This is a genomic window from Alistipes sp. (genome assembly GCF_048465635.1).
In the GTDB taxonomy this organism is placed as follows: domain Bacteria; phylum Bacteroidota; class Bacteroidia; order Bacteroidales; family Rikenellaceae; genus Alistipes.
On the sequence record NZ_DBFWLF010000016.1, the window covers coordinates 57,210 to 157,292 of the forward strand.

80 protein-coding genes, 2 tRNA genes, 1 pseudogene and 1 riboswitch (1 of these 84 cut by a window edge) are annotated in these 100,083 nt (G+C 62.2%); of the genes and pseudogenes, 39 read left to right on the plus strand and 44 right to left on the minus strand.

The features are described 5' to 3' along the window. Both yidC and ACMO9O_RS06060 read left to right on the plus strand, forming a co-directional pair. Positions 1-1,949, plus strand: partial view of a membrane protein insertase YidC gene (yidC, locus tag ACMO9O_RS06055; protein ID WP_418982853.1) — the 3' portion only. The gene continues 16 nt to the left of window position 1, outside the view; only the last 1,949 of its 1,965 coding nucleotides appear in the window; the start codon falls outside the window, past its left edge; the stop codon is at positions 1,947-1,949. 101 nt (positions 1,950-2,050) lie between these two features. After that, positions 2,051-2,905 carry a YncE family protein gene (locus ACMO9O_RS06060; RefSeq protein ID WP_418982855.1) on the plus strand — a complete coding sequence of 285 codons (855 nt, stop codon included), beginning with the start codon at positions 2,051-2,053 and terminating at the stop codon, positions 2,903-2,905. A gap of 81 nt (positions 2,906-2,986) precedes the next feature. On the opposite strand, the gene ACMO9O_RS06065 is transcribed toward ACMO9O_RS06060, so the two are convergent. The 4 genes from ACMO9O_RS06065 to ACMO9O_RS06080 form a co-directional block, all read right to left on the minus strand. Next, on the minus strand, positions 2,987-3,289 hold the full coding sequence (locus ACMO9O_RS06065; protein WP_418982857.1) for a heavy-metal-associated domain-containing protein: 303 nt from the start codon (positions 3,287-3,289) through the stop codon (positions 2,987-2,989). Between the two features lie 213 nt (positions 3,290-3,502). Beyond that, positions 3,503-5,827 carry a TonB-dependent receptor gene (locus ACMO9O_RS06070; protein ID WP_418982858.1) on the minus strand — a complete coding sequence of 775 codons (2,325 nt, stop codon included), beginning with the start codon at positions 5,825-5,827 and terminating at the stop codon, positions 3,503-3,505. 67 nt (positions 5,828-5,894) lie between these two features. Further along, positions 5,895-6,314 (minus strand): hypothetical protein, encoded by a 420-nt coding sequence (locus tag ACMO9O_RS06075; RefSeq protein ID WP_418982859.1) that lies wholly within the window; start codon positions 6,312-6,314, stop codon positions 5,895-5,897. Beyond that, positions 6,311-6,580 carry a PqqD family protein gene (locus ACMO9O_RS06080; RefSeq protein ID WP_418982860.1) on the minus strand — a complete coding sequence of 90 codons (270 nt, stop codon included), beginning with the start codon at positions 6,578-6,580 and terminating at the stop codon, positions 6,311-6,313. The genes ACMO9O_RS06075 and ACMO9O_RS06080 overlap by 4 nt, the downstream gene beginning before the upstream one ends. 155 nt (positions 6,581-6,735) lie before the next feature. Between ACMO9O_RS06080 and ACMO9O_RS06085 the strand changes: the two genes are divergently transcribed. From ACMO9O_RS06085 to ACMO9O_RS06095, 3 genes are all read left to right on the plus strand, one after another. Beyond that, positions 6,736-8,775 carry a RecQ family ATP-dependent DNA helicase gene (locus ACMO9O_RS06085; RefSeq protein ID WP_418982862.1) on the plus strand — a complete coding sequence of 680 codons (2,040 nt, stop codon included), beginning with the start codon at positions 6,736-6,738 and terminating at the stop codon, positions 8,773-8,775. Positions 8,776-8,979: 204 nt separating this feature from the next. Next, positions 8,980-9,585: a 3'-5' exonuclease gene (locus ACMO9O_RS06090; protein WP_418982864.1), complete on the plus strand. Its 606-nt coding sequence runs from the start codon at positions 8,980-8,982 to the stop codon at positions 9,583-9,585. Between the two features lies 1 nt (position 9,586). Next, a complete protein-coding gene (locus ACMO9O_RS06095) occupies positions 9,587-10,786 on the plus strand; it encodes a class I SAM-dependent rRNA methyltransferase (RefSeq protein ID WP_418982865.1) in 1,200 nt (399 codons plus the stop codon). Between the two features lie 911 nt (positions 10,787-11,697). On the opposite strand, the gene ACMO9O_RS06100 is transcribed toward ACMO9O_RS06095, so the two are convergent. Next, positions 11,698-12,414 carry an MBL fold metallo-hydrolase gene (locus tag ACMO9O_RS06100; protein ID WP_418982963.1) on the minus strand — a complete coding sequence of 239 codons (717 nt, stop codon included), beginning with the start codon at positions 12,412-12,414 and terminating at the stop codon, positions 11,698-11,700. 23 nt (positions 12,415-12,437) lie between these two features. After that, positions 12,438-13,094, minus strand: coding sequence for a DUF6250 domain-containing protein (locus tag ACMO9O_RS06105; protein WP_418982866.1), 657 nt, complete (start codon positions 13,092-13,094; stop codon positions 12,438-12,440). A gap of 184 nt (positions 13,095-13,278) precedes the next feature. Here ACMO9O_RS06105 and ACMO9O_RS06110 point away from each other — a divergent pair, with 184 nt between their 5' ends. Both ACMO9O_RS06110 and ispE read left to right on the plus strand, forming a co-directional pair. Next, a complete protein-coding gene (locus tag ACMO9O_RS06110) occupies positions 13,279-14,226 on the plus strand; it encodes a hypothetical protein (RefSeq protein ID WP_418982867.1) in 948 nt (315 codons plus the stop codon). Positions 14,227-15,441: 1,215 nt separating this feature from the next. After that, positions 15,442-16,251: a 4-(cytidine 5'-diphospho)-2-C-methyl-D-erythritol kinase gene (gene ispE, locus ACMO9O_RS06115; RefSeq protein ID WP_418982868.1), complete on the plus strand. Its 810-nt coding sequence runs from the start codon at positions 15,442-15,444 to the stop codon at positions 16,249-16,251. Positions 16,252-16,259: 8 nt separating this feature from the next. Here the strand turns inward: ispE and ACMO9O_RS06120 are convergent, their stop codons facing one another. The 3 genes from ACMO9O_RS06120 to rpiB all read right to left on the minus strand — a co-directional run bounded on the left by ACMO9O_RS06120 (position 16,260) and on the right by rpiB (position 19,106). Beyond that, positions 16,260-17,063, minus strand: a complete 804-nt coding sequence (locus ACMO9O_RS06120) for a DUF3667 domain-containing protein (RefSeq protein ID WP_418982869.1) — start codon at positions 17,061-17,063, stop codon at positions 16,260-16,262. Further along, a complete protein-coding gene (locus ACMO9O_RS06125) occupies positions 17,060-18,091 on the minus strand; it encodes a DUF3667 domain-containing protein (protein ID WP_418982870.1) in 1,032 nt (343 codons plus the stop codon). Before ACMO9O_RS06125 ends, ACMO9O_RS06120 begins: the two co-directional genes overlap by 4 nt. A gap of 574 nt (positions 18,092-18,665) precedes the next feature. Beyond that, the gene (rpiB, locus tag ACMO9O_RS06130) at positions 18,666-19,106 is read right to left on the minus strand and encodes a ribose 5-phosphate isomerase B (protein WP_418982871.1); all 441 of its coding nucleotides are present in this window, start codon (positions 19,104-19,106) and stop codon (positions 18,666-18,668) included. Between the two features lie 89 nt (positions 19,107-19,195). Here rpiB and ACMO9O_RS06135 point away from each other — a divergent pair, with 89 nt between their 5' ends. Further along, positions 19,196-19,561 (plus strand): YbaN family protein, encoded by a 366-nt coding sequence (locus tag ACMO9O_RS06135; protein WP_418982872.1) that lies wholly within the window; start codon positions 19,196-19,198, stop codon positions 19,559-19,561. Positions 19,562-19,606: 45 nt separating this feature from the next. Here the strand turns inward: ACMO9O_RS06135 and ACMO9O_RS06140 are convergent, their stop codons facing one another. The 4 genes from ACMO9O_RS06140 to typA all read right to left on the minus strand — a co-directional run bounded on the left by ACMO9O_RS06140 (position 19,607) and on the right by typA (position 23,122). After that, positions 19,607-20,212 (minus strand): hypothetical protein, encoded by a 606-nt coding sequence (locus ACMO9O_RS06140; RefSeq protein ID WP_418982874.1) that lies wholly within the window; start codon positions 20,210-20,212, stop codon positions 19,607-19,609. Between the two features lie 4 nt (positions 20,213-20,216). Then, a complete protein-coding gene (locus tag ACMO9O_RS06145; protein ID WP_418982875.1) occupies positions 20,217-20,882 on the minus strand; it encodes a hypothetical protein in 666 nt (221 codons plus the stop codon). Positions 20,883-20,992: 110 nt separating this feature from the next. Next, a complete protein-coding gene (locus ACMO9O_RS06150; protein ID WP_418982876.1) occupies positions 20,993-21,310 on the minus strand; it encodes a hypothetical protein in 318 nt (105 codons plus the stop codon). 9 nt (positions 21,311-21,319) lie between these two features. Then, positions 21,320-23,122, minus strand: a complete 1,803-nt coding sequence (typA, locus tag ACMO9O_RS06155) for a translational GTPase TypA (protein WP_418982878.1) — start codon at positions 23,120-23,122, stop codon at positions 21,320-21,322. An 84-nt stretch (positions 23,123-23,206) separates the two neighbouring features. On the opposite strand from typA, the gene aroB reads away from it, so the two are divergent. After that, complete coding sequence (aroB, locus tag ACMO9O_RS06160) at positions 23,207-24,223, plus strand: 3-dehydroquinate synthase (RefSeq protein ID WP_418982880.1); 1,017 nt, start codon at positions 23,207-23,209, stop codon at positions 24,221-24,223. A gap of 31 nt (positions 24,224-24,254) precedes the next feature. Here aroB and ACMO9O_RS06165 read toward each other — a convergent pair whose 3' ends face one another. The 3 genes from ACMO9O_RS06165 to ACMO9O_RS06175 all read right to left on the minus strand — a co-directional run bounded on the left by ACMO9O_RS06165 (position 24,255) and on the right by ACMO9O_RS06175 (position 27,676). Further along, complete coding sequence (locus ACMO9O_RS06165) at positions 24,255-25,535, minus strand: malic enzyme-like NAD(P)-binding protein (protein ID WP_418982881.1); 1,281 nt, start codon at positions 25,533-25,535, stop codon at positions 24,255-24,257. Between the two features lie 362 nt (positions 25,536-25,897). Further along, positions 25,898-26,905: a Holliday junction branch migration DNA helicase RuvB gene (gene ruvB / locus ACMO9O_RS06170; RefSeq protein ID WP_418982883.1), complete on the minus strand. Its 1,008-nt coding sequence runs from the start codon at positions 26,903-26,905 to the stop codon at positions 25,898-25,900. 108 nt (positions 26,906-27,013) lie between these two features. Beyond that, positions 27,014-27,676 (minus strand): hypothetical protein, encoded by a 663-nt coding sequence (locus tag ACMO9O_RS06175; RefSeq protein WP_418982885.1) that lies wholly within the window; start codon positions 27,674-27,676, stop codon positions 27,014-27,016. Between the two features lie 118 nt (positions 27,677-27,794). Here ACMO9O_RS06175 and ACMO9O_RS06180 point away from each other — a divergent pair, with 118 nt between their 5' ends. Both ACMO9O_RS06180 and ACMO9O_RS06185 read left to right on the plus strand, forming a co-directional pair. Next, complete coding sequence (locus tag ACMO9O_RS06180; RefSeq protein ID WP_418982886.1) at positions 27,795-28,361, plus strand: RNA polymerase sigma factor; 567 nt, start codon at positions 27,795-27,797, stop codon at positions 28,359-28,361. Positions 28,362-28,363: 2 nt separating this feature from the next. Further along, on the plus strand, positions 28,364-29,806 hold the full coding sequence (locus ACMO9O_RS06185; protein ID WP_418982887.1) for a hypothetical protein: 1,443 nt from the start codon (positions 28,364-28,366) through the stop codon (positions 29,804-29,806). Between the two features lie 234 nt (positions 29,807-30,040). Here the strand turns inward: ACMO9O_RS06185 and ACMO9O_RS06190 are convergent. Then, a tRNA-Arg gene (locus ACMO9O_RS06190) sits at positions 30,041-30,115 on the minus strand. Positions 30,116-30,158: 43 nt separating this feature from the next. Between ACMO9O_RS06190 and ACMO9O_RS06195 the strand changes: the two genes are divergently transcribed. The 6 genes from ACMO9O_RS06195 to ACMO9O_RS06220 are packed head-to-tail and all read left to right on the plus strand — an operon-like array spanning position 30,159 to position 34,892. Continuing rightward, a complete protein-coding gene (locus ACMO9O_RS06195) occupies positions 30,159-30,788 on the plus strand; it encodes a hypothetical protein (protein WP_418982889.1) in 630 nt (209 codons plus the stop codon). A gap of 5 nt (positions 30,789-30,793) precedes the next feature. After that, on the plus strand, positions 30,794-31,390 hold the full coding sequence (locus tag ACMO9O_RS06200; RefSeq protein ID WP_418982890.1) for a riboflavin synthase: 597 nt from the start codon (positions 30,794-30,796) through the stop codon (positions 31,388-31,390). A gap of 3 nt (positions 31,391-31,393) precedes the next feature. Beyond that, the gene (locus ACMO9O_RS06205) at positions 31,394-32,443 is read left to right on the plus strand and encodes a sensor histidine kinase (protein ID WP_418982892.1); all 1,050 of its coding nucleotides are present in this window, start codon (positions 31,394-31,396) and stop codon (positions 32,441-32,443) included. Then, a complete protein-coding gene (gene lgt / locus ACMO9O_RS06210) occupies positions 32,444-33,370 on the plus strand; it encodes a prolipoprotein diacylglyceryl transferase (protein ID WP_418982893.1) in 927 nt (308 codons plus the stop codon). Next, the gene (locus ACMO9O_RS06215; protein ID WP_418982894.1) at positions 33,367-34,404 is read left to right on the plus strand and encodes a hypothetical protein; all 1,038 of its coding nucleotides are present in this window, start codon (positions 33,367-33,369) and stop codon (positions 34,402-34,404) included. The genes lgt and ACMO9O_RS06215 overlap by 4 nt, the downstream gene beginning before the upstream one ends. Beyond that, complete coding sequence (locus ACMO9O_RS06220) at positions 34,404-34,892, plus strand: GtrA family protein (protein ID WP_418982895.1); 489 nt, start codon at positions 34,404-34,406, stop codon at positions 34,890-34,892. Before ACMO9O_RS06215 ends, ACMO9O_RS06220 begins: the two co-directional genes overlap by 1 nt. A gap of 221 nt (positions 34,893-35,113) precedes the next feature. Here the strand turns inward: ACMO9O_RS06220 and ACMO9O_RS06225 are convergent, their stop codons facing one another. From ACMO9O_RS06225 to ACMO9O_RS06235, 3 genes are all read right to left on the minus strand, one after another. Continuing rightward, on the minus strand, positions 35,114-35,452 hold the full coding sequence (locus ACMO9O_RS06225) for a TIGR04076 family protein (RefSeq protein WP_418982896.1): 339 nt from the start codon (positions 35,450-35,452) through the stop codon (positions 35,114-35,116). A gap of 8 nt (positions 35,453-35,460) precedes the next feature. Next, positions 35,461-37,521, minus strand: coding sequence for an excinuclease ABC subunit UvrB (uvrB, locus tag ACMO9O_RS06230; RefSeq protein ID WP_418982897.1), 2,061 nt, complete (start codon positions 37,519-37,521; stop codon positions 35,461-35,463). Positions 37,522-37,636: 115 nt separating this feature from the next. Continuing rightward, the gene (locus tag ACMO9O_RS06235; RefSeq protein WP_418982898.1) at positions 37,637-38,014 is read right to left on the minus strand and encodes a DUF4377 domain-containing protein; all 378 of its coding nucleotides are present in this window, start codon (positions 38,012-38,014) and stop codon (positions 37,637-37,639) included. Between the two features lie 240 nt (positions 38,015-38,254). On the opposite strand from ACMO9O_RS06235, the gene dnaG reads away from it, so the two are divergent. The 6 genes from dnaG (at position 38,255) to ACMO9O_RS06265 (ending at position 44,868) form a co-directional block, all read left to right on the plus strand. Continuing rightward, the gene (gene dnaG, locus ACMO9O_RS06240) at positions 38,255-40,228 is read left to right on the plus strand and encodes a DNA primase (RefSeq protein WP_418982899.1); all 1,974 of its coding nucleotides are present in this window, start codon (positions 38,255-38,257) and stop codon (positions 40,226-40,228) included. A gap of 228 nt (positions 40,229-40,456) precedes the next feature. Continuing rightward, on the plus strand, positions 40,457-40,921 hold the full coding sequence (gene smpB, locus ACMO9O_RS06245; protein WP_418982900.1) for an SsrA-binding protein SmpB: 465 nt from the start codon (positions 40,457-40,459) through the stop codon (positions 40,919-40,921). 41 nt (positions 40,922-40,962) lie between these two features. After that, a complete protein-coding gene (locus ACMO9O_RS06250; RefSeq protein WP_418982901.1) occupies positions 40,963-41,739 on the plus strand; it encodes a Cof-type HAD-IIB family hydrolase in 777 nt (258 codons plus the stop codon). A gap of 16 nt (positions 41,740-41,755) precedes the next feature. Then, positions 41,756-42,463 carry a tRNA (adenosine(37)-N6)-threonylcarbamoyltransferase complex dimerization subunit type 1 TsaB gene (gene tsaB / locus ACMO9O_RS06255; RefSeq protein ID WP_418982902.1) on the plus strand — a complete coding sequence of 236 codons (708 nt, stop codon included), beginning with the start codon at positions 41,756-41,758 and terminating at the stop codon, positions 42,461-42,463. A 78-nt stretch (positions 42,464-42,541) separates the two neighbouring features. Continuing rightward, the gene (locus ACMO9O_RS06260; RefSeq protein ID WP_418982904.1) at positions 42,542-44,278 is read left to right on the plus strand and encodes a glycosyltransferase; all 1,737 of its coding nucleotides are present in this window, start codon (positions 42,542-42,544) and stop codon (positions 44,276-44,278) included. Positions 44,279-44,307: 29 nt separating this feature from the next. Beyond that, a complete protein-coding gene (locus ACMO9O_RS06265) occupies positions 44,308-44,868 on the plus strand; it encodes a hypothetical protein (protein ID WP_418982906.1) in 561 nt (186 codons plus the stop codon). A gap of 135 nt (positions 44,869-45,003) precedes the next feature. Here ACMO9O_RS06265 and ACMO9O_RS06270 read toward each other — a convergent pair whose 3' ends face one another. Beyond that, complete coding sequence (locus ACMO9O_RS06270; protein ID WP_418982907.1) at positions 45,004-46,365, minus strand: DNA recombination protein RmuC; 1,362 nt, start codon at positions 46,363-46,365, stop codon at positions 45,004-45,006. A 60-nt stretch (positions 46,366-46,425) separates the two neighbouring features. On the opposite strand from ACMO9O_RS06270, the gene rpe reads away from it, so the two are divergent. Next, positions 46,426-47,076 carry a ribulose-phosphate 3-epimerase gene (gene rpe / locus ACMO9O_RS06275; RefSeq protein ID WP_418982908.1) on the plus strand — a complete coding sequence of 217 codons (651 nt, stop codon included), beginning with the start codon at positions 46,426-46,428 and terminating at the stop codon, positions 47,074-47,076. Positions 47,077-47,123: 47 nt separating this feature from the next. On the opposite strand, the gene ACMO9O_RS06280 is transcribed toward rpe, so the two are convergent. After that, positions 47,124-47,684 (minus strand): HD domain-containing protein, encoded by a 561-nt coding sequence (locus ACMO9O_RS06280; RefSeq protein ID WP_418982909.1) that lies wholly within the window; start codon positions 47,682-47,684, stop codon positions 47,124-47,126. Positions 47,685-47,763: 79 nt separating this feature from the next. Here ACMO9O_RS06280 and abc-f point away from each other — a divergent pair, with 79 nt between their 5' ends. The 4 genes from abc-f to ACMO9O_RS06300 all read left to right on the plus strand — a co-directional run bounded on the left by abc-f (position 47,764) and on the right by ACMO9O_RS06300 (position 52,986). Beyond that, positions 47,764-49,800: a ribosomal protection-like ABC-F family protein gene (abc-f, locus tag ACMO9O_RS06285; protein WP_418982910.1), complete on the plus strand. Its 2,037-nt coding sequence runs from the start codon at positions 47,764-47,766 to the stop codon at positions 49,798-49,800. 122 nt (positions 49,801-49,922) lie between these two features. Beyond that, positions 49,923-50,651, plus strand: a complete 729-nt coding sequence (gene rlmB, locus ACMO9O_RS06290) for a 23S rRNA (guanosine(2251)-2'-O)-methyltransferase RlmB (protein ID WP_418982912.1) — start codon at positions 49,923-49,925, stop codon at positions 50,649-50,651. Between the two features lie 19 nt (positions 50,652-50,670). Then, positions 50,671-52,407: a DUF4153 domain-containing protein gene (locus ACMO9O_RS06295; protein WP_418982914.1), complete on the plus strand. Its 1,737-nt coding sequence runs from the start codon at positions 50,671-50,673 to the stop codon at positions 52,405-52,407. 6 nt (positions 52,408-52,413) lie between these two features. Beyond that, a complete protein-coding gene (locus tag ACMO9O_RS06300) occupies positions 52,414-52,986 on the plus strand; it encodes a M48 family metallopeptidase (RefSeq protein ID WP_418982915.1) in 573 nt (190 codons plus the stop codon). Positions 52,987-52,996: 10 nt separating this feature from the next. Here ACMO9O_RS06300 and pgtP read toward each other — a convergent pair whose 3' ends face one another. Both pgtP and ACMO9O_RS06310 read right to left on the minus strand, forming a co-directional pair. Beyond that, positions 52,997-54,385, minus strand: a complete 1,389-nt coding sequence (gene pgtP, locus ACMO9O_RS06305) for a phosphoglycerate transporter protein PgtP (protein ID WP_418982916.1) — start codon at positions 54,383-54,385, stop codon at positions 52,997-52,999. Positions 54,386-54,396: 11 nt separating this feature from the next. Beyond that, on the minus strand, positions 54,397-55,968 hold the full coding sequence (locus ACMO9O_RS06310; protein WP_418982917.1) for an FAD-dependent oxidoreductase: 1,572 nt from the start codon (positions 55,966-55,968) through the stop codon (positions 54,397-54,399). A gap of 203 nt (positions 55,969-56,171) precedes the next feature. On the opposite strand from ACMO9O_RS06310, the gene ACMO9O_RS06315 reads away from it, so the two are divergent. Then, entirely contained in the window at positions 56,172-56,966 is a 795-nt protein-coding gene (locus ACMO9O_RS06315) for a DeoR/GlpR family DNA-binding transcription regulator (RefSeq protein WP_418982918.1), read from the plus strand. A gap of 127 nt (positions 56,967-57,093) precedes the next feature. Here ACMO9O_RS06315 and ACMO9O_RS06320 read toward each other — a convergent pair whose 3' ends face one another. Further along, positions 57,094-57,858, minus strand: a complete 765-nt coding sequence (locus tag ACMO9O_RS06320; protein ID WP_418982920.1) for a glycerophosphodiester phosphodiesterase family protein — start codon at positions 57,856-57,858, stop codon at positions 57,094-57,096. A 256-nt stretch (positions 57,859-58,114) separates the two neighbouring features. On the opposite strand from ACMO9O_RS06320, the gene ACMO9O_RS06325 reads away from it, so the two are divergent. Beyond that, complete coding sequence (locus ACMO9O_RS06325; protein ID WP_418982922.1) at positions 58,115-59,422, plus strand: PL29 family lyase N-terminal domain-containing protein; 1,308 nt, start codon at positions 58,115-58,117, stop codon at positions 59,420-59,422. Positions 59,423-59,469: 47 nt separating this feature from the next. On the opposite strand, the gene ACMO9O_RS06330 is transcribed toward ACMO9O_RS06325, so the two are convergent. The 3 genes from ACMO9O_RS06330 to fabD all read right to left on the minus strand — a co-directional run bounded on the left by ACMO9O_RS06330 (position 59,470) and on the right by fabD (position 62,504). Beyond that, positions 59,470-59,997, minus strand: a complete 528-nt coding sequence (locus ACMO9O_RS06330) for a GNAT family N-acetyltransferase (RefSeq protein ID WP_418982924.1) — start codon at positions 59,995-59,997, stop codon at positions 59,470-59,472. 236 nt (positions 59,998-60,233) lie between these two features. Next, a complete protein-coding gene (locus ACMO9O_RS06335; protein ID WP_418982925.1) occupies positions 60,234-61,463 on the minus strand; it encodes an ROK family protein in 1,230 nt (409 codons plus the stop codon). 159 nt (positions 61,464-61,622) lie between these two features. After that, positions 61,623-62,504, minus strand: a complete 882-nt coding sequence (gene fabD, locus ACMO9O_RS06340) for an ACP S-malonyltransferase (protein WP_418982927.1) — start codon at positions 62,502-62,504, stop codon at positions 61,623-61,625. Between the two features lie 50 nt (positions 62,505-62,554). Further along, positions 62,555-62,754: riboswitch (cobalamin riboswitch) on the plus strand. A gap of 158 nt (positions 62,755-62,912) precedes the next feature. Between fabD and ACMO9O_RS06345 the strand changes: the two genes are divergently transcribed. Further along, positions 62,913-64,523: a DUF4465 domain-containing protein gene (locus tag ACMO9O_RS06345; RefSeq protein ID WP_418982929.1), complete on the plus strand. Its 1,611-nt coding sequence runs from the start codon at positions 62,913-62,915 to the stop codon at positions 64,521-64,523. A gap of 187 nt (positions 64,524-64,710) precedes the next feature. Here ACMO9O_RS06345 and nagB read toward each other — a convergent pair whose 3' ends face one another. The 9 genes from nagB to ACMO9O_RS06390 form a co-directional block, all read right to left on the minus strand. Then, complete coding sequence (gene nagB, locus ACMO9O_RS06350; protein ID WP_418982930.1) at positions 64,711-65,505, minus strand: glucosamine-6-phosphate deaminase; 795 nt, start codon at positions 65,503-65,505, stop codon at positions 64,711-64,713. Between the two features lie 40 nt (positions 65,506-65,545). Then, complete coding sequence (locus ACMO9O_RS06355; RefSeq protein ID WP_418982931.1) at positions 65,546-67,495, minus strand: 6-phosphogluconolactonase; 1,950 nt, start codon at positions 67,493-67,495, stop codon at positions 65,546-65,548. A gap of 2 nt (positions 67,496-67,497) precedes the next feature. After that, positions 67,498-68,139, minus strand: a complete 642-nt coding sequence (locus tag ACMO9O_RS06360; protein ID WP_418982933.1) for a carbohydrate-binding family 9-like protein — start codon at positions 68,137-68,139, stop codon at positions 67,498-67,500. Between the two features lie 2 nt (positions 68,140-68,141). Further along, positions 68,142-69,239 carry a phosphotransferase enzyme family protein gene (locus ACMO9O_RS06365; RefSeq protein WP_418982934.1) on the minus strand — a complete coding sequence of 366 codons (1,098 nt, stop codon included), beginning with the start codon at positions 69,237-69,239 and terminating at the stop codon, positions 68,142-68,144. A 139-nt stretch (positions 69,240-69,378) separates the two neighbouring features. Continuing rightward, positions 69,379-71,400, minus strand: a complete 2,022-nt coding sequence (locus ACMO9O_RS06370) for a hypothetical protein (RefSeq protein WP_418982935.1) — start codon at positions 71,398-71,400, stop codon at positions 69,379-69,381. A 325-nt stretch (positions 71,401-71,725) separates the two neighbouring features. Continuing rightward, on the minus strand, positions 71,726-72,823 hold the full coding sequence (locus tag ACMO9O_RS06375) for a DUF5017 domain-containing protein (RefSeq protein WP_418982936.1): 1,098 nt from the start codon (positions 72,821-72,823) through the stop codon (positions 71,726-71,728). A gap of 2 nt (positions 72,824-72,825) precedes the next feature. After that, on the minus strand, positions 72,826-74,526 hold the full coding sequence (locus tag ACMO9O_RS06380) for a RagB/SusD family nutrient uptake outer membrane protein (RefSeq protein WP_418982937.1): 1,701 nt from the start codon (positions 74,524-74,526) through the stop codon (positions 72,826-72,828). Between the two features lie 15 nt (positions 74,527-74,541). Beyond that, the gene (locus tag ACMO9O_RS06385; protein ID WP_418982938.1) at positions 74,542-77,682 is read right to left on the minus strand and encodes a SusC/RagA family TonB-linked outer membrane protein; all 3,141 of its coding nucleotides are present in this window, start codon (positions 77,680-77,682) and stop codon (positions 74,542-74,544) included. 24 nt (positions 77,683-77,706) lie between these two features. Next, positions 77,707-80,646 carry a chondroitinase family polysaccharide lyase gene (locus ACMO9O_RS06390; RefSeq protein ID WP_418982940.1) on the minus strand — a complete coding sequence of 980 codons (2,940 nt, stop codon included), beginning with the start codon at positions 80,644-80,646 and terminating at the stop codon, positions 77,707-77,709. 188 nt (positions 80,647-80,834) lie between these two features. Here ACMO9O_RS06390 and ACMO9O_RS06395 point away from each other — a divergent pair, with 188 nt between their 5' ends. The 5 genes from ACMO9O_RS06395 (at position 80,835) to ACMO9O_RS06415 (ending at position 91,644) form a co-directional block, all read left to right on the plus strand. Next, entirely contained in the window at positions 80,835-82,052 is a 1,218-nt protein-coding gene (locus ACMO9O_RS06395) for a glucuronyl hydrolase (protein WP_418982942.1), read from the plus strand. Positions 82,053-82,167: 115 nt separating this feature from the next. After that, a complete protein-coding gene (locus tag ACMO9O_RS06400) occupies positions 82,168-85,197 on the plus strand; it encodes a chondroitinase family polysaccharide lyase (protein WP_418982943.1) in 3,030 nt (1,009 codons plus the stop codon). A gap of 3 nt (positions 85,198-85,200) precedes the next feature. After that, a complete protein-coding gene (locus ACMO9O_RS06405) occupies positions 85,201-86,736 on the plus strand; it encodes a sulfatase (RefSeq protein ID WP_418982944.1) in 1,536 nt (511 codons plus the stop codon). 19 nt (positions 86,737-86,755) lie between these two features. Next, positions 86,756-89,311 carry a DUF4955 domain-containing protein gene (locus ACMO9O_RS06410; protein WP_418982946.1) on the plus strand — a complete coding sequence of 852 codons (2,556 nt, stop codon included), beginning with the start codon at positions 86,756-86,758 and terminating at the stop codon, positions 89,309-89,311. A gap of 26 nt (positions 89,312-89,337) precedes the next feature. After that, positions 89,338-91,644, plus strand: a complete 2,307-nt coding sequence (locus ACMO9O_RS06415) for a PL29 family lyase N-terminal domain-containing protein (RefSeq protein WP_418982948.1) — start codon at positions 89,338-89,340, stop codon at positions 91,642-91,644. A gap of 85 nt (positions 91,645-91,729) precedes the next feature. Here the strand turns inward: ACMO9O_RS06415 and ACMO9O_RS06420 are convergent, their stop codons facing one another. Continuing rightward, entirely contained in the window at positions 91,730-92,698 is a 969-nt protein-coding gene (locus tag ACMO9O_RS06420; RefSeq protein ID WP_418982950.1) for a type I phosphomannose isomerase catalytic subunit, read from the minus strand. A 2-nt stretch (positions 92,699-92,700) separates the two neighbouring features. Then, complete coding sequence (locus ACMO9O_RS06425; RefSeq protein WP_418982952.1) at positions 92,701-93,807, minus strand: ROK family protein; 1,107 nt, start codon at positions 93,805-93,807, stop codon at positions 92,701-92,703. Positions 93,808-93,985: 178 nt separating this feature from the next. Between ACMO9O_RS06425 and ACMO9O_RS06430 the strand changes: the two genes are divergently transcribed. After that, complete coding sequence (locus ACMO9O_RS06430) at positions 93,986-95,047, plus strand: type III polyketide synthase (protein WP_418982953.1); 1,062 nt, start codon at positions 93,986-93,988, stop codon at positions 95,045-95,047. A gap of 1 nt (position 95,048) precedes the next feature. Beyond that, the gene (locus ACMO9O_RS06435) at positions 95,049-95,543 is read left to right on the plus strand and encodes an isoprenylcysteine carboxyl methyltransferase family protein (protein ID WP_418982955.1); all 495 of its coding nucleotides are present in this window, start codon (positions 95,049-95,051) and stop codon (positions 95,541-95,543) included. Between the two features lie 38 nt (positions 95,544-95,581). Here the strand turns inward: ACMO9O_RS06435 and ACMO9O_RS06440 are convergent. Together ACMO9O_RS06440 and ACMO9O_RS06445 are read right to left on the minus strand one after the other, a co-directional pair. Beyond that, a tRNA-Lys gene (locus ACMO9O_RS06440) sits at positions 95,582-95,654 on the minus strand. A 91-nt stretch (positions 95,655-95,745) separates the two neighbouring features. Further along, the gene (locus ACMO9O_RS06445) at positions 95,746-97,047 is read right to left on the minus strand and encodes a glycoside hydrolase family 2 TIM barrel-domain containing protein (RefSeq protein WP_418982956.1); all 1,302 of its coding nucleotides are present in this window, start codon (positions 97,045-97,047) and stop codon (positions 95,746-95,748) included. 48 nt (positions 97,048-97,095) lie between these two features. Between ACMO9O_RS06445 and ACMO9O_RS06450 the strand changes: the two genes are divergently transcribed. Continuing rightward, a complete protein-coding gene (locus ACMO9O_RS06450; RefSeq protein WP_418982957.1) occupies positions 97,096-97,548 on the plus strand; it encodes a type I restriction enzyme HsdR N-terminal domain-containing protein in 453 nt (150 codons plus the stop codon). 124 nt (positions 97,549-97,672) lie between these two features. Here the strand turns inward: ACMO9O_RS06450 and ACMO9O_RS06455 are convergent, their stop codons facing one another. The 3 genes and pseudogenes from ACMO9O_RS06455 to ACMO9O_RS06465 all read right to left on the minus strand — a co-directional run. Further along, the gene (locus ACMO9O_RS06455; protein WP_418982958.1) at positions 97,673-98,434 is read right to left on the minus strand and encodes a LytR/AlgR family response regulator transcription factor; all 762 of its coding nucleotides are present in this window, start codon (positions 98,432-98,434) and stop codon (positions 97,673-97,675) included. Continuing rightward, the gene (locus ACMO9O_RS06460) at positions 98,427-99,494 is read right to left on the minus strand and encodes a sensor histidine kinase (protein ID WP_418982960.1); all 1,068 of its coding nucleotides are present in this window, start codon (positions 99,492-99,494) and stop codon (positions 98,427-98,429) included. The genes ACMO9O_RS06455 and ACMO9O_RS06460 overlap by 8 nt, the downstream gene beginning before the upstream one ends. A gap of 340 nt (positions 99,495-99,834) precedes the next feature. Beyond that, positions 99,835-100,083, minus strand: a pseudogene (locus tag ACMO9O_RS06465) (hypothetical protein); the annotation flags it as partial.

Sequence of the window (100,083 nt, forward strand, 5' to 3'; positions counted from 1 at the left end):
TCATAGGCATCGTTGTGGTGGGCGTCCTCTTTCTGGGATTCGCCTACTACAACGGCAAACAGCAACAGGAGTATCAGGAGCAGATGGCCCAATGGCAGGCCTACCAGGATTCGGTGGCCGCGGCGACGCGTCCCGTGACGCAGGCCCAGCCCGCCGATTCGCTCGCAGGCGCCGGGCAGTCGGCCGCCGCATCGGCCGGAGTATCGGTCGCCGAGGGCACTCCCGCCGCGCAGGCGGACGAACAGGCCGCACTCTACGGAGCGTGGCTCGCGGCGGCGCAGCAGGCCGAGGCCGGGGAGTTTACGCTGGAGAACGACGTGATGTCGGTGCGCTTTTCGACCCGCGGCGGGCAGATCACCGACGTGACGCTCAAGGACTACACCAAGTACGCCCCGCGCGGCGAACGCACGGAGCCGATCCGCATGTTCGATCCCGCCACGGCGCGCATGGATATGGTCTTCTTCCTGCGCAACGGACTGAACAACGTGCGGGTGAACACGATGGACTACACGTTCGAGGCGGAACCTGTCACCACGACCCCCGAGGGGGCGCAGGTGGTGGTGATGCGTCTCAAGGTGGCCTCCGACGCGGCGCTGGAGTACCGTTACGTGCTCCACAACGCCGGGCAGGCCGAGCGCGACTACCTGATGGACTTCGACGTGCGGCTGGTCAACATGGCTCCGCAGATGGCCAACCAGACCTCGATCGGGATCGACTGGTCGAACACCTCCTACCAGAACGAGAAGGGTTTCAAGAACGAGAACATGTACACCACGGTGGCGTACCGCGTTCCCGGCGAGACCTCGATCGACGAGCTGGGCATGAGCGAGGAGACTAAATCGAAGGAGATCGCCTCGGCGGTCAATTGGGTGGCGTTCAAGCAGCAGTTCTTCTCTTCGGTGCTGATCGCGCCGGAAAATCTCGCCTACGTCAACCTCGCATTCGAGACGGCGCAGCCCGGCTCGGAATATCTGAAGAACTTCGCGGCCCGCATGTCGGTTCCCTACAACGCGCAGACCGAAGGGTATGACTTCGCGTTCTACTTCGGTCCCAACAAGTATTCGATCCTCAAGAAGGTCGGCGACGGGGACGGCGGCGACCTCTACCTCGAACGCCTCGTGCCGCTGGGCTGGGGCATCTTCGGGTGGGTCAACCGCTGGTGCGTGATTCCGGTCTTCGACTTCCTGCGCAACTACATCGCCAACTTCGGCATCATCATCTTCATCCTGGTCTTCCTGGTCAAGCTGGTGATCTCGCCGCTTACGTACAAGAGCTACGTTTCGATGGCCAAGATGCGTCTGATCAAGCCGCAGGTGGACGAACTGACGAAGAAATACCCCAAGCAGGAGGACGCCGTGAAGCGCCAGCAGGCGACGATGGAACTCTACAAGAAGGCGGGCATCAACCCGATGGGCGGGTGTGTTCCGATGCTCATCCAGCTGCCGATCCTCTACGCCATGTTCCGCTTCTTCCCCGCTTCGATCGAGCTGCGCGAGCAGTCGTTCCTGTGGGCCGATGACCTTTCGTCCTACGACAGCATCGCCCAGCTGCCCTTCTCGGTCCCGTTCTACGGCGACCACGTGTCGCTCTTCGCGCTGCTGATGGCCGTGTCGCTGTTCGGGTACTCGTACTTCAATTACCAGCAGACCGCCTCCTCACAGCCGCAGATGGCCGGCATGAAGTTCATGATGGTCTACATGATGCCGATCATGATGCTGCTGTGGTTCAACAGCTACTCGAGCGGTCTTTGCTACTACTACCTGCTTTCGAACCTCTTCACCATCGGTCAGACGCTCGTCATCCGCCGCATGGTCGACGACGGGAAGATTCAGGCTATCATGGCGGCCAATGCCGCGAAGAAGTCGAAGGGCAAGAAATCGAAGTTCCAGCAGCGCTACGAAGAGCTTCTGCGCCAGCAGGAGGCCCAACAGCGCGCCAAACGCAAATAGTTCCCTCTTCGGACGGACCCTCACGCATCGCCGGAACCGACGCCGTCAGGCGGACCGTTCCGGCGTTGTTTTTGCCGGAGCGGGTGAAAAACAGCGAAACGATGAAAAAGACACTCCTTATCCTCGCCCTGCTTGCGGCCGTCGTGCCGGCCGCGGCGCAGCGGCTCGGTACGCACTACCGCCTGCGGCGGGTGATTCCGGTCGAAGGCCGGCAGGGCATTGCCGCCGATTCGGCCTACTACTACGTCTCGGGCAGCACGGCGCTCTACAAATACGACAAGCAGGGGCGGCTCGTAGCCCGGAACGAGCGACCGTTCGAGGGGCTGCCGCTCCCGGCCAACCACATCGGCGACATCGACGTGTGGGACGGCGAGCTTTATGCCGGGATCGAGACCTTCGTCGACGGCAAGGGCGAAAACATCCAGGTGGCGGTCTACGACGCCGACAGCCTGCGGTGGAAGCGCTCGATCGACTGGGAACCCGCCTCGGGGCAGGTCGAGGTGTGCGGACTGGCCGTCGACCGCGACGGCAGGATGGTCTGGATGGCCGACTGGGTCGACGGACGCTGCCTCTACGGCTACGACCGTTCGACGGGCAAGTACGTCCGCAAGGTCCGCCTGCGCCCCGTGCCGCAGGCGCAGCAGGGTATCTACATGGTAGACGGGCGGATGCTGATCTCGGCCGATGACGGGGATGCCGACCTCGACGAGGCGGACAACCTCTACATCGCCGATCTGCGCGACGGACGGGCCAGCGCCCTGGTGCTGCCGTTCCGCGAGATGAGCGACTTCCGCCGTGCGGGCGAGATCGAGGGGCTGGCCATCGACCCCGCGACGGACGAGCTGCTGGTCCTTGCGAACCGCGGCTCGCGCATCGTGCTGGGGATGGTGCGCGGGTTCTATCCGGGTTACGACGAGGAGCTGCACGAACTCTACATCTACGAAAAGGTCGAGTAAGGGCGGGACGGCATCGGTACAAAACGAATCGCCGCACGTCTGCACGTGCGGCGATTCGAGTTAATAACAACCCCTGTGGGCTTACTTCGCGGGCTTGGGTTCTGCCTTAACCTTGAGCGAGGCGAAGCCCTTGACGATGTTCTCGTCGCTGTTCTTCGAGGCGTCGTAAACCACCGTGACCTCTTTCTTTTCGAGATTGACCGTGACGTCCTTCACGCCCTTGCCGAGCGACGGCACGTTGTTCATGATCTTCTTGACGCAGTGTTCGCAGTCGATGTCGGTCGTAAACACGGTCGTCACGTTCTTCTTGTCGGCGGGCTTCTCGGCCGCGCAGATGCCGATGCCCATTGCAAGGGCGAGGCATACCATCATCAGTTTTTTCATAATGCGTTTGTTAAAGGTTTTTATTTCATATCATTTGCGGACCCAGCCTGCGGGGACGCGCATGCTGCGGGCCTCCGCCGGGGGAGGCTGCGACCCGCGGCTCCGAGGAGCCGCAGGGGCAGTCGTTTTAGCTTAGGCCGCACTCTAAGCCTCCCGTTGAAAAGGGAGGTTCGGAGGGATTGTCCGCATGCTGTATATCGTCGCAACGACGGACTAATAGAGATTGAACCGTAACCCCGCGTAAAATTTGCGGCCCATCAGCGGTCCCCAGACATTCATCGAGTTGAAATCCGTCGAGAAGGGACGGTCGGCGGCGAGGATCGGGTCCTTCTGCCGGTAGTCGCCGATGTTCTCGCAGCCGACGTAGATGTCGAACTTGCCCACCTTGCGGCTTACCTGTGCGAAGAAGATCGGATAACGGGGCGAATAGTAGCTGTCGTTGAGATTCCCCGTCTGCGTCGGAACGCGCGAGGGACCGTTCAGCTGCGCCGTGGCGTCGAACACCCAGCGGCGGAACTTGGTGGCGTACTGGATGTTGAGCAGCGTCTTGTACTGGCTTACCATGGGCCGCTCGACGCGGGCCGTCGTGCCGTCCGGTCGGTTGATCGTCATTTCGCTGTCCGTGTAGCGGAACGTGGCGAAGATGTCGAGCCGCTCGACGGGCGTCCACGAGAAGTCGATCTGGTAGGTGTCCGTGTAGGAGCGCCCGTCGGTGTTGTACAGGAGGATCGAGGTCGGGTCGTACTCCTGATCGGCCACCACGCCGTTGTAGAACTGCGTGCGGAAGTAGTCGAAGCTGAGCGTGGCGTTGTCCGCTCCGGCCAGCGAGAAGGTCTGCGTGAGGCTGCCGCCCACGGTGAGCGCTTTTTCCATCCGGTCGAAGCCGTTGAAATTAGGGATCTCGATCCGGCGTCCCGTGGCCAGGATGCCGATATTGTCGGTGATGATGTTCGTCGAGCGGTAGCCCAGACCCGCCGAGGCGCGCAGCGTCGTCGAGGGGGTGATGTTCCAGCGCAGGTGGCCGCGGGGCGTCACGAAGAAACGGTCGTAATAGTGGTTGTAGTCGCCGCGGATGCCCGCCACGATCGAGAACTTGTCCTTGATGGCGTAGGTGTACTCGGCATAGGCTCCCACCTCGCGCTCGTTGCGGTCGAAGAGGTAGTCGCGTCCCTTGTCGTCGGGGATCCACGGGGTCCGGTTGCCGAGGCTTTCGCGGTAGTACTGGAAATGGGCCTGCGCGCCGACGATCAGCGACGAACGGTAGGTGAAGTAGTGGTTGTACATCAGGTTGCCCGAGAGCGAGTTTTCGTTGCCCCGGTACTGGTTCAGCCCGAAGTAGGCGTCCTCGTTGAAGTGGTCGAAGTCGGCTACGAACGCCAGGTTCGACCGCTGCTCGTCCTGCTCGTCGGGGTCGTAGACCGAGGGTCCCACGGGCATACCTATTTTAAAATAGCCGTTGGCCCCGCGGTTGCGGATATGCGAGCCGTAGAGCGTGCCGGGCTTGTCCCAGTTCTGTTCCATCTCGTCGCGCATCGAACGCTTGTAGTCCATCATGCCGCCCAGCCGGTTCTCCTGCACGAACTTCCAGCCCCAGCGGATCTGCGTGCCGTTGTCGGCGGCGTAGAGCCACTTGTTGGCCACGTTGATCTGATCGGCTTTGGGCAGGTCGCGGAAGCCGTCGTGGTTGTGGTCCATCTTCCTCACGTCGGTGTCCATCGAGCCGTGGAGCAGGATGACGCTCGTGAGCTTCTTGTTCTTCGTCACGGGGAAGGCGGTCGAAATATTGGCCTCGGGACGCAGCTCGTCGTCGAGATAGAGGTTCACGAACAAGCGTTCGTCGTCCGTGGGTTTGCGGTGTTCGAGGTTGATCTGGCCCGTGATGGCTTCGTGGCCCGCCGTGACCGAGGCCACGCCCTTCGACACCTGGATGGAATTGAGCCACATGCCCGGGGTGTAGCTCAGGCCGTAGGGGGCGCTCAGCCCGCGCATGATGGGGCGGTTCTCGTCGAGAATCTGGGTGTAGGTTCCCGCCAGTCCGAGCATCTTGATCTGCCGTGCACCCGAAATGGCGTCGCTGTACCCCACGGTCACCGACGCCGAATTCTCGAACGATTCGGCCAGGTTGCAGCACGCCATCTTGCAGAGGCCCGCAAAGGAGATCATTTCGCTTTTGACGATGCCGTCGCGCTTGACGTAGTTACCGCTCTGGCTGCCCTCGATGGTGACGCTTTCGAGCGCCACGCCCTCCGAGCTGAGGGTGAAATCGGCCAGTTCCGCGCCGCCGGCCAGCCTGAGCGTGTCGTTCACGTAGCCCAGGTACGAGGCTACGAGGCGGTCGTAGCCCTTGACGCGGTGGAGGCGGAATGCGCCCGAAGCGTCGGTGCTCGCGCCGATGGTGGTTCCGGCCCAGTAGACCGAAGCGCCGACGAGCGGCTGGTTGTCCGTGTCGCGGACCGTGCCGCGCAGCTCCTCGGCGCGCAGCATGCCGCACGCAAAGAGCGAAAAGAGGGTGAAAATTAAAACTTTGGTGATTTTCATGAATGTCCGTCATTGGTTAAAACTCGTTGCCGGGCGGATGCGTGGTAGCAACCGTCCGTAAAAGGGTTTAAACCAAGGCGGGAGGAGCGCGCAGGCTGACGCCGGGAAGCGCTGCCTGCCGGGGAAGGGGCGTTCGCCGCGGGGTGATACGCACCCAGCCGGCGGTCGGGGCGATCGTGGCGGGCGCCTCGGGGGCGAGGACGGCCGAAAGATCGGCCGCCGGCATTCGGGCCTGCCGTTCGTTGTCGGAGGAGCCGCCCGTATAAAGCTCCACGTCGGTGGAGTGGTGATGGTCGCAGCAGGGGGCGTTCAGATCGGCCTTTGCCCCGGGAGCGTCGTTGTCGTGCGAGCAGTGGCAGGAGCAGACATGGTGCGTGCGGACTTTCGACGCCACGCATTTGCACGAAAGCGAGGCCCATGCGGGTCCGCCGGCCGCCAGCAGATAGACGGTCAGAAGCAGAAGCGATATGAGCCTTTTCGTTCTCATGGTTCCAGTACGCCGCACTCGGCGAGCTTTGCGCACCACGCCTCGGCGTCGCGGCGGGCCGTTTCCGAGTCCACTTGGTAGTGCCCGAGTAACAGTTCCGCGGCATCGGCGGCGGTGAAGTCGCGGCCCGCGAGCGCCTCCCACAGGAAGAGCGACGTGTCGTTGAGCGCCACCACGCGGGTCATGTCGGCCCCGTAGCGGCCCGGCATCACGATCACGTGTTCGCCGGCCATCTCGCGCACCTTGTATTTGGAATCGATCTTCATCCGAACGCTAATTCGATGGCAAAAGTACGAAAAATTCCGCAAACCGCCCAATTTATCGTCAACTTTCGGGCCGTGGCCCTTTCGGCCGACCCTTCCGCTGGATTAAACGGAGTTCCCAGGGGGACGGTATGCGCTTTTTTCCTATCTTTGCAACGATGCAACCCGCCGATAAGATTTATGAGGTGCTGAAGCGCTACTGGGGCTTTGAGGAGTTCCGACCCGTGCAGGAGCGGATCATCCGCTCGGTGCTCGACGGGCGCGACACGCTGGCGCTGATGCCCACCGGGGGCGGCAAGTCGCTGACCTATCAGGTCCCGACGCTTGTCCGCGAGGGGTTGTGCATCGTCGTCACGCCGCTGATCTCGCTGATGAAGGATCAGGTCGACCGGCTCAGGACGCACCGCATTCCGGCCGTGGCGATCCACTCGGGGCTTTCGCCGCGGCAGATCGACATCGCGCTCGATAACTGCGTCTACGGCGACGTGAAGTTCCTCTACGTGGCTCCCGAGCGGCTGGCGTCGGAGGCGTTCCGCCTGCGGGTCGTGCGCATGAACGTGACCCTTCTGGCCGTCGACGAGGCGCACTGTATTTCGCAGTGGGGCTACGACTTCCGCCCGGCCTACCTGCGCATTGCCGAGCTGCGGGAGAAGCTGCCCGGCGTTCCCGTGCTGGCGCTCACCGCTTCGGCGACGCGGCTCGTGGCCGAAGACATCATGCGCCACCTCCGGTTCGCTGAGGAGCATCTGCTGCGCAGCAGTTTCGCGCGGCCCAACCTCTCGTACAGCGTCCGCCATACCGACGACAAGGAGGGGCAGCTGCTGCGGCTGGTCCGCAACGTTGCCGGTTCGGGCATTGTCTACGTCCGCACGCGCGAGGCGACCGAGCAGGTGGCCGATCTGCTGCGCTGGGAGGGCGTCACGGCCGCGGCATACCACGCCGGACTGGGGCATGCAGAGCGCTCGGCGCGGCAGGAGGAGTGGCTGCAGGGTAAAGTGCGCGTGATGGTGGCCACCAACGCTTTCGGCATGGGCATCGACAAACCCGACGTGCGCTTCGTGGTCCACTACGCCATGTGCGACTCGCTGGAGAGCTACTACCAGGAGGCGGGCCGCGCTGGGCGCGACGGGGCGCGGGCCTACGCCCTGCTGCTGGTCGCCGCGGACGACAGCGAACGCATCGCCCGCCGTTTCGAGCAGGAGTTTCCGCCGCTGGAACAGGTCAAGGAGATCTACGAACGGGTCTGCTCCTACCTGCAGGTGGGCATCGGCGACGGGGCCGGAGCGTCGATGCTCTTCAACGTGCACGACTTCTGCGCGCGGGAACACCTCTGGTCGGGGACGGTGCTCAGCGCGCTGAAACTATTGCAACAGAACGGCTACCTCACGCTCACCGATGCGCAGGACAACCCCGCGCGGGTGATGTTCTGCGTCAGCCGCGACGACCTCTACAAACTGCGCGTCAAGCGCGACGAACTGGATCACTTCATCCGCACGCTGCTGAGGTTGTACGATGGCGTTTTCACCGATTTCCGCCCCATCGACGAGGGCGAGCTGGCCACGTGGAGCGGCTATACGGTGGACCGCGTGCGCGAATTGCTCAAACGGCTCTGGCAGCTGCGCGTGATCCGCTACATCCCCTCGAACCGCTCGCCGATCCTCTTCTTCGACGAGGAGCGGCTGCCGCGCGCCGACCTCTATATCGCGCCCGAAACCTATGCGCGGCGGCAGGAGCTGATGCGCGAGCGCTTCGAACGCATGATCGCCTACGCCGCGAACGGGGAGCGCTGCCGCAGCGTGGTGCTGGAGGAGTATTTCGGAGGGGCGGAGGGCGAGCCGTGCGGCGTCTGCGACATCTGTCTGGCGCGCCGGAAAGCCGAGAAGCAGGCCGGGAGACAGGCCGAGATACAGGACGGTAACCCGACCGGGCTATCGGCTGGGAAACAGGCCGGAGCGGAGAGCGGTGAGGCCGGAAGCGGCGTAACCTCGGACGACCTTGTGCCGGAAGCGTCCCTTTCGGACCATGCGCTTCGGGAGGAGCTGCTGCGCCGATTGGAGCGTGCGCCCGCCGATCCGCGGACGCTCTGCGAGGGGCTTGCCTGTTCGCCCGAACGGGCCGCCGCTGCGCTGCGCGCGCTGCTCGGGGAGGGCATTGTGCGCACAGGCGGCGACGGAACGGTGGAAAAAATTCGGAAGTGAACCGAAATTTTCTTACTTTTGCCGACGCTGTACTGTTTTGACGTGCCGACGACAACCCGGTTTTCGGGACCACGCGGTTTGAACAACTGAGGGGGCAGACCGGCCGGTGCGGTCGGCGGTTGCAACGGCGGCCGCTGTTCGCTAAGCGGGGAGCGAACAGGGGTAGATAAAGATTATATTGTTTTTGCGGGAACTTTCATCCGGATGAGTACCGAAAACCGTTTTACCGACAAAATATCCAACGAAGCGACTGCGCTGCTGCCTGCGGTGGAGTTCCGCGGCGAGATCCGCGTCATCGAATGCGAGCGCGACATCGCCGCCGCGTGCAAGTACCTCGGCGCGCAGCCGGTCATCGGCTTCGACACCGAGACGCGCCCCTCGTTCCGGCCCGGGGTGATGTTCCGCGTGTCGCTGCTGCAGCTCTCCTCCCCGGAGGTCTGCTACCTCTTCCGGCTCAACCGCATTCCGCTCGCCAAACCCATCCTGCAGCTGCTCGAAGACGCCTCGACGCTCAAGATCGGGGCCGACGTGGCGGGCGACCTGCGCTCGCTGCGCAAGATCCGCCACTTCCGCGACGGCGGCTTCGTCGACCTGCAGACCATCGCCCCGCAGTGGGGCATCGAGGAGAAGAGCCTGCGCAAGCTATCGGCCATCGTGCTGGGCAAGCGCGTTTCGAAAGCCCAGCGGCTGAGCAACTGGGAGGCCGCGACGCTCACCGACAAACAGCGCCTTTACGCCGCCACCGACGCGTGGGTCTGCACGCGCATCTACGACCGGTTGCTGCATACGCCCAAGATCAAACGTCCCTGATATGACACCGAGAATCATTCTGAAACGCGGCAAGGAGGAATCGCTCCTGCGCCGACACCCGTGGGTCTTCTCCGGGGCCATCGACTACATCGAAGCGGAGGACGAGGCGCAGATAGCCGAGGGTGCGCTGGTAGAGGTCGCGGCCCGCAGCGGCGAGTTCATCGCGCAGGGCCACTACCAGATCGGCTCGATCGCCGTGCGCGTGCTCTCGTTCGCGCAGGAGACGATCGACCAGCGGTGGTGGAACGACCGCCTGCAGGTGGCCCTCGACGTGCGCCGCACCCTCTCGCTGACGGACAACCCCGCGACGACCTGCTACCGGCTGGTTCACGGCGAGGGCGATTCGCTGCCGGGGCTGGTGGTCGACATCTACGGCACGACGGCCGTCGTGCAATGTCACTCGGTGGGCATGTACCGCTCCCGGCAGCAGATCGCCGAGGCGATCCGCACCGTGCTGGGCGACCGTATCACCGCGATCTACGACAAGTCGTCGCAGACGCTTCCGTTCAAGGCCGACCTGGGGGCCGTCGACGGCTACCTGTGGGGGCGTTCGGACCATGCGTCGCAGGTGGTTCTGGAGAACGGACAACAGTTTTCGGTCAACTGGGAGAAGGGGCAGAAGACAGGCTTTTTCCTCGACCAGCGCGAGAACCGCGAGCTGGTCAAACGCTACGCCAAAGGACGCACCGTGCTCAACACGTTCTGTTATACGGGCGGCTTTTCGGTCTATGCTCTTGCCGGTGGTGCGCGCGAAGTGTGCTCGGTCGACTCGTCGGAGCGCGCCGTGGCGCTGGCCGCAGAGAATATGCGGCTCAATTTCGGCGGGAACGCCGCGCATACCGAGGTGACGGCCGACGCGGTGGAGTATCTGCGCGACATCGGCGACCGCTATGACCTGATTATCCTCGACCCGCCCGCTTTCGCCAAGCACCACAAGGTGCTGGGTAACGCCATGCAGGGCTACAAGCGGCTCAACACCCGCGCCCTCTCCCAGATCCGCCCCGGAGGTATTCTCTTCACGTTCTCCTGCTCGCAGGCCGTCTCGAAGGAGCTGTTCCGCACGACCGTCTTTTCAGCCGCCGCAATCGCGGGCCGCAAGGTGCGCATCCTGCATCAGCTGACCCAGCCCGCCGACCATCCGATCAACATCTACCACCCGGAAGGGGAGTATCTGAAAGGGTTGGTGCTCTATGTCGAATAAGACGGCCGGGCTTCCCGGTACGGCGCACCCGCGGGAGGTGCGCTTTTTTTTGCCATAAACCGTTTGATCGGCTATAAACACTTCCGGCATCGGATAATTTCTTCGAACGGATTATACTATTTTTGTATAACGTATAGAAAATAAGTTAGTATTAATTATGGTATATTGAAAATAATTTATTAATTTCGCGGCATAAAACCAGAATTACAAAAACAGAAAGTTATTAACCGGACATATTAAGTAGCCTTAAGCTATTTGTTCTTTCTTTCGAAAAAACCACAGAATCAAAAATTATAGGAGAATGAATAGGTTGAGGCCGTGTCATGTCAGCACGGCCCACCTATATTCGCTATGATTAGGTTGTGGTAACCTCGAAAGACGAGTATGGAGTGACCGTGCTGATTTTTTATCAGCATCATGAGAAAAAAAAGTGTTTGTCCACGCCCTGCACCGCAATCCAAATCGCGTGCCGGGTTTTCCCTTTCGCATTGCCGACGGTCCGGGACGCGTCCTGCGCCTCGCGGCCGCCCGGTTGCGGTCACTCCCCACGGCTGTTAACCAGCCTGAAACCTCGATACCTTATTCCCTTGCACAGCCCCGGAGTCTCTCCCCTGCGACGGTCACCTGCCGCCGGAGAGGCCCCGCGAAACGTGACGCGACTTTTGCCTGCGCGGTCGTCGTCCGACGGACTCATGTCCGTGGGGGCTGATGCGTTACCGGCGCGGGCGCGCGGCGTGAATCCGGGCGTACGAGATATCGAAACCGCTCCGGTCTTTCGCAACTTTACTCGGAGCGGGTAAGGCCTCGTACGCTCCACACCGTGAGCACCCTGAAATGGTGGTCGAAAAACGAAATCCCGAAAGTCTCGCAGCCGAAACTTTCGGGATTTCGTGTCGATAGCGGTACGTGCCTCACTCCATCGGCCTCACGCGGACCTCGGTTACGCCGTCCAACTCGCGTACGAGGCGGTCGATGTCGGTCTTCTCATCGGTCTGACCGTAGTGGTAGGGGTAGAAGATCGCGGGCCGGATGGCCTTGACCGCCTCGACGGCCTGATCGACGGTCATCGTATAGGGCTGGTTGACCGGCAGGAAAGCCACGTCTATGTCGCGCAGCGCGAGCATTTCGGGTGTCGGCTCCGAATCGCCCGCCAGGTAGATGCGCGTGCCGCCGAGGGTCAGGAGGTAACCGCAGTCCTCCCGCTCGCGGGGATGGAACTGGAGGTGGTCCGGCGAGGTGTTGTAGGCGGCTACGGCCTCGATCTGCACCCAGTCGCGGGGCCGGATCACGTCGCCCGGCCGCACCGTCTGACACTTGTTGCCCAGCGTCTCGGCGGAGGTATGGTCGCACACGACGAGGGTTTCCGGCGTCGAAAGCGTGTCGATCGCCGCCTTGTCCAGATGGTCGTAGTGCGAGTGGGTTATCAGGATCAGGTCGGCCTTCGGCAGTTCGGCGTAGCGGGCGAAGTCGCTCACGGGATCGACGTAGATATGTTTCCCGTCGACCTCCAGCGCCAGCGAGGCGTGGCGAAAGAAGGTGAATTCGACCGATCCGCCGTCGCGCAGCGGGAGGGTGTCGGTGGGGTAGGCGGCCCGATCGGCGCAGCCTGCAGAGGTGGAGAGTGCCATGGTCAGTATAATGAGGATTTGATTCACAGGTATTCAATTTTAAAGCCAGAGATTACGACGTGGTTCGTCAGCAGCCGCAGCCCGAACCAGCCGTCGCCCTCGCCCTCCGCGAGCCTGCGCGAGAAGAGTTCCTCGCCGTTGACCGCATAGGAGGTGCGACCGCCGGCGACGGTGATCGTGATGCGGTAGGTGCTGTCCGGCGCCAGCAGGTGCGCCGGGTCGGTGTATTCGCCCAGCAGGGGTTTCACCTCGCTGTCCGCGGCGCCGAAGCGGTCGCCCCGATAGCGGCGGAAACGGGTGGTGGTATTCTCGTTGCCTCCGAAACCGACGTAGAACAGGTCGAGGGAGTTGTAGTTGCGGAAGACGCCCCCGCGCCAGGCACTGCGGGCCTCCAGATCGTCGGGATGCTCCGGATCGCGGGCCGCCCAGAAACAATTGAGGTCGGAGAGCCGTTCTGCGGGGCCTCCGGTAATCATGCGGGCCGCGTAGGCGATGCGGTAATCGCCCCGGAGGGGTTCGCGCAGCCAGAGGGTAAGGCCCGCGGGAGCGGTGATTTCCAGCGTGTCCCGGCGCATGACGATCTCGGCCGCGCCCGATTCGTCCTCCGCAAGCCAGCGGTCGGCCGAAGAGTTACAGGCCGCGGCGAACGCGGCGAGCAGAAGGAAGAGGATTCTTTTCATGCGAAAGAAAGATACGAAAAATTGTCGAAAATGCAAAATTCCGCCTGCGAAAGTGGGGCGCATGCTGGGAAATTTACGGAAGAAATGTTAACTTTGCCAACGGACAGGTGTGCATATAGTCGTCTGCATGAAATAAATGGACGCTTTTTGCGTTAGAACGATGGAAATTATGAAAACGAAGTGGATGAAATGGTTGTGTCTGATCGCCGTAGCGGCGCTCGGCACTGCATGTATGGATAAAGAGGTATTCGATGAGGAGCAGCAGGCGCTGCAACCCGGACTGAACATCTACCGGGGAGCCGCCCAGCAGCACTTCTTCTCGCTGGCCCCGGCCAACGGGGCGGTCCGGCTGGCGATGCTGGTCGCCGAGGCGGCCCGCCAGTCGCAGCAAACGGGCGAGGAGGTCACTATCGACCAGGTCAGGTACGACGGCAGGCTGCTGAAAGAGCTGCTGTTCGGCGATGCCAAGGTCGAGGCGGTCGAAAACAGCGGAGCGACGCCCTACGATTACCGGATCGTCTACCGTTCGACGGTCTTAGCGCCGGGCGGGTACTACCTCGAAGGTGAGCTGCACGTGGCCACGAACGGAGCCGCGACGCCCGCCGAAACCGATGAGAACCAGGCGTGGACGGTCTTTTTCGACAACCTCGCCGCGCATGTCCGCTCGGATTACGGCACGACGGCGGTGAAATTCTCGGGCGGGGAGACCTCGTTGTACCGCAGCGGAGACGACACCTATACGATCGGATTGCAGAACTTCGTACTCAACGTGGAGGATATAGACCGCTATTCCGACTGGACGGGGGAGTACAACCTCACGGTCAAGGACCCGACGCTGGCCTATTCGCTCTGCGCAGGCGAAAAAGTGACCGTCACGGGCGCAGCCGAAGGGCCGACCTTCTACACGTTCAGCTCGCGTAACGTGGCGACCCAACTCCGGTACGAGGTCGAGCGGGGCGTGTACCGGGGCGGAACGCAGATCATCGGCGGGGAGGAGCGCTGCTCGCTCACCGGGGCATCGGATTTCGACAGTGCGCTCTATCCGTCGCGCGAGGTGACGGTCGGCTGGGCTCTTTCGGGCAACACCCTTTTGCGGACGGTCACTTACAACGGTGTGACCCGGACGTTCTAACGAATTTTATTCAGATAACAGATGCGACGCTTTCTGAGCGTCGCTTTTTTTGAGCGGTTGGTTCGGAATTTCTGCCTCGCTTGCAGCTCGGTTGTCACGGTTGCCGCTCTTCGGTGCCTCGGAGGCCGGAATCCGGGCTGCCTCGTTCCGCCAGTCAAGCCGGCGGACCTGATTTAGCGTTGTCGTTTTCGATCTTTTGGGTCGGCAGGCCGAGATTCGCGTCGTTTTGTTCTCGACCTTAGGTCGGCGGGCCGAGATAAGTGTCTTTCTGTTTTCGACTTTTAGGTCGGCGGCCCGCAGCCTCCCGGCGGCGGACGCTGATGCAGCCTTCCGCAGGCTGCGTCCTTACCTTGCGACGTAAATAGTTGCCAACTCTTGGTACTTTTTGGCCGCAAAAAGTTCCAAAAACTCTCCGACGGATGCCTCGGCTACTCCGGGCGTCCTAACGCTGGCTTCGGGCGACTGTTCGCGGGTTTGCCAGCAAACCGTCCCCTCCGCTCGCGCTTTTAGTCCGCCCTGCGTTTCTCGCCTGCGGCATCGAGTCTGATTTTTGGCGCGCTTCGCGCCACTTTTTATTTCGGCTATAAGCCGGCGGGCCGCAAAACGTTTGTCTTGTTACGATTCGAAGAACCGGCGGGCCGCAGCCTCCGACAGCGGAGGCCCGCGTGCACTCCTCAGGCTGCGTCAGAGAACTTTCCGTAAGTGCATTTACCGCAGGCGGTCGCCCAAATTCTCTTAATCAACCTCCGCGGCGCGGAGCGCCGCACCCGTTCGCGCACTTCTGGAAACGGCGGGACTTGCGGCCGTTGGACGACGAGCGCCCGGAACGGGTGTTCGATATGCTTTAGCTTTCGTGCCCGTTCAGCGAGGAGGAGGACGGACGGCCGCCGTTTTCTGCGTGCGCCTCTCTTTCGCCCTTTCTTTTGAAGAAAGGGCAAGGGTATCCGGCTCGAAGAGCCGCGGGCCGCAGCCTCCGGATGCGGAGGCCCGCTCAACGCGTCCCTCCGCAGGCTGCAGCCCGAAAACTCCTGTCCGTGCAGACAAGTCTCGGAAGCGTGCTCTCCCCAGGCTGCGCCCGTGAACTGACCCCCGCAAACTAATCCATATGGTTCGGAAGCCCGCAAAAACACTCATCCGCAGGTTGTGCTCCGCATCGACTTCCTCCGCGCTTCGAAAAAAGATTGCTTTTTTCAAATCTCTGCTTAATTTTGTGGTATGATTCTGCCTGCGAACTGCAAAATAAACCTCGGGCTTGACATTCTGCGCCGCCGCGCGGACGGATACCACGATCTGGAGACGGTTATGTTCCCGGTCGCAGGGTTGTATGACGAGGTGGAGGTGATGCGCCGCACGACGCCGGGAGCCGCGTTCGTCAGCGAAGGGCTTGCGGTCGACTGTCCGGCGGAGGATAACCTCTGCCTGAAAGCCTTTCGCCTGATGCGCGACCGATACGGGGTGGACGGGGTGACGATCCGCCTGCATAAACGCATTCCGTTCGGGGCCGGACTGGGCGGCGGATCGTCCGATGCGACGGCCGTGATTCGGGCCATCGACGACCTGTTCGCTCTCGGACTGCCCGAGCGGGAACTGATCGACTGCGCCGCCGCGCTGGGCAGCGATACGGCCTTTTTCGTGCGCAACACCCCGCAGCTGTGCACGGGGCGCGGGGAGGTGATGACCCCTTTCGAAGTGGATCTGAGCGGGCTGACGCTCGTTATCGTCAAGCCCGAAGAGGGGGTCTCGACGCGCGAAGCCTATGCGGGCGTGCGCCCCCGTGTTCCGGAAACGCCGCTTGCCGAGCGGCTCCGGCAGCCCGTCGAAGCGTGGCAGGGCCGGGTGACCAACGATTTCGAGCCGCATATCTTCGCGGCGCACCCCGCCATCCGGGCCGCAAAAGAGCACCTGATCGCCGCAGGAGCCGTTTACGCGGCGATGTCGGGTTCGGGTTCGGCGGTCTTCGGGCTGTTCGATGCGGCGGACGCGTCGAAGCTCCGCGCCCTGTTGCCCTTTGTCTTCCGGTTATAGGTGCGGTGTTATATTTCGGCGGCGATCTCCCAGACGGTTACGATCAGGCTGATGACCGTCAGCGAGAGTACGGCGGCGATCAGCTGACCGAGCAGGCAGCCCGCCAAACTTCTCGTCCAGTCGATTTTCAAGAGATTTCGGATGATGACGACGTTGTAAACGCAGAGTGTCACGGTGATGATCCGCCCCAGCCAGAATTGCGGCATGCCGTCCGGATCGAAGCCGCACGCGTGCGTCAGGATAGTAAGGAGGGTCGCCAGCAAGATATGCAGCGAGGCCAGATAAAGCCCGATGTAGAAGTACTCCATGTAGCGCAGCTGCGAGCGGCTGCGGAAAACCCATCGATAGGCCAGCGCCAGCCAGGGAACGTTCAGCAGGGCGATGATCTCGATGTGGCTGTTCATAAATCCGAAGAGCGAGAAGATCATCGTGTCGATCTCCTCCTCCGCGGCCGCCGAGCCGTCCAGCAGTTCGTAGCCCAGGCCGGTCAGCGTCAGCAGACAGAGCGTGCAGACGAGCAGCAACAGCGTGAGCGGCGGGACGTACTTGCGCTGTTTGCCGGCGATAAATTCCCCGACGGTGACCGCCGGATGGCGGACGAAGCGCCAAAGTGTCTGCAACATGCCGTAACGGGGTATTGCGCCCGTTTCGCTGAAAAGGCTGTCGCCGATCAGCAGCGACACCATTTCGTCGTAGAGCGTCCGCCAGGTGATGCGCGTGGAACCGTATTCCTGCCCGCAGCGGGGACAATAGCGTTCGCCGACCGGCGATCCGCAGTTGCGGCACAGGCGCTCGGAGGGCTTCTCTTTCACGATTGTCCGGTTTTCCCGGTGCGCTGCGCTTCCGTTTTTTCCGCGTGCGGACCGTCCGGACGGGTCCCGACCTCGGCGGATTGCTCCTCCTGCGCCTCGTCCGACGTTTCGGATTGCGCCGATGACGGTTCCTGATCTTTGAATATGTATCCGACCATCACCTCCACGAACTCCCCGAAAGCATATTCCCATTCGGTATTATTATCGGCTCTCTCCGCTGCCTGTCCGATCTGCTGCCGGGCCTCTTTGGGCACGGTCAGGTAGTACCCGCCCAGTATGCCTCCCAGAAGCAGTACGACCGCCACGGTGGCGTAGGCGTATTGCAGCCCTTTGGTCAGAAGCGTGCGCCAGAGCGCGCTCCGCTTCTTCAGACCGAACATTTTCCAGAGAACGAACGCGGTATAGAGGAACGTGGGGAGGGTGAGCGCATAAAAACTGCTGTATTTCGGGACGAGCAATTCGATCGGCAGCACAAAGATCATCAGCGTCATTTCGAAGATCGAGAGGAAGATGCCGATGTAGAGGTATTCGACGTATTTCAGCCCGGCCCGCTTGCCGAAGACGGTTTTGAGCGCCAGTGCGAAGAAGGGGAGCGTCAGCAGCATGTTGGCCGCCGGATGGAGCGACGCATAGTCGATATAGGTGCAGAAAAGCCAGACGAAGAGGTGCTGGTCTTGATTGGCCATCGGGGTGTAGGTCTTCCCTACCAGCGCATAGACGATGGCGTAGAAGGTCGACAGCAGAAGCAGGATCGCCACCGGATTGAAGTACTTACGGCGGTGTCCGGCGATGTATTCCGGGATGGTTATGTGCGGCTGGAAGAGAATCGAGAGCCACGTCGTGACGGTTCCCTTGCGCATGTTCATGCCCCGCAGTCCGTAGGCTTCGTCGCCGATAAAGGTCGAGGTGACGTTCTCGGCCAGCGAGGCCCAATCGAGCCGGTGGGTGGTGGTGCGCTGTCCGCACGCGGAGCAGTAGTTGCCCGTCACTTCGCTGCCGCAGTTGCGGCATATCTGGTGCTTTGTCATGGCGCTTGGGTTTCGGAGGCTCGCTCCGACCCGACCGGCACGCGAAGCGCGCGGCAGGGACTGCCCTTCGGGCAGCCGAAGTCGGAACATGCGGTTTTCTTCATGGACGGTTTGAATCGGTTGGCCGGGAAACAGGTATCGGTTATGTCGTATAAGTAGTCGCGGGTCGGTCCGGGTCGATTCGGGTCGGTCCGGACTGGTCGCGGCCGAATGCGGCTGGGTGCAGTCGGAAAGTCGGCTGAAAAAGCCTTGCTCCGTTCCGCTGTGCCGGGGAACCCTTACCGTTCCGGGTTACCCGGTTTCGTCGGGTTGTCCGATTCTGCCTGTCTCGAACGGTTCCGGGGAAGTTGCTCTGCTTTGTATACGGCCCCGCAAGGTTCCGTCCCATTCTGCGGGTCTCCTTCGCTACCGGTTTCAGAGTTGCTTCGCACTGTTCGGCCTGTTCTTTGGAAATTGGCTGCTAATCTGTTCCTCGTGAATTGCGCTGTCCGGTCCGTTTCACGGGGATGCTCTGCCGGGCCTGTGCGGCGCTCGGCTGGTCTAAGCCGGTTTCGAGCCTCTCGGCCCCCCCCCGCTATTTGCAGGCGACGGGAATCTTGTCGATGCGCTTCTGGTGTCGTCCACCCTCGAACTCGGCCGAGAAATAGGCGTCGAGCATGTGTACGGCCTCGTCGTTGGTGACGAAGCGTGCGGGCAGCACGATCACGTTGGCGTTGTTGTGGCGGCGGATGAGCGTGGCCACCTCCGGGTCCCAGACCAGTCCGGCGCGGATGCCCTGATGCTTGTTCAGCGCGATGGTCATTCCCTCGCCCGAGCCGCAAAGCCCGATGCCGCGCTCCACCTCGCCCCGCTCGACGGCCTCGGCCAGCGGGTGCGCATAGTCGGGGTAGTCGGCGCTTTCGGGCGAATGGGTCCCGAAGTCGAGCACCTCGTAACCCATTGCGCCGAGGTATCCTACCAGGAATTCTTTCATTTCGTAGCCGGCGTGGTCGCTGGCGATACCGATCTTTTTCATCCTATATCGTGTTATCTGTTATGCGGTACAACTTAACAAAGATAGGCAAAAATGTTGATCCTTCCGAGAAATCGGGCTATTTTTGCCGTATGAACCGTCTGTTGGCCGCTTTGGGAGCCGTGTCGCTCGGGCTGGGGGTGGTCGGCATCTTCGTGCCGCTGCTGCCCACCACGCCCTTTCTGCTGCTTACGGCGGCGTTGTGGATGCGCTCCTCGCCGCGTCTGTACGCATGGCTGCTCGCCCACCGGCGCCTGGGTCCCTATATTCGCAGCTTCCGCGAAAACCGCGCCATACCGCTCCGCGCCAAGGTGCTTACGCTGTCGGTGATGTGGGCTTCGATGCTCTGGTGTGTCTGCGTGCCGCTCGAGGGGGTGCTGTGGGCGCAGATCGCCCTGCTGACTGTGGCGGTCGGCGTCACGGTGCATATCCTCTCGCTGGCGACGCTCGGCAAATGAAACGGGCGGAGAAACCCCCGCCCGTCGAAACGCCGTCCGGATGGTTTATCCTTCCGATCCGTCGTAATCCTGCTCCACGGTGAACTCCTCGATGCGGATGGAACTTTCGTTCTCGGTATAGAATCCGAAAATGGGGTCGTTCATCGGCCTGCGGAGCCTGAAAATCTCCATGTTGTTTACCGTGAAAATGTAGCGGCCCGCCTTGCGTTCGAGGACGATCTCCACGGTCCGGTTTTTTCCGCCCTTGAGTTTGGTGCGTTCCGTCCAGCCGCTCACCTCTTTGCCGTTGTTGTAGACGAAACAGCCGAAATACTCCTCTTTGAGCAGGAACAAGCAGGTGTCGAAATTCTCGCTCCGGTCGATGAGGATGCCGAAACGGTTCGTATCGTCGATCTTCGGCACGAGCAGCCGGGCCGACAGCTTGAAATCGTAATCCGTGAAGACCGGCAGTTCGGTCAGGATGGTTGCGAAACGGTCCCGAACCAGGGATTTGAGTTCGATGTACCCCGATTGAACCAGCGCGCTGCCCTGTTTGTCGGCATACTCCTCCCAGTCGAGGGTGGGGGTTTCCACGAAGGTCTCCGTGATCTTCGTCTGCGCCGCCGCTGCCAGGGGCAGCACCAGCGCCAGCGCGGCAAGAAGCGTCTTCATAGCGTCAGTTCTTGCCGAGCCGCTGTTGAAGCTCGTTGATGAGCGGTTCGTATTTTTTAAGCAGATAGGGCCACGCCTTGTAGCTTTGCTCCCCGGCATTCATCGGAGCGATCTCCGACGAGATTTTCACCTGATAGGCCAGCCCCTCGTTGGTGATCTCCTTGATCTGCATGCGCGTGCGCACCTTCGACTCCGCCCTCGGGAAACTTTGGATGGCCCAGGCGGTGTTCATGAAACCGGAGGCTTTGTCGGAGGTTTTGATCTCGTCGAAGTAGTTGAGCACGACCTGCGCGAGCAGTTTCCAGGCGAGGTTCTCGTCCACAGCTTCCCTTACGCGGACCGTGAAGTACTGGTTGGCCAGGTTGGAGGCGACGGAACTGAGCAGCGCGTCGTCCTCCTTGAGTTCGAAGTGGATGTTTTTGCGGGTGTCCTCCTTCATCACCTTCACCGTCTTGGTCACATATCCCGGCGCCTCCAGCTTGACGATGAAGAAGTCGTCGCGCGAGCCGAATTTTACTGTATAGACCCCGTCGCCTACGTAGTTGCCGTCGATGTGGATTTTGGCCTCCGAAGGCGTCACCGTGATCTTTTTTTGTTTGGCTGCCCATGCCGGGGCCGCCGTGCCGAACGCGAGGCAGAGCAGGAGCGAGAGTGCGAATTGTTTTTTCATATGGTTGGTTTTGGGTTGGTAGTTTCCAACGGCGCATCGGTGACGACGGGCGTGTTTCAGACAAAGATAAAATTTCTTTCCTGATTTACAAAACGCTCACAGCTCGATCATCAGGCGAGGTAGCGTTCGGCGACGCTTATCAGGAATCCCAGCAGCAGGGCGTTGGCCAGGATCAGCGGGATGGCCTTTCGTTCCCGCCCCGTGAAAGTCAGGACCACCGGCAGGGCCATCATCAGCGTGACGCCCATGCCGTCGGCCCACCACGGCAGGTAGGGCAGGTTGCCGTAGAAGACGATCACCGCGGCGAAGAGGTAGGTGCAGAACGCCGACAGGCACGAACGCGCGGGAAGTTTCTGCGCGATCATCGGAATCACGTCGAGCGTCCCGGCGGCCGCTCCCACGACAAGGGACAAGGTAAAGTGATCCATCGTCCGGGGTTATTTGGCCGCGCGTTTGCGGTCGTTCTCGTTCAGCAGAATCTTCCGCAGTCGCATCGCGTGGGGGGTCACCTCCACGTATTCGTCCTCCTGGATATACTCCAGCGCCTCTTCGAGCGTGAAGACCTTCGGCGGGGCGATGGCGGCCTTGTCGTCCGAACCCGAAGCGCGCATGTTGGTCAGCTGCTTCGATTTGGTGACGTTGACCGTGATGTCGTTCTGGCGCGTGTGCTCGCCGATGACCTGCCCCTCGTAGACCTGCTCCATCGGGCTGATGAAGAAGCGGCCGCGGTCCTGCAGCTTGTCGATCGAGTAGGCGTAGGCCGTACCCGTCTCGCCCGAGATGATCGAGCCGTTGGTGCGCATCTCGATGTCGCCCACCCAGGGTTCGAACCCTTTCAGGCGGTGGGTCATGATCGCCTCGCCCGCCGTGGCGGTGAGCATGTTCGACCTCAGGCCGATGATGCCGCGCGAGGGGATCGTAAATTCGAGCCGCGTGCGTCCGCCGTCCGAGGCCATGTTCGTAAGCGTGCCCTTGCGGCGCGTCACCAGGTCGATCACCGTTCCGGCGTGCTCCTCGGGGCAGTCGACCGTCAGCTCCTCGATCGGTTCGCACTTCTTGCCGTCGATCTCCTTGACAATCACGCGCGGCTGCCCCACCTGCAATTCATATCCCTCGCGGCGCATCGTCTCGATCAGCACCGAGAGGTGCAGTACGCCGCGGCCGAAGACGTTGAACGAATCGGCCGACGGACCGGGCGACACGCGCAGCGCCAGATTCTTCTCCAGTTCGCGGTCGAGGCGCTCCTTGATGTGGCGCGAGGTGACGTATTTGCCGTCCTTGCCGAAGAAGGGCGAGTTGTTGATCGTAAAGAGCATCGACATGGTCGGCTCGTCGATGGCAATCGGGGGCAGCGGCTCGGGGTTCTCGTAGTCGCAGATCGTGTCGCCGATGTCGAATCCCTCGATGCCCATGATGGCGCAGATCTCGCCGCACGGCACTTCGTCGACCTTCTTCTTGCCCAGCCCTTCGAAGACGGTCAGATCCTTGATCCGGGTTTTGAGCATCGTCACGCCGTCGCGCTTGGCCAGCGTCACGTTCTGCCCGGCGCGCAGCGTGCCGCGCGTGACCTTGCCCACGGCGCTGCGGCCCGTGTAGGAGGAGTATTCGAGCGAAGTGATCAGCAGCTGGGGCGTTCCTTCGACGACGGTCGGTTCGGGAATCTCATCCACGATGGCGTCCAGCAGCGGCACGATCGAATCGGTCGGCTGGTTCCACTTGTGCGACATCCAGCCCTGCTTGGCCGAGCCGTAGATGGTCTTGTAGTCGAGCTGTTCCTCGGTGGCGTCGAGCGAGAACATCAGGTCGAAGACCTGCTCGTTGACCACCTCGGGGCGGCAGTTGGGTTTGTCCACCTTGTTGACCACCACGATGGGCTTCTTGCCGAGCGCCAGCGCCTTCTGCAGCACGAAACGCGTCTGGGGCATGGTCCCCTCGAACGCATCGACCAGCAGCAGCACGCCGTCGCACATGTTGAGCACGCGTTCGACCTCGCCGCCGAAATCGGCATGGCCCGGGGTGTCGATGATGTTGATCTTATAGTCTTTGTAGATTACCGAAACGTTTTTCGAAAGGATCGTGATGCCGCGTTCGCGTTCCAGATCGTTGTTGTCCAGAATCAGATCGCCGTTCTGTTTGGCATTGTCGCGCAGGATGTTGCCTGCCAGAATCATCTTGTCTACGAGCGTGGTCTTACCGTGGTCGACGTGGGCAATAATCGCAATATTGCGCAGTTTTTGCATAGAATTGGAATTAGTGGTGCAAAGGTACGCAAAATCTGCGGAAATAATACTAAATTTGCCTTCCTTCCTTAAAAAGTTCGAGCTATGAACCCTACGTTTAACCTGCATGACACGAGCCGCATCTACATCGGTTCCGTGGCGGAAATACTGCCCCAAGTCCTCCCCGAAGGGCGTGTGGTGGTCGTTTCCGACGCCACGATCGACCGGCTGTACCACTCCCTGCTGGAACCCTACGATACGGTGCTCATCGGTTTGGGGGAGAGCATCAAGACCCTGCAGACGGTCGAGACCATCTACCGCCGTTTCATCGAGCTGGGCGTCGACCGCTCGACGTTCGTGGTGGCTATCGGGGGCGGCATCGTGACCGACGTAGCGGGTTTCGCCGCTGCGACCTACATGCGGGGCATCGGTTTCGGGTTCGTCTCGACGACGCTGCTGGGGCAGGTCGACGCCTCGGTAGGGGGCAAGAACGGTGTGAATGTGGACGGTTACAAGAACATGGCGGGAACTTTCACCCAGCCCCGGTTCGTCATCTGCGATCCGGCCATGCTGGCGACCCTGCCCGCGCGGGAGTTCCGCGCCGGCCTTTCGGAGGTGGTCAAGGCCGCGATCATCGCCGATGCCGACCTCTTCGCCCGGCTGGAGGGCACGGACCCCGATCTGCTGCGCAGCGATACGCTTCTGCTTTCGGAGGTCGTGTCGGCGGCGATCCGCGTCAAGGCCGGGATCGTCGAGCGCGACGAACGCGAGGCGGGCGAGCGGCGCAAGCTCAATCTGGGGCATACGCTGGCCCACGCCATCGAGAAGTGCTCCAACCGGATGAATCACGGCGAGGCGGTCGCCGTCGGTACGGCGCTCATCGCCGGAGCCGCCGCGAAGATGGGCGTACTGACTGTGCAGGAGCGCGACCGCATCGTGGCGCTGCTGGTCAAGCTGGGGTTCGACCTGCGGCCGCCCGTGGAGATGAAACGGCTGTTGAAAGAGGTCTCGAAGGACAAGAAAAACGAGGACGGCATGCTGCACGTCGTGCTGCCCGCCGCCATCGGCCGCTGCGTCGAGCAGACCCTTTCGGCGGACGCTTTCGCCGCCCTCTTCACCTAAAATCTTCGGATTCGACGCATCGGCGCTGCCGTCAGGGTTCGACCCGCTGCCGCAACTCTTCCGCATAGGCGTCCCAGTCGGCGATCGGCTGCCGGGCCACGCCCGATTCGACCGCCGCGCGCGCCACGGCCGGAGCGACGGTGCAGGCCAGCCGCGGATCGAGCGGCTTGGGGATCAGATACTCCCGGCCAAATTCCAGCTTTTCCACCCCATAGGCTCTCAGGACCGAAGTGGGAACGGGTTGCTGCGCCAGTGCGGCGAGCGCGTGCGCGGCGGCGAGTTTCATCGCGTCGTTGATCTTCGCGGCCCGCACGTCGAGCGCTCCGCGGAAGATGTAGGGAAATCCCAGCACGTTGTTGACCTGATTCGGGAGGTCCGAGCGACCGGTAGCGAAGATGATGTCGGGGCGCGAGGCGAGCGCCTTGTCGTAGGCGATCTCGGGATCGGGGTTGGCCAGCGCCATGACGATCGGGTCGGTGGCCATCGTCCGCAGCATCTCGGGTGTCAGCACGTCGGCTTTCGAGACGCCGAGGAAGACGTCCGCGCCTGCGACCGCTTCGGCGAGCGAGGCGATGCGCCGCGTGGTGGCGAATTCGCGTTTAAGCGGGTTGAGGTCGTCGCGGTAGACGGTCACCGCACCGCGGCTGTCGCAGAGCACCATGTTCTCGCGCCGGATGCCCAGCGCCAGAAAGAGCCGTGCGCAGGCGATGGCGGCCGCCCCTGCGCCGTTGACCGCCACGCGGAGCGTTGCGGCCTGCTTCCCGGCCAGTTTCATGCCGTTGAGCAGCGCCGCCGAGGTGATGACCGCCGTGCCGTGCTGATCGTCGTGCATGACGGGGATGTCCAGCTCCTCGCGCAGACGCGTGTCGATCTCGAAACATTCGGGAGCCTTGATGTCCTCCAGGTTGATCCCGCCGAAGGTCGGGGCGATGGCCTTGACCGTGCGGATGAACGCCTCGGGATCGGTCTCGGCAATCTCGATGTCGAAGGCGTCGATTCCGGCGAAGGTCTTGAACAACATGGCCTTGCCCTCCATGACTGGCTTCGATGCCAGCGGTCCCACATTGCCCAGCCCGAGCACCGCCGTGCCGTTGGAGATGACGGCGACCAGATTTCCGATGCCCGTGTAGCGGTAGGCTGCCGAGGGGTCGTCGGCGACGGCCAGCGACGCGGCCGCCACGCCGGGCGAGTAGGCCAGCGACAGGTCGTGCTGCGTGTGGTGGGGTTTGGTCGGCAGGACCTCGATCTTTCCGGGCCGCGGCTCGCTGTGGTAGCGCAGCGCCTCTTCTTGGAGTTTATGCTTGGTATCCATACATTTTCGGTTCGCAACGTTTACGATGCGAACGCAGAAGAACCTGCAATTATTGCGCCTGATTGGGACGACTTTCCCCCGGCGGGGCGGCCGAAGGCGGGAGAAGCGGAGCGGCAGATGCAGGGGAGGGGAGATGCGGTGTTCTCCGAGCCGGGTGCACGATAGGATTGGCCCGAAGCGGGTGAGTGCGGAGCGGAGGGATTAACAGCGGGACAGGACTGATGCCCGAAGCGGTTCGCACCGCATCACGACGCCGGCACGGCTTGACAGAAGATTTGCGCTGCATCGCAGCAGTCGGCACGGCTCCACAGTAGTTGGCGCCGCATCGCAGCCTTTCGGTTCGCACCCGGACTGTCCGTCCCTTAGAAAAGCGACCCTTCGCCGCCTTCGCGCGGGGTGAAGCCCAGGTGGCGGAACGCCAGCTCGGTGGCTTCGCGTCCGCGGGGCGTCCGCTTGAGGAATCCCTCCTTGATCAGGAACGGTTCGTAAACCTCCTCGATCGTTCCGGCCTCCTCGCCGACGGCCGTGGCGATCGTGTTCAGTCCGACGGGGCCGCCCTTGAACTTTTCGATGATGGTCCCCAGAATCTTGTTGTCCATACGATCCAGTCCGCGCGAATCGATATTCAGCGCTGCGAGTGCGATGCGGGTAATCGCCAGATCGATATGCCCCTCGCCCTTGACCATGGCGAAGTCGCGGACGCGCCGCAGCAGCGCGTTGGCGATACGCGGCGTGCCGCGCGAACGGAGCGATACCTCGCGGGCCGCGTCGTCGTCGATCGAGACGTCGAGGATGCGGGCCGACCGCTTCACGATGCCCGCCAGCACCCCGGCGTCGTAGTACTCCAGATGGCACTGAATGCCGAACCGGGCGCGCAGGGGTGAGGTCAGAAGACCGCTGCGCGTGGTGGCTCCGATGAGCGTGAAGGGGGCCAGCTCGATCTGGATCGAGCGGGCCGAAGGCCCTTTGTCCAGCACGATGTCGATCTTGTAATCCTCCATCGCCGAGTAGAGGTACTCTTCGACGATGGGGCTGAGGCGGTGGATTTCGTCGATGAACAATACGTCGCCGGGGGAGAGGTTGGTCAGCAGCCCCGCCAGGTCGCCCGGTTTGTCGAGCACCGGACCCGACGTCACGCGCAGCTGCGCCCCCATCTCGTTGGCGATGATGTTCGCCAGCGTGGTCTTGCCCAGTCCCGGAGGACCGTGCAGCAGCACGTGGTCAAGCGAATCGCCGCGCATGAGCGCCGCCTTAATGAAGATGCGGAGGTTGTCGACGATCTTCTCCTGCCCCGAGAAGTTCTCCAGTTCCTGCGGGCGGATCCGGTTTTCGAATTCGAGATCGCTCTCCGTATTGCGTAGGATAGACATGGCGCAAAGATAGCGAATTTTTGCCGATTGGCTGCCGTGCCCGCAAAAAATCCGGCCCGTGCGCCTCACGGACCGGATCGGCGGTGGAATACCTTGGCAGATGTCCCTTTACCGCAAGGATATCTGAACGTATTTGACGCCGTTGAGCTGAGTCTTCACGCGCAGCGTCAAACCTTTCATGCCCTGCATCGGCTCTTTCAGCTCGTCGAGCGAGAAGGAGATGTAGTAATAGTCGTCGGAACCCGTGTCGCCGTCGGCATCGTGGCGCAGCTCCACGTCGAGGTATCCTTCGTGGGTGGGCGTCTGCTGCGGCGTCTGCACACGTACCAGCCGGAATTTATGCTTCGAGTTGTCCGAGACGGGATAGGCTACGCGCAGGGTCAGGTACTTCCCGCTCAGCTGCGCGTCGATCAGGCTGACCGCATCGTCTGCGAGGGCATCCAGCTCGTCCTGCGTCATGATCCGGGCTTCGGACGTGTAGATGTCTCGGATATAGTAGGCGGCGATGTTGTAGTCGTAGCCCGGAACGTTGTCGGGCAGCAGGTTGAAATAGAGGATGGCGCGCTGTCCGTCCTCGGGCTTGTAAGCCCCGATGCGGCTGGTGTCGCCCGGATAGAGGGTCTTGTTGTCGTCCAGCTGGAAGTAGTAGGGAGCTTCGGTCGAGGTCTTCACCGTAACGAAATAGGAGTAGGCCGCATAGTCGCCGTCCGTGTCGTTGCAGGAGGCCAGAAAGGCTGCGGCCGCGAGAAGAAGGAGTCCAGTTTTTTTCATTTGTAGGATGTTTTTTATTGTCTTTCCTACTATAAATGTTAATTTTGCGGCATTACTGCGCGGAAGGAAAAAATATTTGTCGCCATGCAGTCTTTCGGGGTTATCCCCGTTTAATTAGATGAATCAGCGGATGGAGTTCGATGAACGGAAACTTGCCGACGGGTGCAGAGACGGGGACGCAGCGGCTCGCAAAGAGTTTTACGACCGCTATGCAGCCCGCCTTATGGCCGTGTGCCTGCGTTATGCGGGCGACCGGGCCACGGCGGAGGATCTGTTGCACGACGCCTTCCTCAAGCTGTTCGGGGCGTTCGACCGCTTCGCATACCGGGGGCCGGGTTCGCTGCGCGCGTGGATGGAGCGCGTCACGGTGAACGTAGCGCTGGAGTGGCTCCGGACCCGCAACCGGCTGGGCTGCCTGCCGCTGGACGAAGGACGCGCGCTGCCCGACGCGGCGGAGCCGGAACCCGCGGAGGTGTCGCGGATTCCGCGCGAGGTGCTGCTGCGCTTCGTGAGCGAACTGCCCGAGGGCTACCGCGCCGTTTTCAACCTCTACTGCATCGAGGGGTATTCCCACCGCGACATTGCCCGGATGTTGGGAATCAACGAGAAAAGTTCCTCTTCGCAGTTGTTTCGCGCACGAGGCCTGCTCGCGCGCAAGATTCGGGAGTACTTGGAGTCGAATTGAGCATGGAACGAAATAAGGATTGGACCGATGTGATGCGGAGCGCGCTCCGGAACGCCGAGGCGACGCCTCCGGCCGACGGCTGGGCGCGCCTGGAGCGGGAGCTGGAGAGCGTTCCTCCGCCCCGTAAGCCGCTGTGGCGCATCCCGCAGGTGCGCATCGCCGCGGCGGCCGCCGCCGTGCTGCTCGGCATCGTGGCCGGGGAGCTTTTCCGGCAGGCCGGTCCCGAGGCGGACTATGACCTGCCGGTGGTCGCCTCTGTCGAGACCTTCGGACGGGAAGAGGCTGCGCCGACGCCGGATGCTGAGGTCGCCCCGTCCGAGAAGACCACCCCTGCCGCTCCGAAGCGGCGCGCCGCCGGGTCCGCTTCTGACGCTCGCTCTCTGGCCGTCCGAACCGATGCTTCGGCGGCCGCACCCTCCGCAAAACGGGCTGTCCGTTCCCTCGCGGCGCGTGTTGCGGATCACAACCCCGCTACCGAAATCGGGTCCGAGCCGGAAGCCGCTTGCGACAAGCGCGATGATTCGGCAGAGGCGACGATCGGTTCCGGCGCTGCGCAAACCGCAGCGGCCGGTTCTGAAACCGCAACATCGTCCGCCGCCGTAAGCACCGAGACTGCCGGGACCGCCGCAACCGCTTCAGTCGCTGCAACCTCGGGAACCGCCGAGACCTCTGCAAGCGCTTCAACCTCTGAAACCTCCGCGACCTCTGCAACCGCCCGAACGACCGGACAATCCGCCACCGAACCCGCTGCGGCCCGCACTTCCTCCCGATCCGCTGCGACCGCCCACCGCACAGTGTTTTCGAACGATAACCTCCTTGCCTACACCCGCCCAAGCCGCAAAACGTCGATGTCGTTCTTCGCGGCCGGCGGCGTTACGGGCAGCAAGAGCGGTCCCGGACTGGTCAGCCGCTCGCTGGCGCAGCTGACCGGACCGGAAGAGGAGGAGCTGGAAGGCTCCCGTTACGAGGATTACCGCCAGAGTTCGTTCCGCCACCACCAGCCCATGAGCTTCGGACTGACCGTGCGCAAAGAGCTGGGCCGCGGCTTCTCGGTCGAGACGGGCGTGATGTACACGCTGCTCTGGGCCGACGTGCGCATGCCGCTCGGCACGGAGGATTTCAGTCAGAAGCTCCACATGATCGGCGTTCCGCTCCGCGTGAACTGGAATTTTCTGGAGCGGCGCAACTTCGTATTATATATAGGTGCGGGCGGTATGGTCGAGGCGTGCGCGGCCGCCAAGTTCGGCTCGACCGAGGTCGAGGAGCCGGGCGCCTTCTGGTCGGTGGCGGGCGCTTTGGGCGCCGAGTGGCGGCTTGGCGGGCTGGTGGGGCTCTATTTCGAACCCGATGTCTCCTATTATTTCAACCAAACGCGCCTGCGCACCACGCGCACCGATTCGCCCGCGACCTTCACGCTCCGGCTGGGCGTGCGTCTGAATTTCTGATGGTTGGCGTATTTGCGAGGGGTGCATCTCCCCGACTGAGCCAAGTCCGTACAACCGTGTGCGGGCTTTTGATTTGCGCTGCCGCATGTCCGAATACGACATAAAAGCACTTAAAAGTGCTATTCCGTATTGTCGTGCCAAAAATTGTTATTATTTTTGATGGAACATTTCCGGGGCGAGCCGGGTGCAGGACCCATAAAAAAACACAAGCGCGAGGGTTTCGCACTTGTGTCTTGGTAGTCCCGACGGGAATCGAACCCATATCGTAAGAACCGGAATCTTATATTCTATCCATTGAACTACGGGACCGGGAGTGCAAAGATGGTAATTTTTTTTTAAATTTGAAATAAAAATGAGAGAAAAACAGAATAATTGGCAGCGCATCGAAGCGGTAATCATGTGGGCGAACATGTCTACGAACTATTTTGCCCGCTATATCGGCCTTCCGCGCGGGGAGAACCTCTATCAGATCAAGCGCGGCAACAACGGCATTTCGCTCGACGTGGCCGAGCGCGTGGTCGCCAAGTTTCCGCAGGTGGACAAGCTCTGGCTGCTCACGGGCGAGGGGACTATGTTCTCCGACGACCGTCTTAGGGGCGTGCAGATTCCCTTTTACCGCCACGACCCCGAGGAGGGAATGCCCGACCTGCACCTGCTCGAATCGGAGTGCGGACTGGTGCTCCCGATGGTGGGCGATTGTGACTGCGCCATGTGCTACACGGGGCGTGCGATGGGCGACGTCATACCGCCGGGGACCATCGTCCTGCTGCAGGCCGTTGACCCCGAAGCGATAATTCCCGGGGGAGAATATGTGATTGTCACCCGAAAAATCGTAACTTTGCGCATAGTGCGGACCATCGAGGGGGAGGAAAAGCTCCGCCTGGTGGCCGGCGACCGCGAACAGTACGACGATATCATCGTGTTTAACAGCGACATAAAAGCGGTCTACAAGGTGAAGGGCAAATTGATTTTAAATAATTAGCGAGTATGTTTTCAGGCATCGTGGAACGCATGGGCGAGGTCGTCTCGATCCGTGAGGACCGTCAGAACAAGGATTTCACCCTCCGTGCAGACTTCACCGCGGAGTTGGGGATCGATCAGAGCATAGCACATAACGGCGTATGTTTGACAGTTGTGGACATCGCGGGCGATACGTATACCGTGACGGCCATGAAGGAGACGCTCGATCGGAGCAACCTCGGGCTGCTGCGGGCGGGCGATCTGGTCAATCTGGAGCGGTCGATGAAACCCGATGCCCTGCTGGACGGCCATATCGTGCAGGGACACGTCGACCAGACGGCCGTCTGCACGGCCAAGGAGGATGCCGACGGCAGCTGGTACTTCACTTTCGAATACGAGCCGCAGGGCGGCGGACTGTGCACCGTGGAGAAAGGTTCGGTGACGGTCAACGGCGTGAGTCTGACGGTGTGCGATTCGAAACCCGCGTCGTTCCGCGTGGCGATCATTCCCTACACCTACGAGCATACCAATTTCTGCCGGATCGGCGTGGGGTCGGTCGTCAACCTGGAATTCGACATCGTGGGCAAGTACATCGCCCGCCTGATGGAGCAATATACCAAATAGCCTATGGTACTCATCAAGACAAAGGAGGGGGCGTCGCTGTGGATCGCCCTGCTGGCAACGCTTATCGTTGCCGTTGGACTGATCCTGTTCGACGTGCGGTGGTGGATCGTGCTCGCGGCTTCGGTCGGCGTGTTCGTCCTCATGGCGCTCGTGGCGCTCTTCATCATTCGCAAATACGTGGCCTACAAGCTCAAGCCGATCTACTCGATCGTCCTTTCGCGCGACGTGCACACCAAGGAGATCTTCTCGGAGCTGAAGGACAAGCGCGTGGAAAACATCGGCGAGGAGCTGACCGCCTGGGCCGACACCAACGACAAGGAGATCGCGCGGCTGAAAGAGACCGAACGCTTCCGCAAGCAGTATCTGGGCAATGTGGCGCACGAACTGAAAACCCCGATCTTCAACATCCAGGGCTATATCTCTACGCTGCTCGACGGCGGGCTTGAGGACGAGCTGATCAACCGCAAGTACCTCGAACGGGCCGAGAAGAGCATCGACCGCCTGATCAACATCGTCAACGACCTGGACACCATCTCCAAGTTGGAAAGCAACATGAACCGGTTGGATATGGAGAAGTTCGACGTGGTGGCGCTGGCCCGCGAGATCGCCGAGCAGGCCGAGATGGAAGCCGACCGGAAAGGGATCAAAATCACGGTCAAAGGGTCCGACAACCTGCCCTCGCCCTTCTGGGTGCTGGCCGACAAGCACTACATCGGACAGGTCTTCGTCAACCTGATCATCAACTCGATCCGCTACGGCAAGGAGGGCGGCACGACGCGCATCCGCTTCCGGGACATGCTCGACAAGATTCTCATCGAGGTCGAGGACAACGGTTCGGGCATCGGCAGGGAGGACCTGCCGCGGGTTTTCGAACGCTTCTACCGCACCGACAAGGGCCGTTCGCGCGAGCAGGGCGGCACGGGGCTGGGCCTGGCCATCGTCAAGCACATCATCGAGGCGCATGGCGAGCGGATCACCGTCCGCAGCGAAGTGGGCGCGGGCAGCACCTTCTCGTTCACGCTCAAAAAAGTCAACCTGCAAGACATCAAGTAAATGATTCAGCCGTTAAGCATCGTCTGGGACTTCAACCCGGTCTTTTTCCGAATCGGCTCGCTCGACATCCGTTACTACGGACTGATGTGGGCGCTGGCGATCCTGATCGGGGCCAAGTTCTTCGACAATTTCTGCAAGCGCGAGGGCCTTCCGCAGAAGGTCTCCGAGTCGATCTTCATCTACGGTACGCTGGCCACGATCCTCGGTGCGCGGCTGGGCCACTGCCTCTTCTACGACACGATGGAGTACCTCTCCAAGCCGTGGACCATCATCACGGGTTTCCGCGACGGCGGCATGGCCAGCCACGGCGCGGCCATCGGCCTGCTGATCGGTCTCTGGCTCTTTTCGCGCAAAAACCGGCTGCCCTATATCTGGTCGCTGGACCGCATCATGATCCCGGTGGGGATCGGCGGGGCGATCGTGCGCCTGGGCAACCTCTTCAATTCCGAGATTTTCGGGCAGGCGACCACGCTGCCGTGGGGCTTCGAGTTCGTCCGCTCGGCCAAGTGGGTCCACGAGTTCGCACCCGCTGCGGTGCATCCCACGCAGATTTACGAGGCGCTGTGTTACCTGCTGACCTTCGGGGTGCTCTGCTGGCTCTACTACAAGAAGGATACGGCCCGCCGGCGTCCCGGCATCCTGTTCGGGATCGGACTGATCGGGACGTTCCTCACGCGCTTCTTCATCGAATTCATCAAGACCGAGCAGGAGCCGTTCGAACTGGGCTGGACGCTCGATATGGGCCAGTGGCTGAGCATTCCGTTCGTCATACTGGGCGTGTGGATGGTCTGGCGGGGGCTGAGACGCCCGGTTTCTGCCGAGGCGGCAACCGTCGTGGCGACGTCCTCCGCACGGAAGCCCGCTTCGAAGCCGACCGCTTCGGTCGCCTCCGCACCGAAGCAGACCTTTAAAAACCGGAAACGATGAGTGCGTACCCGATGGTGGAACAGGTCAACCGACTGATCGGCAACCGCCTCGCCGCAGGCGGCGAACTGTTTCTGCCCGGTGTCGGGTCGCTCTACACCGAGCGGCGGGGCGCCCGGCAACTCTCCAAACGGATGGTCGAGCCTCCCTGCCGTGCGGTCGTCTTCTCCTCGCAGCAGCGGGGCGAGCCGCTTCCGTGGCTGATCGCCCGCACGGCGTCGTGCGACGAGGCTACGGCGCAGGAGATTTATGCGCGCTGGCTGGAGCAGACCCTGCGCGACGAGGTGCTGACCATCGAGGGCGTCGGCGTGCTGAAATTCAAGCATTTCCAGATGGAGGAGGCGTTCGACAAACGGCTCAACCCGCAGGGCCGCATACCCGTGCGCATCCGCTCGCTGCACCGCTTCGACTGGGCGCTCTGGTGCGGGGTCGCGGCGATCGTCTTTGCGGCCATTTTCGGCGGCTACCAGTTTCTGATGCTCTTCCCCGACGAACCGGCGCAGACTGAAGTCGTTTCCGAGGCCGTTGCGGTCGTGCAGGGACCCGAAAGCCCTGCCGACACCCTTGCCGCCGCAGCCGGGACAGCCGATACGCAGTCCGCCGGAGAGCCTGGAATCCCGGCGGAACCGGATGAGGCTCGGCCCGAAAGTCCGGCCGATCCGGCTATTGCCGGACAGACAGAAACGCGGACGGCCGGAGATTCTGAGGCCGCCGCAGCGACCAACGCTCCCGTTCGCTCGGCAGATGCGACGCGACAGGAACCGCAGCCCGCAACCGCAGCGGTGTCCGACCGTCCCGCATCGCTTGTCTCGGGGCGCAAATACGTGGTACTCGGGGTGTTCAGCACCGCGGAGAACGCCGCGCGCGCCGTGAAGCGTGCGGCTGCCGCAAAATCGGCCCTGTCGTGCCGGGTCTACCGCTTCGGGGAGAAGTTCATGGTTTCGCCCTTCGAGTCGGACGATGCCGCGGCCTGCGCGCAGTTCATCCGCGAACAGCAGGGGCGCTATTCCGACCTTTGGACCTACACCGCTCGCTGATGCGTCTTTCCGATTGGATAATCCGCGCGATCGACTGGTTCTATATCCGGCCCGTCGCGTCGCTCGTACCGCGTCAGACGTTCCGCTATGCGGTGTGCGGCGGCGTGAATTTCCTGCTGCTCGATCCCTTCTATTACTTTCTGATTTACAATTACGTCGTTGCCCACCGCTATTTCGACCTGGGCTTCGTGGTGCTTTCGCCCCATATCGCGGCCATGATCCTCGTCTTTCCGATCACCTTCTTCAACGGGTTCTGGCTCAACCGCAACGTCGCCTTCCGCTTCTCTCCGCTGCGGACCCGCACGCAGCTGCTGCGCTACGCCCTTTCGGTCGCCGGATCGGTGCTTTTAACCTATGCGGGGCTGAAATTCTTCGTGGAGGTGTGCGGGGTGTGGCCCACGCCGGCCAAGGTGCTTACGACGCTGGTGACGACGGTATATAGCTTTCTGGCGGCCAAGTACTATTCGTTCCGCCACGCGGAGCGGTGATCCACCCCTGCCTATGCGGAGCGGTTCAAGCCCTGTCTATGGAGCGGTAACCTTGTTCCGTCACGCGGGGCGCTAAGCGACACCGGCCCATGCGGATCGGTGTCCTGCCCTGCCCGCACGGAATAGTAATTCTGCCCTGCTCCGGCGGATGCGCCCGGAAGGGCCGTAATCCGCTTTCGACTTCGGGAGCTTCGACCACCCGAAAATCCCTTCGAGTGCGCTTACCGAACCGGTTCGTAATCGATCACGGACTCTTCGTCCGTGCGCTCGATCTTGAAGATGACCGGGCGCAGGCCGTCGTTGCACGAACAGATTGCAACCCCCTCCCGGTCGATCCAGTCGCCGTAATAGAATTTCCCCGCGCCGTGCGACAGGGCGAAAACATATTGATAGATTGCTTTCCACGCCTCGTCGCAAAACCCGTCCGGTTTGGCGTAGTCGGCGTAAAAAACCTGTCCTGCACGCATCATCGGGCACGGCCCGAACCCGGGTGCGGCGTACTCTTTGGCCAGCGCTTCATCGAGCGTGGTTTTCAGCACGGTGATCTTGCAGCGTTTCAATCAGGAAGTTATTTGCGGTTATCGTCCCTCAATTTTTGCAGTTCGTACATCCGGTCGCGGAACTTCGCAGCGGCCAGGAAGTCCAGCGATTTGGCGGCCCGCTCCATGTCCTCGCGGGCGCGGGCGATCAGTGCGTCGAGGTCCTCGCCCAGCCCCGCCTGCGGTGCGTTTCCGGCCGTATAACCGTGCTGCACGTCGGCAGCGGTCATATAGTGCTCTTCGGCGAGGGGGTAGGCCGTCGGCACGTTCTCCGCGGCGCGTCCGGCCAGCAGGGTGCTCTGTCCCGTGCCGCTCTTCTGGGCGCGGCGGGGGAGCATGCCGTGCTCCATGTTGTAGCGCACCTGCTTTTCGCGGCGGCGGTTGCTCTGCTCGATGGCGTAGCGCATCGAATCGGTGCAGGTGTCGGCATAGAGGATGACGTTGCCCTGCGAGTGGCGCGCGGCGCGGCCCGCGATCTGCGTGATCGAGCGCACGTTGCGCAGGAATCCCTCCTTGTCCGCGTCGAGGATCGCCACCAGCGCAACCTCCGGCAGGTCCAGCCCCTCGCGCAGCAGGTTTACGCCCACCAGCACGTCGAACAGCCCGGCCCGCAGGTCCTCCAAAATCTGGATGCGTTCGAGCGTATCGACGTCCGAATGGATGTAGCGGTTGCGCACGCCCACGCGGTCGAAGTATTTCGACAGCTCCTCGGCCATGCGCTTGGTGATGGTCGTCACGAGCACCTTGTCGTCGTTCTTCACCCGCTTGTCGATCTCCTCGATCAGATCGTCGATCTGATTCACCGTCACGCGCACCTCCAGCGGCGGGTCGACTAATCCCGTGGGGCGGATCAGCTGCTCGGCGATCACCCCCTCGCTCTTCATCAGCTCCCAGTCCGCGGGCGTGGCGCTCACATAGATCGACGTGCCCTGCAACTGTTCGAACTCGGCGAAGGTCACCGGACGGTTGTCCCTGGCTGCGGGGAGGCGGAAGCCGTATTCCACCAGATTCTCCTTGCGCGCGCGGTCGCCGCCGTACATGGCGTGGACCTGCGGCAGGGTCACGTGGCTCTCGTCCACCACCATCAGGTAGTCTTTGGGGAAGTAGTCGATCAGGCAGAAGGGGCGCGTCCCGGCGGCGCGGCCGTCGAAGTAGCGCGAATAGTTCTCGATGCCGGGGCAGTAGCCCAGCTCTTTGATCATCTCCAGGTCGTATTCCACGCGCTGCTTGATGCGCTGCGCCTCCATCGGCCGGCCCGCCTGCTCGAAGAACTCGATCTGCTTGCCCATGTCGAGATAGATTTGCTGCACGGCGGAGTTGATGCGCTCCTTGGTGGTCACGAAGAGGCTCGTGGGGTAGAGCGTCAGGCTGTCCATCGAGCGGATGCGCTGCCCCGTCACGGGGTCGATGGCGTGGATGGCCTCGACCTCGTTGTCGTAGAACATCACGCGGAAGCACTGGTTGCCGAATTCGCCGAAGGCGGCCATAATGTCCACCGTGTCGCCGTTGACGCGGAACGTCGCAGGCTCCAGTTCGCGTTCGGTGCGCGTGTAAAGCCCCTCGACCAGCTTGTAGAGGAAGTGTTTGTAGCTGACCACCTGTCCGACCTTGACGCTGATGGCCGTGGCGTGGAAGTCCGCCGGGTTGCCCGCGCCGTAGAGGCACGAAACGCTCGAGACGACCACCACGTCGCGGCGTCCCGAGAGCAGGGTCGCCACCGTGTTCAGACGCATCTTCTCGATCTCGGCGTTGATCGAGAGGTCCTTTTCGATATAGGTGTCCGACGAGGGCAGATAGGCCTCGGGCTGGTAATAGTCATAGTAGGAGACGAAGTACTCGACGGCATTCTCGGGAAAGAAATTTTTAAACTCCCCGTAGAGCTGCGCCGCGAGGGTCTTGTTGTGGCTCAGCACGAGCGTCGGACGGTTCAGCTCCGCGATGACGTTGGCCACCGTGAAAGTCTTCCCGGAGCCGGTCACGCCCAGCAGCGTGTTGTGCCTGGAACCGTGACGGATCGAGCTGACGAGCTGCGCGATCGCATCCGGCTGGTCGCCCATCGGGGCGTAGTCCGATACGAGTTTGAAATCCATACTTGCAAAGATAGCTATTTTTACCGGATATAGAACGGAAACAGGGCGCGGCAAGTATGGCGGCGCGCAATTCGGGGGAGAAGAAAATGCCCCCCCCCTCGGGACCCGTTATCCGTTATTCGTCCACGGCCCCGTCCGGAAGACCGGACGAGGTTTTTCGCTCCCGGGACACTACCTCCAGACACTCGTAAAGCGTCGGATCGCTGTCCACCGCCATGCCCGGTTCCGGTTCGTATTCGGTGATGCGCATGCGGATACGGTATTCGTAGCCGGTTTCGTAAGCGAAATTGCGGATTGTCCGGATCGGTTTCCAGGGTTGCGTCCCCTCCTCGAAGCGGACCAGGTAGAACAGCACGCTCGGCCCGACCGGATCGTTGAAGTAGATTCTCTTCGACGCTACCGAAACCGTCTCTTCCCTGCCGGCGGAAGCATCCTCTTTGTCACATCCGCAGCATGCCGCGATCAGAAACGAGATCAACAATAATCTTTTCATAACCGGTGATTTAGTAGGATGAGTCAAAATTAAAAAAAAATAGGTTATCAGCGACGAAGTGCTGAAAAAAAAGGATTATTCCGGATTTATTCGGCCTGCCTGCCGGTGGACGACAGCGGGTTTCTGTCATGCAGGGGGATCGTGCTTCCTGCCGGTAATTTAATCGCTGAGGGGCATCGAGCCCCTCTTTATTCGTGCGTGCTGCTGCGATATTTTAATTTTATCACTACCTTTGCAGGTATGATCGACCGGGAAACAGTAGACCGCATCTATGCCGCCGCGAATATCGTGGATATCATCGGCGAGTATGTCACGCTCCGACGCAAGGGCGTGAACTACCAGGCGTGCTGTCCGTTCCACAACGAGAAAACCCCGTCGTTCGTCGTCTCGCCCTCGAAAGGGGTCTACAAGTGTTTCGGCTGCGGCAAGGGCGGCAACGCCGTCACGTTCCTGATGGAGCACGAGAACGTCACCTACCCCGAGGCGCTGAAGATGGTGGCAAAACGCTACGGCATCGAGGTCCGGGAGAAGGAGATGACCGAGGAGGAGGTGCGCCGCAACGACGACCGCGAATCGATGTTCGCGCTCAACGGCTGGGCCGCCGACTACTTCGCCGACTACCTCCACCACCAGACCGAGGGGATGAGCGTCGGCATGACCTACTTCCGCCAGAAGCGCGGCATGACCGACGCCACGATCAAGAAGTTCGGACTGGGTTTCTGCCCCGCCCGGGGAGACCGCATGACGCAGGATGCGCTGGCGGCCGGTTACAAGGAGCAGTTCCTCCTCTCGACGGGCCTCTCGCTCAAGCGCGAGAGCGACGGTCGGGTGTACGACCGTTTCCGCGACCGGGTGATCTTTCCCGTGCACAACATTTCGGGCCGTATCGTCGCCTTCGGCGGCCGCACGCTGCGCACGGACAAGACGGTCGCCAAGTACCAGAACTCTCCCGAAAGCGAGATTTACAGCAAGAAGCGCGAGCTTTACGGCCTCTATTTCGCCAAGAAAGCCATCCAGCAGCAGGATTTCGCCATCCTGGTCGAGGGCTATACCGACGTGATCTCCATGCACCAGGCGGGGGTCGAGAACGTCGTCGCTTCGTCCGGCACGTCGCTCACCACCGAGCAGATCCGCCTGCTGAACCGCTTTACGAAGAACATCACGGTGATCTACGACGGCGACTCGGCGGGTATCCACGCCTCGCTGCGCGGCATCGACATGATTCTGAGGGAGGGGATGAACGTGCGCGTGGTGCTGCTGCCCGAGCCGGAGGACCCCGATTCGTTCGCCCGGAGCCACACGGCGGCCGAATTGCAGGCCTATATCCGCGACAACGAGCGCGATTTCCTCGACTTCAAGGCGCGCCTTTTGCTGGAGGACGCGCAGGGCGATCCGGTGAAAAAGGCGGCGCTGATCGGCGATATGGTGCAGTCGATTTCGCAGATACCCGATCCGATCCAGCGCTCGGTCTACATCAAGGAGTGCGCCCGGACGATGGAGATCGACGAGAATATCCTCATTTCGGAGGTGGCGCGCAAGCGGATGGCGACCGTCGGCGACCGCGATACGGACGAGTTCCTGCGCCGTCAGACCGCGCAGGTGCGCGCCGAAGCGCGGCAGGTGGAGGTCGAGTATGTCAAGCGGGTCGAAGCCGGCAGCGGCATCGAAGCGCTGGAACGCGAGCTGGTCAAATACCTGCTCAAGTACGGTCATTGCTCGTTCGACTACAAGGAGGGGCGGCAGATGGTGGCGTGCAACGTGGCGGAGGTGATCTTCTCCGAGCTGGGCGACGACCAGATCGAGTTCCGCAACCCGCTCTGCGCCAAAATCATGGACACCTATCGTGAGCAGTGGGAGCGGACGGGTGTCGGCACGGAGGTCCCGCCGCACCTCTTTCTGAATCACCCCGACCCGGAGGTGTGCAACCTCTCGGTGGACATCCTCACCTCGGACGACAACTACGTGGCCAGCGAGTTGTGGAAACGCAAGGACATCCACGTCGAGAGCGACGCCGAGATGCTCGCCGTGGGGGTTCCCAAGGCGGTGACGCTCTATAAGTCGAAGGTGATCGAGGGGCTGATCCGCGAGATGCAGACCCGCCTGGAGGATGCCGAGCTGACGGAGGAGGAGCAGGGCGAGATTTTGCAGCGGCTGACGGCCTGCAACAAGGCCAAGGTGGCTATCGCAAACAAGTTGCAGCGGTTGATCCTGTGAGAAAAAGAAGGGGGCGGGATTCGGGTCGTACACGCATCACTGCGCATACCGTGTGCAAACAGAAAATAAACAGAAAGATGTGTAAAACATATCAAAGATAAAAGAATTAGTTACCTTGAACCGATTCCCACCCCCGCGAAAATACTACAATTAGTGTACCGTATTGGAAAATTCCGCTCCTTTCGCGCGGAAATCCCGCGGGGGAGCCGGTGAAAAGGCATAGAAGTCATGACCGAACAGAAAAAGATCAATATCCGGAACAAGCGGGCCACCTTCGATTACGAGATTCTCGAGGAGTGGGTGGCCGGCATCGTGCTCGTCGGAACGGAGATCAAGTCGATCCGCGCGGGCAAGGCGTCGCTGACCGACTCGTTCTGCTACTTCGACAAGGGCGAGCTGTGGATTCGCGGCGTCAACATCGCCGAGTACGACTGGGGAACGTGCAACAACCACTCCCCGCGCCGCGACCGCAAGCTGCTGCTGACCGCGCGCGAGCTGGAGAAACTGCAGCGCGCGGCGCAGGACCGGGGCCTTACGATCGTCGGGCTGCGCCTCTTTCTGAACGACCGGGGGCTGGCCAAGGTGGTCATCGGGCTGGCCCGGGGCCGCAAGGCGTACGACAAGCGCGAATACCTCAAGGAGAACGATGCCCGCCGCGAAATGGACCAGGCGATGAAGCGTTACAAACGATAGCCCGCTGCAAGATGCTGAACCCTGACCCGAACATACGACCCATGATCCGCGCGATCTTTCTGGATGTGGACGGCACGCTGGTGAGCTTCCGCACGCACGCGGTCTCCGCGTCGGCCCGCGAGGCGCTGTTGCGCGCGCATGCGCGCGGTGTGCGGCTGTACATCGCCACGGGCCGCGCCGCAGGCGACATGGAGCCGCTGACGGGCATTCCCTACGACGGGGTGGCGGCGCTCAACGGGGCGTATTGCGTGGCTGCCGACGGACGGGTGGTGAGCAGCAGCCCCATCCCTGCCGCCGATTTCGAACGGAGCCTCGCGCTGGCCGAACGGTTCGATTTTCCCGTGGCGCTCGAGCTGGACGAGGGCATCTTCGTCGACCGGGTGACCCCGGCGGTCGAGCGGCTGGCGCGGATGGTGGCCCATCCCGTCCCCGAGCAGGCCGATCTGCGGGCGTTGTTCGCCCGCGTCGAGTGCTGCCAGATGTGTTTCTATTTCGACGAGCGGACCCAGCAGCAGGTGATGGCTCACCTGCCGGGCCTTGCAGCCAGCCGCTGGTGCGAACTCTTCGCCGACATCAACGTGCGGGGCGTCGACAAGGCGACCGGCATGCGGTCGTTCCTGAACGACAACGGCTTCGACCGCACCGAAGCGATGGCTTTCGGCGACGGCGGCAACGACGTGGCGATGCTGCGCGAGGCCGGGATCGGCGTAGCGATGGGCAACGCCTGCGCCGAGGCGTTGGACGTTGCCGACTACGTGACGGCGGACATCGACGACGACGGCCTGAGAAAAGCGTTGGAGCATTTCGAGGTGATCTGAAACAAATACAAATGATATGGCTTTGATTTTATGTATCGAAACCGGCACGGACGTCTGCTCCGTGGGACTTGCGCGCGACGGCGAACTGCTGTCGCTGCGCGAGAGCGACGAGGGGCGCGACCACGCCCGCAAGGTCGGGGTTTTCGTGGACGAGCTGCTGCGCGAGATGGAGCTTGCGCCCGATGAACTGGACGCCGTGGCCGTCGGCAAGGGTCCCGGTTCGTACACCGGGCTTAGGATCGGCGTCTCGTTCGCCAAAGGACTTTGCTACGGACTGCAAAAACCGCTGGTGGCCGTCGGATCGCTCGACGCGCTGGTCGAAGTGGCCCGCGAGGATTACGAGGCGGGCATCCTCCAGGTCGATGAGTGGGACCGGGCGGTGCTCTGTCCGATGGTCGATGCGCGCCGTATGGAGGTCTATGCCCAGCTTTTCGATGCCGAAGGGCGTCCGCTGAGCGAGGTTTCGGCCGAGGTGGTCGATGCCGACAGCTTCGCGGCCTGCCGCTCGGCGGGGCGTCCGTTCGTGATCTTCGGCAACGGAGCCCGCAAGTGCGCCGACGTGCTGCCGGATGCGACACTGGTCAGCGTAACCCCCTCGGCCCGCGGGCTGGCGCGGCTGGCCCAGCAGGCCCTCGACGAAGGGCGCACGGAGGACATCGCCTACTTCGAACCCTTCTACCTGAAGGATTTCGTGGTGACGACTTCCAAGAAGAGACTGTTCTGAGCGCCGAACCCGGACGGACGCTTGTTTTAAAATTGATTGGTGGAACGCTCCGGAAGCGTTCCGAACGCTATCGACTCCATGATTTGGCCCTATTTACGCATGCTTCGGCACAAACGTACGCGGAAGCTGCTGCCCAGACTGCTGCACGATCGGTTCCATGCCGGGAAAGTCACCGACTTCCGGCAGATTCCCATCATCATCAACAACTACAACCGGCTGGAGTATCCCCGCCGCCTGATCGACTACCTGACCGCGCGGGGGTATGACAACATCTATATCATCGACAACCACTCGACCTATCCGCCGCTGTTGAAGTGGTACGCCGAGTGCCCTTTCAACGTAATCCGGCTCAAGGAGAACGTGGGTTACCTGTCGTTCAACAAGACAGCCGTCCACAAGATGTTCGCCGATCAGTATTTCGTCTACACTGATCCCGACGTGCTGCCTGCGGAGGAGTGTCCCGACGACTTTCTCGAATACTTCTACCGCCTGCTGCAACGCTATCCGGAGGCGGCCAAAGTGGGCTTCTCGCTCAAGATCGACGACCTGCCCGACCACTTTGCCGACAAGAAACACGTCATCGCGTGGGAGAGCCGCTTCTGGGAGAAGCCCGTCGAACCGGATGTTTACGAGGCGGACATCGACACGACCTTTGCGCTCTACCGGCCCAACTTTCCCGTTGGCAGCGGCCGCTGGGGCATGCGGCTGCGCACGGGCGGCCGCTATACGGCGCGCCACCTGCCGTGGTATATCGACAGCGAGCACCTCTCCGAGGAGGAGCGCTACTACCAGTCGTCGGTCAAAACCGCGGCGCATTGGTCGGGGCGCGTCGCTGAGGCGGACCGGCCGCTGGTAACGGTCTGCATTCCGACCTACAACCAGGAGCGATGGATCGGCGATGCGATTCAGGGTGCGCTCGATCAGCAGACCACGTTCCGTGTCGAGATTCTCGTCAGCGACGACGCCAGCACGGACGGTACGCTTGCCGTCTGCAAACACTATGCGGAGCGCTTCCCCGACCGGGTGCGCGTGGTCTCCAACGCGCAAAATCTCGGGATGCTGGCCAACTACGAGAAGCTCTACCGCTCGGTCGAAACCCGCTATATCGCTTTTTGCGACGGCGACGACTACTGGCTCGATCCGCTCAAACTGCAGCGTCAGGTGGACTATCTGGAGAGCAACATCGACTGCGGCATGTGCTTCGCCAAGGCGAAGACCTACTGGGTGAAGGAGCAGCGTTATAAGGTGGTCTACGGGGAACCTTACCGGCAGCTGAAAGACATTCTGCGCATCTGCTACGTTCCGGCGCTGACGGCCATCTGCCGCACCAGCCTGGTCCACGACTATTACGACGATCCGCAGATGACCGAAATCCGCAAGGCGTGCCCCGTTACGGCCGACTATCCGATGTGGCTCTATATCGGGCTTCGGGCCAGGATTCACTTTCAGGACAACATCGTGGCCGTCTTCCGCGTGTTCGAGAATTCCGGGTCGCATTTCGACGATCTGGACCGGACGATCCGTTTCGACCAGACCATCTGCCGGATGGCCGACCGGTTCATTCCGCTCTACATGCAGAAGTACAAGTGGAAGCGGACCGACATCGAGATCTACCGAATACGCCTCCGGCGGGGGCTCAAGGATTGGTTCCGCACGGGAAATCCTCTCTACCGGGAGACCTACCGGCACTATTTCGGTCTGCTGCCCGCGACGGACTGGTATAAGTATGCGGCTTTTGCGCGCTACTGGGTAAAGAGCCGTTTCAAGCGGATGGTCTCCGTCTTTCGGCCGGAAACCGCCCGCGACCGCGACTAAGGCTGCCGCCGCTCCGAGAGCTTGCGCCCATGAACGAGGAAGAGCTGATCCCGCTGCTGACGGGGCCGTTTCACGCCGATTTTGCCGATACGCTCGCCGCCCGGGTCCGGGAGGCGGGGGCGCTGGACGCCTTGTATGCGGCGGCGACCTCGCGGCACGAATCGCTCTCGCCCCCGATGCGCCACCGGGCGCTTTTCCGCAGCGCCTACGTGCTCGACCGGATATTCTTCGCCGATCCGGACCTCTTCGCACCCTTTGCCGCCACGTTCTGCCACGACGGGTTTGCGGCTTGCACCGACCCCAGCGCCCGCCGTCACCTGACCAAGATCATGGCGGCGCTGCTTGTTGGGGGATACTCCCCGCCGGAGGAGGATATGGAACGCATCGCCGCGGCGGCCGCCGAGTGGGCCGTGGACCCGGCGGCAAAGGTTGCCGTGCGGATCGGTGCGGTCGAGGTGCTGCGGGCCTGCCGCGGCCGGGTAGACTGGGTGGAGGAGGTTTGGGAGGATCTGCTGGAAACATTGGCCCTCGACGCGACCCCGGGGATCGACTGCCGGATGCGCAAGCGCTGGAAAGCGCGGCCCGAATAGGAAAGAGTGGCCGAAGATAGCTTTTAACTGTCTGTAAAATACAAAATCCCGCCTGTCGACAGACGGGATTTGTTCGTGCGGTTCATGCCGTTTCGGGCGGCTTTTGCGGAGTGTTCGAGGGCCTTCCCGTTGAGGTCAGGCTGTCTCCGATGTTTCCGCCGGAATGTCTGCCGGCTCGTTCGGTTCGTCCGTCCCGGCCTCGGCCAGTTCGAGCGTCCGGGCCGAAAATCCCTTTTTGCTTTGCAGCCGGGCGGTCTTTTGCAGCCGCTGCCCTACGCGGATGAGGTTGTCGTTGCCCGTGCAGAGCCGCTTGCGGGCGTCCTGGAAGGCGTCACGGGCCTTGTCGAGCGCCGCGCCGACCCCTTCGAGCGAGGCGGTGAACGCCACGGCCTGCTCGTAGAGTTTCAGCCCGCAGGCGGCGATCTCCTTCGTGTTCTTGTCCTGATCGTTGTATTTCCAGAGGTCGGCGACCAGTTTCAGCAGGGCGAACAGGTTGGTCGGCGACGAGATCACCACCTTCTTTTCGTAGGCGTCCGACCAGATGGACGTGTCGTACTGCAAGGCGGCCAGAAAGGCGGGTTCGTTGGGGATGAACATGATTACGAAGTCGGGCGAGTTCAGCAGCCGCTGGTACTCCTTGCGCCCCAGCTCGGTGACGTGCTGGCGCACCGAGGCGACGTGGGCCGCCAGCTGGCGCCGCCGCTCGTCCTCGTCCTCGGCGGCGGTATAGGCGACGAAGGCGGTGAGCGACACTTTCGAGTCGATGACGATCTGTTTCTGCTCGGGCAGGTGCAGCACCACGTCGGGCCTCAGGTTGCGCCCCTCGGTGTCTTTGATGTTGTATTGGGTGTGGTAATGGATGCCTTTGGTCAGGGCCGAACTTTCGAGGATCGTCTCCAGCAGCATTTCGCCCCAGTCGCCCTGTACCTTCGAATTGCCTTTCAGCGCGTTGGTCAGGTTGGTCGTCTCCGCGGTGATGCGGCGGTTAAGCTCCATCAGATTCTTTAGCTCGGCTTTCAGTTCGCCCCGCTGCGAGGTCTGCGTGGTGTAGATCTCCTCGACCCGCTTGCGGAAGTCGGTGATCTTCTCGTGAAAGGGCTTGAGCAACGTGTCGATCGACTCCTGACTGCTCTGCCGCAGACGCTGCGACTGCTCGCAGAGAATCTGGTTGGCCAGGTCGCGGAATTGCAGGCGCATCGTCTCCTGCGCCTTTTCGCGCTCCTGCCGCTCGGCCTCGCGCCGCTCGCTCTCGTGCTGTTTGAGCGTCGTGATCTCGGCTGCCGCGGCCGCCCGCACGGCCGCCAGCTCGGCCTCGGTGCGTGCGCGCTGCTCGGTCTGGGCGCGCACCTCCGCCTCGGCGGCGGCGCGGGCCTCTTCGGCGAAAAGTTTCTCCTGCCGCAGCCTTTCAGCCTCCCGCCGCTGGAACAGCAGGGCGGCTCCGAACGCCGCGGCGAGCGCTCCCAGCACGATGATTGCAACGATTAATCCCGTATTCATGCAGTCAAAGGTACGAATTTCCGCCGATTTTTTCGTACCTTTGTTTTAAACTTTGAACGTATGCCCCGCATAGTAGCTCCCTCGATGCTTTCGGCCGATTTCGGCCACTTGGACCGCGATACGCGCATGGTGGACCGCAGCGCGGCCGAGTGGGTCCATATCGACGTGATGGACGGCGTTTTCGTTCCGAACATCTCGTTCGGGTTCCCCGTGCTCAAAGCGATCCGCAAGGCCACGGCCAAGTGTCTGGACGTGCACCTGATGATCGTCGAGCCGGAGCGCTACGTAGAGCGCTTCGTCGAAGCGGGCGCCGATATCGTGACGTTCCATCTGGAGGCGAGCGCCGATCCGGCGCATTGCGCCGAGCTGATTCGAAGGGCCGGCGCTAAGGCCGGCGTCTCGATCAAGCCCGCCACGCCGGTCGGGGCGCTGCGCGACTTTCTGCCGCTGGTGGACCTGGTGTTGGTGATGAGCGTCGAACCGGGTTTCGGAGGACAGTCGTTCATGCCCCACGCGCTCGACAAGGTGCGCGAACTGCGTGCGCTCTCCGAAGAGCTGCGGCCCGGACTGCTGATCGAGGTCGACGGGGGTATCTCCTCGCACAACGCCCGCGCGCTCTACGACGCCGGGGCGGATGCGCTGGTGGCGGGCAACGCCGTTTTCGGGGCCGCCGACCCCGAGGCGGAGATCGTCAACATGCTCAACGCCTGATGGAGATTGGCGTTATATTCAACGCGTGACGAAGATCGTCGGTATGCTCAACGCCTGACGTTTCGCTCGGTCTGGGCATCGAGCAGGGCGCGCAGCTCCCGCAGTAGCGGGTCCTCGTCGAACCACGCCGCACCGTAATTCAGATTGAACGCATAGTCGAAATCGGCCGGGTTCGCACCCTGGTTGTGCTGGATGATCGTCTCGGCCTTGTCCAGCGCCTTCACCCAGCGGGCCTCCGGCGTCCGGCACGCCTCGTACTCCTCCCACACGGCCCTAATCCGCGCCCCCGCTTCTGCGGGCAGCAGGGCGGTCAGCCGCTCCACGGCGCTGCGCTCCGAGGCGGCTTTGCCGTCGTCGGCATGCTGGTCCACCGCCGAAATATCCCCGTCGTAAGCCTCTCCCAGATCGTGGACCAGGCACATCTCCACTACGCGCCGCGCATCGAGGTCCGGCCGTTCGCCGAGCAGCGCGAGGGCCAACAGGGCCAGCCGCCATGAGTGCTCGGCCGTGCTTTCGTGCCGTCCGGCGGAGGTGTGGGCCGAGCGCAGGGTGTCTTTGAGCCGTTCGGCTTCGCGGATAAAAGCGAGGTATCGTTCCAACTTCTCCATAATCGGGGGTTCTTTACGCGGACAAAGTTACTTTTTTGTCGGATTAAATCGCTAACTTTGTCCCGTTATTACGGACACGATGATCTCTTTAGATAACCTCACGGTAAGTTACGGGGGCTGGACCCTCTTCAACAACATCTCTTTCCTTATAAATCCCCGCGACCGCATCGGTCTGGTGGGCCGCAACGGCGCGGGCAAGACCACGCTGCTGCGCATCATCACGGGCGAGCAGCAACCCACCTCGGGCGTGGTGACGATGAACGGCGAGTGCACCATCGGCTATCTGCCGCAGACGATGCGCGTGGCCGACACCACGACGCTGGTCGAGGAGACGGCCAAAGCCTTCTCCGAAGTGCTGCGGCTCGAAGCGGAGATCGAGCGTCTGACACGCGAAGTGGCCGAGCGCACCGATTACGAGAGCGAAGCCTACGAACAGCTGCTCCACCGCCTGACCGAGGCGCAGGACCACTACCACATTCTCGGCGGCGAGACGCGCGATGCCGACATCGAAAAGACGCTCCTCGGTCTGGGCTTCAAGCGCGAGGATTTCGGCCGGGCCACGAGCGAGTTTTCGGGCGGCTGGCGCATGCGCATCGAGCTGGCGAAGCTGCTGCTGCGCCGCCCCTCGATCTTCCTGCTGGACGAGCCTACCAACCACCTCGACATCGAGTCGATCCAGTGGCTGGAGGAGTACCTGAAGAATTACAACGGGGCGGTGCTGCTCATCTCGCACGACCGCGCCTTTCTGGACAACGTGACCAACCGCACGGTCGAACTCTCGCTGGGCAAGATCACCGATTACAAGGTCTCCTACTCGAAGTACGTCGTGCTGCGCGCCGAGCGCCGCGCCCAGCAGCTGGCCGCCTACGAGAACCAGCAGCGGATGATCGAGAAGACCGAGGAGTTCATCGAAAAGTTTCGCTACAAGCCCACCAAGTCGAATCAGGTGCAGTCGCGCATCAAGCAGCTCGAGCGGCTCGAGCGGCTGGAGGTCGAGGAGGAGGATCTGGCCACGCTCAACATCAAGTTTCCGCCCGCGCCCCGCTCCGGACAGATCGTGGCCGAGATCGCGGAGGCGGGCATGTCGTTCGGCGACAAGCACGTCTTCAGCGGGGCGAATTTCGTGATCGAAAAGGGCGACCGCATCGCGCTGGTGGGCCGCAACGGCGAGGGCAAGACCACGCTGGCGCGCATGCTGGTGGGCCAGCTCGCGCCCACCGAGGGTTCGGTGCGCATCGGGGCCAATGTCAACATCGGCTATTACGCGCAAAATCAGGACGATCTGATGGACGGCGAGTTTACGGTCTACGACACGTTGGACCGCGTGGCGGTGGGCGACATCCGCACCCGCCTGCGGGACATTCTGGGGGCGTTCCTCTTCCGCGGCGAGGACATCGACAAGAAGGTCAAGGTGCTCTCGGGCGGCGAACGGGCGCGTCTGGCGATGGCCCGTATGATGCTCGAACCGCGTAACCTGCTCATTTTAGACGAGCCGACCAACCACATGGACATGCGCTCGAAAGATATCCTCAAGCGGGCTATCCTCAAGTACGACGGTACGGTGGTGGTCGTGTCGCACGACCGCGAGTTCCTCGACGGCATGGTCGAGAAGGTGTACGAATTTCGTGACGGCGGGGTGAAGGAGTACCTCGGCGGCATCTACTACTTCCTCGAGAAACGCAAGCTGGAGTCGCTGCACGAGATCGAGCGGCGCGACGCCCCGGCCAAAACGGCGAAGGGCGACGGAGCTAAAACCGCGGCCCCGAAGGGTGCGCTGGCCCCGAAGAGTACGTCGGCTCCGAAGAGCGATCCGGCAAAAGCCGCCGCGGGCGATGGCGACGGGAAAACCGCCGCTTCGGGCAAACTCTCCTACGAGCAGCGCAAGGAGCAGGAGAAGCAGCTGCGCAAGCTGCGCCGTGCCGTCGAGACGATCGAGGCCGAACTGGCCGACATCGAGCGGCAGATCGCGGATTACGACGCGAAGTTCGCCGCGGCGAGCGCCTACGACGAGGCCGACTACAAGGCGTACAACGATCTGAAGGCCCGCTACGACCACCAGATGCACGAGTGGGAGAAGGCGTCGTACGAGCTGGAGATCGTCGAAGAGGGCCAGTAGACCCGCTTGGAACCGAATGGAACCGCCCTGTCGGCAGCACGGTTGCTTTCGCGGGGCGGCCGGGCCGCCGAACCCTGAATAGGCTGGTCTGACCCGTACCAATATGAAATCATTGACAGAATATGGATAACCTTATTTTCGGAATCCGTCCCGTGGCCGAAGCCATCGAGGCGGGCCGTCAGATCGAGCGCCTCTACATCCGCAAGGGGGCCGAGGGACAGCTGATGCGGGAGCTGAAAGAGCTGTGCATGCGCCACCGCGTCCATTTCCAGGAGGTCCCGGTCGAAAAGCTCGACCGCCTCACTCGCGGCAACCACCAGGGCGTCGTGGCGCAGACCGCTGCCATCGAGTACGTCCAGCTGGCCGACATTCTGGAGCGTGTACCCGACGACGAGACGCCGCTCATCGTCCTTTTCGACGGGGTGACCGACGTGCGCAACTTCGGAGCCATCGCCCGCTCGGCCGAATGCGCCGGGGCGCACGGGCTGATCACGCCGCTGAAAAACTCCGCTCCGGTCAACGCCGAGGCGATCCGCTCCTCGGCCGGGGCGCTGACGACGATCCCCGTCTGCCGCGTGGGGTCGATCCGCAATACGGTCAAAATGTTGCAGACGGAGGGCTTCCAGATCGTCGCCGCCACGGAGAAGAGCCGCAAGCTGCTCTACGACGCCGACTTCCGCAAGCCGACCGTGCTGGTGATGGGGGCCGAGGATACGGGCATTTCGAAGGAGGTGCTCAAACTTTGCGACGAGCAGCTGGCCATTCCCCTGATCGGTCATATCGAATCGCTGAACGTCTCGGCCGCCGCCGCGGTGATGCTTTTCGAGGTGGTGCGCCAGCGTATCGGATAACCTCAAAAAACGGGAAAGGATGGACCTAAAAGCGAAAATCGGACGCTGCCGCCGCTGGCTCGGCGAGGGGTTCGTGCAGATGCTTCGCCGGCATCCGGTCGAAGCGCTGATCGTGGCCGTCGGCTGCGTGTGCTGTCTGGCGGCTTATGAAGCGGATTGGAGCGACGAGGCGCTGACGCGCCTGTGGGGGCTGCCGCTCGCATTCGCCGCGGCGCTGGCGGCGGGCAATCTGGCGGGCTGCGGCCCGTGGCGGCGTGTCTACTGGGCCGTCTGGGCGCCGTTCGTCCCGCTGATGCTCTGGAGCGGATTTCCCGCATGGATCGGCAGCGAACCGGGAATAATCACCCTGCTCGCGCTGGCCCCGCTGGCGGTGCTGCTGAGCCGTCGCGCCGTTAGCAACGAACGGTTCGTCTGCGACGGGGTGATCTGGCTGCGTGCAGGGGTGCTGGCCGCGTTTTTTGCCAACGTCGCGCTGGGCCTTTTCGGGGCGATCTTCTTCTCCGCGACCTACATTTTCGGCCTGGAGGGGCGGTGGATCGAACACGTCTGGATCTATGCGCTGATCCTCACGGAGACCTTCGCCGGGCCCGCGCTGTTTCTGATCCTCTACGACCGCTGGAAAGGGGCCGAGTGTGCGGGAAGCCGCGTCTTCGCAGGGCTGCTCAACTACGTCGTGACGCCTGCGGTGCTGATCTATACGGGCATCCTCTACCTCTACATGGTCAAGATTGTCCTCATGTGGTCGCTGCCCGAGGGCGGGGTGGCCTACCTCGTGTTCGGTTTCACGCTCTGCGCGCTCTTGGTCAAGGCGCTGCAGTCGCTGCTGCCCGACCGGACCTACGACTGGTTCTTCGACCGTTTCAGCCTCATTTCGCTGCCGACGCAGCTGTTGTTCTGGATCGGCGCCGTGCGCCGCGTCGGGGAGTACGGTCTCACCGAGCCGCGCGTCTGGCTGCTGGTTTGCGGCGGACTGATGACGCTCTGCGTGCTGCTGTTCCTCGCGCGACGCACGGGCCGCTACCTCTTTGTGGGGCTGGCGGGGTTCGTCTGCCTCGCCGCCCTGGCCTATGTCCCCTCGCTGCACCCCGAACGGCTGGCTCTCCGCTCGCAGTTGCGGCGCGCCGTGCACACTGCCCGGCAGCTCGACGTGCTCGCTCCGGACGGCAGCCTCCGGCTGGACGCTTTCGCCGCGGATTCGCTGCGCCGCAGCGACTACCGCCGCCTGTACGAGGCGCTCGAATACGTGGCCGCTCACGATAGCGGAACGTTCGAACGCTTCGGCGCGGACATGGAGCAAATCCGCGGGGCCGTGCCGGCGGCTCTGCACGATTACGTGGTCTACGGCTACGATTACAACCGCGGAAGTACGTTCGCGGACAGGTGGTTTTCCATCCATGCCGATTCGCGCCGCATCACGCTTCCCGTCGGCTACCGGACGCTCTACGCGGGGATGGAGACCAGCTACTATTCCGACCGCACACCCAAATATCGGTTCGAATCCGATACGCTGCGCATCGATTTCGGGGCCTCGCACGCACCTTTCCGCATTCCGGCTCCGGTCCTGCTGGAGCGGCAGCTCGCAAGGGCTGGGTTGGAAGCCCTCCCGACGGAGGAAGGGTTGCAAGCCGCGGCCGATTCGCTGACGATCTATCGGGAGGAGGGGTTGCTGATCCTCTTCTCGGACCTGCAGTTTCAATGGCGCGATTCCACGCTCCGGCTGGACGGAGTTTCCGTCGAGGCCGTATTGACCCGCTGACAAACCGTGGTTTCGGTCATAGAACATCCCCGGCTGGGTGCGATCACCCTCTCCCGCACGCGCCGCGCGCGCCGGATTACGGTGTGCGTCCGCGGTACGGGTGCGGTGCGGCTCTCCTATCCATACGGCGTCGCGCAGCGCCGCGCCCTCGAATTTCTGGAGGGGAAGGTCGACTGGATCGAAGCGGCGCGCGCCCGCATGGCGGCCCGCACGCGGGTCGTACCCGCCCTGCCGCCCGACGAGGCGAAGGCGCTTGTGGAGGAGCTGCGGCGCGCCGCCAAAGCCGACCTGCCGGCGCGCATCGAGCGTCTTTCGCGGCAGACCGGGCTGAAATACGCAGGGCTGACGATCCGCGCGTCCCGGACCAAGTGGGGGAGCTGTTCGGGTCGCAATACCATCTCGCTCAGCGTTTTTCTGATGAAGCTGCCCGAGCATCTGCGCGATTTCGTCATCATCCACGAACTCTGTCACACCGTGCACCACGACCACTCGCCGCGCTTTCACGCGCTGGTCGACCGGCTCGTGGGCGGCAACGAAAAAGCCCTCAACCGGGAGCTGAGGGCTTTTACGATCCGTTGAATCCGCGGGATTACCGCTCTCCGAATATTCTCTTTTCCCCCTTGTAGGTGAATGCCATGAAGAGGATCGAGAGCGCGCAGGCTCCGATCAGCAGGATGAACGTCCAGTCCCAGCCCGCCTTGTCGGCCACGGAGCCGATGACGATATTGGCCAGGATGGCCGTGCCGAGGAAGTAGCCGAAGAATCCGGTCAGTCCGGCCGCGGTTCCCGCGGCGTTCTTCGGAGCGAGGTCGAGCGCCTGCACGCCGATGAGCATCACGGGGCCGTAGATGAAGAACCCGATGGCTATCAGCGACAGGGTGACCACGACGTAGTTCGACGAGAACTGCCAGTAAAGGAAGATGAACACGGCGACGATGGCCATGAAGAGGATGGTGGGCACGGCGCGCCGTCCGTGGAACACCTTGTCGCTCAGCCAGCCGCAGATCAGCGTCCCGGGAATCGCAGCGAACTCGTAGGCGAAATAGGCCCATCCCGCCTGCTTGATGTCGTAGCCCTGCGCGTCGCGCAGGTAGGTCGGCGCCCAGTCCAGACAGCCGTAACGCACCATGTAGACGAAGGCGTTGGCAATGGCGATATACCACAGCAGCTTGTTATTGAGGACGTACTTGAAGAAAATCTCGCGGGTCGTAAGCACCTCCTCCTGTTTGGCGCTGTAATTTTTCGGGAAGTCGTTGCGCCACTTCTCGACCGAGGGCAGACTGCACGACTGCGGCGTGTCGCGGATCAGCACGTAGGCGAGGATGGCGATGAAGATGGCAACGACCGCCGGGAAGAGGTAGGTTCCGATCAGGAAGTAGTACTCCGAGTGGCTCCCGTAGAACCACGAGCCGAACCAGATGGCGCCGTAGACGGCCATCGGGCCGACCAGCGCGCCGCCGACGTTGTGGGCGCAGTTCCAGATCGACATCTTCGTGCCGCGCTCGTTCTGCGAGAACCAGTGGGTCATCACCCGGCCGCAAGGAGGCCACCCCATGCCGTTGAACCAGCCGACCAGAAAGTTCAGCGCCGCCATCAGCACGATGGCCAGCTGCTTGTGCTCCGGACCGAGCAGCGTGACCGGGACGATCATGAACATCATCGACAGGGCGGCCAGCACCAGCCCCAGCGGCAGGAAAACGCGTGCATTGCTGCGATCCGACACGCTCCCCATCAGGAACTTCGAAAGGGCGTAGGCCACGGCGTTCATCGACAGGACGATGCTCAGCTCGCTCTGATCGAAGCCCAGCAGGGCCAGCTCCGGAATCGCCATCGAGAAGTTCTTGCGGACGATATAGAATCCGGCGTACCCGATGAAGATGCCCAGAAAGACCTGCAGACGCATCTTTTTGTATTTCGCGTCTACCTTGTCGGGCGCTGTTTCCGGTTTATAGGCGGGAGGTTGAAGTATTTTCCACATCTTCCGAACGGTTATTTCTGCTCAAAGATATAACTTTTCACCAGTTCCGTGAAATTTTTCACCTGATCGTCTATCCACGCCTGGTCGCGCCCCAGCTCGCGGGCCATCACGGCGGCGACTTTCGGCGCTGCGGCCGCGGCTTCGCGCGCATCGACGAACAGCAGCCGCACGCGGCGTGCCAGCACGTCCTCGACCGTCAGGGCCATCTCCTCGCGCACGGCCCAAACGGCTTCGGCCAGCGTGTAGTCGTACTTGGGCGAGAGCTTTTCGCCCAGCGCAGGCTCCCGCTCGATGAGGGCGTGAATCTTCGCCTCGTCCGAACCGTAGACGTAGAGGTGGTTGGTCAGGTCGGGATTCCTGCGGTAGCCGTGGATGCGGAACTTCTTTGTCACGCACTTGCGGCGTGGCAGTCCGCACACCTCGATGGCCTTGTCCACCGTGTCCTCGGCCATCAGGCGGTAGGAGGTCCACTTGCCGCCGGTGATGGTCACCAGCCCGTTGTCCGAGACGATGATCTTGTGGCTGCGCGAAATCTCCTTAGTGTTCTTGCCCTCCTTCTTGGGCGCCGCCAGCGGCCGCTGGCCGGCGAATACCGACAAAATGTCCTTGTAGGTCGGGGCGGGATTCATGTAGAGGCCCGCCGTCGAGAGAATGAAGTCGATCTCCTCCTTGAGCGGCTTGGGCTCCTCCTCGGCCTTGGGACGCACGATGTCGGTCGTCCCGACGACGACCTTGTCGTGCCAGGGCACGGCGAAGAGCACGCGGCCGTCGGAGGTCTTGGGGACCATGATGGCGTAGTCGCTCTGGAGGAACTTCATGTCGAGCACCAGGTGCACGCCCTGGCTCGGGGTCACCATCCGGCGGTGTTCGGGGCTGTCCATGTGCATAATGTCGTCCACGAAGCAGCCGGCGGCGTTCACCACGCTGCGGGCGCGCAGGGTGTACTCCCTGCCCGAGAGGTTGTCAACGGCCACGACGCCGGCCACGCGGCCCGCCTCGTCGTGCAGGATGTTGCGGACGGTGGTGTGGTTGACCAGCGTGCCGCCGTTCTCCACGCAGGTCTGCGCCAGATTCACGGCCATGCGCGAGTCGTCGAACTGTCCGTCGTGGTAAACCACGCCGCCCTTGAGCCCCTTCTCGACCGAGGTGGGAATGTATTTCATCACCTTTTTTGCGGAAATGAACTTCGAACGTCCGTAGCCGAAGCCGAACGAGAGCATGTCGTAGAAAGTCAGACCGCAGAAATAGAGGAAGTTGTCCCAGTAGCTGTAGTTCGAGATCACGAACGCCTGGTCCTTCACCAGATGGGGGGCGTTGGCCTTCATGCGGCCGCGCTCGCGCAGCGCTTCGAGCACCAGCATCACGTCGCCTTTCTGCAGGTAGCGCACGCCGCCGTGCACGAGCTTGGTCGAACGGCTCGACGTACACTTGGCGAAGTCGGTCTTTTCGAGCAGCGCGACGCTCAGTCCGCGTGTGGCCGCGTCGACGGCCACGCCGAGTCCCGTGGCTCCGCCGCCTACCACCACCATATCCCAGATTTTGCCCTTTTCGGACAGCTTTTCGAGTTGTTCAGCTCTTTTCATAACCGTTATGTTGTATTGTTAGTTTCGTTTCGCAACAAAAGTACGGATGATTTTTTATTTTTCAAAATATTTTTACTTTTATTTCATAATGTATGCTTTCGCTTGATGTTTCGATAGGAAAGATATTTTATTTTGCACACTTCGGAAATTCCGATATTTTTCGTATCTTGCAGACACAACCGCATAACGATATGGCTACCGGCATGAACAAACCAGGCGACGAAGCGATTCCGAGCCTTCCCGAACGGCACAACCGGATACTGGCGCTGCTCCAGCAGAACGGCTCGATCACGGTGACGCAGCTCGCCGAACAGTTCAAGGTTTCGGAGGTGACCATCCGCAAAGACCTCTCCTACCTCGAGCAGCAGAAAAAACTGTACCGCACGCACGGGAGTGCGATTCTGATCAGTCCCTACATCAGCGACCGCCACGTCAATGAGAAGGAGAAGCGCAACGTGGCCGAAAAGCGTGCCATCGGGGCCGCGGCGGCCCGGCTGATCGAGCCGGGCGATTCGATCATCATCGCCTCGGGGACCACGATGGCCTTTCTGGCGCGGGAGATCAAGCCCGAAGGCCGCCTGACGGTCATCACGGCCGCCGTGCCCGTCACGCAGATCCTGTCGCAGAATCCCGACATCGACGTGCTGCAGCTGGGCGGCATCACCCGCAGCAGTTCCGTCTCGGTGGTGGGACCTTTCGCCGAGCAGATGCTCCGCAACTTCAATTGCAGCAAGCTCTTCGTCGGCGTCGACGGCATCGACACCGAGTTCGGACTAACCACGACCAACATGCTGGAGGCGTCGCTGAACGCGGCGATGATCAACGCCGCGCAGAAGGTGGTCGTGCTGGCCGATTCGTCGAAGTTCGGCCGCCGGGGCTTCAGCAAGATCTGCGATCTGGAGGCCGTGGACCGCGTAATTACCGACAGCGGCGTGCAGCCGGTCTATCTGGAACGCCTGCGCGAATGCGGCGTGGAGGTGACCGTGGTGGAGGCGTAAGCGCATCCGAGACGATCGCTTCCGGCGGTCATTCTTCAGGCGGTCAGCCTCCGATCCGGGTTTCCAATAAATAAAGAGGGTGTCTACATCGGTAGACACCCTCTTGGTTTTCCGGCTTTCCGGACAGCTATTTTTTCAGCAGCGCCTGCAGTTCCTCAGGTCGGTTGGTAGTGATGTAATCCACACCCAGGTCGATGAAGTAGCGCATGTCCTCCTCCGAATCGACGGTCCATACGTTGACCTCCAGCCCCGCGTCGTGCGCGGCCTTGACCCATTCGGGGTGGCGGCGGAGCACCTTGACCGAGTAGTCGATGCCGGTCAGCCCGAGCTTCTTGATGCTCTTGGGCGAGAGGTCGCCGTTGAGGTAGAAGATGCGCCCCTCGGGTAACAGCTTTTTGAAGGCGAAGCAGGCATTGAGCGAGAAGGCGATGAAATCCGTGCGGTCGAGCAAGTCGTAGCTGCGCAGCGCCTCGACGATCTTGCGGGCGGAGAGGTCCTCGCGGTTGTAGTCCGAGAGCGATTTCATCTCGAGGATAAGCCGCGTGTCGGGCTTCGAAGCGACGAGTTTGAGGTAGGTGTCGAGCGTGGGGATCGTCTCGCCGTTGGGCAGTTCGACCGCTGTGATTTTGGCCAGCGGGGCCTTCTCCATGTTGACTTTCGTGCCTTTGTACACCTTGTCGTGGTTGACGATGAGCTGGTCGTCGCCCGTAAGCCAGACGTCGATTTCCGAGCCGAAGACGCCGATGGCGTCGGCTTTGGTGAACGAGGCGAGCGAGTTTTCCGCCGAACCGGGCGTGTTCCAGTAGCCGCGGTGGGCGATGACTTTGGGTTGTGCGAGGACGGCGCTTCCCGTGAGCAGCAGCGCAGCCGTCCAGATGATCTGTTTGGTCATGTCGTTGTAGGTTTTGGTGGATGACTTTTGAAACGAAACCAGGACAAAGATAGCGATTATTTCCGGAATTGCAACTTTGAAACTTCCATCCGCCTGCTTTCGGCCCGGAATGGGGCTGTCCCGCCGAATGCTGTCCCGTGCAAGCCGGAAACCGAATCCCGGATCTGTTATTTGCCGATTAAAGTTCTTTCGTTTGTCGATTTTCGAAAAACATTTTCTATTTTTGTAAGGTCGGGTATCCGACAAGACATATTTGATGAAAGTGTTTCGCTTCATCCTTGTACCGAAATCTGGAAAATTTCAAGCAAACAGGGAAAACGAATACACTCATCACTTGTATCGGTATGCGAGTGTCTGCTCCATACTGTACAAGTGTGGGGTATTGTTTATTTGTTTGCGGGTATTCCAGAACCTCGGTACGGATAGACGAACAGCTCCACACTTTCTTTTTGCTTATAATCCGCAGTCGGAGCCGGGGCGGAACGTAAATGTTTTCAAGATGAAAAAATTGATTGTGTTGGCCGCCTCGGTGTGTGCCGTGATGTGGCTGTCCGGTTGCAAGGACGACGATCTGGGCAAGCGGATCGACGATCTGGAAAACCGCGTGGAACGGCTCGAGGAGTTCTGCCGAAGGATGAACGCCAATATCGGGGCGCTTCAATCGCTGGTCGACGTTTTGTCGGAAGCGGACCGGATTACCGGAATTGTTCCCCTCTACAACGGTACGGAGAAGATCGGTTACACGATCGCTTTCGAAAAGCGGGAATCCGTAACGGTCTTTGCCGGGAAGGGTGAGGTCGCGCCTGTGGTCGGAGTGCGACGGGACGAGGACGACCGCTTTTATTGGACGCTTAACGGGGTCTGGTTGCTGGATGCCGATCATCGGAAACTGCCGGTGCAGAGAGATGCCGACGTTGTGCCGCAGCTGAAGGTCGAGGATAATTATTGGTATGTCTCCTGCGACGGGGAGAGTTGGACGCAAGTAGGTGAAGTCTCCGAAGAGGAGGGCGACGGAATGTTCCGAAGCGTTTCGGCGGATGACGAGTATGTCTATTTCACGTTGCACGACGGGACGGTACTCACCGTACCGCTTGTCGGCAATGTCGTGGTGGATGCGATCCTGTTCGAAGACGAACTCGTTAAGAGCATCTGCATCTCCCGCTGGGATGTCGATAACGACGGAGAGTTGTCTGTTGCGGAAGCCGAAGCAGTCACGTCTCTGCGAAAGGCGTTCAATGCCAAACCGATCCGGTCGCTGCGCGAATTGGGCTATTTTACCGGGGTTACTGCTTTGGCCGAGAGCGAGTTCTGCGACTGCGACGAGCTTGAAACCGTTGTGCTTCCGGCCAATTTGGAGACGATTGGGGATTACGCTTTCAGCTACTGCCTGTCGTTGAAAAATATCAGCTGCAAAAGCGAGATGCCGCCCGTACTCGGCGAAAGCGTTTTCGAGCGCATACCGGTTTCAACGCTGGTTATCCGGGTTCCGGCTTCGGCGGTAGACGCCTATAAGGCGGCGAAAGGGTGGAGCGACTATGCGGAGCAGATCGAGGCTGCGGAGTAGTGTCCCGAAAAAGGACGGATGGCCTGCAATTTTGCAGGCCATCTTTTTTAATCAAAAATCTTTTGTAGAATCACCTCGTCGTGGTAGCCGTCCGGCCGCCGCTGCCAGTCGCGTTTGACGCCCGATTGGGTAAATCCCGCCCGGCGGAACAGGCTGAGGCTCGCTTCGTTGTCCGTGCCGACGTTGCACCAGACCTGGTGCAGATGCAGCCGGTCGCGGATGTAGCGGCACAAGGTTTCCACGGCGTCGGCCGCATAGCCTTTCCCGCGGTCCGAAAGCTCGTAGACGAGGATGCCCAGCCCGACGCGGCTGTTGATCGGATCGAACTCGAAGAGGTCGATGGCCCCGACGGCTTTCGCATCGGAGAGCGTTTCGACGATCAGCCGCAGCTGTCCGCTGAAGATGTCCGCATCCTGCTGTCGCTCGACGAAGCGCTGCATCTGCTGCCGCGAGAAAGGGGCGGTCGTGCCGCTCACCAGCCAGATGTCGTAATCGTTCTCCCAGCGGTACATTCGGTCGATGTCCTCCGGTTCGACGGCCCGCAGACGGGTGATTTTTCCTTCGATATTGGTCATGGATGCGGTGTGTTTGATCCGGTGCGGTGCAAAATCCCCGCCGGGACGCTTCCTGAAGCGGGGGGGGGTAAGTCGGTAGCGTTTCCGCCGATCATTCAGCAAAGGATACGGATGCCCGTCAGGTCTGCGAATGCCAGGCAAGGTCGGATACGCTGCATATCGGGATGCCGGGACCGGTTGCATCCGCCGAACGGCAACGTCGCCGAAACGCGAACGTCCCCTCCCTTGCAGCGGCCTTACAACCCGATCACCTTGTTGCGGATCAGCATCGCCACGCCCCAGGCGTTGGCGTTCTCGGTCATTTTCGACAGGCGGAATTTGGTGTCCTTGTAAACCAGGTTGAGCGAGAATTTGTTCGTGGCCGACTTGAGCGGGAGCATGATGTAGTCGCCTGCCGCGGCCATGTTGCCGCCGACGATCACCGTCTCGGGGTTGAACGTATTGATGAGAAAAGCCACCGCCTTGCCGACCTTTTCGCCCGCCTCTTCGATCAGCTCGATCGAGAGGTTGTCGTCGTTCTTGGCTGCGGCGATGATGTCGTCGATATGGATGGTTTTCTGCTGGTCGTACTGCTCCTTGAGGATGGTGTTCACGCCGTTTTCGATCAGGTGCGACATTTTGTCCTCGATGGCGATGCCCGAAACCTCGGTCTCGAGACACCCCTTCTTGCCGCATGAGCAGATGATCTCGTTGTCGAAGAAAGGAATGTGGCCGAATTCGCCCGCGAAGCCGCTCTTGCCATAGTAGAGCTGCCCGTCGACGACGATGCCGATCGCCACGCCGCGGCCCATGTGCAGGTACAAAACGTTGCTCTCGTCCTTCGACTTGCCGCACGTGTACTCGGCGTAGCAGCGGGCGCGGGTGTCGTTCTCGAGCAGCACGCGGATGTTGACCCGCTCCTCGAGCATGTCGCGCAGCGACTGTTCGGTCGAGGTGAAATATTTGTAACTGCGTCCCGTATCGGGGTTTACGCGGCCCGTCATGCAGACGCCCAGCCCGAGAATCTTGCCCCGGTCGACGCCGCACGTCGCAATGAAATGCTCGATCGACGAACAGATGCGCTCCATGCACTGCGGTCGGTCGAGCAGCTCGAACGTGGGGTCGTTCTCCTCCTTGATGATGTTGTTTTGCAGGTCGGTGATCAGGAAAGTCATATTGTCGCGGCCGACGTTGACGCCCGCGAAGTAGATCGCCGAATTGGCCAGTCCGAAGATGTTGGGACGGCGGCCGCCCGGGGTCTCCACCTTGCCGAGGTCCGTCACGATATTCTCGTCGACGAGTTCCTGCACGAGCTTGGTGATGGTCGGTACGCTGATATGAAGCTCCTTGGTCAGCTCCGAAAGCGTGCATTCGCCGTTGACGGCCATGTAGGCGATGATATTCCGCTTGATGATGTTGTTCTTGTGCGAAATGCCTTTCAGGGCGTCCTCTTCGTGTTTGTTGAAAAATTCGGTCAGCGATGTCATCCTTCCTGTCTTATTTTTAACGAACTCTGCAAATATAATAAGTATCTTTAATAAATGCAATAAGTTTTTAATAAAATTTAATAAATTTTTGAAATACTATCGGAAACAAAAAAGGAATGTACCGGAAACGGTACATTCCTTTCAGAGGTAAGTAATTGATTACAAAGTCGATTTCGACTCCACGGCCGCGTTGGCGTCGACCTTGCGGATCAGACCCTGCAAGACCGTGCCGGGGCCGAGTTCGGTAAATTCGGTCACCCCGTCGGCGAGCATGTTCCTCACGATATAGGTCCAGCGCACGGGAGCGGTCAGCTGGGCGACCAGGTTGGCCCGGATGGCCGTCGGATCGGTGTAGGGCTTGGCGTCGACGTTCTGGTAGATGGGACATACGGGCTGCCGGAACGGCGCCTCGTTGATGGCCTTTTCAAGCTCCTGCCGGGCCGGCTCCATCAGCGGCGAGTGGAACGCACCGCCCACGGGCAGACGCAGCGCGCGGCGTGCTCCGGCGGCCTTGGCCTGCTCGCAGGCGGCCTCGACGGCCTCCACCGCACCCGAGATGACGAGCTGTCCCGGGCAGTTGTAGTTGGCGGCCACGACCACGCCGTCGATCGAGGCGCAAATCTCCTCGACCGCCTTATCTTCCAGACCGAGGATGGCGGCCATCGTGCCCGGCTGCTGCTCGCAGGCGGCCTGCATGGCCAGCGCTCGCTTCGACACCAGCCGCAGACCGTCCTCGAACGAGAGCGCGCCCGCAACTACCAGCGCCGAGAATTCGCCCAGCGAGTGACCCGCCACGGCGTCGGGTTCGACGCCCAGCGCCTTGGCCAGAATGACCGAGTGGAGGAATACGGCGGGCTGGGTGACCTTCGTCTGCTTCAGCTCTTCGTCCGTGCCGGCGAACATGATGTCCGTGATGCGGAAGCCGAGAATCTCGTTGGCCCGCTCGAACAGCTCCTTCGCGGCGGGTACGTTGTCGTAGAGGTCCTTACCCATGCCGACGGCCTGGGCGCCCTGGCCCGGGAAAACGTATGCGTGTTTCATAAGTTTCGACATTTTTATTGTTTGCGCCGACAAAGATACGAATTTATTTTTTAACTTTGCACCGCAATGGTTCGCAAAGGGCCGGGCAAGGCCCCGCGCGATTAAATGGGAATGCCGTGAAAATCGGCAGCAGTTCCCGCTGCTGTAAGTTCCGTAATGTGCCGCAACTCTCTGAGCCACTGGTCTTAGGACCGGGAAGGCGTTGCGGCAGGAACGAGCCAGAAGACCTGCCTTGCGCCTTCCTCGGGAGGAGTTCTTGTTTCGGATGTATCTGCGGAGAACGGAGCATCGGTCGGGCCTTGTATATTTAGGGAAGCCTGAGTGGCAGTATGCACGAAATGGAGGATTCGATTCCGGGAAGCTGGGACCGATTTTTTATTTATTGTGCAATTATAAACTGAACGAACGATGAAAAAACTGCTTCTCCTCGCTTTTGCGGTCCTCGCGCTGGCCGCCTGCTCCGACGACGATCCCTGGCGGGATACGCCCGAACCGGAACCTACGCCAACTCCTACGCCGACCCCGACCCCCACGCCGACCGAAACGTGGCAGGTCTGCTCTTTCGAGGCGTCGGAGGGGTGGCTCGACAGCAAGGGCGCCCCGGCGCTTCCGGGCGACATTACGGTCGTGGGCGGCTCGGTGGCCGGCGATTACAGCGACGTATTCTGGGCCAATTCGCCCGATTACCCCACCCGTGAGGAATATATGGGCAACGTCTACGACGGGGTGCTCATTACCTCGCCCGACGGCGGCATCGAGATCGGTTCCTACTACTTGGACGGTACGGGCTGGGGCACGCAGATGGATACGTGGGGCGGCTTCGTTCTCTCGAAGAATTTCAACCGGACGGCGACAGCAACGGACCTCAAAAATCAGTTCAGCGCCTGGGCGGAGAAAGGGGCCGGCGGCACGGATACGTTCCTCGCGGCGTTCGACGCGACCTGGACGGGCGGTAAGTTCGCCACTCCGACGATCACCTTTACGATGCCCCGTGTCGTTTCCAGCCTCTGTCTGGCCAATTCGACGGCACTCTATCCCTACGAGTCGACCAAAACCGATTTTTACTTTACGGTGCGCATCACGGGGTACGATGCCGCCGGCCAAGTGCTCGGGGAGATAGAGTGTCCGCTGGTGGCCGACGGCAAGCGCGTCGATGACTGGGTGAAGGTTTCGACCGAGGGCCTCGGGGCGGTCTCGGCGCTCAAATTCCGGGTCGTCTCCAACGATACGATCGCTCCGACCTACTTCTGTCTGGACGATCTGACCGTAAGCGAGGCCGTGACGGTATCGTTCGAACCGACGGAGGGGCTGAAAGACATCGAGGGGCAGCCGGTCGCGCTGGGCGACATCACGATGGAGGGGGCCGCCGTCTCCGCGACCTACCATAACGCCTACTGGGCCAAGAGCATCTCCAACTATGCGAATTATCTGGTCGACGGGGCTTACGACGGCTATATCTGCTCGACCGCGGATGAAAACCTCTGGTTCGGAACCTACTATGCTTCGAGCAGCTACGGCGATGCCTGGGGCGGCTTCGTGCTTACGGGCAACTACGACAAGAGTGCCACGGCGCTGGACTACGCCGACCAGTTCACCGTCTGGGCCGACGACGCAAAGAGCGGTCACGTCGCGCTGATCGCCTACGAGGATACCTACTCGGGCGGCTATGCGTGCCCCAAGATCGAGGTGGCCGGCGAGCCGGTGACCTTCCGCCACTGCTACCTGGCCAATACGGCCCTCACCTATACGTATGTTCCCACGCAGGTGAGCGCCTCGACCTATTACTATAAGGTCATCGTCACCGGTTCGTGCAAGGGGGCAAAGACCGGCAGCGTCGAATGTATGCTGATCGACGGCGCGAAGAAAGCCGGCGACTGGCAGTATGTCGACCTCTCGTCGCTGGGAAAGGTCGACTGCCTGACCTTCTCCACCGACACCAACGAGCGCAACAGCTTCGGACCGCTGGCTCCCGCCTATTTCGCGCTGGATGATCTGAGTTTCGTCCTCGCCGGCAAATAGGCTGCCGGGTGACAAGCATACCGGGCGCCGCCGATTTAGAGATTAGTAGGCCCGGGAAAGAACCCGCGGGGACTGCCTTGCCCCGCGGGTTCTTTGCGTTGCCTCCCCCCGTCGCGGGATGACCGAATTCCGAAAAGGGCTGTCTGCACAGCGTGCGGACAGCCCTTTCGAACGTTTCGGACGTGGCTCAAATCAGATTATCCCGCTCGATATCCTTGAAATAGCGGTAGGTGGCCACACGCAGCTCTTCGGCGGCCTGGTCGTCGCACACGAGGATGCCGTTGGGGTGCACCTGCAAAGCGGAGATCGTCCACTGGTGGTTGTAGGCTCCCTCCACCCCGTGCCGCACGGCGCGGGCTTTCTTGTGGCCCGTGGCGAGGATCAGCACCTTCTTCGACGAGAGGACCGTGCCCACGCCGACCGTCAGCGCGGTCTTCGGCACGAGCGACTTGTCGCCGCCGAAGAAGCGGGCGTTGACCTCGATGGTGTCCGTGGTGAGGGTCTTCATGCGCGTGCGCGAGTTGAGCGACGAGAACGGCTCGTTGAAGGCGATATGGCCGTCTTCGCCCACGCCGCCCATGAACAGGTCGATGCCGCCCGCCTCGAGGATGGCCGCCTCGTAGTCGGCGCACTCCTTCACCAGATCGTCGGCATTGCCGTTGAGAATATGGACGTTCTCGGGGCGGATGTCGATGTGCGAGAAGAAGTTGGTCCACATGAATGAGTGGTAGCTCTCGGGGTGCTCCTCGGGAAGACCGACGTATTCGTCCATGTTGAACGTGATGACGTTGCGGAACGACACCTCGCCGGCCTTGTGGCGGCGGATCAGTTCCTTGTAGGTCTCCAGCGGCGTCGAACCGGTCGGGAGGCCCAGCACGAAGGGCGACTTGGTCACCTGCTCTTTGGCCTTGATCTGGCGGATAATGTAGTTGGCGGCCCACTGGGCGACCTGTCGGGATGTATCTTCGATGATTAAGCGCATAGGATAAGTTTTAGCGTTTTACGATTTCGGTTCACCTTTGTCAGAACATTTTGACGAAGACCTCGATGGCCTGGTATTCGGCCATGCCCAACTGGTCGTAGAGCTTCGCGGTGTTCTGCGTGCGCTCCTCGGCCCGCTGCCAGAATTCGCGCGGGTCGCTGCCGGGGAAAGGCATGATGTCCTTCTGCGAGAGGTGGCGGTAGATGGCGTGGCGCTTCATGATCAGCTCGTCGGGCGAAAGCGGCACGGCCATGTCGACCATGCCCAGGTCCCACTCCATCCATGCCCCGCGGTAGAGCCACAGGTGGCACTCCTTCATCCAGGGATCGTCCTTGACGACCTCCAGTGCGCCCAGGATGGCTTCCATCGCCGTGCGGTGCGTGCCGTGCGGGTCGGCCAGGTCGCCTGCAGCGTAGATCTGGTGGGGTTTCACCTCGCGCAGGAGCTTGACGATGATCTCGATGTCCTTTTCGGTCAGCTGTCCCTTCTTGATGCCGCCCGTCTCATAGAACGGGAGGTTGAGGAAGTGGGCGTTGGTGTCTGGGTTCAGCCCGAACGACCGCACGGCGGCACGCGCCTCGGCGCGTCGGATCGCCCCCTTCAGGTCGAGCAGCGCGCGCGGCTCGGGCTCGCCCTTCTTCTTGCCGGCGATGATCTTCTCGACCTCGGCATAGTGGTTGCCGAAGCCCAGCTCGCGGGCGGTGTCGATGTTCTGCAGCACCACGTCGTCGTGCACGGCCACGTTGCCCGAGGTTTCGTAGGCCACGTGCACGTCGTGTCCCTGCTGCACGAGGCGGATGAACGTGCCGCCCATCGAGATCACGTCGTCGTCGGGGTGGGGCGAGAAGACCACCACCCGCTTGGGGAACGGGTTCGACGGCACGGGGCGCGTCGAGTCGTCGGCGTTGGGCTTGCCGCCCGGCCACCCCGTGATGGTGTGCTGCAGGTCGTTGAACACATCGATGTTGATCTGGTCGTAGGTGCGTCCCTGTTCGAGCAGTTCGCCCAGCGAGTTTTCGATGTAGTCCTTGTAGGTGAGTTTGAGAATAGGCTTCTGAACCACCCCGCAAAGCCATACCACGGCCTTGCGGACGAATTTGGGCGTCCAGTTGCAGGGACCGACCAGCCAGGGGGTCTGCTCGCGCGTGAGCAGCTGCGCGGCGTTCTCGTCGATGACCACCTCGATGTTGGGGTGGGCCTGGAGGTAGGAGGCCGGAACCTGCCCGGTGATCTCGCCCTCGACGACCTTCTGCACGATGCGCGCCTTCTCCTCGCCCCAGGCCATCAGGATGATGCGGTCGGCGCGCATGATGGTGTCGATGCCCATGGTGATGGCCATCTTGGGGGTGTTCTCCAGTCCGAAGAATGCGCCCGACTGGATTTTACGGGTGTTGTGGGTGAGCTGCACCAGCCGCGTGCGCGACTTGGAGTAGGAGCCGGGTTCGTTGAAGCCGATCTGCCCGTCCTCGCCCACGCCGATGATCATCAAATCGATCCGGCGTACGGCGTGGTCGTACGAGGCGCAGTACTCCGAGATGCGGTCCTCGGGGATCGTGCCGTCGGGAATGTGCACGTTCTCCGGCAGGATGTCGATGTGGTTGAGGAACTCCTCGTGGATGCGGTAGTTGCGGCTCTGCTGCTCGGTCGAACGGATCGGGTAGAACTCGTCGAGGCTGTATACGGCCACGTTGCTGAACGAAATCAGCCCCTGTTCGTGGCGGCGGACCAGTTCGCGGTAGAGCCCCAGCGGGGTGCGGCCGGTGGTCAGTCCCAGCACGAAAGGCTGCGACTCCTCGTAAACCTCGTTCGAAAGGTGCGTCTGGTTGTAGTTGCGGATCGCCTTGACGATCAGATCGGCGACGTACTGCACTCCGTCGTACTCGTTCTCGTAAACCCGCGTGAGGATTTTTTCGTAGCGGTGGATGATGTCGCGCGGGGTCGACTCGGCGATCAGCCCGCCGTCTTTGGGAAGTGAATACTTGTTGTTCATCGTTATCGGTTGAATTTGACTCGTTCGAAAAATTCGGGGCGGTGGAAGTCGGGCTTCGCCGTCCGGATGGGCTTCCACGAGAGGAAGTGGGGGTGCGAGAGGTTGTCGCCGCACTTGTAGAGGTTCATGCGCGCTTCCACGCCGCTCCACTCCCGCAGCGTGTGGCGGAAGAGCGCCGAGGCTGGGATTATCAGCGTCACCGCCCAGCGGTTGTCGCCCTCGCGCTCGGGAAACGGCTCCCCGGGCAGCGTCGTCGTGCGGCGCACCGAGGCGAGGACCTCCGCCGAAGCGTGCTCGACCCCCTCGTTGCGCGAGCGGCGGTAGCCAAGCAGCATGCGGCCGATCGAGGTCGTCTCGAAATTGTAGTACCCCTTGTCGTCCAATGCAATGAAAAACTCGACGCAAGAATCGGTCCACACTTCACCGTTGTCCTCGGTGACGAGCGCCGCCGTGTAGCGCTCCTCCACCTCGAAGCGCAGCATGAGGTAAAGGCCCGTATGGAACATGCGGTAGGAGACCTTCGGGGCATAGGGGTACTCCTCGGGCCAGTTGCACGAGGCGACGGGCTGTGCCTCGGTGGCGGCGAACGCCTCCTCGACGGCTGCGGCATCGGCGGTGTCGAGCGCTATTTTGCGGATTTCCATCGTTACCGGTATTTTTCGACCGTCTCGCGCACCGCGGCGCACATGGCGTCGTACTGCTCCTCCATGCTTTGCAGCAGCTTGTATTGCGCGTGCGTGCGCACGAGGTTGTGCTCGGGGTACTTGATCTTATAATAGGTGTCGCCGTCGATGTAGTCCATCAGAAAGCGCAGGACCTGTTCGTAGGTGATGTAGCGTGCCGAGAAAGCCAGGTGGTCGATCTCTGCCTCGGTGAGCTGGCGCGCCCGCTGCGAGAGATACCCCTCGGTGTAGGCCTGGAACATGCCCAGCGAAAGGCTCACGCGGCCGAGGTCGCGGTCGTCCTCGTCGCCCGTGTTGGCGTAGGTGCGGATGGCGTCGCCGAAGTCGTTGAGCGACGTGGAGGCCATCACCGTGTCCAGGTCGATGGCGCATAGGACGCGGCCCTCGCGGTCGAAGAGCACGTTGTTGATCTTCGTGTCGTTGTGCGTCACGCGCGTGGGGATCGTGCCGTCCTCGACCTTCGCCCAGAAGGCGAGCATCTCCGCACGGCGCGACTCGATCCAGTCGATCTCCTCCGAGAGCTTCTTCCGGCGGCCCGCCGCATCGCGCGCGAGCGCCTCGTCCCACTGCACGAAGCGGTGGCGGATGTTGTGGAAGCCCTTGATCGTCTCCGCCAGCGGCTCGCGGAAGTCGGCCAGCTGCGCCTGGAACTTGCCGATCCCCTCGCCGCCCTTGCGGGCCAGCTCCTCGGAGTCGGCCTTGTTGTAGGCTACGGTGTCGTCGATGAAGACCGTCACGGTCCAGTATTCGCCCTCAGCGTCGAGGTGGTAGAGCCGTCCGTCTTTGGCCGGAACGACGGTCATCACCTCGCGCAGCGGATCGCCGCCCGCGGCGACGACCCCGCGGCGGATGTGGTCGGTGACCTTGCGGATGTTCTCCATCATGGCCGGGACGTCGGGGAAGATCTGCTTGTTCTTGCGCTGGAGGATGTAGTCCGGTGCGCCGCCCTCGGTGCGGACGATGAACGTGTCGTTGATGAAACCGTCGCCGAGCGAATCGACGGAGGCGATCGCGCCGTCGAGCGCGAACTGCGAAGCGATCTGGAGTAATTGAGCCTTCATGGGATCAGTTGGTCGGTTATCGATCGGCTTAGGGCCGATTGTACGGTCAAAGATAGCAAAAAAGTGGGTTACCCGCAAGCAATCAGCAAAAAAGAACCCGTCCTAATGGACAGGTTCTTTTTCAGGCAAACGGCAGCGGCTATTCGAGTGTGGAGCCGTAGTTGCCGGCGACGGCCTGCTCGCTGCGGGTGAACGTGCCTGCCGCCAGGTCGCGGACCGGCAGCGGATCGTCGGCCGCGTTGGTACATTCGTTTCCTGCGGGCATCGTGATGGCGGTATTGGCGGTGCTGTTCAGCCGCCACTTCCTGCCGAACGTGAGGTTGTCGGCCGTCTGGAGCGGAGCTGTCGTCCCCGAGACCGTCGCATAATCGACGCTTACGCCCAGCAGCGCGGTGTCTTTGCCGCTGTGCGTGAGGATGTTCTTTTCGAAAGCGACCGATTTGAGTGCGTTTCCGAACTTGAATAACCCCATGTAGTACCCGACGTTGACCAGCGTATTGTTCGTGAAGGTAAGGTCGAGGTTGGGCGCGCCCGCCCGGGTGTATTCGATATTGCTTACGGTGCTAACCAGCGAGGAGTTGAACTCGTCGCTCGGACAGTAGATGACGTTGTTCTCGAAACGAATCTCCTTCAGGTTGATCAGGTCGGTGTTGTCCTTCACCGCATTGTCCAGATTGATGAAGTAGTAGGTGGCGGTCGGAGTGCCCAGCCGGATTTTGCAGTTCTTGAATACGATCCGTTCCGGGCATCGCGGGGACGTCATCCCGTTGAGCGTCAGCAGCGTTCTCTTCGACGGAACCGACAGGTTGCAATCCTCGAAGAGGAGCTTACCCACACCGCCGGCCTGCGTGCCCGTGGTTACGTTGAAGCAGTAGAAGGTGTCGCTGTAGGCTTCGCTGAAGGCCGCGAAGTCGATGTCGACATTCTTGAAGATCACCTTGCCGCCCGCGTTGCGCAGGGCCCAGTAAGCCTGGAACGGCAATTTGGCCCGTTCGTCGCTGTAACGTCCGATGATGGCGATGTCTTTGGTGATGCTCTGCGAGGAGGCCGGCGTCAGGGCCGAGGTGACGAAGAAGATGTTGTTGGCCGCGAACGAGATCGTCCCGCCTGCAGCTACCTCCATGGCGCCGGCCGTCGTGCTGTCGTAGGTTGCCCCGTCGATCGTGACACCGTCAGCGTAGTAATCCGTGTAGTTGGCGATCTTGCTGACGATGGCCGGTGTGTTGACATAGCGGAAAGTCATCGTGTTGATGGTATTCGCCTGCAGATCGCAGGTGAAGGTGTCGAGCGTCTGCGTGATGACCTTGGTCGTCGTGCGTATCCTGATTCGCATGCCGGTGAAAGTCGCGGGGTTCACCACCAGCCACGCATCGAACTTGTCGCCGGTGAAGTCGGCTCCCGCTGCACCGTAGTCGGCCGTCACGCGGTTGCTGGTGGCGGTAAAGGTCGCAACGAGCTGCGCGGGATCGTCCGTCACGGGAACCGTGGCGTCGCCCGAGAGCACGGTTGTCGGATCGAGCGCCTCGATGCTGACCGAGCGGATCTGCTCTCCGGCGGGAATCTCCGGGACGATGCTGCGGTCGATCGTGAGGCGGAAGAAGGTGAAGAGCCGCTTGAATTGGACGGCCTCCAGCTGCGCCTGGTTGGTCGTTCCCGCCGGATCGGTCACGGCGACCGTGACGGGTTTGCTGATCAGTACGTCCTGCTTCGCATCGAACGATGCGGCGGTCGGGGTCTGGCTTTCGCGGAGGTGGATGGTGAGCGTGTTGAAAGCCGTCTCGTCGATCTTGGCCGCGTTGGTGTTGGGCGAGACAAAGACGTAGCCGTATTCGGTCGCGTCCGTTACGGCGTTGTGCGTGACGGTGACCGTGGAGGGCGTGCCGGCCTTGCGAGTGGCGATCTTGCCGATGGCCGATTTCACTTTGGCCCCGTTCACGACGGCCCAGACATGGGCGGTCATGTTTTCCGAGGCGGTGAAGCCGATCGTGCCGTCGTCTTTGACCGCCGTGCGGCTTTGGGGCGCGGCGGGGTCTTCCACCGGGAAGGTCAGCGTGATGGTCCCGTTTTCGGGACGGGCGGATTCGGCTGTGTCGTCTTTCGAGCAGCCGCTAAGGCTCCATGCTCCCAGCATCAGAGCGAAGAGAAAAAGGCGTGTTTTCATCGTCTGAGAGGGATTAATAGGAATTGACTGCGTTGGGACCGTAAGGGTCGATCGGATTTTCCCCGCCGACGGTGGGGTCCTCATCGAAAACGGAGCCGGCGAAACCCTGCTCGACGCAGATGCCGATCTGGGTTATGTCAGGTGTGACGTACGGGGCGAGCGGACGATTCTCCCCCCCCCTTGCATTGGTTGTAATCGGTTCATGGAGCGGTAGGTTTTGGTTGTGTGTATTGTCAAAGATAGGTATTTCCTGCGAAGAAAACAAAAAACAGGCCCGATAAAATGAATCGGGCCGTTCGCAGAACGAAACGGCCCGATCGGATACCTATGAACCGATCCTTTCGACGATCGTCACGGTCAGCTCCCGGATGATGCGGCTTTCGCCCTCATAGTTGCCCGTGGAGGCGATGAAGGTGACGGTGTAGGTTCCCGGCTCATTGTAGACGTGCTCGTAGGAGGTCACGTCGTCGGCGAATCCCTTGATGTTCTCGCCCCTGTCGGGGTCGATCCGGTTGAGCGGGATCGGCTGCAGGACGATCCACTGCTCCACGGGACGGTAGTTCACCCCGGGCAGCCCCGTCGCGTGGACCGCGGTCCCTTCCTTGAACCCCTGAAAGGCGATGTCGGCTCCGGCCATCGGGTTCTTCTGGCCGCGGAACTTGACGATCCCGTTCTGGTTGACCTTCAGAAACGACGAGAAATCGGCGTCTACCGAGGCAACGTAGGGGGTCTGCTCCGTCCAGAGCCCTTCGGTGCGGAAGGGGACGAACTTAAGTTGGGAGAACGTGCGCACATAGGTTCCGTAGCGGTCGAACTCGGCGGTGATGCGCGGATTGACGAAGTAGGTGCGCAGCGTGCGCCCCTCCGCAGGACCCTTGATCCGCAGGGCGAAGGTGAAGTTTTCGACGTAGTTCGAGATGTCTGCCGTCCAGCTTTCGAAGCGGGCCGCCGTATTGTCGGTGAACGGGAAGCGCTCCCAGCCCGCGAAGTCGGATTCGACGGCCTGCCGGAGCAGTTCGCGGTCCTCCTCGGCGTAGCGGTTGATCTCCGCATCGGGGTCGGTGCGGTCGTAGTAGCGCCCCTTCAGACCGGGAAAGCGGTCGGTCAGGTAGATTTCCAGCCCGGGATCGCCGTACTGCTGGTAGATTTTAAGCTCCAGCTCCGCCTTTCGGAACAGCTCCTTGGGAGCCAGTTCGCGGTCCCGGTAGCGGTATTCGTGCCCTGTGTCCCCGTTCCAGACGGTCAGAAAGTCGGCGTTGCCCTCCAGGCGGAAGACGACGGGTTCCCCGACGCGGTAGGTGTTGGCCGGGTCGGGGGTCACGCGGAACTCGACAGGGGCATAGATGTCCTCCCGCTCGCAGGCGGCAAGGGCGAGCAGCGGTGCGGCAAGGGCGGCGCAGCGGATTATTTGCGGAATTTTCATGGTTACCAAAGGGGATTTTGTTTCAACAGTTTGTTTACGCTCAGCTCTTTCGAAGGGATGGGCAGGTAGACGTGTTTTGGCCGCACGTTGGCGCCGATCTCCTCGGCCAGCTGCGAGGTGTCGTCGCGGATCCAGCGCTCGTCGGCCGCCTGATCGCCGTAGCCGTTCATCGCCGCGACGAACTCGCCCCAGCGGATCAGGTCCCACTTGCGCAGCCCCTCGAACGCCAGCTCGCGCGCCCGCTCGTTGCGCACCAGTGTGCGGAAAGCGTCGTAGCTGGCTGTCTGGCGCTCGTCGGTGGCGATTCCGGCGCGGCTGCGGACCTGCCGCACACACTCGCGGGCCAGCTCGTCCGGCGCTCCGGCATACTCGTTCACCGCCTCGGCGTACATCAGCAGCACGTCGGCGTAACGCAGGATCGGGAAGTTGATCCCCGTGTAGAGCATCTTGGCGTTCTTGTGCCCCTCGTAGGCGGTTTCGCGCCGCCACTTGCCCGCATTGCGGCGGCAGACGGCTTCGCCCGTATCCGTGTCGGGGTCGGCCGCGAACGAGGGCTTGTTGTTGTAGAAATAGGGGGTCTTGTCGTACCCCGGACGGTAGTCGTAGGCGGTTGCCGAGCCGCTCTTCTTGCGCCCCGCCCAGTTGTAGGGCGGCAGGTTCCACGCAAGGCGCGCATCGGTGAGCGTCCGCTCCTCGCCGGGCGTGCGGTCGGCGAGGTAGTAGAGGTCCCACAACTTGAGGCTGCCGTTGTACATGCCGTAGGAGAAGTTGGCGTTCCACTCGGCGTAGTTGGCGTCCATACCGGCGTTCTGCAACCCGATCAGGTCGCCGATGCGGCCGTTCGACCACGACGACGCGTCGGAGCGGTCGCCCAGGAAGTCGGCCTCCCACATCGACTCGTACCACGTGCGGTCGTAGCGGTCGGCGATCATGTTGATGAAGACGTCGGCGTAGTCGGGGTTCAACCGGTGGCGGCCGTCGGCGATCACCTCCTTCGCCCAGTAGGCCGCACGCCCGTAGTAGTGGCGGCTGTCGACCCCGGCGACCGACTCCCCGGCCGTAAAGAGGCAGACGCGGGCCAGAATGCCCTCCATCGTCGTGCGCGTGAGGCGCGAGGGGGCGTTGTCCATAGAGTCGGGGAATGCGGCGGCGACCGCTTCCATCTCTTCGATGCACCAGACGAGCACCTGCGCCTGCGGCGTCGCGGCTTTCTGCGTGTCGTCGGGCGAAAGGGTGCGTTCGGTGCGCAGCGGCACGTCGCCCCACGCCTGCGCCAGCAGGAAGTGGTAGTAGGCTCTCAGGAACCGCGCCTCGTTGTAATACGTCTTCTGCGGGTCGAACTCCGAGCCGTCGACGAAGTGCATGAACTCGTTGGCGTTCTTGATCCCGGCGTAGAGCATCGACCACGCCTGATAGACGTTCGGCTCGTCGGCCGAGTGGTTGTACCAATAGACATAGGAGCCGTTGACGGGCCGGTTGTAGTAACAAAGGTCGTCGGCGTTGGAGATCATCAGCGAGTAGTAGTTGCCGTAGACCTCCTCGTTGTTCAGCGCGCCGTAGACGCCCGTCAGGCCGTAGAGGACCTCTTTCTCGCTGCGGTAGAACGTCTCGGGCGTCAGTACGTGCGGCTCGCGGTCGAGCAGGCTGCACGAAGCGGCCGTCATGGCGGCGACGAGGCCCGTAAGGATTATCTTGTTGTTCATCGTTGTCATCGGGTGTTAAAAGGTGAGGTTTACGCCGCCCGTCAGGCCGAACGAACGCGGATAGGCCGACCAGTCGAAACCGGGCGTGAGCACCGAGTTGCGGGTCGACACCTCGGGGTCGGGGCCGCTGTATCCGGTGAAGGTGTGGAGGTTGTCTGCCGAGACGAAGATGCGCAGCGCGGAGATGCCCGTCTTGCGCATCAGGCGCCGGGGCAGGGTGTAGCCCAGCGAAACGTTCTTCAGCCGCAGGAACGATCCGTCCTCCACCACGCGCGACGAGTAGACCTGCATGCCGTTGGCGTTGGCGCGCGGAATGTCGCTCTGCGGGTTTTCGGGGCTCCACCGTCCGGCGTAGGAGGCGAGCTGGTTGGTCTGCTTCACGCGGCCGTTCTCGAAGACCAGCCGGTTGGCGTTCAAAAGGTCGTTGCCGTAGCTCCACGTGAAGAAGACGTTCAGGTCGAAGTCCTTCCACGTGAAGTTGTTGCCGAAGCCGCCCGTGTGGAGCGGCTGGCCGCTGCCGATGATCGTGCGGTCGCTCTCGTCGATCACCCCGTCGCCGTTCATGTCGCGGTACTTGGGGTCACCGGGCCGGATCGCCGAACGGTTGTAGGTCGTCAGGTGCGGGATGCCGCGCAGCAGCTCGCCCGTCGCGGGGTCGAACTCGTGCTCCTTGTAGGTCCCCTCGTAGAGGTAGCCGTAGAGCATGCCCGTGGGCCGTCCGACGGTCGAGATGTAGGGGCTTTGGGCGTTGAAGGTCGTCTCCCACGCCACCGACGAGAGCAGCGAGCGCTGGCCGTTGTTGAGGGCCAGGATGCGGTTGCGGTTGAAGGCGATGTTGAAGGTGGTCTTCCACTCGAAGTCGCGCGTGCGGAGGTTCACCGTCTCGAGCGAAAATTCGAAGCCCCGGTTGCGGATGCGGCCCACGTTCATCATCGCCTCCGCGTAGCCCGACGAGGAGGGCAGCTGGGCGTAGAGCAGCAGGTCGCGCGTGTTCTTGAGATACCAGTCCGCCGTGAGCTTCACGCGGTCCTTGAACAGCCCCAGGTCCACGCCGACGTTCCACTGCTCGGTGGTCTCCCAGCGCAGGTCGTCGTTGGCCATGTTGGAGATGTAGTAGCCCGGGTTGCGCTCGCCGTTGAAAATGTAGTCGAACGAACCGCCCGCGCCCGGCGAGACGGTGATCTGCTGGTAGTAGTCGTAGGGGGTCTGCGTGCGGTTGTTGCCCGTCAGCCCCCACGAGGCGCGCAGCTTGCCGTTCGAGAGCCAGAAACTCTCCTTGAAGAGTTTTTCGCGGTTGAAGTTCCACGAAAGGCCCACCGACGGGAAGTAGCCCCAGCGGTTGCCCGCGGCGAACTTCGACGAGCCGTCGGCGCGCATGGAGAGCGTCAGGTAGTATTTGTAGCGGAAGTTGTAGTTGGCCCTCAGGAGCATCGAGAGCAGCGTCCAGTCCTGATAGACGGGTTTCACGGTCTGCTGTTTCCCGGTGTAGAGACCCGCCAGCCCCAGCTCCTCGGAGGTGATGTGCGTCGCCGCCACCCCGTCGTAGGTGCTCTTCTGCCCCTGAAGGGTCACGCCGCCCAAGAGTTCGAGGTTGTGGTCGCGGGCCACGCGCCGCTTCCAGGTCAGCGTGTTCTCGTTGAGCCACGTCTGCTGGTCGGTCCAGTAGATACCGCCGTTCACCCCCTTGCCGCTCGGCGACCCGGCGTATCCGGTGTAGGTCTCGCTGCCGTTGAACTCCTCGCGGCGGCGCTTGTTGAGCGTGTAGCCGCCCGAGACCTTCAGCTCCAGTTCGGGGACGATCTTGTAGGTCAGCGCCGCATTGGCGTTCAGGTAGTCGACCACGGTCTTGCGGTGTTCGTTCTTCACGGTCTTCACCGGATTGAAGCGGTAGTCGTTCGTATTGGCCGCGTCCAAGTCGGTCAGATCGTCTTCCAGATTGCCCGTGCCGGGGTTCACCGGGCGGTAGCCCCACACCGAGTAGATCAGCCAGCCCGACTGCGACGAGGTGCTCGTCGGAGTGGTGGGGGTGACGCCATTGGTGATGGCCCGCGCGTAGTTGGCATTGAGGTTCAGCCGCAGCTTGCTGCCGATCTCCTGTGTCAGGTTGACCTTGCCCTGGTAGCGCTGGAAGTTCGAGCGCAGGATGATGCCGTCCTGATCGAGCGCCGAGAAACCGACGTTGTAGCGCGTGGACTTGTTGCCGCCCGAGAGCGAAATGTTGTAGTTCTGCGTGAAGGCCGGGCGGTAGACCTTATCCTGCCAGTCGTAGCCCGCCTCGCCGCGGTAGTCCTCGAGCGTCTTGCCGTCGCGGAAGTAGGAGTTGCGCATCTCGCTCTCGGTGAAGAGTTCCGACTGGAGCTTCACGAAGTCGTAGGGCTTCATCAGGTCGGCCTTGCGGGCGATCTTGTTGAGCGTGAACGAAGCGTTGAAGTTCACCGTGGGACGTCCCTCCTGACCGCGCTTGGTGGTGATGATGATCACGCCGTTGGCTCCGCGCGCTCCGTAGATGGCCGTGGCCGAGGCGTCCTTCAGCACGTCGATCGAGGCGATGTCGTTGGGGTTGATGGCCCCGGCGAACGAACTCTCGGAGGGGAAGCCGTCGATGATGTAGAGCGGAGCGCTGCTTTGCGTGAGGGAGTTGTTGCCGCGGATGACGATGTTGGCCTCGGTTCCGAGCGCCCCGTCTCCGGTGGTGGCCACCACGCCCGCAATGCGCCCGGCGAGCGCCTGATCGAAGGAGGTGACGTTCTGCTTGAGGATGTCCTCCATGTCGGCCTTGGCCACTGAACCGGTCAGGTCGCGTCGCGTCGACGTGCCGTAACCGACGCTGACGACCTCCACCGCACCGATCGACGCGGCCTCCTCGCTGAGGCGGACGTTGACGACGGTGCGCGTGCCGACCACCTCCTCGACGGAGGTGTAACCCAGGTAGGAGAAGACGAGGGTCTGCTCCCCGTCGGCGGCGATCGAGTAGTTGCCGTCGGACCCGGTCGCGGTTCCCGTCTGGGTCCCCTTGACCAGGACGGTCACGCCGACGAGCGGCTGTCCCGCTTGGTCGACCACGCGTCCGACGACGGTATGTTGTGCGTAGGCCCCTGTGGGAAGGGTCAAAAGGAGCCACAGCGCTGGAGCGATAAGCTGAAGTGCTTTTTTCATGGTACTGAATATGGAAAATGAGGTTTATCTCTTGCGGAGCCGAAATTCGACGGGTTGCCCGTCGCGGCAGGTGACGACCAGGCGTGTGCCGCCGTCGGTCGGTAGTAATTGTATGTCAGGATGTTCGTGCGCAATCTCCCAGTCGCCGTCGAGCACGATTTCCCGCTGGAGCGGCTGTGCGGATTGCGCGGTGGTGTAGCTCTTTTCGGTAAGTCCCAGATCGGGCGTGCAGACGCTCACCACCCGCCGGCGGTCGTCCTCGGGACGTTCCATGAGAATCGTTTCGGGCGCGATGCTCCGCACGAAGCCCTGCCCGGAGAACGCTTCGAAGCAGACGTAACCCGTCGTGCCCGTCCGCCGGTCGCGGACCGCATGCACGGCGTTGTCGCGCCGCAGCACTTCGTAGTCGTCCGCCTGCGTGAGGCGTTCCGCTTCCGAGGCGGACGGCCGGATGTAGATCGCATATTCGTAACCCGCCTGCCGGGGCGCGCAGCCGTGGTCGAGGAGGGCCGTCACGAAATCGCCGCTGTGCAGCGCGCGCCCCTTGTCGTCGGGAGACTGCTGGGGCTGCCGCAGGATACGCACCGGAGCGCCTTTTACCACGTAAAAGTTCCCTTTCGTATCCGCGAGTATGACGCGCAGACCGCTTACCGTGCTGTCGAGCGGAAACGCCCCGCACGGGTCGCCGTTCACCCCGATCGCCTCGTCCCGCGCGTCGAGCCGCAGCTGGAAGAGGGTGGTTTGGGTGGGGTAGTGCGGGTTGTCGTTTTCGATGCCGCTGCCGAGCAGTACCAGCCGGTTGTCGAAACAGAAGACCGACTTGCGCGCCGTAGCCCCCGGCGTGAAGCGGGGATAGTCGCGTTCGACGAAGCGGAACGCCATTGCCCCATTGCGCCCTTCGAGCGACGACGTGCCCGCGAAACGCACGGGGTTGCGCTCCATGAGCGTTCCCGGGCGCGGACTTTCGAGCAGCTCCCACGGCAGGTGGATTGTCGTTGCGCCGGGCGGACGGTTCCAGTCCCAGCCCGCCTGCGAAAAGCCGCTTTCATAGGCGGTTACGGGTTCTCCCGAACCGATGATCTGCACCGTGCCGTAGCTCTGGTAGCGCCCGTAGCGGTTGTCGCGGGCGTAGATCTCCGAACCCCAAACGTCGCTGTTGTAGGCTTTGAGCGTCACCATCCAGCCGTCGCGGCGGTGGATGCCCGCGGCCCCGTAGTTGAGCACAAAAAAGCCTTCGGGGGCCGCCGCCGGGGCGATCCCCTCCGCGGCGAAGCGCGCGTCAAGCCGTGGGTCCGTGCCGCCGAGCCGCAGGTAGTCGCCCGCCAGCTCGGGGTCCGAGCTCCGGCCCGAACCGGTCAGGTCGCCCAGCGCCGCCAGATAGCCCATCGCATTGACGTCGGGGTCGGGGATGCGGGCGTTCTCCGCAAACGGATGGCGTCCCGACAGCCCCAGCCCCCAGTCGCGCCGGTTGGTGCAGACCGCCAGCGTCCGCAGGGCGTGCTTGAGGCAGCGGCGGGCGCTTTCGGCGGGGACGTACCGGGTCCCGGCCGTCAGGCGGCAGTAGTCGCCCAGCGCGGCGAACGCCCCGATGGAGTAGGCGGGGTAGAAGCCCCCGTGGTGGAACGCCGTGCCGTCGGGCTTGATGCCTCCGATCGTGCCGGGGGTGTACGCCAGACTGCCCGAAAGCCATACCGACAGCCCCCGCAGGGCGCGGCAGCGCTCGGCGTCGGACGGGAGCAGCAGGGCGCTGACCGTCCGCGGCCGCAGCAGCGTGTGCCAGGTGTCGAGCAGTTCGTCGCGGCCGCGCACGTAGGGGCGGCGCGTCTCCTGAAGCCCGCTCCAGTAGGCGAGCACCCGGGCGTATTCCTCCGTCCGTCCCCGCGCGGCGATCCGCTCGCGCATGAGCCATGCCGCGTCGTAGATGCGCCGCACGCTGTATCCGTAGTGGTGGTTGGTCCCCTGACCGCTGCCGTAGGCGAACCCCTGGTCGACGGCGTGGTCGAAGACGAGGAAGAACCGCTCCTCGCAGGTTGTGTCGCCCAGCGCCGCGTTGCCGAGCGCAAAGGCATAGAGCATCTGTTCGAGGTCGCTGTTGCGCAGGTCGCCCGGCCGGTATTCGTCGTTGCTCACCAGCGGAGCGCCCGCGATCCCCTCCGCCGTGCGGCGGATGCGGGCGTTTTCGAAGGTTTTCAGCGCGCGCGGCAGCAGCGTGCGGCGGATGGCCCGTTCGGCGGGCAGCTCCTCGCGCACCGCCTGGTCGAGGCGTGCTTCCACGAGCCGCACTTCGGCCCGCTCTTCGGGGGCAGGCTCCTCAAGGGGCGTTTCGTAGGTGTACTGCTCCCACTCCCAGAGCCGCGTCCAGTGCCAGGGCGGACGGCTGAGGTGGCGGTTGTTGTCGGGCATCTGCCGGTCGGGGGTAATCCGGTCGTTGAGTTTGCGCACGGCGAAAGTCATCCGGTCGAAGTACAGCTCCCCGCGCGGAACGCCCGCCGGGGTCGAGACGACCAGCCGCGCGAGTTCCCGGGAGGCGTGGTCGCCCTGCATGTCGATGTACTTGATCCAGCAGGCGCGCCAGCCGGTGAAGTCGAGGTGGAAGTCGAAATAGTAGGGGATGGTCCCCGCCGCCGTCTCGAAAGCGAAATGCAGGTCGGCATCCGCGGCTGCGGGGTTATAGATCCAGAGCGTCAGCCCAGCACCGGGGGTCTGCGCCGAGCGTGTCAGACGGTCGGGGTCCGTAAGGACGAGTTGCGAGGGGCTCTCCCACGACCATTTGAGCGACCGTTCGCCGTCCTTGAAGCGGGCCGTGGTCGTCTCGGCACGGCTCCCCGCGGCGCATGCGAACGCAGGGGGCACGCCGGCTTCGAAAGAGAAGTCGGCAGGGGGAGCCGCTGCCGCCGCCGCGCAGAAAAGGGCGGCGAATAGCCCCCAAAAGAGTGTAATACCGGTCGTTATCGTTTTTATCATCGGATTCGGTCCATCGGAAGGTCGCTTAGAGAACGGCAAAATACAAAAAATCTGATAAAAATAATAAAAATTTTATTTTCCATCAGAAAAGTTGATTCCTATCCGTTTGATTTCCGAAAAAAACTTTATCTTTGTCTTATTGGACCGAATCCGATTCCGAATATTTTATGATTAATAATTTTAATTTTATGAATGCAGCTTTGAAATGCACTGCCGCCGCAGTGGCGCTGGCCGGGTTTGCCGCCTGCTCGCAGACCGCCCCCAAGCGGGCGGCCATCATCGACCAGAACGTGGCCGTCGCCGAGCGGCAGATCGGCATGCTGGCCGATTCGAGCGAGACGGGCGGCGTGATCCGCATTCCTTCGACCTATAAGAACGGGAGGATCGACTATGTGCCCACCGACGACTGGGTGAGCGGCTTCTTCGCCGGGACGCTCTGGTACATGTACGAGCTTACGGGCGACGAGGCGTGGGCCGCACGCGCGCAGAAGCACACCGAAATCCTCGATTCGATCCAGTACCTCAAGTGGCATCACGACGTGGGCTTCATGATCTACGACAGCTACGGCAACGGACTGCGCCTGAAGCAAATCCCGGGTTACGAGGACGTGATCGTGCAGACGGCCCGTTCGCTTTCGACCCGCTTCCGCGAAGTGCCGGGCGTCATCCAGTCGTGGGACGCCGACCGCGGCTGGCAGGGGGAGCGCGGCTGGCAGTGCCCGGTGATCATCGACAACATGATGAACCTCGAAATGCTCTTCCGCGCCACGCAGATTAGCGGTGACAGCACCTTCCACAAGATCGCCGTCAGCCATGCCGACCGCACGATGAAGGAGCATTTCCGCGACGATTACAGCTGCTATCACGTGGTCGACTACGACCTCACGACGGGCGACGTGCGCGGCCGCTGCACGGCGCAGGGCTACGCCGACGATTCGGCCTGGGCGCGCGGACAGGCGTGGGCCATCTATGGATTCACGACCTGCTACCGCTTCACGGGCGACCGCAAGTACCTCGACCATGCCGAGCGGGTGGCCGACTTCGTTTTGAACGATAAGAACATGCCCGAGGACCTGGTTCCCTACTGGGATTTCGATGCTCCCGACATCCCCGACGCACCGCGCGACGCTTCGACGGCCGCCGTCGTCGCTTCGGCGTTCTACGAGATGTACACCTATACGGGCAACGAACTCTACAAGCAGAAGGCCGACCGGATGATCGAATCGCTCTCCTCGCCCGCCTATCGGGCTGCGGTGGGCGAGAACGGGGGCTTCCTGCTGATGCACTCGGTGGGCAGCATTCCCCACGGCAGCAACATCGACGTGCCGCTCAACTACGCCGACTACTACTTCCTCGAGGCGCTGATCCGCAAGGGCCGCGTCGAGGCCGGCGAGCCGCTCTTCTGACGGGTCGGGGCGTTCCGGGGAAAAATATGAACGATTTTACACAACGGGCGGACGATACGGCCCGGTGCGTAAAGGAGGGATTCGTTATTTTTGTCTTGAACCAACCTGACACGCCATGTACAAACCGCTCTTACTCCTCCTCGCTTTGCTTTGGGCCTCCTTTTCGCAGGCCCAGAGCATACAGGAGGTCGAGGACGACCGAATATACTCGTTCGAGAGTTCGCCGCTGCCTTTCGTCGCTGCGAAAGGTTCGAAGCTGACCCTTTCCGACGCGCATTACAAGCACGGCGGGCATGCCGTCCGCTGGACGTGGACGGCCAACGGGGCACGCCTGCGCCTGCAGGCTCCCGTCGGCTACCTCCCCCGAAACCCCAATCCCAAAGAGACCTCCGTTTCCACGTTCGCCTTCTGGGTCTACTCGCCCGCGGCGATCGAAGGCACGCTGCGCTTCGAATTTCGCAAACAGGGCCGCACCTGTTCGTGGTTCGACTACCGGCTGGGCTTCACCGGCTGGCGGGGCGCGTGGGTGGCTTTCGACCGCGACATGCAGGGCCGCCCCGAGGAGGGGATGGACGAGCTGGTCGTCACGGTCGACGGTCCCGAATGCGGGGAACTCTATTTCGACCACCTGATTCTTAGCTCGTTCCAGGACGTCCGCCACCATACGGCCGATTTCCAGGCCCCGTTCATCAACCCTGCGACCCGGAGCCACTGGCTCGTGCTGCTGCGCTCGTGGCAACTGCCGCTACCCGAACGAACCGAAGCGCTGACCGACGCCGAACGGTGCGACATGGATACGATAACGGCCCGGTTGTGCCGCCTGCTGACCGAAGGGCGGCAGCCGATGCCGCTCAAGCAGCTGCGCAAACGCTTCGCCGAGTACGGCATCACGGAGAACCCCGACGGCACGCTGCGCGGCAAACCGATCTGGTTCGTGCGCTACGCCGAGACCTACATCAACCTGGGCCATCCGAAAGTCGCCGCCCTCTACCGGCAGAACGGGCAGCTGCTGCGCCGCTGCAACGACCTGCTCTATCAGATCGCCGTGGCCCATTATGCCTCCCGCGACGGGACCGAGCGCAATGAACTGGCCCGGATTTACGTTCTGCTGACGCGCCACCTGTTGGACCAGGGCTTCGCGGCGGGCAGCGCGCAGGGAACCCTGCACCATTTGGGGTACAGCATGCGCAACTTCTACACCGCCCCGGTACTGATGCGCGGCGTGCTGCGCGAAGCGGGGCTGCTCCACGCCGTGCAGCAGGCGATGGAGTGGTTCTCGGGGGTGGGCGAGGTGAAAGTGCCGCCCGCGGTTGCAGGCATCGACATCGACGCGTTCAACACGTCGCTCATCGGCCGTCTGGCCAGCATCCTGCTGCTGCCCGACACGCCGGCCAAGGCGAGCTACATGGCGTGCTTCTCGCGCTGGGCCGACAACGGCTACAAGACGGTCGAGGGCACGGCTCCCTGCCTGAAGAGCGACGGTACGGTCTTCCACCACCGCCACCACTACCCGGCCTACGCCGTGGGCGGTTTCGACGGAGCTGTCAACGCCGTATGGCTGTTGAACCGGACGGGTTTCGCCATCAGCCGCGCGGGCCACGAGAACCTCAAACGGGCGCTGCTGGAGATGCGCTTCTACTGCAACCTGCGCTCCTTCCCGCTGGCCCTTTCGGGCCGCCATCCCGACGGGAAGGGCGCGCTGATTCCGGGGCAGTACGCCCGGCTGGCGGAGGCGGGAACGCCCGACGCAAAGCTGCCGATCGACCCCGAACTGGCTGCCGCCTACCTGCGGCTGGCCGAGGGGGAGGACGGTTATACGCGGCAGTTCGCCGCAGCGGGCATCGCGGCCGAGCCGTCGCCGGAGGGACACCGCGTCTATGGCTACAACGCCTCCGCCGCGCACCGCCGCGGCGACTGGCTGCTGACCGTGGCCGGGCACAGCCGCTACCTCTGGTCGGCGGAGATTTACCGGGGTGCGAACCACTACGGCCGCTACCTCACCCACGGCAGCCTGCAGCTCTTAGGCGACGGCGATCCGATCGGCAGCTTCGGAAGCGGTTTCCGGCAGGAGGGGTGGGACTGGCGGCATATTCCCGGCACGACGGCGCTGGAGATTGCGATGGAGCGCATGAAAGCCGACATCCGCAACGTCGACACCGTGTCGGGGTACGAGGAGATGCTGCTCTCGGACGAGGCGTTCGCGGGCGGCGTGAGCCACCGGGGCGAGAACGGGCTTTTCGCCATGAAGCTCCACGAGCACGATAAGTACAACGGCTCGCTGCGGGCCCGCAAAAGCTGGTTCTTCTTCGACAACCGCGTCGTGGCGCTGGGGTCGAACATCAGCAACGCCGCCGAGGGCCGGGTGCATACGACCCTCTTCCAGAACTACCTGCCCCATCGGAGCGATCCGATCCGCGTGAACGGGGAGACTGTTTCGGCGTTCCCCTACCGCACGGTGCTGCCCTCCGGGGGCGTCCTGCTGGACAACCTGCACAACGCCTACTTCGTCCCCCGCGGCGAGGTGACGGTCACCCGCGAGCGACAGCACTCGCTCGACGAGCAGACCGACGCGCCGACCGAGAACGACTTCACGAAGGCGTATATCGACCACGGCGGGGTGATCCGCGACGGGAGTTACGAATACCTGCTCGTGGTCCACGCCTCGGAGGACGAGCTGGCCGCGTATCGCCGCGAGCTGCCCTACGAAGTGCTGCGCTGCGACTCGGCGGCACATATCGTCCGCGACAAGGCGTCGGGAACCGAGGGCTATGCCCTCTTCGAGGCGGGTGCGGTCGACCGGGGACGGCTCGTCGAGGCGTCGCTGCCGGCGCTGGTGATGATCGGCGGCGGAGAGGATGCGCTGACGGTGAGCGTCTGCGATCCCGACCTCCGATTCTACGAGGGGCCGAGCGACGAGCGCTTCGACGCCGCGGGCAAACGCATCGAACGGAGCATCTATGCCCGGGAGTGGATCGACCATCCGTCCATAGCCTCCTCTTTGCGGATCACGATCCGGGGGCGCTGGGCGTTGAAAGAGCCGTCGTCCGTATGCCGTGCCGAGACGGACGGGGTGCATACCGTGCTGACGTTTACCTGCCGCGAGGGGGCGACCCGCGAGGTGGAACTGCTTAAAAAGATTGAATAAAATATGGTTAAAGCAAGAAATATCCTTCCCGTGACGGGGCTTGTGCTGTCGGCCTGCGCGACGGCGGCGCCGGAGCGGCCCAACGTGATCTACGTCTTCCCCGACCAGTTCCGCAACTCCTCGCTGGGATTCTGGAACGAGGGGGAGTATGCCGCGCAGGTGGGCTGGCGGGGCGATCCCGTCCTTACGCCCAACCTCGACCGCTTCGCCTCGGAGTCGGTGGTGCTGAGCGACGCGGTAAGCAACTTCCCCGTGAGCAGCCCCCACCGCGGGATGCTCCTCTCGGGCATGTGGCCCGAGCAGAACGGCGTGGTGCTCAACTGCATGTCGGAGCGGCCCGAAAGCTCGCTGCGCGAGGATGCCGTCTGCATCGGCGACGTGTTCAGCGCCGCGGGCTACGACTGCGCCTACATCGGCAAACTGCACGTCGACTTCCCGACGCCCAACGATCCGCAGCGGCCCGGACACTACGTCAACGACGCCGTGCCCGAGTGGGATGCCTACACGCCGCCCGAACGGCGCCACGGCTTCAATTACTGGTACTCCTACGGTACGTACGACGTGCACAAGCATCCGCATTATTGGGACACCGCAGGCAACCGGCACGACGTGAACGAGTGGTCGGTGCAACACGAGGTGTCGAAGGCGATCGACTACATCGCCAACCGGGACGGCGGGCGCGACCCCGGCAAACCCTTCTTCCTGATGCTCGGCATGAACCCGCCCCACTCGCCCTATGCCTCGACCGACGACTGCGACCTGGAGGGGTACGAGCTTTATAAGGACAAGTCGCTCTCGGAGCTGCTGGTGCGGCCCAACGCCGATACTACGTTGGCCAAAGCGGCTTCGGCGCGCTACTACTTCGCCAATGTGAGCGGCATCGACCGCGAATTCGGCCGTCTGCTGCGCGCGCTCGACGAGGCGGGCCTCACGCGGAACACGATCGTCGTCTTCGCCTCGGACCACGGCGAGACGATGTGCAGCCAGGGCATCACCGATCCCAAGAACTCGATCTGGCGTGAATCGCTCAACATTCCCTTCATCGTCCGCTATCCGGGCCGTATCGAACACCGGGTCGACGACCTGCTGCTCTCGACGCCCGACATCATGCCTACGGTGCTGGGCCTTGCCGGGCTGGGCGACCGCATTCCCGCCAGCGTCGCGGGACGCGACTTCTCTGCGGTGCTGACCGGGGAGGGCGAGCAGCCCGCGCGGCCCCGTGCGGCGCTCTACCTGCGCAATCTGGACGGGGAGCGCGACGCCGAAGGGCTGGTGCGCGGCTACTTCCCGGCGGCGCGCGGGGTGAAGACCGACCGCTATACGTTGGAGCTGACGATCGACCGCAGCGGCGCGTTGCAGCGCGTGCTGCTCTTCGACGATGCAAAGGACCCCTACCAGCAGCACAACATCGACCCCGCCGCGGAGCCGGAGCTGTTCGCCGCGTTGTGCCGCGAACTGGCCGTCCTGCTGCGCGAGAGTGACGATCCGTGGTTCCGCGAACGGACGCTCGCCGGGATCGTTCCGTATGACAATCTGTAACCAAACCCTTTTTACCGATATGAACAAATTACTTTTGTGTATTGCCGCGGCGCTCGCCGTCGTCGTGCAATCGTGCGAAAAAACGGACGATCTCTGGGACGGGGTCGACAGCCTGCGCGAGCGCGTGGCTGCGCTCGAAACCCAGGTCGGCGACGTGAACCGCAACATCGTGGCCCTGCACCGGCTGATGGACGCCTCGACAGTCATCGTCGGGGTCGAGCAGACGCCGACGGGCTATGTGATCTCGCTGAGCGACGGGACGGAGCTTCCTGTCATCCTCGGGCAGCAGATTGGGGCGCAGGTCCCGATCCTGGGCATCGACGAGGACGGCTTTTGGATTTACAGCGTCGACAAGGGCGCGACGTTTCGGCAGCTGACGGTCGGCGGCGAACCCGTCTCGGCCTATCCGACGCTCGACGGCAAGCCTACGCCCGGCGCTGCGGGGTCGACGCCGCAGCTGCGGGTCGATGCCGAGGGCTACTGGGAGATCTGCCTCGACGGCGTGACCTGGGAACCGTTGCTGCAGAACGGCGAGCGGGTCAATGCGCTGGGCGATAACGTTCCTGTGGTATACAGCGGCTTCTTCAAGTCGGTCAGGTGGGACGCCGCATCGGGCCTGCTCTCGATCGAACTGCTCACGGGAGGCAAACTGTCGCTGGGCGTGGAGAACAGCTTCTCGCTGACGATCGCCAGCACCCAGCCCGAGGTCTTTCTGCTCAACGAAACCCGCCAGTTCGAGGTAGAACAGCGGGGTGTCAAGGAGGCTATCGTAAAGGCTCCGGCAGGGTGGAAAGCCGTGCTCGGCGAGAACACGCTGACCGTCACGGCCCCATCCGGCACGACGGCCGATGAGATCGATGCGGAGCTGACGGTGATCGTCACCTCCGAAAAGAGCTATATCAAGAGCGCCAAGCTGCGCATGAAGCTGCTCAATAAAGAGCTGGACGCCGATGCCTGTCAGGCGTGGCGCAACTTCAAGGCCGGGGCGGGCGATCCCGACCTGCTCGACTTCTCCTATGCCGGCTACAAGCACGGCGAGGAGGCTCCCGCCGACGGCTGGGGGCTGGGCTACACGGTCTACAACGTCTGCGACTACGGGGCCGACCCCACGGGCAGGACCTCTTCGCGCGCGGCGTTCGTGGCGCTGCTCGACAAGCTGGGCATGACCGGGTCGAAGACCAACCAGAATGCGCGGGCGGTGATCTACTTCCCCGCCGGGCGCTACATCCTCCACAACGACGACGACAACACGACCGATTCCGGCGCGTCGAACAAGACCGAGACCGATTCGAAGGGTAACAACGTGAGCACGGCGATTCTGATCCGCGGCGGCAACTTCGTCATCAAGGGCGACGGCCGCGACAAGACCACGCTGGTCATGGAGACGCCCAACCTGCCGGCCCGTCCCACGGAGATGTGGTCGTCGCCGGTAATGATCAACATCACCCACTATTCGGGTCTCTCCGATCTGGCCGACGTCACGGCCGACGCTCCGCGCGGCACTTTCACGGTCGAGGTCTCTTCGACGGCGGGCATATCGAAGGGCGACTGGGTATGCCTCACGCTCGCGTGCAGCGACCCGCAGTGCGTGGCGCAGGAGCTCCATCCCCATTCGGTCGAGGGGACGATGACCGACATCAAGACCGTCACCGTCGAGGACTATCACCAGGTGGCCTCGGTGAGCGGCAACCGGGTGACCTTCGTCGAGCCGATCATGCACGCCGTGGAGGCGCGCTGGGGCTGGAAGGTTCGCAAATACCCCCACTACGAGAACGTGGGCGTCGAGGACCTCGCCTTCGAGGGGCGGTCCAAGGAGAATTTCGAGCACCACGGCTCCTGGCAGGACGACGGGGCCTACAAACCCTTGCAGATGATGCGCCTGACCAACTCGTGGATTCGCCGCGTCGACTTCCGGGGCGTGAGCGAGGCGCTCTCGGTCGTTTCGAGCGCCAACTGCTCGGCCTACGACATAGAAATCAGCGGCAACCGCGGCCACTCGGCCGTGCGCTCGCAGTCCTCGTCGCGCGTGTTCATCGGCAAGGTCGTGGACCGCAGCAGCGGGCAGGCCGTGACGCCTCCTTTCACCAGCACGGGCTATTTCGAGAATGCCGGGCAGTACCACGCCTCGGGCGTGTCGAACACCTCGATGGGTGCGGTGCTCTGGAACAATACGTGGGGCGACGACGCGCTGTTCGAGTCGCACTCACGGCAGCCGCGCGCCACGCTGGTCGACCGCTGCACGGGGGGCTTCGTCCAGTGGCGCTTCGGCGGCGACGAAACCAACGTCCCCAACCACCTGGGCGACCTGACCATCTGGAACCTCAACGCCACGCGCGCGGCGCACGACTTCGGGTCCGGGCCGTTCAAATGGTGGTTGTCGGACAGCAAGTGGTGGAAGAACATGCCGCCGATCATCGTCGGCTTCCACGGGGCGCAGGTGACCTTCGACGAAAGTCCCGAACAGGTGGCCTACCTCGAAAGCAACGGCACGCCCGTCGAGCCGTACTCGTTGTACGAAGCGCAGCTGCGCGAGCGCCTGGGATACGTTCCCGCCTGGCTCAATTCCCTGAAATAAATAGCTAAAAAACGATAGAAAAGATTATGAAAAAGTTTCTGATTATGTCATTCGCCGCACTGGCTGCCGTTTTCCAGTCGTGCGAGAACCACGACGACCTGTGGGACGCCATCGACGATCTGAACGGGCGCGTCGAGGCGATGGAGACCCAAGTGAAGGCGCTCAACGACAACATCGCCGCGCTGCAACGGCTCTACTCCGGAGCCACGATCAAGGACGTTGCCAAGCAGGGCGACAAGTGGCTCATCACGCTGAGCGACGGCCAGCAGATTACCCTTACGGAGGGCAGCGTGGCCGAGGCGATCGTGCCGATCATGGGCATCACCGACGACGGCTACTGGCAGTACTCGACCGACGGCGGTACGACCTGGACGCGGCTCGACGTGAAGGCCGCCGCCACCGACGGCAAGACCCCGCAGTTCCGTGTGGACGAGGCGACCGGCTACTGGCAGGTGAGCTACGACAACGTGAAGTGGGACAACGTAACCGACAAGTCGGGACAGCCCGTCAAGGCGGTCGGCGAGGGGCAGGTGACCGACGAGTTCTTCGCCGACGTCAAGGTCGAGGACGGCATGTTCTGCATCACGCTGAAGGACCCCGCTGCCACGCAGCTTCGCATCCCCATCCTGAGCGACTTCTTCTGCCGCATCGTGCTGCCCGCCGCAGGCGTGCAGGCGTTCGCCGCCGGTGAGACCAAGAGTTTTGCGGTCGAGATTCGCGGCGTGGAGAGCGATCAGACGAGCGTCTCGGCGCCCGACGGCTGGTCGGCCCGCCTGACCGAACCCGCCGACGAGAAGGCCGAGCTGATCGTCACGGCCCCCGCAGCCGCTGCGAAGAGCACGCGCGCCGTGGCCGACAATTCGAAGGATGTTTCGATCCTCTGCATCGTGGGCGGCTACGCCTCGATCACCAAGATGCAGGTCGAGGTGAGCGCCCCGGCCGACGCGCCGACCGTGACGGTCGCCAATTCGGCGACGGTCGCTCCCACGGCCTCCGCGCTGACCTTCGACGTGACCGCAACCGACGCCGACGGCTGGAAGTACATCTGCCAGCAGGCGTCGCTGGCGGCTCCCGATGCGGATAAGATCATGGCCGACGGGACCGCAGGCTCGGGCACAGGCGTCACGGTCGAGGGGCTGGAAGCTGCCACCGAATACGCCATCTACGTCGTCGCCTATGCCGGCGAGGTGAAGAGCGAGGTGCAGAGCGCCCGCAACACCACCGCCGCGCTTCCCGTGATTGCGGCCGACTACTATCAGGATTACCTCGACGGCAAGACCATCCAGATCGGTACGCTCGCGGTCAACAAGGAGCTTTATCCGACGGCGCAGATGCTCAAACCCAGTGAACTGACCGTCGACCATCTGCAGGCCGGCGGGCTGATCTTCTTCGACAACTCCGACGAAAAGAACCTCACGCAGACGCTCGCCGTGGCCAACGTCAACTTAGGCCGCGACGCAGATATCGTTCTTATTGGCCGCTATCCCGACAAGAAGCAGGTCTCGCTGTCCATCCCCGAGATGCGCTGCAACAACCATGTGGCTATCAAAAACATTCGGCTGATCGGCGTGACGACCAACACGTTCGTCACTTCCAACGCGAAGAAGAATCCCGACCTGCTGCTGGTCGACTGCACGCTCGAGATCAACCGTTACTTCCTCTACGACAACAACAGCAATTACAGTTTCGACCACGTCCTGATCGACAATTCGGTGGTCAAGTATCCGGCCGGAATGACCAACCAGCCGCTCATCTACGGCATCACGACCACCGCCAAAGCGGGCGGCTATACGCAGCGGAGCATCAAGGTGACCAACAGCATCCTCTACTGCGAGCAGCCGCTGCAGGCGCATATCGTCAACGTCGGCAACACGGCGCAGTACAATGCCACCGATCTGGTGATCGAGGTGACGGGCAACACGTTCTACAACATCTACCAGCCCAACGTGCTGATCCGCGCCGGCGTGGCCAAGGGGCTGATAGCGACCGGGAACGTGGGCTATGTCGACTATCAGTCGCTGACGGTCAACCCGACCTACCTGGCGTGCGTCTACTTCGCCTCGGCCGATGCGGGCGTTTCGTCCGTGGCGGACAACTACTTCTACTCGGTCGGCAAGGCCGCCGCGACCAAGGACAAGCTGCCCTGGGTGCTCCTGCACAGCAACAACAAGGTCTCTTTCACGGGCGAGAGCACGATCGTCGACGGCGACGAAACCCCGTCGGGCTATCCCTTCACGTCGGCAGATGCCGCCGCGGCCTACTTCCCGATCGACCGGTCGGTGGTGACCAACGGCGCAGGCGCCGACTACACCACCAAGAAGTGGGAGCGCTGAGCCGCTTTTGCGGAACGAAAAACCCGGCACGTCGTAGCGTGCCGGGTTTTTTCTGTTCGGGGCGGAGCGCCGCCTCAGGGAGCATCTACCGGATGCAGCTCGTCAGCAGCTTCATGCCGTCCTTGTCGGGCGTCAGAACGAGCGATTGTGCCGAAGCCGGTACGAGCACGGTTTCGCCCCGACGCACGGGCAGCGCCGCGCCGCTGTCGTCGGTGAGCGTGCCGCTCCCGGCGACGCAGATCACGATCAGGAACGAATCGAGCGACGCGAGGTCCAAAGTCCGCCCGGCGGTCAGCTCGTAGAGCGTGGTGGTGAAGTAGGGGCACGACACCAGCTCCACGGGACGGTCCTTCGCCCGTTCGTACTGCGTCCGGTAGTCGGGAAGCACGGTGTAGTCGATGGCTCCCTTCGCCTGCTCGGTGTGCAGTTCGCGCGTGTTGCCCTGCGCATCGCGGCGGTTGAAGTCGTAGATGCGGTAGGTGATGTCGGAGGTCTGCTGAATCTCGGCGATGAACGCCCCCGCGCCGATCGAGTGCACGCGGCCCGCGGGCAGGAAGAAGACGTCGCCCGGGTGGATTTCGTACTCTTTCAGGATGTCGGTGATCGTGTTGTCGGCGACGCTGGCCTCGTACTCGGCAGGAGTCACCTGCCTGGCGAATCCCGAACGCAGGCGGGCGCCTTCGTCCGCATCCACGACGAACCACATTTCGGTCTTGCCCTTCGAGCGGTGACGCTCCCACGCCAGTTCGTCATTGGGGTGGACCTGGATCGAGAGGTCCTGCCGGGCGTCGATGAACTTGACGAGCAGCGGAAATTCGCGGCCGAAACGTTCGTAGTTGGCTTTGCCCAGCAGCGCGGCGCCGTGGCGGTCGATCAGTTCGGGCAGTGTCGTACCCGCTTCGGGTCCCCCGGCCACCACCGATTCGTTGCCCCTGACGCCCGAAAGCTCCCAGCTCTCGCCGACGCTCGACTGCGCCGAGGCGATCCCCTTGAAAGGGACGATCTTTTCGCCGCCCCAGAGGATCGATTTGAGGATCGGTTCGAATTTATACATCTCTATTCGTTTTTAGTGTCCAACTGGCTCAGGGCGAAGGCGTAGGCGCCGACCGAAATGGCCCGGCTCGCACCCAGCTTCGAGACGAGGATGCCGATGCGCTTCTGGGGGTCGTAGTCAACCGTGCGGTCCGTACCGTAAACCTTCAGCGCGCGCCGTTCGCCCCGGGCGAATGCGGCGAATTCGGCTTCGTCGTCCAGGTCGTAGACCTTCATCTGCACGCGGTCCAGCTCGTTGCCGCCTATCTGGCGCATCTTCGAGCGCAGCTCGCGCAGGATCGCCGGCATGAACCATTTGCGGGCGCCCGTGATGCCGCCGCCGATGACGATCAGTCCGTCGATGAGCGTCACGGCCGTCGCCATCGCGTCGCCGGCCACCTCGCCCATCTCGGCGAACGCCCGACGGGCGGCCTCGGCGTCGCCCGGACGCTTGCCGTCGGCGATGTCGCAAATGTCTTTGGGTTCCAGCCCGTGATCCGGATTGTTCGTCAGCTCGCCGTAGACGCGCTTCACGGCCCGGATGGCCGCGCCGTCCTCGACGATGATGTCGGGCATCTTCTTGTGCTTGAGGCAGAAGGTCTCCACGCAGGAGTTGTCGCCGCGGTTGAGTTCGCCGTTGACCACGATGCCGATGCCCAGACCCGTGCCGAACGTGTAGCCGACCAGGTTGCGATAGCGCTTCGGGCTGCCTGCGGCCTCGAGCCGGGCATTCACCTCGGGCAGCGCGCCGCCCAGCGCCTCGCCGTAGGCGAACAGGTCGCCGTCGTTGTTGATGAAGACCGGAATGCCGAACGTCGCTTCGAGGTAGGGCCCCAGCGCAACGCCCTCGCGGAACGAGGGGAAGTTAGGCAGGAAGCCGCCGATGATGCCGCGGGGGTAGTCGGCCGGGCCGGGAAAGGCGAACGAGATGGCTGCGGGTTTCTCTTTCAGGCGGTCGATCACCTGCCGGAATCCCGTCGTCATCGTGGCGAGGCACTTGTCCAGATCGGCCGCATTCGACGGCATGGTGATGGGATCGACGATGAATCGGTTGCCCTGCATGGCCCCGAACACGAGGTTCGTGCCGCCGGCGTCGAGCGTGATGACCACCCGTTTGTCGTTGTCGTACATAATGGAGGTTTTAGGGGTTTTTCAAGTCGGTGCGGTCCGTTTCCGGACCGTCGCACAAATATACGAAGAATTCCAGAATTTCGGTAAAATCGGACGGAATAACCGGTTGGACCGGACCCGTTTGTGGCTGCTGCATGGTTCTTGCTGACGAGCCGTATCGTTTCTAATCGCTTCCGCCATGCCTTCGTTAGCCGCCGTTTCGACCATCGACTTTCCCCACAAAATCTCCCAGCAGGCCGTCCGAGAGTTCTCCCGGGAGGTCTTCGCGCCCTCGTTTCCCGAGATCGGGCGCTTGCTTCCGGTTTTCGACAATACCCAAATCGTCTCCCGCAATCTCTGCATGCCCCTCGAATACTACCTGCAAACGCATACGTTCGGGGAGCAGAACCGCGACTTTATCCGTCTTGCGCTCGACTATTCGGTCGAGGCGGCCGAAGCGTGTCTCGCATCGGCCGGAATCGCACCCCATGCCGTCACCGATGTTGTGGTCGTTACCACCACCGGGCTGGCGACGCCGAGCCTCGACGCGCTGCTGATTAATCGCATGCGCCTGAATCCGCGTGCGAACCGGATGTCCGTGTTCGGACTGGGGTGTGCTGGGGGCGTGTCGGGCTTTGCCAAAGCCTCGGCGCTTGCGAAAGCCGATCCGAAGGCGGCCGTCCTGCTGGTTGTCGCCGAGCTGTGTTCGCTGACCTTTCTGCGGAACGATTTCCGCAAAAGCAACTTCATCGGCTCGAGCCTCTTTGCCGACGGCATCGCCGCCTGCCTGATTCTCGGGGACGAGCACGAAGCGGCCCGCCGGAAAAGCGTCCGGTTCGTCGGCTCCCGGAGCCGGCTCTACTACGATACGTTGGACATTATGGGGTGGGACTTCACGGATCAGGGCTTCAAAGTGCTCTTTTCACCCGGGATTCCGGCGCTGATCGCCGCGCACGTACGCGAGGATACGACCCGCTTTCTGGCGGAATACAGCCTGTCGCTGTCGGACATCGGGTATTACATCTTTCATCCGGGCGGCAGGAAAGTGCTGGAAGCCTATCAGGAGGCGCTCCGCGCCGAAGGCGACTTCCTGCGCACGACGCGCGAAGTGATGCGCGATTACGGCAATATGTCGAGCGCGTCCGTGCTGTATGTGCTCAAGCGGTTCTTCGACGGCGGGGCGACGGGCTTTGGGCTGATAATGGCGATGGGACCCGGATTTTCCAGCGAGATGGTGTTGTTGGACATGAACCGGAAATGAGATGGCTTTCGCCGCTTTCATCCTCTTTCTCGTGCTTCTCCGGCTGGGGGAGCTTCTGCTGGCCCGCCGCAACGAGCGGTGGCTGCTGCGCCACGGGGCCGTGGAGTACGGGCGGGAGCACTACCCGTATATCGTCTCGCTGCACGTGCTCTTTTTCCTGTCGCTGATCGTGGAGTACCTCTTCGACCCGGCGGAATCGTTCAGCGTTCCGCTGCTCGTGCTTTATCTTTTGGTGCTTGCGTTCAAGGCGTGGGCGGTCTTTTCGCTGGGTAAATACTGGAATACGAAGATCTACCGGGTTCCCGGTAGTCAGCTGGTGCGAAAGGGTCCCTACCGCTTCATGAAGCACCCCAACTACGTGGCCGTCGCAGCCGAAATAGCGCTTATCCCGCTGATCTTCCACCTCTACGTAACCGCTGTCGTCTTCACATTGCTCAATGCGGCGATGCTGTCGGTGAGGATCCGGGAGGAGAATCGGGCGCTGGCCGCCCAATAGAAAACAAAAAGCGGGAATCGTATGATTCCCGCTTTCAGTACCCCCTCAGGGGCTCGAACCCTGGACCCCAACATTAAGAGTGTCGTGCTCTACCAACTGAGCTAAAGAGGCGTTTGCGGATGCAAAGGTAGCTATAAATTTTATTTTTCCAAAAAAACGAAGAAATTTTTTCGTTTTTTTCTGTTACGATCCGCTGCAAAATCTATTCCAGCGTCAACGGGTCGCTGTTCCACTCGCCGCCGGCATCGGGGTAGATAAAGGGCCGCTCGTCGCCGAATCGTTTCATATTCAGGTAACTTTCATAGAGGTTGATGCCGTTGGCAGACTCTTCGGCCAGCGAAAAGGCGATTACCGACGGATGCCGTTTCGAAGTGTGGTAGCTGTCCTCGGCCCGCTCGATAAAGGCGCCCTGCCAGGTGGGATCGTTCGAGGGGTTACCGCCCTTGCGGCGCGACGGACCGCTGTTGCACGTGTCGACGGGAGCCTGCGCGATGACGTAAAGGCCCTGCATGTCGCAGAAGTCATACAATCCCGGCCGGACGGCTCCCGGCAGCAGTTTGAGCGTATTGTAACCCTGCTCGCGGAGCACGGCGATCTCCTCCTCGCCGATTTGCGGCGACACCTCCCGCACGCGCAGTGCGACGGGCTGTCCGTTGACGGCCATCCGTCCCTCGTTCATCTCGATCGTGCGGAAACCCACGGGCAGCTCCAGATACTCCGCGTAGCGTCCTTCGTGGCGCGTTTTCAGACGGAGGGTGTAGCGGGTCGGAAGCTCGGCGCTCCAGAGCTGGTGCAGCGGGATGCGGGCCAGAAAACGCAGGGTGTCCTCGCGGCGCATGTCGAGCGTAATGTCCTTGAATCCGCTTGCAGTCTGCTCGCCCGCGGGGTTCAGCAGCTCATAGTAGATGCGCGAGGTGCGCGGGTTGAGGGCGCTGCTCTTGACGACGATGCCGATCTCGGCCGTCGCGTCCTCGGCATCACCGCCGCGCCACGTGCGGACCAGCACGTCGCGTATGCGCAGCGTCGGCTGGCTCATGACCCACGCCTGCCCGATGGCCGGTGCGGGCGATGATTTCCAGCTTTCGAGCGGTGCGACCGGCGAGGGTGATGAGACGACGATCTCGAGCGTGTTGCGCCCCTCGCGGACGAATTGGGTGAGGTTGAATTCGGCGGGCAGGTTGCCGTCGCTGTTGTAAGCCACCTCGCGGCCGTTTACGCGGACGGCGTAGTCGGCCGATGCCGAGCCGAGGCGGAAGAGTACCTGCCGGTTGGCCCAGGCGAACGGCACGGTGAACGGAGCGGTGAAGACGTTCCCGCGGCGGGTCCACTCCGAAAGCCGCGTGAAGTAGCGGTTGTCGCCGCCGTCGCGGGCCGTGGCCGCTTGCTGCGTGGGATAGGCGAGCACCTCGCCGCGGGGCAGTTCCCGGTTGCGGGAGGGCTGGTAAGGCTGGGCGCGAAGACCCAGAAGCGAAAAAAGCGCTATGATCGAAAAGATACTCCGCATAAGTTCGTATATTTGCCGCTAAAGTTACTCATTTTTTCCGACACTGCCATGACCCCGCTTCCCAAACTCAATTTTCCTGCCATCCGCCTGCGGGCCCGCGACCGGGCGGGGCAGGTCGAGGTGTGGGACGAACTGCGGGGAATCTATCTGCTCCTCACGCCCGAAGAGTGGGTGAGGCAGCACTTGATCGCCTTCCTTGCCTCGCATTGCGGCGCGCAGCGCGGACGCATCGTCGAGGAGTACGCCGTCGCGCTCAACGGACAGTCGCAGCGCGCCGACGTGGTGGTCGTGGACGGGCGCGCCGAACCGCTGCTGCTGGCCGAGTGCAAGGCCCCGACAGTCGCCGTCTCGGAGAAGACCTTTGCGCAGGCCGTGCGCTACAATTCGGTGCTCGGGGCGCGCTACGTCTTGCTGACCAACGGATTGAAGCACTACTGCTGGGAACGCCGCGACGGGGAGTACGTCCGGATGAACGGATTCCCCGATCTGTCCCGCGGCTGAACCGCGGCTGCTCCTCTCGGTCCCGGGCCGGACGCTGTTTCTGTCGCAGAACGCATGCCGTCCGCTCCTGCCGTCCGCTCCTGTCGCCCACTCCTGTCGTCCGCACTTGTCGCCCGATCCCGCCTTACGACGCTGACCCCGGCTCCAGATTCTTGAATTTCCGGTCGATGTAGTGCTGGAAAGTTTCCTTGTAAAGTTCTCCGATGGGGACATACTCCGTGTCGCTGAGGTAGACGCGCCCCTTGACGTAAGCCTTGATATAGTCGAGGTTGACGATGTAGGAGCGGTGCACGCGCATGAACTTGTCGGCGGGCAGCGCCGTCTCCATGTTCTTGAGCCGGAACAGGGTGGTGATGGTCGAATTGTCCGCCAGGTGCATGCGCACGTACTCGCCCTCGCTCTCGATGTAGACGATGTTGCCGATCCTTACCAGCGAGACCTTGTAGTCGGCCTTCACCGAGATATATTCGCGGTTCTCGGGCACGGCCTCCGGCAGCTGCTCCGGCGTTGCGGGGCGCTGGTTGTGGCGCAGCTCGTGGAGCGAATTGGCCTTGGCTGCCGAACGGCTGAAATCGGCGAAACTGAACGGTTTGAGCAGGTAGTCCACCGCATCGAGCTTGAACCCCTCGACGGCGTATTCCGAGTAGGCGGTGGTGAAGATCACCATCGGCTTGCTGATGAGCGTGCGGACGAACTCCACGCCGCTCAGGTCGGGCATGTTGATGTCCACGAAGATCAGGTCCACCTCCTGCCGGGCGAGCAGCTGCTGCGCGTCGATGGCGTTGTTGAACGTGGCCACAAGCTCCAGATAGGGGATCTTTGCGATATATCCGGTCAGTTGGCGCAGAGCCAGCGGCTCGTCGTCGATGGCGATACATTTAAGCATGGAGCGTCGGTATTGTGAGTTTAACGATATATTGGTCGGCCTCCTCGCGGATGTCGAGCGAATAGTTCTTCTGTCCGTAAATCAGCGCCAGCCGCTTGCGAACGTTTTCCAGCCCGATGCCCGCCCGGTGGCGGCCGTCGCGGGGCGTGTGGCGGCTGTTGCTGATCGTGGCGGAGACCATCCCGTCGGCATACTCGATCCGCAGGTGGATGAACGACGGGCGGCTGTAACTCACCCCGTGTTTGAAGGCGTTTTCCACGAAGACGATCAGCAGCAGCGGCGGAATCGACACCAGCTCCGAGAGGTCTTCAGGCGATTCGACCCGAATATCCACCGCGTCGGTGTAGCGGATACGCATCAGCTCGATATAGTTTTTGAGGAACTGGATGTCGCGGTTGAGCGAGATGATCTCGTGGCCCGATTCGTAGAGCACGTAACGCATCATCTTCGACAGCTCGATCACGGCGTTCTTGGCATACTCGGTGTCGATGTCGATCAGCGCGTGGATGTTGTTGAGCGTGTTCATGAAGAAGTGCGGGTTGATCTGGTACTTGAGGTAGTCCATCTCGGCCTGCAGGTTCTGCCGCTTCAGCTCGGCCATCTCCTGCTCGTCGCGGATCGACTGGTACATGAGTTTGATACCCGTGTTGGCCCCCGTCATGAAGAAGCCCAGAATCACGTTCCAGTACATTTCCAGATCGGTGAACGACGCCTTGTGCGCCGCGGCGTTTTCCGAGAAGTCGGTCACCAGCGGTTCGACCGAGAGGTGCTGTTCGTAGAAATCCACCAGCCAGAAAACCCCGATGATGAGCGCCAGGTTGCTGGCCAGATAGAGCCAGTAGCGGTGCTTGAGCATGAAGCGCGGGGCGATGACGCTGTTGTGAACGATGAAAATGACGAGGTAGGGGGCGATCTTGCGCCAGGCGATCAGCACGTTTTCGAGGCTGACGTGCAGCTCCGACATCATCTGCGAATTGAGTACCGGAACCAGAATGATGGCCGTCCACACCATCAGATAGAGCAGGTTTTCGCCGATAGCTTGCTTTTTCGTGATTTTCATGCCGTAAATATACGGAAAAAACGTTTCATTCCGGCAGCGTTCGCTGGTTCGGCATAAGGGATGTTCGCTCTTTGCAATTACTAATTGTCAAATCGGGCGGGGAGGACTTCGGGTTGCCGGGGCCGTCCGCACCGAATGTCTAATTTCCTTTACCCAGCCGGGTTGGCAAAACCTTCTGACGAATTAGCAAGTCCTTCCGACATATCTACAAATATTTATTGCTTTATCAGCTTGCAGCCGGCGGAGGCAAACGAAACGAAGTGGAGTGCAGCCCTCCGCACCGGGCGGCTGCGGGCTGCCGGGGCCGCCTGCGGCCCCTCCGACCTCCGGCCTCGTCCCTCTACCGCCCCAGGTATCCCCGGATTGCGTGCAGCGCATCGTACTGCTCGCGCAGCTCCTGCGTCAGCAGGCGATAGCAGTGGGCCATCGGAACGGACAGACAAGCCAAATCATCCTCCGTTAAACCGTAGCGGCGCACAGTAGCGTCGTCGGGCAGGAGGGGATGCCCGTCGAGCAGCGCTTCGCGGCCTTGCAGCAGAAGCATGGCCGGGAATTCGTTCAGCAGCGCTTCGACGGTCAGTTCGTCCCG

Bases quoted from the DNA above. Each gene is read 5' to 3' on its own strand.
- ACMO9O_RS06060 (WP_418982855.1), top strand. From the start codon at position 2,051: ATGAAAAAGACACTCCTTATCCTCGCCCTGCTTGCGGCCGTCGTGCCG.
- ACMO9O_RS06065 (WP_418982857.1), bottom strand. From the start codon at position 3,289: ATGAAAAAACTGATGATGGTATGCCTCGCCCTTGCAATGGGCATCGGC.
- ACMO9O_RS06070 (WP_418982858.1), bottom strand. From the start codon at position 5,827: ATGAAAATCACCAAAGTTTTAATTTTCACCCTCTTTTCGCTCTTTGCG.
- ACMO9O_RS06075 (WP_418982859.1), bottom strand. From the start codon at position 6,314: ATGAGAACGAAAAGGCTCATATCGCTTCTGCTTCTGACCGTCTATCTG.
- ACMO9O_RS06080 (WP_418982860.1), bottom strand. From the start codon at position 6,580: ATGAAGATCGATTCCAAATACAAGGTGCGCGAGATGGCCGGCGAACAC.
- ACMO9O_RS06085 (WP_418982862.1), top strand. From the start codon at position 6,736: ATGCAACCCGCCGATAAGATTTATGAGGTGCTGAAGCGCTACTGGGGC.
- ACMO9O_RS06090 (WP_418982864.1), top strand. From the start codon at position 8,980: ATGAGTACCGAAAACCGTTTTACCGACAAAATATCCAACGAAGCGACT.
- ACMO9O_RS06095 (WP_418982865.1), top strand. From the start codon at position 9,587: ATGACACCGAGAATCATTCTGAAACGCGGCAAGGAGGAATCGCTCCTG.
- ACMO9O_RS06100 (WP_418982963.1), bottom strand. From the start codon at position 12,414: ATGGCACTCTCCACCTCTGCAGGCTGCGCCGATCGGGCCGCCTACCCC.
- ACMO9O_RS06105 (WP_418982866.1), bottom strand. From the start codon at position 13,094: ATGAAAAGAATCCTCTTCCTTCTGCTCGCCGCGTTCGCCGCGGCCTGT.
- ACMO9O_RS06110 (WP_418982867.1), top strand. From the start codon at position 13,279: ATGAAATGGTTGTGTCTGATCGCCGTAGCGGCGCTCGGCACTGCATGT.
- ispE (WP_418982868.1), top strand. From the start codon at position 15,442: ATGATTCTGCCTGCGAACTGCAAAATAAACCTCGGGCTTGACATTCTG.
- ACMO9O_RS06125 (WP_418982870.1), bottom strand. From the start codon at position 18,091: ATGACAAAGCACCAGATATGCCGCAACTGCGGCAGCGAAGTGACGGGC.
- rpiB (WP_418982871.1), bottom strand. From the start codon at position 19,106: ATGAAAAAGATCGGTATCGCCAGCGACCACGCCGGCTACGAAATGAAA.
- ACMO9O_RS06135 (WP_418982872.1), top strand. From the start codon at position 19,196: ATGAACCGTCTGTTGGCCGCTTTGGGAGCCGTGTCGCTCGGGCTGGGG.
- ACMO9O_RS06140 (WP_418982874.1), bottom strand. From the start codon at position 20,212: ATGAAGACGCTTCTTGCCGCGCTGGCGCTGGTGCTGCCCCTGGCAGCG.
- ACMO9O_RS06145 (WP_418982875.1), bottom strand. From the start codon at position 20,882: ATGAAAAAACAATTCGCACTCTCGCTCCTGCTCTGCCTCGCGTTCGGC.
- ACMO9O_RS06150 (WP_418982876.1), bottom strand. From the start codon at position 21,310: ATGGATCACTTTACCTTGTCCCTTGTCGTGGGAGCGGCCGCCGGGACG.
- typA (WP_418982878.1), bottom strand. From the start codon at position 23,122: ATGCAAAAACTGCGCAATATTGCGATTATTGCCCACGTCGACCACGGT.
- aroB (WP_418982880.1), top strand. From the start codon at position 23,207: ATGAACCCTACGTTTAACCTGCATGACACGAGCCGCATCTACATCGGT.
- ACMO9O_RS06165 (WP_418982881.1), bottom strand. From the start codon at position 25,535: ATGGATACCAAGCATAAACTCCAAGAAGAGGCGCTGCGCTACCACAGC.
- ruvB (WP_418982883.1), bottom strand. From the start codon at position 26,905: ATGTCTATCCTACGCAATACGGAGAGCGATCTCGAATTCGAAAACCGG.
- ACMO9O_RS06175 (WP_418982885.1), bottom strand. From the start codon at position 27,676: ATGAAAAAAACTGGACTCCTTCTTCTCGCGGCCGCAGCCTTTCTGGCC.
- ACMO9O_RS06180 (WP_418982886.1), top strand. From the start codon at position 27,795: ATGAATCAGCGGATGGAGTTCGATGAACGGAAACTTGCCGACGGGTGC.
- ACMO9O_RS06185 (WP_418982887.1), top strand. From the start codon at position 28,364: ATGGAACGAAATAAGGATTGGACCGATGTGATGCGGAGCGCGCTCCGG.
- ACMO9O_RS06195 (WP_418982889.1), top strand. From the start codon at position 30,159: ATGAGAGAAAAACAGAATAATTGGCAGCGCATCGAAGCGGTAATCATG.
- ACMO9O_RS06200 (WP_418982890.1), top strand. From the start codon at position 30,794: ATGTTTTCAGGCATCGTGGAACGCATGGGCGAGGTCGTCTCGATCCGT.
- ACMO9O_RS06205 (WP_418982892.1), top strand. From the start codon at position 31,394: ATGGTACTCATCAAGACAAAGGAGGGGGCGTCGCTGTGGATCGCCCTG.
- lgt (WP_418982893.1), top strand. From the start codon at position 32,444: ATGATTCAGCCGTTAAGCATCGTCTGGGACTTCAACCCGGTCTTTTTC.
- ACMO9O_RS06215 (WP_418982894.1), top strand. From the start codon at position 33,367: ATGAGTGCGTACCCGATGGTGGAACAGGTCAACCGACTGATCGGCAAC.
- ACMO9O_RS06220 (WP_418982895.1), top strand. From the start codon at position 34,404: ATGCGTCTTTCCGATTGGATAATCCGCGCGATCGACTGGTTCTATATC.
- uvrB (WP_418982897.1), bottom strand. From the start codon at position 37,521: ATGGATTTCAAACTCGTATCGGACTACGCCCCGATGGGCGACCAGCCG.
- ACMO9O_RS06235 (WP_418982898.1), bottom strand. From the start codon at position 38,014: ATGAAAAGATTATTGTTGATCTCGTTTCTGATCGCGGCATGCTGCGGA.
- dnaG (WP_418982899.1), top strand. From the start codon at position 38,255: ATGATCGACCGGGAAACAGTAGACCGCATCTATGCCGCCGCGAATATC.
- smpB (WP_418982900.1), top strand. From the start codon at position 40,457: ATGACCGAACAGAAAAAGATCAATATCCGGAACAAGCGGGCCACCTTC.
- ACMO9O_RS06250 (WP_418982901.1), top strand. From the start codon at position 40,963: ATGATCCGCGCGATCTTTCTGGATGTGGACGGCACGCTGGTGAGCTTC.
- tsaB (WP_418982902.1), top strand. From the start codon at position 41,756: ATGGCTTTGATTTTATGTATCGAAACCGGCACGGACGTCTGCTCCGTG.
- ACMO9O_RS06260 (WP_418982904.1), top strand. From the start codon at position 42,542: ATGATTTGGCCCTATTTACGCATGCTTCGGCACAAACGTACGCGGAAG.
- ACMO9O_RS06265 (WP_418982906.1), top strand. From the start codon at position 44,308: ATGAACGAGGAAGAGCTGATCCCGCTGCTGACGGGGCCGTTTCACGCC.
- ACMO9O_RS06270 (WP_418982907.1), bottom strand. From the start codon at position 46,365: ATGAATACGGGATTAATCGTTGCAATCATCGTGCTGGGAGCGCTCGCC.
- rpe (WP_418982908.1), top strand. From the start codon at position 46,426: ATGCCCCGCATAGTAGCTCCCTCGATGCTTTCGGCCGATTTCGGCCAC.
- ACMO9O_RS06280 (WP_418982909.1), bottom strand. From the start codon at position 47,684: ATGGAGAAGTTGGAACGATACCTCGCTTTTATCCGCGAAGCCGAACGG.
- abc-f (WP_418982910.1), top strand. From the start codon at position 47,764: ATGATCTCTTTAGATAACCTCACGGTAAGTTACGGGGGCTGGACCCTC.
- rlmB (WP_418982912.1), top strand. From the start codon at position 49,923: ATGGATAACCTTATTTTCGGAATCCGTCCCGTGGCCGAAGCCATCGAG.
- ACMO9O_RS06295 (WP_418982914.1), top strand. From the start codon at position 50,671: ATGGACCTAAAAGCGAAAATCGGACGCTGCCGCCGCTGGCTCGGCGAG.
- pgtP (WP_418982916.1), bottom strand. From the start codon at position 54,385: ATGTGGAAAATACTTCAACCTCCCGCCTATAAACCGGAAACAGCGCCC.
- ACMO9O_RS06310 (WP_418982917.1), bottom strand. From the start codon at position 55,968: ATGAAAAGAGCTGAACAACTCGAAAAGCTGTCCGAAAAGGGCAAAATC.
- ACMO9O_RS06315 (WP_418982918.1), top strand. From the start codon at position 56,172: ATGAACAAACCAGGCGACGAAGCGATTCCGAGCCTTCCCGAACGGCAC.
- ACMO9O_RS06320 (WP_418982920.1), bottom strand. From the start codon at position 57,858: ATGACCAAACAGATCATCTGGACGGCTGCGCTGCTGCTCACGGGAAGC.
- ACMO9O_RS06325 (WP_418982922.1), top strand. From the start codon at position 58,115: ATGAAAGTGTTTCGCTTCATCCTTGTACCGAAATCTGGAAAATTTCAA.
- ACMO9O_RS06330 (WP_418982924.1), bottom strand. From the start codon at position 59,997: ATGACCAATATCGAAGGAAAAATCACCCGTCTGCGGGCCGTCGAACCG.
- ACMO9O_RS06335 (WP_418982925.1), bottom strand. From the start codon at position 61,463: ATGACATCGCTGACCGAATTTTTCAACAAACACGAAGAGGACGCCCTG.
- fabD (WP_418982927.1), bottom strand. From the start codon at position 62,504: ATGAAACACGCATACGTTTTCCCGGGCCAGGGCGCCCAGGCCGTCGGC.
- ACMO9O_RS06345 (WP_418982929.1), top strand. From the start codon at position 62,913: ATGAAAAAACTGCTTCTCCTCGCTTTTGCGGTCCTCGCGCTGGCCGCC.
- nagB (WP_418982930.1), bottom strand. From the start codon at position 65,505: ATGCGCTTAATCATCGAAGATACATCCCGACAGGTCGCCCAGTGGGCC.
- ACMO9O_RS06355 (WP_418982931.1), bottom strand. From the start codon at position 67,495: ATGAACAACAAGTATTCACTTCCCAAAGACGGCGGGCTGATCGCCGAG.
- ACMO9O_RS06360 (WP_418982933.1), bottom strand. From the start codon at position 68,139: ATGGAAATCCGCAAAATAGCGCTCGACACCGCCGATGCCGCAGCCGTC.
- ACMO9O_RS06365 (WP_418982934.1), bottom strand. From the start codon at position 69,239: ATGAAGGCTCAATTACTCCAGATCGCTTCGCAGTTCGCGCTCGACGGC.
- ACMO9O_RS06370 (WP_418982935.1), bottom strand. From the start codon at position 71,400: ATGAAAACACGCCTTTTTCTCTTCGCTCTGATGCTGGGAGCATGGAGC.
- ACMO9O_RS06375 (WP_418982936.1), bottom strand. From the start codon at position 72,823: ATGAAAATTCCGCAAATAATCCGCTGCGCCGCCCTTGCCGCACCGCTG.
- ACMO9O_RS06380 (WP_418982937.1), bottom strand. From the start codon at position 74,526: ATGAACAACAAGATAATCCTTACGGGCCTCGTCGCCGCCATGACGGCC.
- ACMO9O_RS06385 (WP_418982938.1), bottom strand. From the start codon at position 77,682: ATGAAAAAAGCACTTCAGCTTATCGCTCCAGCGCTGTGGCTCCTTTTG.
- ACMO9O_RS06390 (WP_418982940.1), bottom strand. From the start codon at position 80,646: ATGATAAAAACGATAACGACCGGTATTACACTCTTTTGGGGGCTATTC.
- ACMO9O_RS06395 (WP_418982942.1), top strand. From the start codon at position 80,835: ATGAATGCAGCTTTGAAATGCACTGCCGCCGCAGTGGCGCTGGCCGGG.
- ACMO9O_RS06400 (WP_418982943.1), top strand. From the start codon at position 82,168: ATGTACAAACCGCTCTTACTCCTCCTCGCTTTGCTTTGGGCCTCCTTT.
- ACMO9O_RS06405 (WP_418982944.1), top strand. From the start codon at position 85,201: ATGGTTAAAGCAAGAAATATCCTTCCCGTGACGGGGCTTGTGCTGTCG.
- ACMO9O_RS06410 (WP_418982946.1), top strand. From the start codon at position 86,756: ATGAACAAATTACTTTTGTGTATTGCCGCGGCGCTCGCCGTCGTCGTG.
- ACMO9O_RS06415 (WP_418982948.1), top strand. From the start codon at position 89,338: ATGAAAAAGTTTCTGATTATGTCATTCGCCGCACTGGCTGCCGTTTTC.
- ACMO9O_RS06420 (WP_418982950.1), bottom strand. From the start codon at position 92,698: ATGTATAAATTCGAACCGATCCTCAAATCGATCCTCTGGGGCGGCGAA.
- ACMO9O_RS06425 (WP_418982952.1), bottom strand. From the start codon at position 93,807: ATGTACGACAACGACAAACGGGTGGTCATCACGCTCGACGCCGGCGGC.
- ACMO9O_RS06430 (WP_418982953.1), top strand. From the start codon at position 93,986: ATGCCTTCGTTAGCCGCCGTTTCGACCATCGACTTTCCCCACAAAATC.
- ACMO9O_RS06435 (WP_418982955.1), top strand. From the start codon at position 95,049: ATGGCTTTCGCCGCTTTCATCCTCTTTCTCGTGCTTCTCCGGCTGGGG.
- ACMO9O_RS06445 (WP_418982956.1), bottom strand. From the start codon at position 97,047: ATGCGGAGTATCTTTTCGATCATAGCGCTTTTTTCGCTTCTGGGTCTT.
- ACMO9O_RS06450 (WP_418982957.1), top strand. From the start codon at position 97,096: ATGACCCCGCTTCCCAAACTCAATTTTCCTGCCATCCGCCTGCGGGCC.
- ACMO9O_RS06455 (WP_418982958.1), bottom strand. From the start codon at position 98,434: ATGCTTAAATGTATCGCCATCGACGACGAGCCGCTGGCTCTGCGCCAA.
- ACMO9O_RS06460 (WP_418982960.1), bottom strand. From the start codon at position 99,494: ATGAAAATCACGAAAAAGCAAGCTATCGGCGAAAACCTGCTCTATCTG.